The organism is Pantoea sp. 1.19 (genome assembly GCF_001922585.1).
Taxonomy (GTDB): domain Bacteria; phylum Pseudomonadota; class Gammaproteobacteria; order Enterobacterales; family Enterobacteriaceae; genus 1-19.
The window spans coordinates 56,985-171,501 of sequence record NZ_MRBS01000008.1 but is presented as its reverse complement, the minus strand read 5'-3'; the positions used below and the strand labels follow the sequence as shown (position 1 = coordinate 171,501).

Annotated in this window: 100 protein-coding genes, 7 tRNA genes and 4 pseudogenes (2 of these 111 only partly in view); 38 read left to right on the top strand and 73 right to left on the bottom strand. The window is 60.3% G+C overall.

The features are described 5' to 3' along the window. The 4 genes from rlmM to BS626_RS14940 all read right to left on the bottom strand — a co-directional run. A protein-coding gene (rlmM, locus tag BS626_RS14955; RefSeq protein WP_075183175.1) for a 23S rRNA (cytidine(2498)-2'-O)-methyltransferase RlmM crosses the window boundary here: on the bottom strand, positions 1 to 1,044 show its 5' portion. It extends 63 nt beyond the left edge of the window; the window shows 1,044 of its 1,107 coding nt (coding positions 1–1,044); it begins with the start codon at positions 1,042 to 1,044; its stop codon lies beyond the left edge, outside the window. After that, entirely contained in the window at positions 1,037 to 1,432 is a 396-nt protein-coding gene (locus BS626_RS14950; RefSeq protein ID WP_075183174.1) for a DUF423 domain-containing protein, read from the bottom strand. The genes rlmM and BS626_RS14950 overlap by 8 nt, the downstream gene beginning before the upstream one ends. 57 nt (positions 1,433 to 1,489) lie before the next feature. Beyond that, complete coding sequence (locus tag BS626_RS14945) at positions 1,490 to 2,407, bottom strand: transcriptional regulator GcvA (protein WP_075183237.1); 918 nt, start codon at positions 2,405 to 2,407, stop codon at positions 1,490 to 1,492. A gap of 353 nt (positions 2,408 to 2,760) precedes the next feature. Continuing rightward, positions 2,761 to 2,985: a YgdI/YgdR family lipoprotein gene (locus tag BS626_RS14940; RefSeq protein ID WP_075183173.1), complete on the bottom strand. Its 225-nt coding sequence runs from the start codon at positions 2,983 to 2,985 to the stop codon at positions 2,761 to 2,763. Between the two features lie 195 nt (positions 2,986 to 3,180). Between BS626_RS14940 and csdA the strand changes: the two genes are divergently transcribed. Further along, on the top strand, positions 3,181 to 4,389 hold the full coding sequence (gene csdA / locus BS626_RS14935) for a cysteine desulfurase CsdA (RefSeq protein ID WP_075183172.1): 1,209 nt from the start codon (positions 3,181 to 3,183) through the stop codon (positions 4,387 to 4,389). Further along, entirely contained in the window at positions 4,389 to 4,832 is a 444-nt protein-coding gene (csdE, locus tag BS626_RS14930; RefSeq protein ID WP_075183171.1) for a cysteine desulfurase sulfur acceptor subunit CsdE, read from the top strand. Before csdA ends, csdE begins: the two co-directional genes overlap by 1 nt. Here the strand turns inward: csdE and tcdA are convergent. Beyond that, positions 4,823 to 5,626, bottom strand: coding sequence for a tRNA cyclic N6-threonylcarbamoyladenosine(37) synthase TcdA (tcdA, locus tag BS626_RS14925; protein WP_075183170.1), 804 nt, complete (start codon positions 5,624 to 5,626; stop codon positions 4,823 to 4,825). The two genes, csdE and tcdA, sit on opposite strands and share 10 nt — an antisense overlap. A 50-nt stretch (positions 5,627 to 5,676) precedes the next feature. Further along, entirely contained in the window at positions 5,677 to 6,786 is a 1,110-nt protein-coding gene (gene mltA, locus BS626_RS14920) for a murein transglycosylase A (RefSeq protein ID WP_075183169.1), read from the bottom strand. Positions 6,787 to 6,992: 206 nt separating this feature from the next. Between mltA and BS626_RS14915 the strand changes: the two genes are divergently transcribed. From BS626_RS14915 to BS626_RS14905, 3 genes are all read left to right on the top strand, one after another. Continuing rightward, a tRNA-Met gene (locus BS626_RS14915) sits at positions 6,993 to 7,069 on the top strand. Positions 7,070 to 7,125: 56 nt separating this feature from the next. After that, positions 7,126 to 7,202: transfer RNA gene (locus BS626_RS14910), tRNA-Met, on the top strand. A gap of 36 nt (positions 7,203 to 7,238) precedes the next feature. Beyond that, positions 7,239 to 7,315 (top strand) — tRNA-Met (locus tag BS626_RS14905). 66 nt (positions 7,316 to 7,381) lie between these two features. Here BS626_RS14905 and amiC read toward each other — a convergent pair. Next, on the bottom strand, positions 7,382 to 8,629 hold the full coding sequence (gene amiC / locus BS626_RS14900) for an N-acetylmuramoyl-L-alanine amidase AmiC (RefSeq protein ID WP_075183168.1): 1,248 nt from the start codon (positions 8,627 to 8,629) through the stop codon (positions 7,382 to 7,384). Positions 8,630 to 8,825: 196 nt separating this feature from the next. Here amiC and argA point away from each other — a divergent pair, with 196 nt between their 5' ends. Continuing rightward, complete coding sequence (gene argA, locus BS626_RS14895) at positions 8,826 to 10,199, top strand: amino-acid N-acetyltransferase (protein WP_170870476.1); 1,374 nt, start codon at positions 8,826 to 8,828, stop codon at positions 10,197 to 10,199. Between the two features lie 14 nt (positions 10,200 to 10,213). Here the strand turns inward: argA and recD are convergent, their stop codons facing one another. The 8 genes from recD to BS626_RS14855 form a co-directional block, all read right to left on the bottom strand. Next, on the bottom strand, positions 10,214 to 12,088 hold the full coding sequence (gene recD, locus BS626_RS14890; protein WP_075183166.1) for an exodeoxyribonuclease V subunit alpha: 1,875 nt from the start codon (positions 12,086 to 12,088) through the stop codon (positions 10,214 to 10,216). After that, complete coding sequence (gene recB / locus BS626_RS14885; RefSeq protein ID WP_075183165.1) at positions 12,085 to 15,621, bottom strand: exodeoxyribonuclease V subunit beta; 3,537 nt, start codon at positions 15,619 to 15,621, stop codon at positions 12,085 to 12,087. Before recB ends, recD begins: the two co-directional genes overlap by 4 nt. Next, a complete protein-coding gene (gene ptrA / locus BS626_RS14880) occupies positions 15,618 to 18,506 on the bottom strand; it encodes a pitrilysin (RefSeq protein WP_075183164.1) in 2,889 nt (962 codons plus the stop codon). Before ptrA ends, recB begins: the two co-directional genes overlap by 4 nt. An 83-nt stretch (positions 18,507 to 18,589) precedes the next feature. Further along, positions 18,590 to 21,970 carry an exodeoxyribonuclease V subunit gamma gene (gene recC, locus BS626_RS14875; RefSeq protein ID WP_075183163.1) on the bottom strand — a complete coding sequence of 1,127 codons (3,381 nt, stop codon included), beginning with the start codon at positions 21,968 to 21,970 and terminating at the stop codon, positions 18,590 to 18,592. A gap of 122 nt (positions 21,971 to 22,092) precedes the next feature. Then, a complete protein-coding gene (locus BS626_RS14870; RefSeq protein WP_170870473.1) occupies positions 22,093 to 22,419 on the bottom strand; it encodes a prepilin-type N-terminal cleavage/methylation domain-containing protein in 327 nt (108 codons plus the stop codon). Continuing rightward, on the bottom strand, positions 22,403 to 22,828 hold the full coding sequence (locus tag BS626_RS14865) for a DUF2509 family protein (RefSeq protein ID WP_083615977.1): 426 nt from the start codon (positions 22,826 to 22,828) through the stop codon (positions 22,403 to 22,405). Before BS626_RS14865 ends, BS626_RS14870 begins: the two co-directional genes overlap by 17 nt. After that, positions 22,825 to 23,376: a prepilin peptidase-dependent protein gene (locus BS626_RS14860; RefSeq protein WP_075183161.1), complete on the bottom strand. Its 552-nt coding sequence runs from the start codon at positions 23,374 to 23,376 to the stop codon at positions 22,825 to 22,827. The genes BS626_RS14865 and BS626_RS14860 overlap by 4 nt, the downstream gene beginning before the upstream one ends. Beyond that, positions 23,346 to 23,798: a prepilin-type N-terminal cleavage/methylation domain-containing protein gene (locus BS626_RS14855; RefSeq protein WP_240494322.1), complete on the bottom strand. Its 453-nt coding sequence runs from the start codon at positions 23,796 to 23,798 to the stop codon at positions 23,346 to 23,348. The genes BS626_RS14860 and BS626_RS14855 overlap by 31 nt, the downstream gene beginning before the upstream one ends. Before the next feature lie 230 nt (positions 23,799 to 24,028). On the opposite strand from BS626_RS14855, the gene ddpX reads away from it, so the two are divergent. Then, positions 24,029 to 24,646 carry a D-alanyl-D-alanine dipeptidase gene (gene ddpX / locus BS626_RS14850; RefSeq protein WP_075183159.1) on the top strand — a complete coding sequence of 206 codons (618 nt, stop codon included), beginning with the start codon at positions 24,029 to 24,031 and terminating at the stop codon, positions 24,644 to 24,646. Here the strand turns inward: ddpX and thyA are convergent. The 4 genes from thyA to rppH form a co-directional block, all read right to left on the bottom strand. Next, positions 24,604 to 25,398, bottom strand: a complete 795-nt coding sequence (gene thyA, locus BS626_RS14845) for a thymidylate synthase (protein WP_075183158.1) — start codon at positions 25,396 to 25,398, stop codon at positions 24,604 to 24,606. The genes ddpX and thyA overlap by 43 nt on opposite strands. Positions 25,399 to 25,404: 6 nt before the next feature. Then, positions 25,405 to 26,274 (bottom strand): prolipoprotein diacylglyceryl transferase, encoded by an 870-nt coding sequence (gene lgt, locus BS626_RS14840; protein WP_075183157.1) that lies wholly within the window; start codon positions 26,272 to 26,274, stop codon positions 25,405 to 25,407. Between the two features lie 148 nt (positions 26,275 to 26,422). Beyond that, the gene (gene ptsP, locus BS626_RS14835) at positions 26,423 to 28,669 is read right to left on the bottom strand and encodes a phosphoenolpyruvate--protein phosphotransferase (RefSeq protein ID WP_075183156.1); all 2,247 of its coding nucleotides are present in this window, start codon (positions 28,667 to 28,669) and stop codon (positions 26,423 to 26,425) included. Between the two features lie 12 nt (positions 28,670 to 28,681). Next, positions 28,682 to 29,209, bottom strand: a complete 528-nt coding sequence (gene rppH, locus BS626_RS14830; RefSeq protein WP_075183155.1) for an RNA pyrophosphohydrolase — start codon at positions 29,207 to 29,209, stop codon at positions 28,682 to 28,684. Between the two features lie 688 nt (positions 29,210 to 29,897). Here rppH and mutH point away from each other — a divergent pair. The 4 genes from mutH (at position 29,898) to BS626_RS14805 (ending at position 32,992) form a co-directional block, all read left to right on the top strand. Beyond that, on the top strand, positions 29,898 to 30,584 hold the full coding sequence (gene mutH, locus BS626_RS14820) for a DNA mismatch repair endonuclease MutH (RefSeq protein WP_075183153.1): 687 nt from the start codon (positions 29,898 to 29,900) through the stop codon (positions 30,582 to 30,584). An 87-nt stretch (positions 30,585 to 30,671) separates the two neighbouring features. Then, a complete protein-coding gene (locus tag BS626_RS14815; protein ID WP_075183152.1) occupies positions 30,672 to 31,382 on the top strand; it encodes a TerC family protein in 711 nt (236 codons plus the stop codon). A 128-nt stretch (positions 31,383 to 31,510) separates the two neighbouring features. Further along, positions 31,511 to 31,726, top strand: coding sequence for a YgdI/YgdR family lipoprotein (locus BS626_RS14810; RefSeq protein WP_075183151.1), 216 nt, complete (start codon positions 31,511 to 31,513; stop codon positions 31,724 to 31,726). A gap of 225 nt (positions 31,727 to 31,951) precedes the next feature. Then, positions 31,952 to 32,992 (top strand): NADP(H)-dependent aldo-keto reductase, encoded by a 1,041-nt coding sequence (locus BS626_RS14805; protein ID WP_075183150.1) that lies wholly within the window; start codon positions 31,952 to 31,954, stop codon positions 32,990 to 32,992. A 49-nt stretch (positions 32,993 to 33,041) separates the two neighbouring features. Here BS626_RS14805 and BS626_RS14800 read toward each other — a convergent pair whose 3' ends face one another. Genes BS626_RS14800 through trmB form a run of 3 tightly spaced genes read right to left on the bottom strand, consistent with a single transcriptional unit; the run spans position 33,042 to position 34,863 of the window. Continuing rightward, positions 33,042 to 33,755: a DUF2884 domain-containing protein gene (locus BS626_RS14800; protein ID WP_075183149.1), complete on the bottom strand. Its 714-nt coding sequence runs from the start codon at positions 33,753 to 33,755 to the stop codon at positions 33,042 to 33,044. A 59-nt stretch (positions 33,756 to 33,814) separates the two neighbouring features. Continuing rightward, positions 33,815 to 34,144 (bottom strand): YggL family protein, encoded by a 330-nt coding sequence (locus tag BS626_RS14795; protein WP_075183148.1) that lies wholly within the window; start codon positions 34,142 to 34,144, stop codon positions 33,815 to 33,817. After that, a complete protein-coding gene (trmB, locus tag BS626_RS14790) occupies positions 34,144 to 34,863 on the bottom strand; it encodes a tRNA (guanosine(46)-N7)-methyltransferase TrmB (protein ID WP_075183235.1) in 720 nt (239 codons plus the stop codon). The genes BS626_RS14795 and trmB overlap by 1 nt, the downstream gene beginning before the upstream one ends. 183 nt (positions 34,864 to 35,046) lie before the next feature. Between trmB and mutY the strand changes: the two genes are divergently transcribed. From mutY to mltC, 3 genes are read left to right on the top strand one after another with little or no spacing between them, the layout of a single operon-like run. Continuing rightward, positions 35,047 to 36,123 carry an A/G-specific adenine glycosylase gene (gene mutY / locus BS626_RS14785; protein WP_170870475.1) on the top strand — a complete coding sequence of 359 codons (1,077 nt, stop codon included), beginning with the start codon at positions 35,047 to 35,049 and terminating at the stop codon, positions 36,121 to 36,123. Beyond that, entirely contained in the window at positions 36,123 to 36,395 is a 273-nt protein-coding gene (locus BS626_RS14780; RefSeq protein ID WP_075183147.1) for an oxidative damage protection protein, read from the top strand. The genes mutY and BS626_RS14780 overlap by 1 nt, the downstream gene beginning before the upstream one ends. 53 nt (positions 36,396 to 36,448) lie before the next feature. Further along, a complete protein-coding gene (mltC, locus tag BS626_RS14775) occupies positions 36,449 to 37,531 on the top strand; it encodes a membrane-bound lytic murein transglycosylase MltC (protein WP_075183146.1) in 1,083 nt (360 codons plus the stop codon). 36 nt (positions 37,532 to 37,567) lie between these two features. On the opposite strand, the gene BS626_RS14770 is transcribed toward mltC, so the two are convergent. Both BS626_RS14770 and BS626_RS14765 read right to left on the bottom strand, forming a co-directional pair. Then, the gene (locus tag BS626_RS14770) at positions 37,568 to 38,401 is read right to left on the bottom strand and encodes a phosphoenolpyruvate hydrolase family protein (RefSeq protein ID WP_075183145.1); all 834 of its coding nucleotides are present in this window, start codon (positions 38,399 to 38,401) and stop codon (positions 37,568 to 37,570) included. Next, the gene (locus BS626_RS14765; protein ID WP_075183144.1) at positions 38,401 to 39,624 is read right to left on the bottom strand and encodes a Tm-1-like ATP-binding domain-containing protein; all 1,224 of its coding nucleotides are present in this window, start codon (positions 39,622 to 39,624) and stop codon (positions 38,401 to 38,403) included. Before BS626_RS14765 ends, BS626_RS14770 begins: the two co-directional genes overlap by 1 nt. Positions 39,625 to 39,875: 251 nt before the next feature. Between BS626_RS14765 and BS626_RS14760 the strand changes: the two genes are divergently transcribed. Continuing rightward, positions 39,876 to 40,517, top strand: coding sequence for a TetR family transcriptional regulator (locus BS626_RS14760; protein ID WP_075183233.1), 642 nt, complete (start codon positions 39,876 to 39,878; stop codon positions 40,515 to 40,517). A 40-nt stretch (positions 40,518 to 40,557) separates the two neighbouring features. Here BS626_RS14760 and BS626_RS14755 read toward each other — a convergent pair whose 3' ends face one another. Further along, a complete protein-coding gene (locus BS626_RS14755; protein ID WP_075183143.1) occupies positions 40,558 to 42,732 on the bottom strand; it encodes an ornithine decarboxylase in 2,175 nt (724 codons plus the stop codon). Between the two features lie 789 nt (positions 42,733 to 43,521). Here BS626_RS14755 and BS626_RS14750 point away from each other — a divergent pair. Then, positions 43,522 to 43,597 (top strand) — tRNA-Phe (locus BS626_RS14750). A 529-nt stretch (positions 43,598 to 44,126) separates the two neighbouring features. Here the strand turns inward: BS626_RS14750 and BS626_RS18415 are convergent. From BS626_RS18415 to BS626_RS14710, 8 genes are all read right to left on the bottom strand, one after another. Continuing rightward, entirely contained in the window at positions 44,127 to 44,906 is a 780-nt protein-coding gene (locus BS626_RS18415; protein WP_139308841.1) for a hypothetical protein, read from the bottom strand. A gap of 87 nt (positions 44,907 to 44,993) precedes the next feature. Then, positions 44,994 to 45,527, bottom strand: a complete 534-nt coding sequence (locus tag BS626_RS14740) for a fimbrial protein (protein ID WP_075183141.1) — start codon at positions 45,525 to 45,527, stop codon at positions 44,994 to 44,996. Further along, positions 45,524 to 46,027 carry a fimbrial protein gene (locus tag BS626_RS14735; RefSeq protein WP_075183140.1) on the bottom strand — a complete coding sequence of 168 codons (504 nt, stop codon included), beginning with the start codon at positions 46,025 to 46,027 and terminating at the stop codon, positions 45,524 to 45,526. Before BS626_RS14735 ends, BS626_RS14740 begins: the two co-directional genes overlap by 4 nt. Before the next feature lie 12 nt (positions 46,028 to 46,039). Then, on the bottom strand, positions 46,040 to 46,507 hold the full coding sequence (locus BS626_RS14730) for a fimbrial protein (RefSeq protein ID WP_170870472.1): 468 nt from the start codon (positions 46,505 to 46,507) through the stop codon (positions 46,040 to 46,042). Positions 46,508 to 46,647: 140 nt separating this feature from the next. Further along, the gene (locus tag BS626_RS14725) at positions 46,648 to 47,385 is read right to left on the bottom strand and encodes a fimbria/pilus periplasmic chaperone (RefSeq protein WP_075183138.1); all 738 of its coding nucleotides are present in this window, start codon (positions 47,383 to 47,385) and stop codon (positions 46,648 to 46,650) included. Positions 47,386 to 47,412: 27 nt separating this feature from the next. After that, entirely contained in the window at positions 47,413 to 49,920 is a 2,508-nt protein-coding gene (locus BS626_RS14720) for an outer membrane usher protein (RefSeq protein WP_075183137.1), read from the bottom strand. An 11-nt stretch (positions 49,921 to 49,931) separates the two neighbouring features. After that, complete coding sequence (locus BS626_RS14715; RefSeq protein WP_075183136.1) at positions 49,932 to 50,483, bottom strand: fimbrial protein; 552 nt, start codon at positions 50,481 to 50,483, stop codon at positions 49,932 to 49,934. Positions 50,484 to 50,567: 84 nt separating this feature from the next. After that, the gene (locus BS626_RS14710) at positions 50,568 to 51,089 is read right to left on the bottom strand and encodes a fimbrial protein (protein ID WP_075183135.1); all 522 of its coding nucleotides are present in this window, start codon (positions 51,087 to 51,089) and stop codon (positions 50,568 to 50,570) included. A 286-nt stretch (positions 51,090 to 51,375) separates the two neighbouring features. Here BS626_RS14710 and BS626_RS18145 point away from each other — a divergent pair. The 3 genes and pseudogenes from BS626_RS18145 (at position 51,376) to BS626_RS14685 (ending at position 53,596) form a co-directional block, all read left to right on the top strand. After that, positions 51,376 to 52,023 (top strand): annotated as a pseudogene (locus BS626_RS18145) (IS1 family transposase). A 227-nt stretch (positions 52,024 to 52,250) separates the two neighbouring features. After that, a pseudogene (locus BS626_RS14690) lies at positions 52,251 to 52,948 on the top strand (IS1 family transposase). Positions 52,949 to 53,053: 105 nt separating this feature from the next. Further along, the gene (locus BS626_RS14685; protein WP_075183132.1) at positions 53,054 to 53,596 is read left to right on the top strand and encodes a DUF3916 domain-containing protein; all 543 of its coding nucleotides are present in this window, start codon (positions 53,054 to 53,056) and stop codon (positions 53,594 to 53,596) included. A gap of 147 nt (positions 53,597 to 53,743) precedes the next feature. On the opposite strand, the pseudogene BS626_RS18905 reads toward BS626_RS14685, so the two are convergent. Next, positions 53,744 to 53,922 (bottom strand): annotated as a pseudogene (locus tag BS626_RS18905) (IS5/IS1182 family transposase); the annotation flags it as partial. A 530-nt stretch (positions 53,923 to 54,452) separates the two neighbouring features. Here BS626_RS18905 and BS626_RS14680 point away from each other — a divergent pair. Then, complete coding sequence (locus BS626_RS14680) at positions 54,453 to 55,448, top strand: HlyD family secretion protein (protein WP_240494321.1); 996 nt, start codon at positions 54,453 to 54,455, stop codon at positions 55,446 to 55,448. Further along, entirely contained in the window at positions 55,441 to 57,723 is a 2,283-nt protein-coding gene (locus BS626_RS14675; RefSeq protein WP_075183130.1) for an ABC transporter permease, read from the top strand. The genes BS626_RS14680 and BS626_RS14675 overlap by 8 nt, the downstream gene beginning before the upstream one ends. Before the next feature lie 85 nt (positions 57,724 to 57,808). On the opposite strand, the gene BS626_RS14670 is transcribed toward BS626_RS14675, so the two are convergent. Next, the gene (locus BS626_RS14670; protein WP_075183232.1) at positions 57,809 to 58,552 is read right to left on the bottom strand and encodes a GntR family transcriptional regulator; all 744 of its coding nucleotides are present in this window, start codon (positions 58,550 to 58,552) and stop codon (positions 57,809 to 57,811) included. A gap of 222 nt (positions 58,553 to 58,774) precedes the next feature. Here BS626_RS14670 and BS626_RS14665 point away from each other — a divergent pair, with 222 nt between their 5' ends. Together BS626_RS14665 and BS626_RS14660 are read left to right on the top strand one after the other, a co-directional pair. Beyond that, a complete protein-coding gene (locus BS626_RS14665) occupies positions 58,775 to 60,397 on the top strand; it encodes an alpha-glucoside-specific PTS transporter subunit IIBC (protein WP_075183129.1) in 1,623 nt (540 codons plus the stop codon). Beyond that, the gene (locus BS626_RS14660) at positions 60,394 to 61,716 is read left to right on the top strand and encodes a 6-phospho-alpha-glucosidase (RefSeq protein ID WP_075183128.1); all 1,323 of its coding nucleotides are present in this window, start codon (positions 60,394 to 60,396) and stop codon (positions 61,714 to 61,716) included. The genes BS626_RS14665 and BS626_RS14660 overlap by 4 nt, the downstream gene beginning before the upstream one ends. A 105-nt stretch (positions 61,717 to 61,821) precedes the next feature. Here the strand turns inward: BS626_RS14660 and BS626_RS14655 are convergent, their stop codons facing one another. Then, a complete protein-coding gene (locus BS626_RS14655) occupies positions 61,822 to 62,781 on the bottom strand; it encodes a sugar-binding transcriptional regulator (RefSeq protein WP_075183127.1) in 960 nt (319 codons plus the stop codon). Positions 62,782 to 62,976: 195 nt separating this feature from the next. On the opposite strand from BS626_RS14655, the gene dalD reads away from it, so the two are divergent. The 3 genes from dalD to BS626_RS14640 are packed head-to-tail and all read left to right on the top strand — an operon-like array spanning position 62,977 to position 67,141. Next, the gene (gene dalD, locus BS626_RS14650) at positions 62,977 to 64,365 is read left to right on the top strand and encodes a D-arabinitol 4-dehydrogenase (protein ID WP_075183126.1); all 1,389 of its coding nucleotides are present in this window, start codon (positions 62,977 to 62,979) and stop codon (positions 64,363 to 64,365) included. A 9-nt stretch (positions 64,366 to 64,374) separates the two neighbouring features. Further along, positions 64,375 to 65,838 carry a xylulokinase gene (xylB, locus tag BS626_RS14645; RefSeq protein WP_075183125.1) on the top strand — a complete coding sequence of 488 codons (1,464 nt, stop codon included), beginning with the start codon at positions 64,375 to 64,377 and terminating at the stop codon, positions 65,836 to 65,838. 25 nt (positions 65,839 to 65,863) lie between these two features. Continuing rightward, a complete protein-coding gene (locus BS626_RS14640; RefSeq protein WP_075183124.1) occupies positions 65,864 to 67,141 on the top strand; it encodes an MFS transporter in 1,278 nt (425 codons plus the stop codon). A 111-nt stretch (positions 67,142 to 67,252) separates the two neighbouring features. Here BS626_RS14640 and betT read toward each other — a convergent pair whose 3' ends face one another. The 8 genes from betT to BS626_RS14600 form a co-directional block, all read right to left on the bottom strand. After that, positions 67,253 to 69,250 carry a choline BCCT transporter BetT gene (gene betT, locus BS626_RS14635; RefSeq protein WP_075183123.1) on the bottom strand — a complete coding sequence of 666 codons (1,998 nt, stop codon included), beginning with the start codon at positions 69,248 to 69,250 and terminating at the stop codon, positions 67,253 to 67,255. 273 nt (positions 69,251 to 69,523) lie between these two features. After that, positions 69,524 to 70,225, bottom strand: a complete 702-nt coding sequence (araD, locus tag BS626_RS14630) for an L-ribulose-5-phosphate 4-epimerase (protein WP_075183122.1) — start codon at positions 70,223 to 70,225, stop codon at positions 69,524 to 69,526. Beyond that, complete coding sequence (locus BS626_RS14625; RefSeq protein ID WP_075183121.1) at positions 70,219 to 71,079, bottom strand: L-ribulose-5-phosphate 3-epimerase; 861 nt, start codon at positions 71,077 to 71,079, stop codon at positions 70,219 to 70,221. Before BS626_RS14625 ends, araD begins: the two co-directional genes overlap by 7 nt. A gap of 1 nt (position 71,080) precedes the next feature. Continuing rightward, positions 71,081 to 71,737, bottom strand: a complete 657-nt coding sequence (ulaD, locus tag BS626_RS14620) for a 3-keto-L-gulonate-6-phosphate decarboxylase UlaD (protein WP_075183120.1) — start codon at positions 71,735 to 71,737, stop codon at positions 71,081 to 71,083. Continuing rightward, positions 71,737 to 73,218: an FGGY-family carbohydrate kinase gene (locus BS626_RS14615; protein ID WP_075183119.1), complete on the bottom strand. Its 1,482-nt coding sequence runs from the start codon at positions 73,216 to 73,218 to the stop codon at positions 71,737 to 71,739. The genes ulaD and BS626_RS14615 overlap by 1 nt, the downstream gene beginning before the upstream one ends. A 77-nt stretch (positions 73,219 to 73,295) precedes the next feature. Continuing rightward, entirely contained in the window at positions 73,296 to 73,769 is a 474-nt protein-coding gene (locus BS626_RS14610) for a YhcH/YjgK/YiaL family protein (RefSeq protein WP_075183118.1), read from the bottom strand. Further along, entirely contained in the window at positions 73,766 to 74,776 is a 1,011-nt protein-coding gene (gene yiaK / locus BS626_RS14605) for a 3-dehydro-L-gulonate 2-dehydrogenase (RefSeq protein ID WP_075183117.1), read from the bottom strand. Before yiaK ends, BS626_RS14610 begins: the two co-directional genes overlap by 4 nt. A gap of 205 nt (positions 74,777 to 74,981) precedes the next feature. Then, the gene (locus tag BS626_RS14600) at positions 74,982 to 75,842 is read right to left on the bottom strand and encodes an SMP-30/gluconolactonase/LRE family protein (protein WP_075183116.1); all 861 of its coding nucleotides are present in this window, start codon (positions 75,840 to 75,842) and stop codon (positions 74,982 to 74,984) included. Positions 75,843 to 76,199: 357 nt separating this feature from the next. Between BS626_RS14600 and BS626_RS14595 the strand changes: the two genes are divergently transcribed. Beyond that, on the top strand, positions 76,200 to 77,018 hold the full coding sequence (locus BS626_RS14595; RefSeq protein WP_075183115.1) for an IclR family transcriptional regulator: 819 nt from the start codon (positions 76,200 to 76,202) through the stop codon (positions 77,016 to 77,018). Positions 77,019 to 77,087: 69 nt separating this feature from the next. On the opposite strand, the pseudogene BS626_RS19095 reads toward BS626_RS14595, so the two are convergent. The 4 genes and pseudogenes from BS626_RS19095 to BS626_RS14580 form a co-directional block, all read right to left on the bottom strand. Further along, positions 77,088 to 77,405: pseudogene (locus BS626_RS19095) on the bottom strand (fimbrial protein); the annotation flags it as partial. After that, the gene (locus tag BS626_RS18900) at positions 77,291 to 77,812 is read right to left on the bottom strand and encodes a hypothetical protein (protein WP_240494320.1); all 522 of its coding nucleotides are present in this window, start codon (positions 77,810 to 77,812) and stop codon (positions 77,291 to 77,293) included. The pseudogene BS626_RS19095 and the gene BS626_RS18900, both read right to left, overlap by 115 nt. A gap of 108 nt (positions 77,813 to 77,920) precedes the next feature. Beyond that, positions 77,921 to 78,376, bottom strand: coding sequence for a fimbrial protein (locus tag BS626_RS14585; protein ID WP_075183114.1), 456 nt, complete (start codon positions 78,374 to 78,376; stop codon positions 77,921 to 77,923). A 131-nt stretch (positions 78,377 to 78,507) separates the two neighbouring features. Next, complete coding sequence (locus BS626_RS14580; RefSeq protein ID WP_075183113.1) at positions 78,508 to 79,200, bottom strand: hypothetical protein; 693 nt, start codon at positions 79,198 to 79,200, stop codon at positions 78,508 to 78,510. A gap of 751 nt (positions 79,201 to 79,951) precedes the next feature. Between BS626_RS14580 and BS626_RS14575 the strand changes: the two genes are divergently transcribed. Next, positions 79,952 to 81,148, top strand: a complete 1,197-nt coding sequence (locus BS626_RS14575; protein WP_075183112.1) for an MFS transporter — start codon at positions 79,952 to 79,954, stop codon at positions 81,146 to 81,148. Here the strand turns inward: BS626_RS14575 and BS626_RS14570 are convergent. From BS626_RS14570 to BS626_RS14550, 5 genes are all read right to left on the bottom strand, one after another. Further along, the gene (locus BS626_RS14570; RefSeq protein WP_075183111.1) at positions 81,145 to 82,161 is read right to left on the bottom strand and encodes a substrate-binding domain-containing protein; all 1,017 of its coding nucleotides are present in this window, start codon (positions 82,159 to 82,161) and stop codon (positions 81,145 to 81,147) included. The two genes, BS626_RS14575 and BS626_RS14570, sit on opposite strands and share 4 nt — an antisense overlap. Before the next feature lie 30 nt (positions 82,162 to 82,191). Further along, positions 82,192 to 83,604 (bottom strand): sucrose-6-phosphate hydrolase, encoded by a 1,413-nt coding sequence (locus BS626_RS14565; RefSeq protein ID WP_075183110.1) that lies wholly within the window; start codon positions 83,602 to 83,604, stop codon positions 82,192 to 82,194. Beyond that, a complete protein-coding gene (locus BS626_RS14560; protein ID WP_075183109.1) occupies positions 83,601 to 84,974 on the bottom strand; it encodes a sucrose-specific PTS transporter subunit IIBC in 1,374 nt (457 codons plus the stop codon). The genes BS626_RS14565 and BS626_RS14560 overlap by 4 nt, the downstream gene beginning before the upstream one ends. 57 nt (positions 84,975 to 85,031) lie before the next feature. Continuing rightward, the gene (locus BS626_RS14555) at positions 85,032 to 86,642 is read right to left on the bottom strand and encodes a carbohydrate porin (protein ID WP_170870471.1); all 1,611 of its coding nucleotides are present in this window, start codon (positions 86,640 to 86,642) and stop codon (positions 85,032 to 85,034) included. A 192-nt stretch (positions 86,643 to 86,834) separates the two neighbouring features. Beyond that, a complete protein-coding gene (locus BS626_RS14550; protein ID WP_075183108.1) occupies positions 86,835 to 87,761 on the bottom strand; it encodes an aminoimidazole riboside kinase in 927 nt (308 codons plus the stop codon). Positions 87,762 to 88,066: 305 nt separating this feature from the next. Here BS626_RS14550 and BS626_RS14545 point away from each other — a divergent pair, with 305 nt between their 5' ends. Together BS626_RS14545 and yghU are read left to right on the top strand one after the other, a co-directional pair. Continuing rightward, entirely contained in the window at positions 88,067 to 88,861 is a 795-nt protein-coding gene (locus BS626_RS14545) for a DJ-1/PfpI family protein (RefSeq protein WP_075183107.1), read from the top strand. 153 nt (positions 88,862 to 89,014) lie between these two features. Beyond that, positions 89,015 to 89,857 (top strand): glutathione-dependent disulfide-bond oxidoreductase, encoded by an 843-nt coding sequence (yghU, locus tag BS626_RS14540; protein WP_075183106.1) that lies wholly within the window; start codon positions 89,015 to 89,017, stop codon positions 89,855 to 89,857. Between the two features lie 295 nt (positions 89,858 to 90,152). Here yghU and pqqF read toward each other — a convergent pair whose 3' ends face one another. The 8 genes from pqqF to BS626_RS14500 form a co-directional block, all read right to left on the bottom strand. Next, positions 90,153 to 92,336 carry a pyrroloquinoline quinone biosynthesis protein PqqF gene (gene pqqF / locus BS626_RS14535; protein WP_075183105.1) on the bottom strand — a complete coding sequence of 728 codons (2,184 nt, stop codon included), beginning with the start codon at positions 92,334 to 92,336 and terminating at the stop codon, positions 90,153 to 90,155. Positions 92,337 to 92,339: 3 nt separating this feature from the next. Next, the gene (gene pqqE / locus BS626_RS14530) at positions 92,340 to 93,473 is read right to left on the bottom strand and encodes a pyrroloquinoline quinone biosynthesis protein PqqE (RefSeq protein ID WP_075183104.1); all 1,134 of its coding nucleotides are present in this window, start codon (positions 93,471 to 93,473) and stop codon (positions 92,340 to 92,342) included. After that, complete coding sequence (gene pqqD / locus BS626_RS14525; RefSeq protein ID WP_075183103.1) at positions 93,466 to 93,744, bottom strand: pyrroloquinoline quinone biosynthesis peptide chaperone PqqD; 279 nt, start codon at positions 93,742 to 93,744, stop codon at positions 93,466 to 93,468. Before pqqD ends, pqqE begins: the two co-directional genes overlap by 8 nt. Further along, entirely contained in the window at positions 93,744 to 94,499 is a 756-nt protein-coding gene (gene pqqC, locus BS626_RS14520) for a pyrroloquinoline-quinone synthase PqqC (RefSeq protein ID WP_075183102.1), read from the bottom strand. Before pqqC ends, pqqD begins: the two co-directional genes overlap by 1 nt. Before the next feature lie 8 nt (positions 94,500 to 94,507). Beyond that, the gene (gene pqqB / locus BS626_RS14515; RefSeq protein WP_075183230.1) at positions 94,508 to 95,419 is read right to left on the bottom strand and encodes a pyrroloquinoline quinone biosynthesis protein PqqB; all 912 of its coding nucleotides are present in this window, start codon (positions 95,417 to 95,419) and stop codon (positions 94,508 to 94,510) included. Between the two features lie 54 nt (positions 95,420 to 95,473). After that, a complete protein-coding gene (gene pqqA, locus BS626_RS14510) occupies positions 95,474 to 95,545 on the bottom strand; it encodes a pyrroloquinoline quinone precursor peptide PqqA (protein WP_071789594.1) in 72 nt (23 codons plus the stop codon). A gap of 121 nt (positions 95,546 to 95,666) precedes the next feature. Further along, positions 95,667 to 96,707: a dipeptidase gene (locus BS626_RS14505; RefSeq protein WP_075183100.1), complete on the bottom strand. Its 1,041-nt coding sequence runs from the start codon at positions 96,705 to 96,707 to the stop codon at positions 95,667 to 95,669. 146 nt (positions 96,708 to 96,853) lie between these two features. Continuing rightward, entirely contained in the window at positions 96,854 to 97,081 is a 228-nt protein-coding gene (locus tag BS626_RS14500) for a helix-turn-helix transcriptional regulator (protein WP_170870470.1), read from the bottom strand. Positions 97,082 to 97,970: 889 nt separating this feature from the next. Here BS626_RS14500 and ftnA point away from each other — a divergent pair. After that, complete coding sequence (ftnA, locus tag BS626_RS14495) at positions 97,971 to 98,480, top strand: non-heme ferritin (RefSeq protein ID WP_075183099.1); 510 nt, start codon at positions 97,971 to 97,973, stop codon at positions 98,478 to 98,480. Between the two features lie 30 nt (positions 98,481 to 98,510). Here the strand turns inward: ftnA and BS626_RS14490 are convergent, their stop codons facing one another. The 7 genes from BS626_RS14490 to BS626_RS14460 all read right to left on the bottom strand — a co-directional run bounded on the left by BS626_RS14490 (position 98,511) and on the right by BS626_RS14460 (position 107,537). Beyond that, the gene (locus tag BS626_RS14490; protein WP_075183098.1) at positions 98,511 to 100,967 is read right to left on the bottom strand and encodes an EAL domain-containing protein; all 2,457 of its coding nucleotides are present in this window, start codon (positions 100,965 to 100,967) and stop codon (positions 98,511 to 98,513) included. Positions 100,968 to 101,089: 122 nt separating this feature from the next. Further along, entirely contained in the window at positions 101,090 to 102,802 is a 1,713-nt protein-coding gene (locus BS626_RS14485; protein WP_075183228.1) for a lysophospholipid acyltransferase family protein, read from the bottom strand. A 114-nt stretch (positions 102,803 to 102,916) separates the two neighbouring features. Next, positions 102,917 to 103,627 (bottom strand): proteasome-type protease, encoded by a 711-nt coding sequence (locus BS626_RS14480; protein WP_075183097.1) that lies wholly within the window; start codon positions 103,625 to 103,627, stop codon positions 102,917 to 102,919. A gap of 14 nt (positions 103,628 to 103,641) precedes the next feature. Then, complete coding sequence (locus BS626_RS14475) at positions 103,642 to 104,442, bottom strand: transglutaminase family protein (protein WP_075183096.1); 801 nt, start codon at positions 104,440 to 104,442, stop codon at positions 103,642 to 103,644. Continuing rightward, on the bottom strand, positions 104,442 to 105,371 hold the full coding sequence (locus tag BS626_RS14470; protein WP_075183095.1) for an alpha-E domain-containing protein: 930 nt from the start codon (positions 105,369 to 105,371) through the stop codon (positions 104,442 to 104,444). The genes BS626_RS14475 and BS626_RS14470 overlap by 1 nt, the downstream gene beginning before the upstream one ends. After that, positions 105,365 to 106,804, bottom strand: coding sequence for a circularly permuted type 2 ATP-grasp protein (locus BS626_RS14465; protein ID WP_075183094.1), 1,440 nt, complete (start codon positions 106,802 to 106,804; stop codon positions 105,365 to 105,367). Before BS626_RS14465 ends, BS626_RS14470 begins: the two co-directional genes overlap by 7 nt. Positions 106,805 to 106,988: 184 nt before the next feature. Then, positions 106,989 to 107,537: a hypothetical protein gene (locus BS626_RS14460; protein ID WP_075183093.1), complete on the bottom strand. Its 549-nt coding sequence runs from the start codon at positions 107,535 to 107,537 to the stop codon at positions 106,989 to 106,991. 201 nt (positions 107,538 to 107,738) lie between these two features. Between BS626_RS14460 and BS626_RS14455 the strand changes: the two genes are divergently transcribed. Continuing rightward, positions 107,739 to 108,227: a YlaC family protein gene (locus tag BS626_RS14455; RefSeq protein ID WP_075183092.1), complete on the top strand. Its 489-nt coding sequence runs from the start codon at positions 107,739 to 107,741 to the stop codon at positions 108,225 to 108,227. A 3-nt stretch (positions 108,228 to 108,230) separates the two neighbouring features. Here the strand turns inward: BS626_RS14455 and BS626_RS14450 are convergent, their stop codons facing one another. From BS626_RS14450 to BS626_RS14435, 4 genes are read right to left on the bottom strand one after another with little or no spacing between them, the layout of a single operon-like run. Continuing rightward, a complete protein-coding gene (locus BS626_RS14450) occupies positions 108,231 to 109,640 on the bottom strand; it encodes a PLP-dependent aminotransferase family protein (protein ID WP_075183091.1) in 1,410 nt (469 codons plus the stop codon). A gap of 14 nt (positions 109,641 to 109,654) precedes the next feature. Further along, the gene (yjjG, locus tag BS626_RS14445) at positions 109,655 to 110,335 is read right to left on the bottom strand and encodes a pyrimidine 5'-nucleotidase (RefSeq protein WP_075183090.1); all 681 of its coding nucleotides are present in this window, start codon (positions 110,333 to 110,335) and stop codon (positions 109,655 to 109,657) included. Between the two features lie 26 nt (positions 110,336 to 110,361). After that, on the bottom strand, positions 110,362 to 110,802 hold the full coding sequence (gene rimI / locus BS626_RS14440) for a ribosomal protein S18-alanine N-acetyltransferase (protein ID WP_075183089.1): 441 nt from the start codon (positions 110,800 to 110,802) through the stop codon (positions 110,362 to 110,364). Next, positions 110,771 to 111,175 carry a DNA polymerase III subunit psi gene (locus BS626_RS14435; protein ID WP_075183088.1) on the bottom strand — a complete coding sequence of 135 codons (405 nt, stop codon included), beginning with the start codon at positions 111,173 to 111,175 and terminating at the stop codon, positions 110,771 to 110,773. The genes rimI and BS626_RS14435 overlap by 32 nt, the downstream gene beginning before the upstream one ends. Positions 111,176 to 111,331: 156 nt before the next feature. Here BS626_RS14435 and rsmC point away from each other — a divergent pair, with 156 nt between their 5' ends. From rsmC to BS626_RS14415, 4 genes are all read left to right on the top strand, one after another. Further along, positions 111,332 to 112,363, top strand: a complete 1,032-nt coding sequence (gene rsmC, locus BS626_RS14430; protein WP_075183087.1) for a 16S rRNA (guanine(1207)-N(2))-methyltransferase RsmC — start codon at positions 111,332 to 111,334, stop codon at positions 112,361 to 112,363. Between the two features lie 154 nt (positions 112,364 to 112,517). Next, positions 112,518 to 112,604: transfer RNA gene (locus BS626_RS14425), tRNA-Leu, on the top strand. A 31-nt stretch (positions 112,605 to 112,635) separates the two neighbouring features. After that, a tRNA-Leu gene (locus BS626_RS14420) sits at positions 112,636 to 112,722 on the top strand. Positions 112,723 to 112,751: 29 nt separating this feature from the next. Continuing rightward, a tRNA-Leu gene (locus BS626_RS14415) sits at positions 112,752 to 112,838 on the top strand. Between the two features lie 107 nt (positions 112,839 to 112,945). Here the strand turns inward: BS626_RS14415 and BS626_RS14410 are convergent. Then, the gene (locus BS626_RS14410; protein ID WP_083615980.1) at positions 112,946 to 113,176 is read right to left on the bottom strand and encodes a DUF1435 family protein; all 231 of its coding nucleotides are present in this window, start codon (positions 113,174 to 113,176) and stop codon (positions 112,946 to 112,948) included. A gap of 175 nt (positions 113,177 to 113,351) precedes the next feature. Between BS626_RS14410 and fhuF the strand changes: the two genes are divergently transcribed. Together fhuF and BS626_RS14400 are read left to right on the top strand one after the other, a co-directional pair. Further along, entirely contained in the window at positions 113,352 to 114,149 is a 798-nt protein-coding gene (fhuF, locus tag BS626_RS14405) for a siderophore-iron reductase FhuF (protein WP_075183086.1), read from the top strand. 109 nt (positions 114,150 to 114,258) lie between these two features. After that, positions 114,259 to 114,517, top strand: partial view of a YbaK/EbsC family protein gene (locus BS626_RS14400; protein WP_075183085.1) — the 5' portion only. The gene runs 221 nt beyond the window's last position; the window shows 259 of its 480 coding nt (coding positions 1–259); the start codon lies at positions 114,259 to 114,261; its stop codon lies beyond the right edge, outside the window.

Below are 114,517 nucleotides of genomic sequence, written 5' to 3'. Positions count from 1 at the left end.
CACCTCTTCGCGATCGTGATACAGCTGACGCGCCTGATACTGCGCGTTGATTCCCTCCGCCTCCAGCAGCGATGCGATCAGCGCCAGATTCTGCGTCACCTCTTCGTACCGTTTTTTCATCGGCAGCTTCAGGTTAAAAATTGCCTCGCGGCACCAGCCGTTGATCAGCCATTTTGCCATCAGATGCGCCACGCGCACCGGTTTTTCCACCATATCGCACACCAGCCAGTCGTTGTTACTGCGCACCGGCTGGTATTTGAAACCGTCTTCGCGGCGATGGGTCACCTGACCGGTATCCATCAGGCTCGGCGCCATCGGGCCGTTGTCCACCGCATCGACCCACATGCTGCGCTTGACCAGCTGATAGGTCCAGCCGCCGGGGCAGGCGCCAAGATCCACCGCGCGCATCCCGCTGGCGAGCCGCTCGTCCCACTCATCGGCCGGAATAAAGACGTGAAACGCCTCTTCCAGTTTCAGCGTAGAGCGGCTCGGCGCATCGGCAGGGAACTTCAGACGCGGGATACCCATAAAAAACGGCGAATTATTCTGAGTGAGCGAGTAGCCGACGTAGCAGGTGCCCGGCGCGATGAAAAACACATGCACGACCGGCCGCTTCGAACTTTCGTAGTTCAGCAGCACGCCCTGCTGCCGCAGCGCCGCGCGCAGCGGTACGGTAAGCTTACGGCAAAATTTCAGCAGCTCTTTCGCTTCATTGGTATCCGGCACCTCGACGCGCAGATCGCCGGCCTTCTCCACCGCGCCCTGCAGCATTCCGGCGATCGGTGAGATACGATCTTCCGGTGGCAGATCGCGCAGCAGCTCACCCACCAGCACCATCTGTCGGGCAAAAATCAGCGAGGAGAACGGCAGCTCGCTGATCAACTTTTCAGCCTCCTGCGGCTGATAACACTCAAACAGCAGGTATCCGGCCTGCTCTTTTACCCGGGCAAAACCTAATACGCCCAGCTCCGCCGCTTTAGCGGTGATCTCCGCCGCACACTCTTTTTCAAATCCCTGACGGCAGTACAACAACACTTTATTCATGGCGATCGCCTCGTTTCTTCAGACGCAACGCGCCAATTAACATCAACAGCCAGCCAATCAGGAAGCAGGTGCCCCCAACCGGCGTGACAAATACCCACATCTTCAGGTGGGACAGCGCCAGGCAGTACAGGCTGCCGCTAAACAGGACGGTACCCAGCGCCATCAGTGCGCTGCTCCAGTAAAACCAGATATTGGCGCGACGCAGCATCACCGCCGCCAGCCCGACAATCGCCAGCGTGTGCGTGGCCTGATAGTCCAGCCCCGTTTTAATCCATGCCATTTCGGTAGCGCCCAGCGACTGGCTAAGCACATGGGCGCCAAACGCGCCAAACATCACGTAGAAAAAACCGCTCAGCGCGGCAAAAATCAGCATTGCCCGACTGGACATAGGGGTCACTCCTCAGCAACGGGCCGGTGCGTAAAGGGCATCCGGCCGGAATCGGCATCAGTGCGCGTAGCGAAAGCGAAATTTTTCTTGTTCGCTGGCGGCTTTCGCCAGTATCCACTGTCGAAAAGCGGCTATTTTACCGAGTTCTGCCTGACTGTCATGACAAACCAGATAAAAAGCATTTTTACTGACCAATACATCGTTAAATGGGCAGACCAGTCGCCCGGCCTCGATTTCACTTTGAGCCATCACGTTATTGGCCAGCGCCACGCCCTGACCGTGGATCGCCGCCTGCAGGACCATCGCGCTGTGGCTAAAAATCGGCCCCTGCTGCACGCTGATGTGGTTCAGGCCCAGCTGGCGGATATACGCCTGCCAGTCACGACGCGAAGCATCATGCAGCAGCGTGAAGCGCGCCAGATCGGCGGGCGATTTAAGCGGCTGCTCGCCGGTGAGCAGCTGCGGCGCACAGACCGGCAGCAGATACTCGGCATACAACTTTTCTACCCGCAGGCCCGGCCAGTTGCCGCGGCCGTAAAAAATGGCCACGTCGACATCGTCCGCCAGCTTCTCCTCCTCGCGGTCCACCGCCTGGATGCGCACGTCGATTCCCGGATAAGCTGAGTTAAAGCTGGAGAGGCGTGGCACCAGCCACTGAATCGCAAAGCTGGGCAGCAGGCTGACGGTCAGTGCCCCCTTGGCGCTGCGCGACTGCAGTTTGCGCGTGGCGTCGTTGATTGCCGAGAAGATCTCTTTGATGTCGAGATAGTAACTTTGTCCTTCCTCAGTGAGCAACAGCGAACGATTCTTTCGCCGAAACAGCTTAAGACCGAGAAAATCTTCCAAAGATTTGATCTGATGGCTGACGGCAGCCTGGGTGACAAACAGCTCCTCAGCGGCTTTGGTAAAGCTTAAATGGCGCGCGGCGGCATCAAAAACGCGCAGGGCGTTAAGCGGGGGAAGACGTTTAGACATGATTTTATTCATTACTCAGGGCCGGGATGTAATCGCGTGTTACAGATTAGTTTTTTTTATCTGAGGCATTATAATTTGTCCGTTGAGCACTTTCCAGCAAATACCTATAGTTGCGCCACTTCCAGAGCCGGAACGAAAAGCAGTTTAAATTTTGTGCGAGAGATCGCAGACAGATTTGAAAGGCTTTTGGCTTGTGGTCGTGATGTTGTGTTTGCTTATTGATCGGCGATTGCCGATCCGGGTAGGTAACTGCCCTGTTTTATTTCCTGAAGATTTATCCTGTCTGTCCATAGTGATATCAGTAGCACCGCAAACTGCGGTGCTTTTTTTTTGCCGGTGTCGGGACGCGACCGTTACTGGCCCATCTCCACCATCTCTTTCACGTCACCTTTATTGATCTGCTGCTTCATGCCGTTGGCATCTTTGTAGCTGATCATCCCGGTATCATCGTCTACCATAGGCTTACCGTCGGCAACGATAGTGCGACCATCATTGGTATGCATCACGTAGTTGCTGGAACAAGCGGCCAGAGACAGGGTCATGGCACAGGCGGCGAAAATGGCGGCAATCTTTTTCATGTTCTACTCCTTGCAGTATGAAGATGCGATAAGTCCCTGCAGCGCATAGCCTGGTGATTCTCACGCGGAAAGCGCCGTTTCAATGCAGGTAATTCTCAATGTATTACCTAAAATAGCATAACGCGCTTTCCGCGCTTTGCCAGTCACCGACTTCGCTTTCAGCCTGGTCCTGGTTTTTTATCCGATGAGGGGACTATGTACGCTTTTCAACCCGCCGCCTTCCGCCGGCAGTTTCCGGCACTGGATGATGCCGGGGTCTATCTCGACAGCGCCGCGACCGCGCTAAAACCGCTGGCGGTTATTGAGGCCTGCGAGGCCTTTTATCGCCTAAGCGCCGGCACGGTGCACCGCAGTCAGTTTGCCGCTGCGCAGGCGCTCACCGCCCGCTACGAGCAGGCGCGCGGCCAGGTGGCCCGCCTGCTGAACGCCGCCAGCGAGCGTGAAATCGTCTGGACGCGCGGCACCACCGAGGCGATCAACCTGGTCGCGCAAAGCTGGCTGCGACCGCGGCTGGCGCCGGACGATGAGATTGTCGTCAGTGAGGCCGAACATCATGCCAACCTGGTCCCCTGGCTACAGCTGGCGCAGCAGACCGGCGCCCGCGTGGTGCGTCTGCCGCTCAATGCCGCGCGGCTGCCCGATCTGGAGCGTTTACCGGCACTACTCGGCCCGCGCACGCGCCTGCTGGCCCTGGGGCAGATGTCCAACGTGACCGGCGGTATGCCGGATCTGCCGCGCGCCATTGCGGCGGCGCACGCGGTCGGTGCAGTAGTGATGATTGATGGTGCCCAGGGCGTGGTACACGCCCCGGCCGACGTGCGTCGGCTGGATATCGACTTTTACGCTTTCTCCGGTCACAAACTTTACGGTCCCACCGGCATCGGCGCGCTGTATGGCAAAGCCGCGCTGCTGGAGGAGATGGCACCGTGGCAAACCGGCGGGAAAATGGTCAGCGCAGTCAGTTTTGATAACTTTACCCCGCAGCCGGTACCGTGGCGCTTTGAGGCCGGAACACCGAACGTCGCCGGCGTCACCGGTCTGAGCGCCGCCCTGCACTGGCTGGAAACGATCGACCTGCCCGCCGCCGAAGCGTACAGCTGTCAGCTGGCGGCGCAGGCCGAAGCGCAGCTCAGCGCCCTGCCCGGCTTTCGCAGCTTCCGCACCGGCAACAGCGCCCTGCTGGCGTTTGATATTGCCGGCGTTCACCACAGCGATTTGGTGACCCTGCTGGCGGAAGCGGGGATTGCCCTGCGCGCCGGACAGCACTGCGCTCAGCCGCTGATGCAGGCGCTGGGCGTAAGCGGTACACTGCGCGCTTCGTTTGCCCCTTACAATACCCGGCAGGACGTGGCGGCGCTGGTCAGCGCCGTACAGCACGCCTGTGCGCTATTACTGGAAGAATAATGTCTGACACGCTGATTGCCCCCCACCCGTTTGCCACCGAGCTTACCGCTGATGCCCTACGCGCAACCTTTGCGCGCTGTGCGCAGTGGGAAGATCGCTACCGCCAGCTCATCCTGCTGGGCAAGCAGCTGCCGCCGCTGCCGCCGGCTCTGAAAACGCCGGAGCGGGAGCTGAGCGGCTGCGAAAACCGCGTCTGGCTTGGCTGGCAGCGACAACCCGACGGCACGCTGCATTTTTACGGCGACAGCGAAGGGCGGATCGTGCGCGGGCTACTGGCGGTACTGCTGACCGCCGTAGAGGGACAGACGCCTGAGGCGCTACAGGGCCGCGATCCGCTGGCGCTGTTTACCGAGCTGGGGCTGCGGACGCAGCTCAGCGCCTCGCGCAGCAGCGGCCTGCAGGCGCTGGCGGAGGCGGTGCAGCGGGCAGCGGCTCAGTCCTGACGGGCGGCCTTTGCCTGCATCTTCTTCAGCGCGTGGGAAACGGCAACAAAGCCAAAGGTGGCCGTCACCATCGTGGCGGCGCCAAACCCCGACGCGCAGTCCATACGCTTCGGCCCCTCGGCGGTGCTGCGCGAAGCGCACACCGAACCGTCCGCCTGCGGGTACTTCAGCGCTTCAGTTGAAAACACACAGTCAACGCCCAGCTTCCCTTTGCTGTTTTTTACGATGCCAAAATCGCTTTTCAGTCGTTCGCGCAGCTTAGCGGCCAGCGGATCCTGAATGGTTTTTGCCAAATCGGCGACCTGAATCTGCGTGGGATCGATCTGCCCGCCGGCGCCGCCGATGGTGACCAGCGGCAGCTTGTTGCGCCGACACCAGGCAATCAGCGCGGCCTTCGGCCGCACGCTGTCGATGGCATCAATCACGTAGTCAAAACCGCCGGACAGCAGCGTGGCGGCATTTTCCGGCGTCAGAAAGTCATCGATGCAGGCGATCTGGCACTCCGGATTGATGCGCCGCAGGCGTTCTGCCATCACCTCGGTCTTTGCCTGACCCACGTTACCCTGCAGCGCGTGAAGTTGCCGGTTGGTATTGGTGATACAGACATCGTCCATATCGATCAGCGAGACCGCACCAATCCCGGTGCGCACCAGCGCCTCCGCGGCCCAGGAGCCTACGCCGCCTATGCCCACCACGCATACGTGACTGCTGGCAAACAGCTGTAGTGCGGATTCTCCATACAGCCGGGCGGTGCCGCCAAACCGTTGACGCCAGGCGTCAGACAACATCGTCATTTCTGTTCCTCATTGCTTGCGGGGGCCATGCACGCCGCCCCCGTTACGGCTCACTGATTGGCAAACAGCGGCGTGCCGGTGCCCGGCGCCGGGCGTAGCACCCACACGCGCCCGTAGTGGTTAAAGAAGCCCGCCTGATGGCCCGCTTCCGGCCCAATGCCTTTATAGATATCAAAGTGCTGGCCTTTAATTGCCCCGCCCACATCCAGCGCGACCATTACCCGCATTTCATATTTCCCGGTGAACTTCCCCTGGTTGTCGAGGATCGGCACCTCGGCCAGCAGGGTACTGCCGGTGGGGATCAGCGCGCGATCGGAGGCCACTGAAGCCTTCGCGACCAGCGGGACCGCCGCCGCGCCGCGCACCGGTGTAAAAGGCTCAGGCTTAAAGAAGACAAATGACGGATTCTGCTCCAGCAGCTCACGCACTTCCGCCGGGCTGTGCGCTTCCGCCCACTGGCGAATCGCCTGCATCGACATATCCTCCCGCTTCACTTCACCGCGATCGATCAGCACTTTGCCAATACTGCGATAAGCGTGGCCGTTTTTACCGGCGTAGCCGAAGAAGGTCAGCGGCCGCCCGTCGCCGTAGTCGATATAGCCGCTGCCCTGTACGTCCATAATAAAGTTATCCATCAGCGAATTGCTCCAGGCAATAACGTAGCGCTCGTCGATGACGCCGCTGTAGATGTCCGCGCGGCTCGGCAGCTGACGTTTACCGTTGCGCGGCGGCAGGCGGTAAATGGGATACTGAAATTCACCCTGCCGGGTGTAGCGCGCCTGGACCACCGGGGTGTAATAACCGGTAAACTGCACGTTTCCGAAGTTATCGGCCCCCTCCATCTGAAAGGCATTCAGTCCAAACTGACGCAGCTGACGCGTGTCGCCGCCGGCCATCAGCCACTGCTGCACCGCGGAATAAGTGCTCTGCTCGCGGGTAAACAGGCGCGGCGAGGCGCGCTGAATTTCAGTCACCTGGCTGGCATAGTCCAGCGCATTAACCGGATGCCCTTTGGCATTCGGCTGGTTGACCAGCGCCAGCGGCTGATCCAGCTTGCCATCAATATACTGCTGACCTTTATCGGTCGGTCGGGAAGCGCATCCCGCCAACAGCGCTAATACTGCGCCTGCCCATGCCGCTTTCGTCCAGAACCCAACCATTGCCTTCTCCTCAGCCGGCGAAAATTTTTCGGAAGATAACAAAGCCCTTCAGCTTTTGAAATGGTCAGACCGAAAAAGAGCCGCGCTCCCTTGCCGGGCGCGACGGCGAACGGGAGAAATTTTCAGCAGTCAGCGGCAAAATCAGCGCCGCGGGGTAAAAAAGGGTTGCATCAATGCTCACGGGGAGTATAGTGCGCATCCACGGACGCGGGGTGGAGCAGCCTGGTAGCTCGTCGGGCTCATAACCCGAAGGTCGTCGGTTCAAATCCGGCCCCCGCAACCAATTCACGACGGTGCAACTGCTCAGCACGACGGTGAAACAATATGATGGCATACGGACGCGGGGTGGAGCAGCCTGGTAGCTCGTCGGGCTCATAACCCGAAGGTCGTCGGTTCAAATCCGGCCTCCGCAACCAACTCACTACGGTGAGAACCATCAACAACAATACGGACGCGGGGTGGAGCAGCCTGGTAGCTCGTCGGGCTCATAACCCGAAGGTCGTCGGTTCAAATCCGGCCCCCGCAACCAACACAATCAAACACCCGTCGGGTGTTTTTTTTTGCCCGTCGTCCGGGACGCCCCGCCTGCCCGCCGCTATTTATGCGGCGCCAGCGCGGCGCCCTTACTGAAATAAGCCTTGATGCCGGCCAGAATCGACTCCGCGACCTGCTGCTGAAAACGCGCGGTGCGCAGCTTACGCTCCTCTTCCAGGTTACTGATAAACGCCGTTTCCACCAGAATCGAGGGGATATCCGGGGCTTTTAGCACCGCGAAGCCAGCCTGATCGACGCTGCGCTTGTGTAGATGATTCACCTTGCCGAGCCGGCCTAGCACCTCATGACCAAACTTCAGGCTGTCGTTGATGGTCAGGCTTTGCACCATATCGAACATGGTGTGATCCAAATAGCGATCTCCGCTCATGCTGACGCCGCCTATCAGGTCGGATTCATTCTGGGTTTGTGCCAGAAAGCGCGCGGCGGTGCTGGTGGCCCCCCTGGTGGACAGGGCAAATACGGATGAACCGCGCGCAGCGCGGCTGGTAAAGGCATCAGCGTGAATCGAAATAAACAGATCCGCGCGCTGCTTGCGCGCCTTCGCCACCCGCACCTTCAGCGGAATAAACACATCTTCATTACGCGTCATGTAGGCGCGCATATTCGGCTGCTTATCAATTAACGCCTTCAGGCGACGGGCAATCTTCAGCACCACGTCTTTTTCCCGGGTCTTATGTTTGCCAATTGCGCCGGGATCTTCGCCGCCGTGGCCGGGATCTAACATGATAACAATCGGCCGGTCCCGCCCGGCCTTGCCCGGCAGTGGTGCCTGCGCCGGCTGCGTCTTTTCCAGCGAGCCGTTGTTGTACTCCTCCAGCAGCGCCAGCAGCGGATCCGCTTCGGCCGGCGCGCTGGCCGGGTAGAGATCCAGCACCAGCCTGTCTTTAATACCGGCCACCGGCCCGAGCGAGAAAGTGCGCGGCGTGACATTTTGCTTCAGCTCCAGCACCAGCCGGACAGTGGTCGGATCAAACTGGCCCACGCGCACGCTTTTGATCCAGGGATCGTCCGCGCGCACCAGCTCGCTCACCCCTTTCAGCGTGCGGTTAAGGCGCAGATGCTTAATATCAATCACCACCCGTTCGGGCTGGCTAAGCGCAAACTGCTTGTATTCCAGCGGTGCGCTGGACTCCAGCGTCAGGCGCGAATAGGTGGAGGATGGCCACAGGCGCACCGCCAGTACATGACGGTTGGCTGCCATGCCCAGTCGGGTCACGCTCAATAATCCCACGGCGCCAGCGCCCTGCAGCAAACGGCGTCGGGTAAGAAAAGTGGATGAATCGGACATGCCGCTCCGTACGTTTGCCGTAGTAAAGACATCAGCCAAAAAAAGTGGGGAAAAACTTTAGCGAATTGGCATGCCGGTGTCATCCGAAAAAATGGCATATTTCGCGTCTTTACACGCCAGGCGGCGGCGGCAGGCAACGACCCGTCCGGGAAATTTCCGCTTGCGCGCGGCGACATAAAAGAATAAAAATACATTAATTTCGAATAAAAATTCAAAGAGGTTTGTCGTGAAGGAACGTAGTACCGAGTTGGTTCAGGGATTTCGTCATACCGTCCCCTACATCAATACCCACCGGGGAAAAACGTTTATCATCATGCTGGGCGGCGAAGCCATTGAGCATGATAACTTCTCCAGCATCGTCAACGATATTGGCCTGCTGCACAGCCTCGGTATTCGCCTGGTGGTGGTGTACGGGGCGCGCCCGCAGATTGACGCGAACCTGGCGGAACATCAGCTGGAGCCGGTTTATCATAAGCATACCCGCGTCACCGACGCGCAGTCGCTGGAGCTGGTCAAACAGGCCGCCGGCCGGCTACAGCTCGATATCACCGCGCGCCTGTCGATGAGCCTCAGTAACACTCCGCTGCAGGGAGCACACATCAACGTGGTCAGCGGCAACTTTATCATTGCCCAGCCGCTGGGGGTCGATGACGGCGTCGATTATTGCCACAGCGGCCGGATTCGCCGCATCGACGAAGACGCTATCCACCGTCAGCTCGACAGCGGAGCGATTGTCCTGCTTGGCCCGGTGGCCGTCTCGGTCACCGGCGAGAGCTTTAACCTGACGTCAGAAGAGGTTGCTACCCAGCTGGCTATCAAGCTGCGGGCGGAAAAAATGATTGGCTTTTGCTCCGGGCAGGGGGTGATTGATGAAGCCGGCAACACGATTTCTGAGCTGTTTCCCAACGATGCGCAGGCGCGAATTGAAGCGTTGGAAAGCCGCGGTGACTATCACTCTGGTACCGTACGTTTTTTACGCGGCGCGGTGAAAGCCTGCCGCAGCGGCGTGCGTCGCAGTCACCTGATCAGCTACCAGCAGGACGGTACGCTGCTGCAGGAGCTGTTCTCCCGGGACGGCATTGGCACCCAAATCGTGATGGAATCGGCGGAGCAGATCCGCCGGGCCACCATTAACGATCTCGGCGGCATTCTGGAACTGATCCGCCCGCTGGAGCAGCAGGGAATTCTGGTGCGCCGCTCGCGCGAGCAGCTGGAGATGGAGATCGACAAATTTACCATCATTGAGCGCGATAACCTGACCATCGCCTGCGCCGCCCTCTATCCCTTCCCGGAAGAGAAAATCGGCGAGATGGCCTGCGTCGCCGTGCATCCCGATTACCGCAGCTCCTCGCGCGGGGAAGCGCTGCTGCAGCGCATTGCCCTGCAGGCGCGGCAGATGGGGCTGGAAAAGCTGTTTGTCCTGACGACCCGCAGTATCCACTGGTTCCAGGAGCGCGGTTTCACCCCGGTCGATATTGAGCGGCTGCCGGAAACCAAAAAGCAGATGTATAACTATCAGCGCCGCTCAAAGGTGCTGATGGCCGACCTGACGCACCAGGGCAACCGCTGAGCGACCGCAGCGGGTTAATGCTCAGGCGGAGCGCCGATCGGTGCTTCATCGTTCAGACGCTCCGCCAGCCCGCTGCGCCGCACGGTGCGCTGCGCCACCGCCCGCTCGAACACCCGCGGATCGCTATACAGCGTGAGTCGCTGGCGCGCGCGCGTGATGGCGGTATACACCAGTTCACGGGTCAGTACCGGCAGGCTCTTATTCGGCATCACCAGCACGGTATGGCTAAATTCCGACCCCTGCGATTTATGTACCGTCATCACCCACGCGGTATCGTGCGGCGGCAGGCGACTCGGCTGTACCGCCTTCAGCGTGCCGTCCGGCAGCAAAAACCACACTTTTAACGCGTTCTCTGCGTCCGGCAGCGCGATACCGATGTCGCCGTTATACAGCCCCAGCGCGCTGTCGTTACGGGCAATCATCACTGGCCGCCCCACATACCAGCGCCCGCGCCCTTCCGCCGGCCGGCTAATCAGCCGCTGCTGATGCAGCGACAGCTCAACCCGCTCGTTCAGACCGCTGACGCCAAACGGTCCTTCGCGCAGCGCGCAGAGCAGGCGAAAATCATTGAAGCTGCTCAGCACTGCCTGCGGCGGTGCCCCGGCCGCCACCTGCTGTAAAAACGGCCGGTAGCCCGCTACTGCGGCGTGCAGCAGCCGCTGATACTGCTCGCTGTCGCTCAGCGGAAAGCGTGCAATATCGTCAAAACCGGCGTCAAAGACCTGATTAACCCGCGCGCTGTCGCCGCGGTTCACCGCCTGCGCCAGCTGACCAATGCCCGAACCGGCATCAAAGCGGTAGCTGTGACGCAGCAGGCAGAGGGTATCGCGCACCGGGCTGCCCTGCGCCTCGCCGGCGGGCAGCGTGCAACCGGTCAGCGCCTCCAGCTCTTTAGCCCGCGCGGCGCTATAGCCCTGCTCAGCAAAACGGCAAATATCCCCCAGCACCGCGCCGGCCTCTACCGACGCCAGCTGGTCACGATCGCCGAGAAACAGGATCCGCGCCTGCGGCGGCAGCGCCGCCAGCAGGTTAGCCATCATGGGCAGATCGACCATTGAGGCCTCATCGACCACCAGCACGTCAAGGTGTAGCGGATTGTCGCGATGGTGACGCAGCCGCTGGCTGTCAGGCCGCGCGCCCAGCAGCCGGTGCAGCGTGGTGGCCTCCGCGGGAAACCGCTGCCGCTCCGACTCGCTCAGCGGCAGCGCCGCCAGCGCCTTGCCGAGGGACTCGGTGAGCCGGGCCGCCGCTTTGCCGGTTGGCGCCGCCATATAAATCCGCAGCGGCCCCTCGGCGGTTTGCAGCAGCGCCGCCAGCAGCCGGGCCACGGTAGTGGTCTTACCGGTACCCGGCCCGCCGGAGATCACCGATACCCGACGGGTCAGCGCCACCGCGGCGGCAATTTTTTGCCAGTCTAGCGCGCCGTCGCCAAACAGGGCGTCCAGCCGCGCGCGCACCCCGGGCGGGGCGGCGGCAGTCTGCAGCGCCGCCCGGGCAAAAAACGATGCGACCCGCCCCTCACTCTGCCACAGCCGCTGCAGATACAGGCGATCGCGCTGCCACACCAGCGGGGTCGGGGAGTCACCGCGCCCCAGCGCCGGCCACGCCGCCAGCCCGGCAGCCAGTTGTTCCGTGGAGGCCGGCGCGCCGGCGGCCTGCCACAGCGCCGCGGCCAGCGTTGGATGGCGACCGCCCAGCAGATTTTCCGGTACGATGTGCGCCAGCGGCAGGCAGACATGGCCCTCACCGGCCTCCGCGCTGACCAGCGCGGCCACCAGCTGCCATAGCGGGTGGCTGTCAGCGGCCAGCAGCCGGGCAAACTGGACGTCCAGCGCGCGCAGCGCGCCGACGCTTACCGCCTGGCGCAGCAGCATTTCCAGGCTGCTCATGTCGAACTCTCCCCGTGTTGAAATAGCGCGTCGAGCCGGGCAATAAAATCGGCATCCGGTCGGGTCTGCCAGACGCCCTGCCCCGGACGATCGGCATCGGCGCCGCGCAAAAAGAGATAAAAAACGCCGCCAAAATGGCGATCGTAATCGTAGTCTGTCAGCCGGTGGCGCAGATAGCGGTGCAGCGCCAGGCTGTAGAGCTGATACTGCAGATCGTAACGATGCGAAACCATGGCTGCCGCCATCGCCTCCGGAGTATAGGCGCTGGCATCTTCCCCCAGCCAGTTCGACTTATAGTCCAGCAGGTAATATTTCCCCTGCCAGCGAAACACCAGGTCTATAAAGCCTTTCAGCATGCCTTGTACCTGACGAAATTGCAGATGACCGGCCTGCGCCGACAGCGGATCGTGCCGGCGAATAAGCGTATCCAGCGCCATCGCCGTCAACAGCCCGTCGATGGGCAGAAAGAACGCCAGCTCCGCCTGCTTATCAGCATTGCTCACTGCCTGCAGCGTGGCACCGCTGTCGCCGAGCGGCGCCTGCAGGATCGCCGACAGCCACTCCTGCATCACCGGGAGCCAGCCCTCATCCAGCCCCTGCTGCGCCAGCTGATCGGCCAGCCAGTCCGGGTCGATCGGCTGAGTAAAATCGAGCGTTTCAAACAGGCCGTGAAGAAACGTGCCGGGAGCCGCGCCGCGCGGAAAGCTGTGCGGCGTCAGCGCCAGCGCGTCGCTGGCCCGCCCTTCACCGGCGGCATCCACATCCAGCTTTGGCAGCAGGTCAAACACGCCGCCGCTACCGTGCTGCTGCAGGCCGGAGTAGCTGGTAACCCGCCAGTCATCCTGCAGCACCCGCGTCAGTTGGGCGCTGCTAAGCACCGGCGCCGCCGGCAGATCCGGCTGCCAGGGCTGCAGGTCGGTTGGGCCACACTCGGTGACCGCAATACCGGCCGTGGACAGCGGCACCAGCGCCTGCCGCAGCGTCTCCGCGCTGAGCGGATTGCCACCGCCCAGCAGCCAGCCAAGGGCGCTTTTAGCAAGATCGCTGTCGCCGCTCTTTTTACGGTTGCCGCGAAACACCGGCGCGAGGCCGATGCTGCAGTGCCAGACAGAGCGGGTTAGCGCCACGTACAGCAGTCGCAGATCTTCGGCCAGCCGCTCCTGTTCCGCGCGCTGGCGACTCTCCCCGGCCTGCTGCAAATCCAGGACTGCATCACCGCTGTCGGGGTCGTGATATAGCCCGCCGTCCGCTTCGCGAAACGCGGCCGCAAACGGCAGCCAGACCAGCGGGTACTCCAGCCCCTTGGCTTTGTGGATAGTAATGATTTGCACCAGGTGACGGTCGCTCTCCAGCCGCAGCTGCTGACTGGCGGACTGCCAGTTGGGCTGGGCAATCTGCTGATGCAGCCAGCGGAGCAGCGCCGGCTCGCTGTCCAACTGGGTAGAGGCCTCCTGCAGCAGCTCCCCAAGGTGGAGCAGATCGGTCAGCCGGCGCTCGCCGCCCGGCGTCGCCAGCAGGCTTTCCGCCAGCGCTCGCCGCCGCATCACCTCGCGCAGCATGGGTAAGACGCCGCGTTTGAACCAGTGCTGACGGTAGTCGCTAAACTCGTCGACGAGGGCATCCCAGGCGCGCTCATCCTGATTCAGCGCGTCCAGCGCGGCGGCGTCAAGGCCAAACAGGCTGGTGGCCATCGCGCTGCGCAGCGATCGCTCCTGCTCGGGCGCCAACACCGCCTGCAGCAGCCAGCCCAGTTCGCGCGCCTCCGGAGTGGCAAACACGCTATCGCGGCTGGAGAGATAGACCGAGGGAATCTGCCGCTGGCTCAGCGCCTCGCGGACATGGGCCGCTTCGCGGCGGCTGCGCACCAGCACGGCGATATCGCCGGCGCTCACCGGCCGGCGGGTGCTACCACTGTCCAGCACGGCCTCACCGCGCTGGCCGGCCTCCAGCCAGTCGCGGATGCTGGCTGCGCACTGACGCGCCATAAATTGTTGGTACTCACTCACTCCCACACCTTCTCCCGGCTGCAGCCAGATGCGCATCGCCGGTTCGGCCTCATCGCGCAGGCGTAGTGCAAAAGCCTGGCGGGCGGGTGACGGCGCCACCGGTGAGAACGTAATCGCCGAAAACAGGAACGGCCGGGGAGGCAGGGTAAACAGCTGATTGACCGCGGCAATCATGGCCGGTGAAGAGCGCCAGTTGGTGCTCATTGTGTAGTGAGCGCTAACTTCTGTACGCGCTTTCATATAGGTAAAAATATCCGCCCCGCGGAAGGCGTAAATCGCCTGTTTCGGATCGCCAATCAACAGCAGAGCGACCTCAGGCTGGCTTACATAAAGCGTACGAAAAATGCGGTACTGCTGAGGATCGGTATCCTGAAATTCATCGATCAGCGCAACCGGAAAACGCTGGCGAATACGCTGCGCCAGCGCTTCGCCGCCGGGAGCGGCCAGCGCTTCATCCAGCCGGGACAGCAGATCGTCAAACCCCAACTGCGCACGCTGGCGTTTTTCCTGCCGGGTTAAACGGCGAATCGCGCTCAGCGCCCGGGCAATCAGCAGATCGCGCAAATCAAGCGGCTCGGCCAGAAACGCTTCAATCTGCTGAAACAGCGCGTGACGCGGAACGTCACCTTTCCGGGTTTTCTCCTCGAGCTGAGCCTGACTAAACCGATCCAGCGCCTTCGGAAGCTGATAGTCTTCGGTCGGCTGATGAGCCCACGCCGAGACGCTCTCAATCCAGCCGGGCAGATAGCGCGCGCTGTAGCTGCGTTTATCTACGCCAGACGCCGCAATCAGGGCGGCCACTTCACCGGCGGCGGTTCGCCAGGCCAGCTTGATCGCATCAATGCGGGCAATCAGCGCTGCATGGCGCTGCTCCAGCGTCTCATCCGGATCCGGTGGATTTTTCAGCGTTGGCGTTTCGCCCTGGAGCCACGGCTGCAGGGTGCGCAGCAGATCGTCCGGCCCCTGCCAGTGCTCCGCCACTCGCGCGGCAATGGGCTGCGGCAGCGGATAGCAATGACGCCGCCAGAAATCCGCCGCCGCCTGACGGCGCAAGGCCGACTCATCCTCCAGCAGCTGCTGTTCAAACAGCATGCCGGACTCAAAGGCGTTCAGACTCAGCATCCGCTGGCAGAAACCGTGAATGGTAAAGATGGCGGCATCATCCATTTGCCGCTCCGCGGCCAGCAGCATCTGTGCCGCCCGCGCGCTATCCGGCAGCTCGGCCAGCAGCGCCGCGAGCTCAGGCCGGTCGCTGCCGCCGCGCAGACACGCCAGCCGCAGCTGGTGAATATTTTCCCGGATCCTGCCGCGCAGTTCGGCAGTCGCGGCCTCGGTAAAGGTCACCACCAGGATCTCCTCAACCCCCAGCGGGCGGCGTCCGCTTTCGCCGTCCAGGCCCAGCAGCAGTCGCAACCAGAGCAGACCGATGGTAAAGGTTTTACCGGTTCCCGCAGAAGCCTCTATCAAACGCACGCCGGTCAGCGGCAGAGACAGCGGGTCAAGCGGCAAAGCCACACTTGCGCTCATGGCTCAGCACGCTTAACCGGCAGCGACTGCTGCAGGGCCGCCAGCGTTTTCCAGGTCGTAAATCCGACCGGCGCGGCATAATCCACTTTGCCGTGATGGCTACCGGAGATTTGCGACAGCATGGCCAGCCCCTGCTGCTGAATCACCGCGCGATGAAAGAAGTCGGCCAGCGCCGCCGGCGTCAGCCGTTTGGCCTGCTCAATGACCTTTTCACGCGTATCAAAACGGTAGTTTTCCCGATCAAAATCGTTGGTAAAACGCGAGGCTTCTTCATCCAGCGTCTGCGGGCGCTGCTGAAGCTCATTGATCATTGCCTGTTGATACTGGGCAAAATCTTCCGGCTTCATTTCCCGCAGCCGCTGCTCAGCCTGCGGGAAGAAAGCCTGATAGCGCGACAGCAGATAAGCCGGCTGCTGGCTGTTGCTTTGCAGCAGGAAGCCAATGCCCCACTGCCGGCCCACCGGCATCTGGAAGGCAAACACCGCGTAGCCCAGCTGCTCCTCGGTGCGCAGCTGATTATAAAACCACGGCTGAATAATCTGGCTCAGCAGCGTGCTGCTGGCGATACTCTGATACTCTTCGTAGCCCAGGGGAACATACAGCGCCGCCAGCGCGGAGTCGGTACTGCTGCCCACCTTCTGCATGTTGGCCAGCACCGGCTTATTAATGTTGACGTACTCGCTGTGCCACCAGTCATGCCCGCTGCAGCCCAGCTGGGTCTTCAACGCTTCCGCCAGCGTTTTCACCCGCTGCGGAGCCAGATTGCCCACCACCAGCATTTCCGGGGTCGCCTGCGTCAGCAGCTTCTGACGCCAGGTCAGCAGTTCCGGCAGGGTGATGCTCTGCAGCAGCGCACGCCGCTCGCTGCGCTCGGTATACGGAAGCTGCGACAGCATCTGCATCGGTTGAATCGCCTGCTCGAAGGCCTTGCCTTTGTCAGCGGCGGCCAGACGCTCCAGGTACCAGGATTTCGCCTGCGCCAGCTGCGCCTCAGTGGGCTGGTAGGTGGCATAACCGTGCAGCAGATCTTTTAGCAGATCCGGCAGGTGCTGGGTAAAGCCGCTGGCCTGAACCAGCAGGCCGTCATCTTCCTGGGTGGAGAAGTTTATTCCGCCAACAGACGCCTGGGAACTCATCTCATCCAGCGCCAGTCCGGCAAGATAATCATTCAGCGCAAACAGCACCTGACTCCGGGCGTCTTGCATCGCCGCCTTATTACGCAGCGCCAGCGTAATACTGGCCCGGGGCTCATCGGCAAAGTAGCGGCTGGGCATATAGAACACGCGCAGGCCTGGCGTGCTAATCAGCGGCTGAGGATGCGTGGCCGACGACGACTGGCCGACCCGCGAGAAATCATCGGGGATGTAGGGGTTCAGCGATGGCAGACTCAGCGTTATCTGGCTGGCTTCGCGCTGCCATCGGGCGAAGCGCTGTGGCGTAATGCGGTCAACCTGATAAGGCGCCTCCACAAAATAAGCGGTTTTATTGTGCGGCTCTTTTGGGCTGACAAACCAGATACGGGCGTTTTGCGGCGTCAGTTCGTCCAGACGCTGCTTTATCGCCTGCGGATCATAGCGGTCGGCGACATAGGGTGCGACCAGCGTATCACTGACCGGTACGCGGAGCATGGTGTCCGCCAGCCACTCGATATAGTCCATGTCGCGCGTGATCGCCGGATAGCGGAAATCCACGTCCAGTACGCGGGACACTTCGTCGAAATAACGTTTATCGATGCCTTTGTTGCGCAGCATTTCGAGGTAGCTAAAGACCGCGGCGATCACCCGATCGCGCTCCGCCAGCCCTTTATCGGTCAGCGAAATGGAGAGGGCAAACACCCCGCCGTTGCGATCGATAACCGGATCGGCACCGGCGGTGATGCCGTCGGCCAGTCCCTGGCTCTGTAACCAGTCAGAAAGGGTATTTTTACTGCGGTTACCGATCAGGTAGCCAATCAGCGTATCGGTTTTACTGCGAAAGCGATCGGCGTTATTGGCAATGCGGAACTCAATCTTAAGCTGCTTACGCGGCTGCGCCGGGACGTAGTGAATGATCACGCCCTTCTGCTGGTCAGTGACCACCGGCTCGCTGATTTGCGGTACGCTGGCATGGCGATTTTCGATGCGACCAAAAGTGGCGGCGGCCAGCGGCGCCAGCTTCGCCAGCGGCTGATTGCTGTAGATGACCCCTTTCATCAGATTGGCCGAGTAGTGCTGCTGCCAGAAATCGGTGAGGGCATCGTGCAGTTTGCTGCCGGGCTTGTCTTTCAGCGTATCCAGATTACCACCGGAAAAGCGCGCCGCCGGATGCGCGGGGTTAAGGGTTTCCGCCCCCACCTGCGCCATTCGCAGACCATCGCGCGAGCGCGCCATGGTCAGCTCTGCGTTCACCGCATTGCGCTCGCGATTGGCATTGACCGGATCGAGCAGCGGTTCGGCAATGGCGTCCGCCAGCCTATCTGCCGCCGGCTGCAGCGCGTCGTTTTCTACCTCCAGATAGAAGGCGGTACGATATGGCGCGGTGCTGGCGTTATGGCTGCCGCCGTGCTTTTTCAGAAATTCGGCCAGATTGTCCGGTTCGGGATAACGCTTTGAGCCCATTAACACCATGTGCTCCAGATAGTGTGCCAGCCCCAGCTGGCTATTGGGATCGTCCAGCGAGCCGATCGGCAGCGCCAGCGCCGCCAGCGACTTTGGCGCCTGCGGATCGGAAACCAGCAGCACCGTCATGCCATTATCCAGGACAATAGCCTGATACTGGCGCGGATCTTTTTCGCTTTTTTTAACCGGCTCCTCCAGCGGACGCCATCCCTGCGCCGCCTGAGTCAACGGACTCCAGGCCACGACTATCAGCAGCAGGCTGCTCACCCACAGGGCAAATCTACGCATTACAACTCCTCGAACGCTCTGGCGAAAGGCGAAATGGCCGAAGCCTTTTCGCCGTAAAAAACGACAGCGGGCGCAAGCCCGCTTCAGGATCTCTCCGGCTGATGAAACTGCAGCAGCGGCAACAGCCAGCGCCGGGCTTCCGTCACCATCTGTCCGACCTGCTGCTCATCCGGTTGACGGAAGAGGCGCTGCAGATAAGCATCGCTGCCCTCTCCGGGCAGTGGCCAATTACCCGTCCACGCCTGCATCAGCTTGCTTTGCGCCGCGGCGCGCGTGGCTTCATCCTCCAGCAACGCACCGCTGCGGGTATCATAACAGACCGACAGCCAGGCTTCGGCACAGGCCGGCAGCAGCAGCAGCGGTGAACAGATACCGCTGAGGTAGCCCTCAACATAGCGCGTCAGCCACTCGCCCGCCGCCTGCTGCGACAGCGGCGGAAAATGCCACAGGCTGTCTTTACGTCCCAGCATTCGGCTGCTGCCCTGACCACCGCTGGCACACCAGGCAAGATGCTCCAGCCACAGCGACAGCCCATCTTTGGCGTTGAGTATGCCAGGACGCCAGCGTAACAGGCCATCGGGCTGCACCCGCGCCAGCCAGCCGCACAGTTTCAGACCCGCAACAGGCAGATTAATTTCAACACTTTCTCCCGGCGCCAACTGCTCCCTGACGCGGCCGGCCAGCGTCAGCATCTCCTGCTGTTGCCCCTGCCAGAACAGCTCCCCCCATGCGCCAAACGGCAGTGCACCGGCGGCGCGATAGCGGGCATAGAGCGCCTCCGCGGACTGCTCCTGAATCAGGCAGTTCAGCAGCTGCTGGTTCAGCTGATAGCGGTCGAGACTGGCCAGCGCAAAGGGCTCCGCGTCCGGCAGCTCACTCTCTTCATCGTAGAAGCTCACCCCGAGTCGCTGGGTGAAAAAAGCGCGAACCGGATGTCGCCAGAAGCGGACCAGCTGCTCAAACGACAGCGTCTCTGGCTTCAGCGGCGCCAGCGGCTGGATAAAATTAGCCTGCGCTTCACCGCCGCCGGAGGCCGCCGCCAGCCATTCACGCGCAAAACTGGGCTGCGGCGCATTGGGCATAAAATTTTCGGCGGCAAACGGAGTGCGGCTGTGCAGCACCTGCAGGTGCGTCGCTACCCGCGCCGCGCTGCTGTCCAGATCGCGCGCTTCATCGCCCGGCAAACAGTGACTCTGGGCCGCGTAATCCAAGAGCTCGCTCACCAGCACCGAGGGATACCGTTCGCTGTTATCCTGGATTGCGCGCCCGATATAACTGATCCACAGACAGTCGCGCGCCGACAGCATCGCCTCAAGAAACAGGTAGCGATCGTCGTCCCGCCGACTGCGGTCACCTTTGCGCGGCGTTTCGCTCATCAGATCAAAGCCGAGCGGCGGCAGGTTGCGCGGATAGACGCCGTCGTTCATCCCCAGCAGGCACACGACGCGAAACGGGATCGAACGCATCGGCATCAGCGTGCAGAAATTGATTGAACCGGCTAAAAATCGCTGGCTGATGCGCTCCTGCTCCAACCGCGAGGTCAGCTCATCGCGCAAAATGGTCAGCGGTACCGCGTCGGCAAACCGCGCCTGCTGACCGTAGCTGAGGATCTGCTGCCACTGACTGGCGACCAGCGTCAGTGCCGCTTCACTTTCCGCATCGGCCAGGAAGAAGTCGGCCAGCAGCTCACCGCACAGCGGCAGCCAGTCATTCAATTCACGCGGCCTCTCAAGCCGCTGTCGCCAGTGGCTCAGCCGCTCCAGCAGGTCGGCCAGGTTGCCCGCCAGCTCCGCCACCAGCCCGCTGGACTCGTCGTAGGGCAATACCCCCTGCCACTCACCCGCTTCGCTCTCCATGGCGTAGCCCATCAGCATCCGCTGCAGGCCAAAGCGCCAGGTATGCTGGCCGGTAACCGGCAGTCCCAGCGCACGCACGTTGTCATCATCCAGTCCCCAGCGCACCCCCGATTCGGCCACCCACAGCCGCAGGCGCTGCAGCCCCTCCTCGCCGATAGCGAAACGCGCCGCCAGCGCCGGCACCTCCAGCAGTGCCAGCACCTGTTCGGCGGCAAAACGGCTGTCCGGCAGCGACAGCAGCGCCAGAAAAGCCGGCAGCACCGGATGAGCATGGCTCGCCCGGCGGTCAGAAATTGCAAAGGGTAACCAGCGGTCGCCCGGTGCATTGCCAAAAACGGCCTGGATAAACGGCGTGTAGGCATCGATGTCTGCCACCATCACGATAATGTCACGTGCGGTCAGGTCAGGATCGGCCTCCATCATCGCCAGCAGGCGGTCCTGCAGTATCTCCACTTCGCGCTGGGGGCTGTGACAGAGGTTAAAGGTCAGCGAGCGATCGTACGGATTGAGCAGACGCTTGCCGGCGCTGCTGGCCAGTTCTCCGGCGCTGGTGCCGATCAGGGCACGATCCTCCAGCTCCAGGATATCCTGCTGGATGCGGTGCAGAAGCGTATCGTCAGGGATATCGACAAAAGCATCGATCTCCTGCCCTTCCATTTGTGCCAGCTGCCAGAGGTTGTCACGCCCCAGCTTACCCCAGGAGGCCAACAGCGGATGGGTGAGCTGCTGCTCGCCCGCTTCGCTGAAGCGGGCGGCGGGATCTTCACCCACGCGAAACAACCCGTGCTCCTGCCGGCTCTGATAGTGGCGCCGCCGCCGGCTTTGCAGACGGGCAAGAAAAGCATAATCCTGAATATCTCCCCAGTAGTGCCGGCAGGGATTGGTGAACAGCAGGTGGATATCGATATGCTTGCCAAGCGCCTGCAAGGCCTGCATATAGACCGGCGGCAGGGCCGAAATCCCGCAGATAAATACCCGGTCAGGCAGCCCGGCCGGCCGGTGCTTAGCCTGTTCCAGCGTGGATATAAAGCGGCGATACAGATTGGCGCGGTGCCAGCCGGGCTGCCCCAGCTCGCAGGTCAGATTGACCAGCTCTCGCCAGAGCGGGCCCTGCCAGCGCTGCGCCTCGCCAACGCCCGCCACCGTCTCACCCCGCTCCCAGGCCGTTAGCCACTCGGGGCGGTAAACCAGATACTGGTCAAACAGATCGGCAATCCGCCCCGCCAGCTGAAACAGCTTGCGCTGGTCGTCATCATCGGCGAGATAGTGCGACAGCTGGCTGAAATCCGGCTGCTGCAGCATGGCTGGCAGCAGCGTCATCAGCTTCCAGCTCATGCTGGCTTTGTTAAAGGCGCTCTCTTTCGGAATCTCCTCTGGCAGTACGGCGACAAACATCTGCCAGATAAAGGTGGCCGGCAGCGGAAAATGCACGTTGGCCGCAATCCCCAATTCGGATGCCAGCGACATTTGCAACCACTGCGCCATACCCGGGCTCTGCACCAGCATCACTTCCTGCTGAAACGGATCGGCCAGCGGCTGGCTACGGATGTGATACACCGCTAACTCTTTCAGCAGATCCAGGCGGTTAGAGTGATAGACCGTAAACATGCGGCTCCTGATTAACAAATAAGTGGGTCACCCGCCGTGCATCGTGCGGCAAGCGCGGCCTCTGAACGTGCCCAGCGGACACTTTACCCCGCAGCAGCACGTTTGCAAATCGGGGTAACCGGTTAATGCCCCTGGTCGCAGTGCAGCCGCTGTAAACTGACCGCCCTGCCCGACGGCCCGACCGCTCGCGCGGTCCACAGGCCACACCCCTCAGAAGTGGGCGATTTCACTATGGTGATCCGCCAGCCTTCGGCCTGTCGGGTTTCACCGGACAAGGCGTGGGCAGCATAGCGCCACGCCTGCCGCTGCTCCTGCTGCCAGCGACTGCTTACCCACAGCGCCTGCTCACCGCGCAGCAGCAGTGAGGTCACCAGCGCCAGCAGAAACAGGGCCAGCAGCGTTTCGACCAGGCTGAAGCCGCTCTGGCTGCACTCAGCCCGCATCTGCATCACAGGCATCCGCCGGCGTCAGCGGGCAAAAGTCAATCCAGCCGCCGGGCAGCGCGGACAGCCGGGCATGCTGCCAGCTGACCCAGCGCCAGTGGTGAACCGGGTGCGTTTTCCCACCGCCTTCACCGCGTAACAGCCACCCTCCGCCGGGCGGAGACAGCAGGCAGACGCGCCATCCACCCGCCGCCGGGCGCCGGCAGTGGATCCCTTCACGCTCCGGCCAGCGCAGCTGCAGCCCCCAGCTCAGCGCCGACTCGGCCGCCAGCCACGCCTGCTGCCAGCGCCCCTCCTCCCCATTCAGCGCGAGGCGAGTGGCCTGCTGACGCTGCGAGAGGCCAAGCAGCAGGCTGCCCATCATCAGCACCAGCAGCACGGCGGCCAGTGCGCCGCTCCCGCGCTGGCGCCTCACAGGTTGATACCGCTGAAGTCGCGATCGCTGTGCAGCAGGCGTGCCGCATCGCGCCGCGCCACCGCGGCTAATCGTAACCGCAAACGCCCACCGGGTTCGCGCAGGAGGAGGATGTCACGCAGGGCGATGGCCGCCGGATCGCTCAACCGCTCCCAGCCCCCGCCCTGGCAGGGCACACCGCCACGTCGGGTTTCCAGCGCGCCCTCGCGCAGGCGAAACTGAAAAAACTCCTCTTCCTCCCAGCGGCCATTACTGTTGTGATCCCAGCGAACGCCGAGACAGTGCCTGGCGAGATGCAGCGGCTTACCGGCGCAGCGTCCGCGGCAATAGCCGGCCCGGCGCAGCTGTTTTTCCAGCAAATCGGCCAGCTGCTCCAGATCATCGTGCAGGGTTGCCTGCGCCTGCCAGACCTGCAGCCGCAGCTGCAGCATGGGCAGCAGGCGGGCGGAGGACAGCAGCAGCAGGCTACTCAGCGCCAGGGCGATCAGTAGCTCCGGTAGCGTAAAACCGCGCATGGCTACCGACACCCCGCGCTGTCGGCGCGGCATGCGCGAATACGCCCGCGGGCGGAAATCAACACGCGCCAGCGGCCTGCCGGACTGTGCAGCTCTACGCTGCCGGGCCAGGCCGCATCGCGCTTACCGTAAAATCCTGGCTCACCGCGCAGGGTGTCCAGCCGGACTTCTGGCCAGACGGGCCGCCAGACCGTCCGCGTCCGACCGCACGCGTCCTCTGGCGCAGGCCCGCTGCCCAGGCAGCCCTGCTGATCCGCACGCCACCACAGCTGCCGGCGACTATTTTGCCAGTGTGCTTCCATGCGCAGACGCTGCAGAAAAAGCCGCAGACTGTGTACGCTCTCCTCAAGATGGCGAGCCTGCTGCCATCCCCGCCATCCGCGCAGCGCTCCACCGCTGAGCAGCGCGATCAGCGTCAGTACGATCATCAGTTCCATCAGGGTAAATCCCGCCATCTTTTTATTCATCGCCGCAGTTTGCGCCGGGTAATACGGGCCGACCACTGCCAGTCATCCCCTCTGCGTGCGGTGCCGCAGCGTTTTCATGCGGGCAAGCAGTTCGTCATCCATTTGTGCGGTACGGTGCGCAAATCAGCGCCGGGGCACGGCGACAGGTTGCCGCACGGCCGCCGGGGCGGCATAGTGAAAGAACGGATGCTATCCCCGATGTGCTACTGGAGAGAGAAATGAACAACACCGTGCTGGTCGATCTTGCCGCCCGCTTTCCTCAGCTGGATATTGACCTGAAGTACGCTACGGACGATAACCTGACCGGTCGGGCTATCTATCCCCGCGCCGACTGCCTGCTGCACCGGGACGCGGCGCAGGCGCTGGGCCGCTGCCTGGAGGTGGCGGCGCTGGCCGGTCTGCGGCTGCGGGTGTTTGATGCTTTTCGCCCGCGGGCCGCCCAGGAAGCGCTGTGGGCCGTCTGTCCCGACCCGCGCTATGTGACCGATCCGCGCGTCGGCTCCAGTCACAATCGCGGTACGGCTATCGATCTGACCCTGCTGGATGCACAGGGCGAGCCGCTGGACATGGGGACCGAATTTGATGACATGCGCGATCTGGCGCACGCTTTTCATCCGGCGCTACCGCCGCAGGTGCAGCGTAACCGGTTATGCTTAAATGCGGTGATGGCCGCCGGGGGATTTATCGGCCTGGCGACCGAGTGGTGGCACTTTTCACTACCGCCGTCGGCGCGTTATCCGCTGCTAGAGGCGGTAACGCCGGCGCTGGAGCCACCGGCGTCAGCCGCCACCGATCAGACCGCGACCGGGGCTTTGATGGCGGGATGCGGGTCGTAACCTTCAATCTCGAAGTCTTCGAAACGGTAATCAAACAGCGAGTCGGGCTTGCGCTTGATAACCAGCGTCGGAAGCGGACGCGGCTCGCGCGTCAGCTGCAGACGCGCCTGTTCCAGGTGATTGCTGTACAGGTGGGTGTCGCCGCCCGTCCAGACAAAGTCACCTACCTCGAGATCGCACTGCTGGGCGACCATGTGCACCAGCAGCGCGTAACTGGCGATATTAAACGGCAGCCCGAGGAATATATCGCAGGAGCGTTGGTACAGTTGACAGGAGAGCCGGCCGTTAGCGACATAGAACTGGAAGAAAGCGTGGCACGGCGCCAGCGCCATCTGGTCCAGTTCGCCGACGTTCCACGCTGAGACAATGATGCGGCGAGAGTCCGGATCCTGCTTCAACTGCTGAATAACGTTGCTCAGCTGGTCTATCTGCTGACCACCGGGCGCGCCCCAGCTGCGCCACTGTTTGCCGTAGACCGGTCCGAGATCGCCGTTTTCATCCGCCCATTCGTCCCAGATAGAGACCTTATTTTCCCGCAGCCAGGCGATGTTGGTGTCCCCCTTCAGGAACCACAGCAGCTCATGAATGATCGATCGCAGGTGACACTTTTTGGTGGTGACCAGCGGAAAACCGTCCTGCAGATTGAAACGCATCTGATGTCCAAAAATCGACAGCGTACCGGTGCCGGTACGGTCATCTTTTGGCGTGCCCTCTTTCAGCACATGCTGCATTAAATCCAGATACTGTTTCATTTTTCCTCACGAAGTTTGTTGCTGTGGGCGACGACGATACGCCCAGATAATCATAATAATACCGGCCAGAATCATCGGTACAGAGAGGATCTGTCCCATGCTGATACCGGCAAACAGCCCCAGCTGCGCGTCGGGCTGGCGGAAGAACTCGACGATGATACGAAAGGTGCCGTAGCCGATCAGGAACAGACCGGAGACGCTGCCCATCGGACGCGGTTTGCGAATAAACAGATTCAGAATGATAAACAGCACTACCCCTTCCAGCGCCAGTTCATATAGCTGCGACGGGTGACGCGGCAGCACGCCGTAGGTGTTGAGCAGCGACTGCCACTCCGGGTGCGTCGCCACCAGCGCCACGTCTTCGCTGCGCGAGCCGGGAAACAGCATCGCCCAGGAAGAAGAGGGATCGACGCGTCCCCAGAGCTCACCGTTGATAAAATTACCGAGTCGTCCGGCACCGAGGCCAAACGGGATCAGCGGCGCGATAAAGTCGGACACCTGGAAGAAATGACGTTTGGTGCGGCGGGCGAACCACAGCATCACCACGATCACCCCAATCAGGCCGCCGTGGAAGGACATGCCCCCGTCCCACACTTTGAATAAGTACAGCGGGTTATCCAGAAACAGCGGCAGATTATAAAACAACACGTAACCAATACGGCCACCGAGAAACACGCCGAGAAAGCCCATATACAGCAGATTCTCAACTTCCTCTTTGGTCCAGCCGCTGCCGGGCTTATTTGCGCGGCGCACCGCCAGCCACATCGCAAAGACAAAACCGACCAGGTACATCAGACCGTACCAGTGTAGCGAAACAGGTCCCAGCGAGAAAATCACCGGGTCAAATTGTGGAAAAGCCAGGTATCCGTTTGTCATCTTTCACCCCAGATGTTTTCTGTCCCTTCAGTGGGCCAGCTAACGCGCTCAATAAACAGGCGGGCCAGCAAGCTGGCCCGTTCAGAAGCCGTGCATGTTAGCACAGCCGGTAAAAACCACGATTCTGTACGGCGAAATACGTCGCGCGTTATCGCCCGCCGCGAATCAGGCCGCCCAGGCCGTTACGTTCCAGGTAAGCCGCCACCTGATGACGCACTTCCGCCGCCAGTTCGGCGGTCAGCGCGCGTTCCGTCAGCGCCAGCACCTCTTCACGATCGATATGCCGCAGCAGGTACTTCACGCGCGGCACGTTTTTGCCATTCATACTCAGGTGGAAATAGCCGAGGCCAATCAGCAGCACGACGCTCATCGGATCGCCGGCCATCTCTCCGCACAGGCACAGCGCAATACCGGCCTTTTCCGCCTCAACCGCGATGGTTTTCAGCGCCCGCAGCATGGCCGGGTGCAGGCTATCGTACAGGCTGGCGACCCGGGTATTGTTGCGATCCACCGCCAGCAAATACTGGGTTAAATCATTGGTGCCGACCGAGATAAAATCGACCCGTCGCGCCAGCTTCGGGATCATAAAGATCATCGAGGGCACTTCGACCATAATGCCAATGCGCGCTTTCGGGATCGGGTAGCCCAGCCCCTCTTCCACTTCGCTGGCCGCGCGATCGATAAGCCGGCGTGCTTCGTCGATTTCGTCGATGCTGGTGATCATCGGCAGCAGAATGCTGAGGTTACCGCTGGCGACGTTGGCGCGCAGCATAGCCCGCACCTGCAGCAGGAAAATTTCCGGCTGATCGAGCGTCAGACGGATGCCGCGCCATCCGAGGCAGGGGTTCTCCTCGTTAATCGGCATGTAGGGCAGCTGCTTATCAGCCCCGATGTCCAGCGTGCGCAGCGTTACGGACTTGTCCAGGTAGAGCTGAAGCATCCCCTGATACTGCGCCACCTGTTCCTCTTCCGAGGGAAAGCCGCTCTGCAGCATAAAAGGGATTTCGGTACGGTAGAGGCCAATACCATCCACCCAGCTGCCGAGTGCCTGCTCGTGCTCGGCGCTCAGCCCGGCGTTCAGCATCACCTGCACCCGCTCACCGCTCTTCAACCGCCCTTCCTGTTCAACGCCGCCCTCCGCCAGTTTGCTGAGTGCGTTCTCCTCCGAAATCAGCCGCTGGTACTCCTGCACCAGCACCGGTTCCGGATCGACCAGCACCTCACCGCGATAGCCATCGACAATCAACAGCCGCTGATTGAGCAGCTGCGGCTGGATATCCGCCCCCATGACCGTCGGGATCCCCATTGCCCGCACGAGGATTGCCGCGTGCGAATTGGCAGCACCGTCGCGCACCACCACCCCGGCCAGCCGCTCCGGCGGCACTTCTGCCAGCGTCGTGGCGGTCAGCTCGTCGGCCACGAGGATAAACCGTGCCGGCCAGCTGTTGTCGCTTTGAATAGAGTCATCGAGGTGAAACAGCAGTCGCTGGCCCAGCACGCGCAGATCGCCGGCCCGCTCGCGCAGGTAGCTGTCCTGCAGGCTGGCAAACTGCTCGGCGTAGCGCTCGATGATTTTTTTCACCGCCCACTCGGCGACCGCACCGCTGTCGATCTCGGCGAACAGATCCTTTTTTAGCCGCGCGTCGCTCAGCAGGTGGGAATAGAGATCGAAAATGGCCGCGCTCTCTTTTTGCAGGCTGGCGGTGAAGCGCTTGCTGTAGCGACGAAACTCGCTGGTCGCCTCGGCGATAGCGATATTAAGTCGTTCGCGCTCGCTCTGGGTATCCAGCGTTGAGGCCTGGTTAACCTGCTCCAGCGACGGCTGGGTGGCATCCACCCAGCCTTCCGCTACGGCCACGCCCGGGGCTGCCGCCAGCGCGCGGATGCGCGTCTGTCGATACTGGCCAAACAGGGCGTTCAGCTGCGACTGTGAAAGGATCGCCGCCAGCTGAGTGGCCAGGGTGACCATGAAGGACTCTTCGCTTTCATCGAACTGACGGTGTTCACGCTGCTGCACCACCAGCACGCCAAACACCTGGCGGCGATGAATAATCGGCACGCCCATGAACGCGCGGAAGCGCTCCTCTTTAACCGAGGGCACATACTTGAAGCTCGGGTGTTTCTGCGCGTCAGCGAGGTTAATGGGTTCGGCGAGTCGTCCCACCAGTCCGACGATGCCCTCGTCAAACGCCAGGGTGACCGTACGGCCGCGCGGCTTTTTCAGGCCGCGGGTGGCCATCAGGTAGTAGCAGCTTCGGTCATGATCGGCGAGATAAACCGAGCAGACTTCCGTGTCCATCGCCAGGCAGATTTCATTGACCAGTATTTCCAGCGCCTCGTTGAGCCGGGGCGCCGCAGCCACTTTTTCCACAATTTCGCGCAGGCGGGTGAGCATGATTTTCGTGGCCTAACCTCTTCTCCGCCGCTGAGAGGGCGAATTACGTTGCATCGAACTCTCCTGCTGCGGCATCACGACGCCGGCAAACTCCTTCATCACGCGGCGATAAACATCGCGTTTGAAAGAGACCACCTGGCGAACCGGATACCAAAAGCTCACCCAGCGCCAGCCGTCGAATTCAGGCGTACTGCTGGTTTGCATGTTGATATCGGCGTCATTACACATCAACTGCAGGAGAAACCACTTCTGTTTCTGGCCGATACACACCGGCTTTGTGTCCCAACGCACCAAACGTTTTGGCAACTTATAGCGTAACCAGTTACGGGTTGAAGCAAGAATACGGACATCTTTTCGATGTAATCCTACTTCTTCGAAAAGCTCTCGGTACATCGCCTGCTCCGCCGTCTCTCCCGGGTTGATGCCCCCCTGGGGAAACTGCCAGGAGTGCTGACCAAAACGTCTGGCCCACAGCACTTGCCCCTGGCGATTACAGATTACGATACCAACATTCGGGCGGTAGCCATCATCATCGATCACCGGACTACCTCAACATAAAATCTGGATAACCTGATTGTTTCATACTCCTTACAGGCGGTAAACCACTGCTTTTTCCGCCGCAGCGATGGGGCAGCGTTGGATAACTTGGATCAGGAACCCGAGTTATAAACAGAATAAGGCATTTTTGTCCGATCTTATTCACGTTTTCTGTGGATAGCTTTGTGAAGAAGTTGGGATACCGCGGGGTAAAACGCCGCGAAGCGGTAAAATCCCTGCCAAAACACAGCCTAATAAACGACATTATTTCATAGGGTTAATTCATTAATCCAGCGGTTATCCACCCGTTTCCCCGGCGTGTGTTTTTGCGACAACCGGCAACTGGCGAAAGATCGCACAATGACGTTTTTATCCACAAACCCCTCGGGTTATTGCGGAATAAAACCGGAGGATCAGCGCTAAATTGCCGTCGTCAAGCCTGTAAATGGAACCAGTGAGCGGTTTAATTTGGAGTTATCCCATTTTTCTGTGGATAACCCAGTGTAAGATCCTGTTCATTGCCGGTGACAAGTGGACGATAATCCCACTGATTGGCATCAGAGTACGGCAGCGTGAAGATAAAAAAGGCCGTATAATCATGCTATTATTTCTTTTACTCCTACGCTCGAAACGGTATTCTGCCCGCGGCTGTGCGGCAGCCTGGTTTTTAATCAATGAGTGAGTGTTTGCTATGTCCCTGCTTTTCCATCCGTTATCGCCCCCGGACAATGAAGGCGCTCTGCTGGCTCGCGCCACCGCTCTGGCCGGCTGTACGATGGCCGAACTGGCGGCGCGCGCCGGTATCCCGGTTCCGCGCGATTTGAAGCGTCATAAAGGCTGGGTGGGGATGCTACTGGAGCTGCACCTGGGGGCCAGCGCCGGCAGTAAACCCGAACAGGATTTCGCGCATCTTGGCGTCGAGCTAAAAACTATCCCGGTGGATAGCGCCGGCCGCCCGCTGGAAACCACGTTTGTCTGCGTCGCGCCGCTGACCGGCAATACCGGCGTCACCTGGGCCGGCAGCCACGTGCGGCACAAGCTGTCGCGGGTGCTGTGGATCCCGGTAGAGGGCGATCGCGCCATTCCGCTGGCGGAGCGGCGCATCGGCAGTCCGCTGCTGTGGAGTCCCAGCGGCGCGGAAGAGGCGATGCTGCGCCGCGACTGGGAAGAGCTGATGGAGCTGATTGTATTGGGAAAAGTGGAGCAGATCACCGCCCGCCACGGTGAAGTGCTTCAGCTGCGCCCTAAAGCGGCCAACAGCCGGGCGCTGACCGAGGCCTGTGGCGAAAACGGCCAGCCGATCCTGACCCTGCCGCGCGGTTTCTACCTGAAAAAACCGTTCACCGCCGCCCTGCTGGCCCGCCATTTTCATCTGTAGCGCGCACCCGGTGTGAAAGCCGCTTCGCGCATCGACTGACTCCGCGTATAATCTTCGTTTACTTTTTGTTTAGGAAGCAGGGCCGCAATGTTTGACTGGATAGTAGATCCTAACGCCTGGCTGGCGTTAGGAACCCTGACGATTCTCGAAATCGTCCTCGGCATCGACAACATAATTTTCCTCTCTCTGGTGGTCGCTAAACTGCCGAAGCATCAGCAGGCGCGCGCGCGCCGCCTCGGCCTTGCCGGGGCCATGCTAATGCGGCTCGGGCTGCTGGCGTCTATCGCCTGGGTGATTCGCCTGACCGATCCGCTGTTTACGCTACTGGATCACACTTTTTCCGCCCGCGACCTGATCCTGATTTTCGGCGGCCTGTTTCTGCTGTGGAAATCGAGCAAAGAGATCCATGAAACCATTGAGGGCGAGGAGGGGGAGCACCAGACCAACGTGCACTCGTTTTTAGGCGCAATCGTGCAGATCATGCTGCTGGATATCATCTTCAGCCTCGATTCGGTGATCACCGCGGTTGGCCTCTCTGACCATCTGTTTATTATGATGGCGGCGGTGGTCATTGCGGTTGGCGTGATGATGTTTGCCGCGAAATCCATTGGCGAATTTGTTGAGCGGCATCCGTCGGTAAAAATGCTGGCGCTGGCGTTTCTGATCCTGGTGGGTTTCACCCTGATCCTGGAAGGCTTCCACGTGCATGTGCCAAAAGGTTACATCTATTTTGCGATGTTCTTTTCTATGGCGGTGGAAACCCTGAATCTGCTGCGCAGTAAAAAAAGCCCGAGCTAACCGCCGCACGATGCCATCAGGACGCACTGAAAACCTCAGAATATTCAGAATGCGTCCTTTATCCCTTTTCCCTGCGCGATTTGCCACTACACTAGTGTCTGGTATAGCCACATGCAGCGGGAGAAGAGATGAAAGGGATGACGGGCGCGATTGCGCTCTCACTGACGATGTTACTGGCAGGATGCAGCAGTCACTACGTGATGTCGACCAAAGATGGCAACATGATCATGACCCAGGGTAAACCGGAAATTGATAAGGATACCGGTCTGGTAAAATACATTGATGAGCAGGGCCACGAGCGGCAAATCAACGGTGATTCCGTATCACAAATGATTGAGCGTTAAGCGAACGCCTGTTGCGCACCCGGCGTGGCGACAGGCACTTACTGCACATTCCCCCCTTTCCAGCCGCCACCCGGCGGGGTTATAGTCAATGCCCGTTTGTCGTTAAGCCCCCGTCACGGCGTCGTGACCGGTCGCAGCTGCACTCCGTTCGTCCGCGTCCGGATAGGCTGGCGCCGCCGCACGCGATTCAGGACGTTGGTGGTCACCACTCTAAAGGAAGCCGGCATGCACTATCACCGTATCCCCCACAGCACCCTTGAAGTGAGCTCACTGGGACTGGGAACCATGACTTTTGGTGAACAAAACAGCGAAGCCGACGCCCACGCGCAGCTCGATCTCGCGCTGCAATCCGGCATTAATCTGATTGATACCGCTGAGATGTACCCGGTTCCGCCGCGTCCGGAAACCCAGGGGCGCACCGAAACCTACATCGGCAGCTGGCTCAAAGCGCGCGGCTGCCGCGATAAAGTCGTGCTGGCAACCAAGATCGCCGGACCGGTGCGCGGCAGCGATGCCGCGATCCGCCCAGGCCAGGCGCTGGATCGCAAAAACATTCGCAGCGCGCTGGATGCCAGCCTGAAGCGGCTAAATACCGATTATATCGATCTCTATCAGCTGCACTGGCCGCAGCGGCAGACCAACTGCTTCGGCAAGCTGAACTACAGCTACAGTGACCAAAATGCGACCGTTACCCTGCTGGAGACGCTGGAAGCGCTGACGGAGCAGGTCCGCGCCGGGAAAATTCGCTATATTGGCGTGTCAAATGAAACGCCCTGGGGCGTGATGCGCTATCTGCAGCTGGCAGAAAAGCACGAGCTGCCGCGGATTGTCACCATTCAAAACCCCTACAGCCTGCTGAATCGCAGCTTTGAAGTGGGGCTGGCCGAGATTAGCCAGTTCGAAGGCGTCGAGCTGCTGGCCTACTCCAGCCTGGCCTTTGGCGTGCTGAGCGGTAAATACCTGAACGGCGCGCGGCCGGCCGGGGCGCGCAATAGCCTGTTCAGTCGCTTTACCCGCTACAGCGGCGAGCAGGCGGAGGCCGCCACTGCCGCTTACGTTGCCCTGGCACGGCAGCACCGTCTCGATCCGTCACAAATGGCGCTGGCGTTTGTGCGACAGCAGCCGTTTGTCGCCAGCACGCTGCTCGGCGCCACCACGCTGGAGCAGCTGCAGCTGAATATCGACAGCTATCAGCTGACGCTGGATGCTGACCTGCTTGAAGCGCTGGAGGCGATTCACCGTCGCTATACGTTCCCGGCACCCTAAAAAAGGACGGGAATTTTCCCGTCCTCGGTAACTGGCTGACCGTTCGCGATTACTTCGGTAGCGCGGCGGTGAGTCCCTGACGCTGTGACTCCAGGGCCGTGACGCGATTGCACACCTCTCGACCAAAGTGCTGGAAATCCTGCTCCTGATTGCTCCACTCTTGCTGGATCGCCTGCTGCAAGCCGCCAAGATTCCCCATCACCGCCTGCAGCGGATTATCGCCGCTCAGCGCCTGGCGGGTCCCCATCTCGTTCAGGCTGTCCTGTACCACGCCGCCCAGGCTGCTCTGCACAATGCGCTCTCCGTCCTGGCGGACCTGATCGATTGCCTGATGATGGAAGGTCAGACCGTCGCTGCGGTGCTCGATAATGCGGTTCATCTGCTGCTTCAGCTGACCATCCAGGGTGGTGAGGCGTCCCCGAACGCTGCTGTTGCTGCCCAGCTTTTCTACCACCACCTTGTCCAGCGCCAGCCGGCCGCGCTCGAGGCGCTGACGCGCGCCCTGATCGATCCAGGGGAGATCGCGCCGCAGCGCCGCCTGGTAATCGATGGCCTTCTGCCGGGTTGCGCCGTCCAGAGTCAGTAGCTGACCGTTTTGTCGCACCTCGCCCTGCGGCGTGATCTGCAGATTGCCGCTGGCGCCCGTGACCTGCACGCTTTGCGGGGTGATCACCACATCATCCTGCGGTGTTACGCTGCACTGATAATCAGCCTGCGCGTGGAGGGCGACGAGCATCGCCGCCCCGGCTACGAGTTTTCGCATCTTCACTCCTCAGCGGGCGCGTTCCCCGCGCCCGAACGGTAACAGCAAGAGAGGCTGGTTCAGTCCCACCAGACATCAAAAAGTTCGCTGACCTGCACGTCTTGCAGCTGGCGGGCCTTAAGCCAGCTGCGCACCTGCTCGCGCTGTGCCTCAGTGCATTTCCCGGTTTGCTGCAGACAGATCAGCCCTTCCCAGCTGAGATAGCCGCTGCCGTCAAAGGCCAGGCCGTTCGGCTCAATCACCTCTTCAATCAGCGCATCCAGCGTGCTGTCGATGTGGGTTTCACTGGTGCCTTCCGGAAAGGTCCAGGCAATCGAAAAGCCCAGTTCCTGGAACTCCCCGACGTGCAGTTTTTTACGTAAGCGGCGGCTGCGTGGCTGTTTGGCCATTATTTAATCCTCTCAAACATCAGATCCCATACACCGTGGCCAAGACGCTGACCGCGCTGCTCGAATTTTGTTACCGGCCGGGATGCCGGACGCGGGACGTAGTCTCCCGTTTCAGAGAGATTCTTAAACCCTTCCACGCTGTTCATCACCTCCAGCATATGCTCGGCGTACGCCTGCCAGTCGGTGGCCATATGGAACGTTCCGCCCAGCTTAAGTTTACCCAGCACTTTCTCGGCAAACGGCACCTGCACGATGCGACGCTTGTTGTGGCGCGCTTTATGCCAGGGATCGGGGAAGAACAGCTGCACCATGCGCAGCGCATTGTCCGGGATCATGGTATCCAGCACTTCCACCGCGTCATGGCACATCACGCGCAGGTTCTCTACTCCGGCTTCCTGCGCCGCCGCCAGGCAGGCGCCCACGCCCGGCGAATGTACCTCAATGCCCAAAAAGTTTTGGTGCGGATTGTTCTGTGCCATGGTCACCAGCGAGGCGCCCATGCCAAAACCGATTTCGAGCACCACCGGCGCTTCCCGCCCAAACAGGGTCACCAGATCCAGCGGCTCCGGACGATACTCCACGCCCATTACCGGCCACAGCGCGTCCAGCGCCTGCTGCTGGCCTTTAGTTAACCGCCCCTGGCGGCGCACAAAACTGCGAATTCGGCGCAGAGCGCGTCCGTTTTCATCGAATTCCGGGGAGATCACGTCATCTTTCATCGTCATTTATCTGCTTGTCATTCGCGTCAGAAAGCAGTGATTTTAGCCGAAAATTGCCGCCACCGACACCCTTCCCGCCGCCACAGGCGGCGCGACGTGACAGCGGTTTACAATCTGGTGATTTACAGTGCCGGTTGGCTGTGCTGGAATCCCCGGCGGATTCATACGATGGAAGCTCACCCGATGATACAGGCGGCGGCGTTCGCGCAACAGGTTCTTGATTGGTATCAACACTATGGCCGTAAAACCCTGCCGTGGCAGATAGCGAAAACCCCTTATAAGGTCTGGCTGTCGGAAGTGATGCTGCAGCAAACCCAGGTGGCGACGGTTATCCCCTACTTCGAACGCTTTATGGCGCGCTTTCCCGATGTGGCAGCGCTGGCCGCTGCGCCCATTGATGAGGTGCTGCACCTGTGGACCGGGCTGGGCTACTACGCGCGGGCGCGCAACCTGCACAAAGCGGCGCAGCAGATCGTGGTACGCCACGGCGGCCGCTTTCCCACCCAGTTTGAGGCCGTCGCCGATCTGCCCGGCGTGGGCCGCTCGACCGCCGGTGCGATCTTGTCGCTATCGCTTGGACAGCACTATCCCATCCTCGATGGCAACGTGAAGCGGGTGCTGGCGCGCTGCTTTGCCGTCGCCGGCTGGCCGGGGAAAAAAGAGGTGGAAAAGCAGCTGTGGGCGCTGAGCGAAGCGGTAACTCCGGCCGCGCGCGTCAGCGAATTTAATCAGGCAATGATGGATCTCGGCGCGATGGTCTGCACCCGCTCGCGTCCGAAATGCGCAATCTGCCCGCTAAGCCGCGACTGCCTCGCCCAGGCAAACGGCGACCAGACCTGCTATCCGGGAAAAAAACCGAAGCAGACGCTGCCGGTGCGCAGCGCCTGGTTTTTACTGCTGCAGCAGGAAGATCAGATCTGGCTGCAGCAACGGCCACCGGTCGGACTTTGGGGCGGGCTGTACTGTTTTCCTCAGTATGATAGCGAAGCGGCGCTGCGCGACGCGCTGCGCGCCCACGGCGTTAGCGACGACGCGCTGCAGCAAGGCATTGCCTTTCGCCACACCTTTAGCCATTTCCATCTGGATATCGTGCCGATGGCGCTGACCCTGTCAGGGCGCGCCGGCGCCATGGATGAGGAGCCGGGTCTCTGGTATAACTTAGCGCAACCGCCCGCTGTCGGGCTGGCCGCGCCGGTTGAGCGCCTGCTGGCGCCGCTGCGCCATCCCCGGCAGCCACTGATAAACGAAGAGGAACCCTGATGAGCCGCACCATTTTTTGTACCTACCTGCAGCGCGACGCCGAAGGGCAGGATTTTCAGCTCTACCCGGGCGAGATTGGCCAACGCATCTACAATGAGATCTCTAAAGAGGCCTGGGGCGAGTGGATGAAAAAGCAGACCATGCTGATTAATGAAAAGAAACTGAACATGATGAACCCCGATCACCGCAAGGTGCTCGAGCAGGAGATGGTCAACTTCCTGTTTGAAGGCAAAGAGGTTCACATTGAAGGTTATACGCCGCCCGAAGCGTAACCCGTTGGGCCTCCCTGGAGGCCCTGACTATTTGCAGGCACCGCGACTAAACGATGAAGAAAAACGTATTCGCCTTGCTGGTGATAGCCCCGCTGCTTATCTCCTGCTCCAGCACCAAAAAAAATCCGTTTCACGAAGAGTGGATCAAAGATACCAACGGCTTTGATATTTTGATGGGGCAGTTTGCCCATAACATTGAAAATATCTGGGGCATGAATGAAGTGCTGATTGCCGGGCCGAAGGACTATGTGAAGTACAGCGACGGTTATTACACCCGCAGCCACATTAACTTTGAAGCCGGGACCATCACCATTGAGACCATTTCCGGTACCGATCCGATGGCCAGCCTGCGCCAGGCGATCGTGACCACGCTGTTAATCGGCGACGATCCGGGGAATGTCGATCTCTATTCCGACGCTAACGACATTAAGCTCAGTCAGGAGCCGCTGCTGTATGGTCAGGTGCTGGACAACACCGGCCAGCCGATTCGCTGGCAGGGGCGCGCCGGCAATTACGCCGACTGGCTGCTGCAAAACAGACTGCAGCGCCGCACCTCCGGCCTGCACGCGATCTACTCGGTAACTATCCAGATGGTGCCAAACCATCTCGATAAACGCGCGCACAAATATCTGCCGATGGTGCGTGAAGCCGCCGCCCGCTACGGCGTCGATCAGTCGCTGATTCTGGCGATCATGCAAATTGAATCCAGCTTCAACCCCTATGCGGTGAGCCACGCCGACGCGCTGGGGCTGATGCAGGTGGTGCAGCACACCGCCGGGGTCGACGTGTTCCGACTGAAGGGGAAAGGCGGTAAGCCGAGTCGCAGCTATCTGTTTGATCCACAAAACAATATCGACGCCGGTGCGGCATATCTGTCGATTTTGCAGGATAGCTACCTGAACGGGATCAGCAACACCACCTCCCGCCGCTACGCGGTCATCACCGCCTATAACGGCGGCGCCGGCAGCGTACTGCGGGTGTTCTCCAGCAATAAAACTACTGCCTTTAGTAAAATCAACAATCTGTCGCCGGCTGAAGTGTACGAGACGCTGACCAGTCAGCATCCGTCGGCGGAGTCACGCCGCTATCTGTATAAGGTGAATAACGCCCAGCGCAGCTATCGGTTTTACCGCTGATGCTGACGGCGAGCCGGCGTGACCGGCCCGCCGGCTTTAGCGCCGGCCGATGGTGGTAAACTCCCGCGTCGTGCGGGTCAGCGCCTCCTCGGTCGGCAGCCGCTCCATCGAGCTGGCGCCGTAGAAGCCGTCACACTGCGGGCAGTGCTGCAAAATATAGCGCGCGTCGTCCGGCCGGGCGATCGGCCCGCCGTGGCACAGCACAATCACCTCGTTCCGCACCCGCTTTGCCGCCGCTGCCCAGTCGTTAATCAGCGGCACGCAGGCCTCCAGACTCAGCGCCGTGTCGGCGCCAATGTTACCACCGGTGGTTAGCCCCATGTGGGCGACAATGATATCGGCGCCCGCTTCGGTCATCGCCACCGCGTCTTCGGCGCTGAACACGTAGGGCGTGGTCAGCAATCCCTTCTGGTGCGCCAAGCGAATCATCTCCACTTCCAGCCCGTAGCCCATGCCGGTCTCCTCCAGGTTGGCGCGGAAGTTACCGTCAATCAATCCGACGGTCGGAAAGTTTTGCACGCCGGAAAAGCCCTGCGCTCGCAGATCGTCTAAGAACGTATCAAACAGGCAGAAGGGATCGGTACCGTTAACGCCGGCCAGCACCGGGGTATGTTTCACCACCGGCAGCACCTCTTTCGCCATCTCCATGACAATCTCATTGGCGTTGCCGTAGGCCAGCAGACCGGCCAGCGATCCACGTCCGGCCATGCGGTAGCGCCCGGAGTTGTAAATCACAATTAAATCAATGCCGCCGGCCTCTTCACACTTCGCCGACAGTCCGGTTCCGGCGCCACCGCCGATCAGCGGTTCGCCACGGGCGATTTTTTCTCTGAAACGCTGCAAAATCACCTGACGGGATGGGGCTGTCATTACACACTCTCCTTGTTAATCATCTGCTGAAAAAGGGTACAGGCCGCTTCGGCAAAGCGCGGATCGTTAATATGCCACGGTACGCTCACCAGCCGCCGCTGCGGGGTTACCTGCACGCGGGCTTTCAACGCGGCGATAAAAGCCGCGTTAGCCGCCGGCGACCAGAACGGCTGTCCCTCGGCATCGAGGGCGGAGAAACCGCCTTCCGGAATGATGAAGACCAGCGGCCCGGCGCAGCGGTTCAGCTTATCCGCGATCCATTCGCCCATCTGCCGGTTCTCTTCAACGCTGGTGCGCATCAGGGTAACCTGCGGGTTATGGTGATAGAACAGGCGGCTGGCATAGCGCGACGGTACGGTTGATGGCTGGCCAAAGTTAATCATATCCAGCGCGCCCGCCGACATCACGCAGGGTACCTGCGTCCGGGCAACGGCGTCAAAACGGCTGGGCTCGCAGGCCAGCACGCCGCCAAACAGCAGATCGGCCACTTCGGTGGTGGTCAGATCGAGCACGCCGGCCAGCAGATGCTGCGCCACCAGCTTCTCCAGCGCCATGCCCCCGCTGCCGGTAGCGTGAAATACCAGGCAGTCAAACTGCGGTGCCAGCTGCTCGCTCACCGCCTGCACGCAGGGGGTGGTCACGCCGAACATGCTCAGGCCCAGCGCCGGTTTATCGCTGTCGATCGCCGGTATGGTAAAACGTACCGCACCGGCAATCTGGTGCGCTGCGTTACCCAACACCCGGCGGGAAATCCGGTTCAGCCCGGCAAGATCGGTGACCGAATACAGCAGGCTGATATCGCTGCTGCCGACATAGGCGGACACATCACCACTGACCATGGTGGAGACCATCACCTTCGGCACGCCAATCGGCAGCGCCTGCATCGCCGGGGTGATCAGTGCGGTACCGCCCGACCCGCCCAGGCCGATAATGCCGGCCACGTCGGGCTGCTGCACCAGAAAACAGCGAAAGGCCTCGGCCATCGCCGTAATGGCCTGACCGCGATCGCCGCAAAACACCGCCTGCGGCCCTTCCGGATGGCAGGCCGCCACCTGCTGCGGGATGATATCGGCCTGCGAAGGCGTCTCAAGCGGCCGGGTCGACACGTCCACGGTCACGACCCTCACGCCTGCGGCATTAATCCGTTCTCGTATATAATACAGTTCACTTCCTTTAGTATCAGCCGTTGCAACGGCATAGACTGTCTGTGTATCCGCCCGCATAGGTGCTACCTCGTCCTTTTAGTTAAACCATTAATCTCACCTAACTATATGAAATTAATGAAAAATATTTATCGACCTGATAACAGGATAAACTGCCGAGACTAACGTACCACCAGACAAAATGATAAATCAACATAATGTATTTATTCAGATGAGCCGTAATATCCGATAAGATGAAGCCGTCAGCGATGCTGACGCCACTGTCGTCCGGTGCAACGGACAGGATTTTGTTGAGAGTTTGGGAGGTCATTCTGGAACAGACGGACATTACCGCAGCAGCGACGCTAACCACAACACGCGCCAGAACCCGTCGCCTGTTGATCGATACGGCAATGAAAATGTTTGATAACGGCGCGTTTCCTTCGATTACCGAGGTGGCCCGCGAGGCGCAGCTGTCGCGCGCAACCGCCTATCGCTATTTCCCAACCCAAAGCGCGCTGGTCTCCGCGCTGGTCGGCGAAACCCTCAGCCCGATGCAGCGCTGGACCTCCAGCGAAAGCGACGCCGGTAAGCGGGTGGACGATCTGCTGAGCTACGCCTTTCCCCATATGCTGCAGCATGAGGGGACGCTGCGCGCCGCCCTGCACCTGTCGCTCACCCAGTGGGCGCAGACGCAGTCACAAGACGCGCTGCCGATGAAAGAGAAGCTGGTACGCGGCAACCGCAAGCGGTTACTCACATTAGCGGTACAGCCGCTGCTGCAGGAGTTGCCGCCAGAAAGCGTACAGAAGGTCATCTACTCGCTGTCGCTGATTTACGGCTCGGAGATTTTTCTGGTAATGAAAGATATCTGGGGCTGCGATAACGACACGCTGCAGGATGTGGCAAAGTGGATGGCCAGAGCGGTGATTGGCCAGGCCAGAATGGAAGCGCAGGCGGTAAAAAGCGCCTGAATCCGGCGGGCCACTGCGGAGGCCCGCCGGTTGCCGCACGTCAGCGCGACGCGAGGGCAGTCGGAGTATCGGCGTTCAGCACATAGCCATACAGCCGCTTCTCACCGCACTCCTCACTCTGGATATACACTCCCTGCAGCTCCGGTGAAAAGCCCGGCAGGCGGTTAATTCCCGCTTCCAGCGCCAGAAAGTAGCGCTGCACGGCCCCTCCCCAGCGCTCGCCCGGCACCACGCAGAGCACGCCGGGCGGATAAGGTAATGCGCCCTCTGCGGCGATACGCCCGTCCGCCTCGGCAATCGGCACCAGCTCCACCTCACCGCGAATATACGCCTGATGTGCATCCTGCGGATTCAGCGCCACCGCCGGAAAACCGGATTGACGGAACATCGCCTTTTGCAGATCCTTTACGCCGTAGCGTACGTACAGATCGTGCATCTCCTGGCAGAGCTGACGCAGGGTGTAACCCGTATAGCGCGCGGCGTGCTTGCGCCAGACGCTGGGCAGCACCTCGCTGAGCGGCGTATCCTGCTCAATATGCTGTTCGAACTGCTTCAGCATCGCCACCAGCTGGGCCATTTTTTCCTCGCTCTCCGCCGGAGTGAGCAGAAACAGGATCGAGTTCAGATCGCATTTTTCCGGCACAATACCGTTCTCACGCAGATAGTTAGCCAGGATGGTCGCCGGAATGCCAAATGCACTGTACTCGCCGTTGCCGGCGACAATGCCCGGCGTGGTCAGCAGCAGTTTGCACGGATCAACCAGGTACTGATCGGGGGCATAGCCGGCAAAACCGTGCCAGCGGGCCGCGGGATCAAAGCTAAAATAGCGGCTATCCCCGGCGATCGTGGCGGTCTCTGCCGCCTGCCACGGAGCACCGGCTACCTTATCGGGAATAAACGGTGCGATCATCCGGCACTCGCGTAGAATGGCTTTACGCGCCTCAATGCCCAGCAGCACACAGTCGTGCCACAGTCGGCGTCCGGCCTCGCCATGATGCATTTTGGCGTTAATATCCAGCGCGGCAAACAGCGGATAAAACGGGCTGGTGGAGGCGTGCAGCATAAAGGCATTGTTCAGGCGCTTGTGGGGACAGAAGCGTGCCTGACCGCGTAGGTGGTTGTCCTTTTTGTGGATCTGCGAGGTCTGGGAAAAACCCGCCTGCTGTTTATGTACCGACTGCGTAACAAAAATGCCGGGATCTTCAGGCCCCAAATCGAGCAGCAGCGGCGATCCGGCGGCCATCACCGGGATAAACTGCTCGTACCCTACCCACGCCGAGTCAAACAAAATGTAATCGCACAGGTGGCCTATCGCGTCCAGCACCTTGCGGGCGTTGTATACCGTGCCGTCGTAAGTGCCCAGCTGAATGATCGCCAGCCGGAACGGCCGCTCTGCCTGCGCACGCGCGGGATCCACCGCGGCGATCTGCTGGCGCAGGTAGCTTTCATCAAAGCAGTGCGCATCAATGCCGCCGATAAAACCAAACGGATTGCGCGCCGTTTCAAGATACACCGGCGTCGCGCCGGCCTGCAGCAGCGCTCCGTGGTGGTTCGATTTATGGTTATTGCGGTCAAATAACACCAGATCGCCGCGGGTCAGTAGCGCATTGGTTACCACCTTATTGGCCGCCGAGGTGCCGTTCAGTACAAAGTAGGTCTTATCGGCGTTGAAAACCCGGGCGGCAAACTTCTGCGCATGCTTCGCCGATCCCTCATGAATTAGCAGGTCACCCAGCTTGACGTCGGCGTTACACATGTCTGAACGAAACAGGTTCTCACCATAAAAATCAAAAAACTGCCGGCCCGCCGGATGCTTTTTAAAAAAGGCCCCGCCCTGATGCCCCGGGCAGGCAAAAGTGCTGTTCTGCATCGCCACATAGCGGGTCAGGGTCGAGAAAAACGGCGGCAGCAGCGCCGACTGATACGCCTGCGCCGCCTGCTCCAGCGCCGCCATCCCGGCGGCGTCAGCGGCGATCGGCTGCAGCGCCGCCGGCAGCCCTTCCGGATCCGGCAGCGCCTGATCAATGAGAACAAACAGCGGTAGCGCAAAGCCGCTGCGCTTCAATAGCGCCACCACGCCGCTGCGCGATTCTGCCGGCGTCAGTACCACGGCCGCCACATCGGTAAAGTCGGTGGCATCCGGCGCGACGATCTCACGCGCGGTAGTTAACCGGAGCGCCACGGCGGCGCTGGCGGCAATTTTCAACGAAGTCATAGCACAAATCCCCAGCGGTCAAGGATGAGTGGGTGCCAGAAGGCACGGCGATGGACAAAAACGGGTTTGTCCGGCGAAAGTGTCTGCACGACAGCAACGGCGGCGGTATCCGCCACCGACATCAGTAAAACCACCGCTCGCGCTGCTTTTACTGATGTCGATCGCTGGCCGGACTGGCGTCACCGCAGGATAACGGGGGGACGGACGGTGCGTGAGGCGTCACATCGACGCAGCAGGCAACAGACCGCAGTCTGTCCGGCCTCGGCGTGTGGCAGGATACGGCTCATGATACTCCCTCGCGCAGCAGTGGAAAAAAGTGGCGCAATCATGGCATTTTTTGATTGGTGCTTCAACCGTAAGCATCGGCGCAGGCAGGCCAGTTAAAATCATCAATTTACTGATTACTAATCATATTTTATTTTTTTTGGCGAAATTACAACCTGATAAGAAATGTTAGTTATTCATTTATATTACTTTTCCATGCATTTTCATCTTTAACTTTCTGCCGATCGGTGCTCGGTCGGTCAGTCGCCCTCCAACCTGCCCAACCCCGGAGCTCCTGCCCGTAGCGCAGGCCGGCGCCGCGCCAGAAGAGCCACCCCCGCGGCCGGACGGCCCCCGCGCAGCGTCCCACGCAGCATGATCCCCAGGAAGAAGGAGACAGCAGCGCCGGCTTTTTCGCCAGATTGCAGTGAAAACACGCAACCTGACGGAAAAGACGGCAATCAGCACGCAAAGTCGGGAAAAAATTTGACGCTGCCGCGCGGCTGGTGTTTAATGCGCCCCGTTGCCCGAATAGCTCAGTCGGTAGAGCAGGGGATTGAAAATCCCCGTGTCCCTGGTTCGATTCCGGGTTCGGGCACCACTTTCACTTCTGTGTACGTCTCCCAAAACCCGCAAAAATTAAGTAAAATCAATACTATACATCACTTTCTACTATTAAGAACTCCACTGATTTTGCCCCAACACTCTCTAAATCAGATTGTACCGGGGACTCATTGTATTCAATGAAAATTGAGGCCCCCATAGGGCACTGACAATCCGGCCGGTCGAGACCGCTAAGCCTGTAGAGAAAGACCATAAACTCTCTAACGAACGTGACTTTTTCTCCCGGTGACCACCTCAGGAAAATGATACTGACGTATAAAATACCGTATCGCCGGTAAAAACGTTATCTATCGGTGTTTACCCAGAGATATTCCTGGCTAGCGCGCGTATAAAACGCGACGAAGCGAGAAAAAGTGATTGCCTGTAGAGGTGATCCGAGTGAAAAATTTTGGGAATGGGCATCAAACAGACTGCGGATAAGATAACTGATAAAAAAACCCGCCCGGCAAACTGGGCGGTTCCGTATGACGGAAAAAAACAGTAATCAGAAAATGCACTGCTGAACGTTAGAAATATTCTATCGTGACCACACTTTGACCACTGTGCGTTCCGGGATCTGCAACGCTGGTGATATCAACTGCGCTGCGAATCGGCACAATATTTGAGCCTGCCGCCAGGCTGACTAAGCCCCCGTTACTATTTGGCACATCTAACTGCGCCTGCACGTTCGTTGCCAGCTGAATAACATCAGGACCAAACACAATACGTACCTGAAGCGGCGAAGAGCACATCACCTCCAGATCTTCAAGCTGCTCATTACGGCCACTGCCCACCATTAAAATGCCGTGATCGAAGGTGACGGTTGGCGTGACGGTATCACAGAAGGCATTTCCCGGCGGAACCGCCACGCAGCTGCCGGCAGGTGAACTGGCAGACGACCAGGGGGATAAATTCCTCGGCGACTGAACGTACCCCACGCACTCCGGTGTATTTTGCGCACCATTGTGGCCCACTTGGGTGTATCCGCTGGTTAACTGATAAGCGCGAAGCGCCGCCTCGCCGATCGTCTCGCCCGCAACCACGGTGGCAGTGAGGCTAGCGGAAATATAGTTTACCGTAGGGTTGGAAGATGCATTGGCATAATGGCGATGCGCCAGTCCAATAACCTGGCCGGGAATAGCAGGTCCATCTGTTGACGGGCCCAGGTCAACTAACTCTTGCTGAAAACGGTATGTCAGGTTGGTCGCATTATTAATCGTTGTCGTGATATTGGTGACGACAGGATACATTCCAGCCAATGCTGCGGGCGCGGCGGCGGCAGCTAACATTAAAATAAGGTATTTCATAGTCCCTCCCTGCTTTACCCGCACGGCCTGATGTAAGCAGCGCATGCAAAGCAATGTGTTATTGCAGATTGAATTCGATTTTATTCATTACGGATAGGCCAGGGTAAAGTTTGCCACTGATGAAAAAGTACCACGCCCAATATTTTTCGAACTTATCGCCTGCGGCTCAGCCTGAACATAGGTATAAAAAACCAGATCTGTACTGCCATTATTCAACGTAAATGTTTTCACCGTATTCAGGGGTAATGCCACCCCCTGTGGCGACTCAATACCAATGGCAACACCAGTAGCACCACTGCCTGGTTCGAGGGCAATTAATCCGGCCAGAGCTAAGCTCTCTGTACCGTCAAACTCAACGTCAACGGTATTCGACAGCGCGGTATCACAATTTTCCAGACGAATCGTAAAGGGTTTACTTTGGGTTCGGGTATTGGCGTAAAGATATTTATCAATAATGTCGCCAATATCCAGCGAAATATTTTCTGAACCCGGTGCAACCGAACAGGGCACCTGCACCAGAGTGCCATGAAAATTAAGGTTATCCACCGCTTTAGCTGAGGCGGCAAACAGCATCAGCAATACGATATTTACCCAAAAAAAGGTTCTGTTATTTGACTTCATTGATAGCCTACCAGTAACGTTGCAATAACACTGAAATCGCCTTCCGGCAGCGTTGAGCCCGGGGCTTTTACCGGCACCGCCTGCAGCACCGGCGGGGTGTTCACATCCACGGGAAAGCGGGTATTGAGCTGCAGGTCGCTGCCATTCTGCAGCAGTTTGATGCCAAGGTCGGTGATATTCGTCTGCAGCGCGCTGGCATCAAAAGCGGTGGCAGCACCGCTCACCATCATTGACAGGCTCAGACCAGGCCCGCCGGGTGGGCAGCTAAGCTGATAGTTAACGGGTTGGATATAATTCACACCATCCACTTTCGATACCCCAACCTGCGCACCAAAATCGATATCAATCTGCTGATCGCTGCTGATGGTACAGGAGGGCGGCTCCACCAGCGTTCCCTGAAAGTTTACGGGAACCGTTTCTGCATAAGTGGCGTTCAGCGAAAAGAGCATCAGCATGGTGATGCCTGCGCCCAGCGAATACCCTGGCAAACTATACGTCATCATCATTTCCTGTCAGATAAACTCGACTTCAAGTGTGGCGTTGCCGCTGAATACGCCCCCTGGCAACGCTGCGCTGCTATCTTTTATCAACTCAGCCTGAATAACCGGCAGGTTAGGATAGGTGTAATTAAGCCAGGCGTCCCTGTCCAGCGGCGTACCCGCTCCAGTCAGCATTCTGATCCCCAACCCGTTAACCGTAGTGGCAAAGCTGGCGGCATCGAAACTGGCCCCGGTACCGGTAAAACGCAAGCGCATATCATTCTGCGTATTGTTCATACAGGCCAGCGTAAAGTTAACTGGCTGTTTATAAATGCCGCTATCAACCTGCGTCGTAATAACATTGTTTCCGAAGTCGACCTGAACCGGTGCACCACCATTCAGATCGCACAGCGGAGCCTGAACGGTAACATTGACGGTAATATTTGTTATGGCCGGGACGGGAATACTCATGCAGTACAGCGCGCCGGCGGTCAGCAGCATATAATGCGTCTTCATACCTTCATTCCTTATTCAGCGAAAATGTGAACCTGAATTGACTGCGTAACAGTGCTGACGAGAACAATCGTTCGTCTCTCGATCCTGATAATGCAATCAGGGCGGCGTTAAATACCAAAATGTTATCACTTCGCTGTATTTTTCAGGCTACAGTTGCTGGCACCACAGGAGAATTCAAGCTTCGGACGTCCGCCATAATCGTTAATATAGGTTAACACCGGAGAATTACCCAGCACCGAGCTTGAGGCACCTAAAGCCATACTGCTTTTTGGAGAAATCATGATCGGTTCGAAACCTTCAGCCGTTTTCCCGCCTGCTGTGCTGGTGGCATCAGAAAGCGTGACAAAATAAGGGGTCGGATTATTTACCACATATTTACTCCCTTCACGCGACAGAGTAATTTTTTCCTGCCATGGCGCTGCATTTTTTGCCGGCACTAAGCTTTCAGGGCGGTAGAACATTTTTATACGCGTTTGCAGCGCCAGCTGCAGTACATTCGGCTTATTACTTTTTAGCGGAATTTCACGCAGATTAAAGTAATAGACGCTCTCACGATCCTGCGGCAGCGTGCTCGCAGCAGGCAGTACCTGAATCTTGACCTGACTTTTAGCTTTTGGTTCTACACGCTGTAGCGGCGGCAGCACGACAAAAGGTGACTGGACTTTATTACCTTTATCGTCCTCCAACCAGGCCTGCGCCAGATAGGGTAGTTTTTCATTCTGATTATTAATGGTCATTGAAGCCGATGTCTCATTACCGGTTATAATCAGACGAGTACGATCAAGATTAATTGCACTGAATGCCGATCCGCTTCCGATAAGAGTGATAGCGGCTACTGCAGAAATGAATTTAAACGTGTTCATTTGTTTTTTCTCTTATAAAAAAAGGAATTACTTTTTCTTGGTCTCACAGGGTAAAAGCAGCGTGCTGTCAAAACTGGGTGCAATATTTTCAGGAATGCTGATTTCGCACGTCTGTTTATCGCCCCACTCTACCGCCATGTTATGGCCGGGCTGCGCGCCGGTCAGGTAGGTCAGCCCACTGTCACCTACCAGCCCCACCTTTTGCTGCCTGCTGTTGACGATGGCGGCGCCAAACGGTGGGAAGCTGCCGTCAGCAAGGCGGATCACCGCCATCACTTTCGCCCCGGCGATAACATCAAATTTACGGTAGCCTATTGCCCCTTCCGTTAGCGTGGCCTGAACCACCGAACGGTGCGCCTCAGCGTTATTACCGATCTTATCCAGGTCAATCTGCACAGTATTGCGGTAGTAGCTGTTCACATCCGCAATCACCGCCTTACCAAAGTGGTTGGAGTAAACCGGTGTCCCGTAATTTTTCACCGGCACATCCGGTACGCCAGAGGTATCGACCAGCAGACGGGTACCACCCAACACACCGGCTCTGTGCAGCGCACCGCCTTCAGCGGTCAAGGTTGCTCCCCCCTGAATACTCAGACCCGCAGCCGTGTAACGATTATTATCTACGCTGCCGTTAACGTTGATGCGCGCTGCATCAGCCATGTGGGTGTAGTACCCCCCCACATTAGCACCAGACTGTGAGGCTCCCGTCGTGACCTGATAAAAGTCACCGTTATCGCGTCGGCCATAGTAGCCGACCTGCTGTGCGGTCTCTCCCTGAGTGCGGGATGCACTGTAAGAGACCGTCGAATTCGTTCCCCACGGTACGGAGACGGAGAGATAGATCCCGTCATCCCTGGTCCCCTCAAACAGCGTGCGATAGGCAGAGAGCGACAGACTGACATTTTTAAAACTGCCAATATCAGTAATCTTCGATAACGCCAGGTTGTACCTGTCGTTTTCCGGGCGGTCCCAGTAGGTTTGATGGCTGTAGGTGCCGTACAGGCTTAAACCCGCATCGCGGAACTGCTTATTAAACGTCACGGTATACAGCTCTTTACTGTTGGCAATGGCCTCACCCGTGCGGCGAGCGTTGAGGTATTCTCCCATCGTCAGGTAGTCACGCTCTGAGAAGCGATAGCCGGCGAAGGTCACCTGGCTACTGATCTCGTCAAAGCGCTTGGAGTAACTCATACGGTATGAATTGCCCTGCAACGTATCCTGCGGCAATACAGATCTCGAGTGCGTCACGTCAAACGACACGGCACCAAACATCAGCAGATCGCGCCCCAGGCCGATGGCCACAGACTGGTAATCTCCGCTGCCGATCGCCCCGCCGTAAAGAGACCAGCCGTTGCTGACTCCCCAGGAAAATTCACCCGAGGTAAACAGTGGCCCGTCGGTCTCATGACCCGACTCAGACGGCTTACCGCTGGCGAGTTTATATCTCACCAACCCCGGACGCGTCAGGTAGGGAATACTGGAGGTATCAACGCTAAACGCCTGTACCGTGCCATCCTGCTCTTCCACGCGTACATCCAGAGTTCCCGTCACCGCCTCGCTCAGGTCCTGAATCTGAAACGGACCGGCGGGTACCTGGGTCTCATACAACACCCGGCCCAGCTGACTGATCGTGACGCGCGCATTGGTGCGGGCTATCCCGGCGATCTCTGGCGCATAGCCGCGCAGATTGGGTGGCAGCATATTGTCGTCGGTGCGCAGGCTGGCACCGGTAAAGCGGAAGCTGCTGAAGATATCTGAATAGAAGTAATCTTCCCCCAGCGTCAGCTTAGCGCCCAGGCGTGGAATTGCCCGGTAGGCATAAACACGGCTCCAGTCCCAGCTGTTACGCGTGGGTTCACCGGATCCAGTGCTGTGCTCAGTGCGGCTCTGCCAGTCGGCACGCAGGCGCCATGATTCGAAGTTAGCGCCCACTACACCATTGGTCGTTATCGACTGCTCGTTACGGCCTGATTCACTCTGCCGGATAGTTTGTGCGTTCGCATAATAGTCGGCAAACACACCATTGATTCCTTCATCCCAGCGCGCGGGGGGATCCCAGGAATCGGAGACATACTCCACATAGGCCTGAGGCAGTGAAATACTGAGCGTATCACTGGCAATATCCCCCTCAGCTTCCATACCCGGCAACGCGTCGTAGTTGAGGCATTGATTATTCTCGTCCCAGCTCAGATTCTCCGCATAGTGGGGTTTCAGACCGAGCAGGGGGATCATTTCCGCGGTAATGCAGGCCTGACTGCCACTTTTAGCGGCCTTATTTTCCACAAAGGTCACAGGTTGCTCTGTAAGTTCGTGACCGTTAACCCTCAGCATCAGCGGATAGGTACCGGGAACGATATATCCTTTACGCGAAAACTGACCGAGATCGATATTTTCGCGGTCCTCAACGTCAAGAATATCAGTATTAAACTGAATCTCACCCTCTTCAGAAAACGCAGAGTGGCTAATGGCCAGACTAATCAATATGGTTAAAATAGCCCTCCGCGGGGCCTTAAATTTCGCAATGCGGTTAATCATCGCACAGTTCCCTAGTAATAATTCATACCAAAACGCACTAATGAGCGATAATTTCCGTAAAGAAAATTCTTCCCTTTACTGTTAATGCTTGCAGTGAACTTCAATTCATTAATATTTGAAGATATTCTGCTGTTGTTCAGTATTACGCCAGGCTCTGCTGCATTACCAAACTGATCTTCTATTTTAAAAAAAACGCCGTCTGCCTTCCCCACCGCGCCATAGTTACCAAATACGCCTAACCCGGAAAATTTAATCTGAAAATATTGCGCTTCTGAGGGATTATTGGCATCGTTCAGAGCACACTGTGTGAGGCGGATAATAAATTCCCTACTCACCTTCATCTCTTTATCCAGGTCAGCTTCACTGCGCCCCTTCAACAGATTACGCGGAGAAAGATCAATGACCTGCTCAGCCGAGCCGGCATCGATAGAGCAGGCGCCTTCAGCAATGCTGCCTGTCATACTGACCTGCCCTCTGCCCAGCAGCTCCTCTGCACAGAGCTGCGTGGATAGCAGAGGGAATAACAGCATGACGCGCAGCACTGTGGTAAAAGCATGATTCATGATGCGTCCTCAATTAAGTGTCAGGAATCAGGGTAAAAAAAGGCATGGGGTTAGCCATGCCTTGTTTATTAAGACACGCTGGAGTTACGGGTAAGCCAGGGTGAAGTCAGTCACTGCAGTGAACTGGCCTTCAGTGATGGTTGCCGCAGCACCGCCGCCCTGAACAAAGGCAGAGAACACCAGGTTGGTGTTACCATTCTGGAATGGACGCGGTGCAGTTGGGGTACCCAGTACAATTTTTGCACCAGAACCGTCAGTCAGAACCACGCTCACGCCGCCGCCCGTTCCGGTCACGCCCAGGCTGTCGGCATCATACTGAGAAGGAGAGCCAGTAAAGGTCGCGCTCACGGTGTTCTGGGTCGCTGCATCGCAGTTTTCCAGGCGAATTTCGAAGTTACGCGGAGTTGAGCTACCGCTGTTTTCCAACTGTGAACGGGCGATCTGGCCCAGAGCAACGGTCTGGTCTTCTGAATCCGGGCTCACTGAGCAAGGTGCATCAATGATGGTACCGTTGAAAGTGACACGGCCAGAACCCTGGTCTGCCTGAACTGCTGTTGCAGCACCAAAGGTCAGCAGTGCAGCCATCATGATTTTATTCAATTTCATTTTTAAACTCCTGTAATTACTCAGCCACTTGTTGTTAATTTCATATATGAAATATCGCTGCCAACCAAATTCACATCTCTGCTGTTACGCTAATTAAGCAACAACAAATTCATTTCTCGTGTGCAGGTTATTTCTGAGGCGTATTAAAACATCTGGATGAGGGTGCGAGAATCGGTCAAGCTGTAAAGGGCTGTAGGAACCGGACTACAACACGACAGGAAAATTCATCGTTGATGCCTCTAATTGATCGAATGGAATGTTTAACACAGGCTTTTCAGCTTCTCTCATGGCCAGCGTTAACGTTCATGGTCCTCGTGGTCAGTCCCCTAAAAGCCATGATCGATTTCACTGTCGTGACTGCCAGCGCGTGTTTCAGCTCGATAATGCAGCCCGTAAGCCGGGCGTAACAGCGCAGATCATCGAAATGGCCCTCAACTTCGCGATACCGTCAGAACGTTGAAAACGGGCTTTAACACCATCCAGAATTAAAAAACTCGCTCCGAAGCGAATAATGTCTTCGCCCGTTACTGATGCAGATATGAGGCTTATTTGTGAACTCAATGAGTTATGGTGCCTGCTGGGCAGTAAGTCCAGACAGCGCCGACTCTGTTTCGCCTACGCCACCAAAACAGGCAGTTTACTGGCTTGCACTTTTGGTCGCCGAACCGATGAAACGTGCCGTGCGTTGTTGCTCCTGTTGACGCCGTTCAACATCGGTATGATTACACGCGACGATCGGGGCAGCGATGCCAGAGAAATCCTGAAGAATATGCCCCTGACCGGCAACATCTTTACCCAACGCATTGAGCGCAACAATCTGGCGCTTCGCACCCGGATGACGTGGCTGGCCTGTAAAACGATTTGCTTCTCGCACTCAGTTGAACTTCATAAAAAAGTCATCGGTGCCTTTATCGGAAAAAACATGTTCTACTGACTGGAGACATCACCCTAAATCGCATGAAATATGCAATGAGTATGATAAGAACATTATTGCCAATAATGCATCCTATTAGGATATAAAAAAACAACAAAGTTTTGAAATCGGCTTAGACATCTTTCGCTTACCAGACTAAAAGCAGGAACTTAGTCATTACGACGAAAAAAGGGGTAATGCTGCCAACTTACTGATTTAGCGTATGATGGTGTTTTTGAGGTGATCCTGTGGCTTCCGTCTCTGTCTGTTGTCCCGCCTGCTCCGCGACTGAAGGCGTTGTGCGTAACGGTAAAAGTACTGCCGGACATCAGCGCTATCTCTGCTCCCACTGCCGTAAAACAGGGCAACTACAGTTCACTTACACCGCCTCTCAGCCCGGTACACACCAGAAAATCATTGATATGGCCATGAATGGCGTCGGATGCCGGGCAACCGCCCGCATTATGAGCGTTGGCCTCAACACGATTTTACGGCACTTAAAAAACTCAGGCCGCAGCAGATAACCTCGCGCACACAACCGGGCAGTGACGTCATTGTCTGCGCTGAAATAGACGAACAGTGGGGCTACGTCGGGGCTAAATCACCCCAGCGCTGGCTGTTTTACGCGTATAACAGGATACGCAGGACGGTCGTGGCGCACGTCTTCGGTGAACGCACTATGGCCACACTGGAGCGTCTTCTGAGCCTGCTGTCGCCCTTTGATGTTGTGGTATGAATGACGGATGGCTGGACGCTGTATGAATCACGCCTGAAGGGAGAGCTGCACGTTATCAGCAAACGTTACACGCAGCGCATTGAACGGCATAACCTGAATCTGAGGCAGCATCTGGCAAGGCTGGGAAGGAAGTCACTGTCGTTCTCAAAATCGGTGGAGCTGCATGATAAAGTCATCGGGAATTATCTGAACATAAAACACTATCAGTAAGTTGGAATCATTATCGGCATCGCGATAAATTTAAAAAACAGTGTAGAATGCTCTTAAATAAAGGTACGATGTGCGCTGCCTGGGGCAAGAAAAGGTAAATTATTTATGAGCAGACGACTTAACAGAGACTATCGAACAAAAATCAGAAATATTCCCCGACGCCTGAAAGCGCTTAACCGTTGGGCGGGTACTTTTCACAATCCTGAGCGTGGCATCTTCTCAGAAGATGAGCATTATTGGAATTTCAAAATTCCAGTAGATATTAATATCGTTGAGGGAAAGCACAGCACGCTTAAAATTAAATCAGCGTGTGCGCAAGCTTTGATCAATGCATGTTCAAACCTCATAACGGCCACTGCAGACTTGAATTACGGCCCCCGGATTACCGCTGTCGTATGTCTTCCTGATATGTTTACAAGTGAGGTCTGTCTTTATCGTTCTGAAGAATATTTTCAAAGCTTTATAACTGAAGGTCATTCTGAAAATAGTGCTTCGGCTTTAATCAAAGATCGTAGCCTTGCTGCTGAGTGGGGACTCATGCTTCCGGCTAACATACAGGAAATCGGTATCGCTCTTGAATACTCTGGAAGCGAGGATCCTGATGACTGGTTCACGGGAGAACGCTGGTATTATGGTCAGGTGACTTAAGGAAATCACTTTTACTTGATTAAAAAGCCTTACCTCAAGAGAGAGTGATTTCTTCGAACATGCGCTTCTGGCACATAGCCGACGCTAAGGTCAACCATACACGGTAGTGGCTATGGCCCCCATGACTGGTCATGGCACCCGACTTAACATAGGGTCATAGCGCTGAGGTCTCCCCGGGATAAAGGCGGGAATGTGTCATAACACGGCTTAATCGCCTCGTCATCCAGCCAGAAAGTCATGGATCCGCGGTTGATAAAGGCTTTGCTGCACGTGCACCAGCGGGGGATGCTGAACTTCTGCCTGGCTACGGGACTGCCTGCGCGGTCAGAGAATACGTGATCGGATCCTTCAACTCAGCACACGTTCGCATAATTCAACAAAGCCCCTTATCCGGTATCCGTCACCTCCGTCGGCGATCGTTGCATCCTTTGCTACGCTGTGGCGCCGTCGGTTCTCTTTGTGGCTCTCCGTATGCGGCTGGCCACGCCCTGCACGGGCATTTTCCGCCCTCTCCCGACCGCACGATAACGGACAAGTGGCGATCGCCCGCTTTTTCCGAACCGGCTTTCGCACTCCGGGTGGCCAGCCCGATCCGTCGTCTTACCGAAGTCTGCACGCCGGTTGCGCAAGCCGGGAATTGATAAGGGTAGATCGGACAGACCCCCGCCCGCTCCCGGCAGGCTGCGACGCCGCACGCGCGGCCTGCTTTATGGATACATGCGGAATGCCGTTCAAAAGCCCTGTTCAGCACATTTGACCGTTGCTGACTGGCGGTTCAGCCTGCGTATGCTACCCTGATTCTTATTTATTTTTCATCAGGCGATAATCAACGTATTTTTATAAGGACATAATGAGCATGACCATAAATAACAACAAGACCAAAATAATTATCGCCGTGGTGATAGTTATTATCTTAGCGCTGGGCTTTATTTTATCCCATGCTTCCGAACAGGAAGTGATTGAGGGAATGGTGGATACCGATGATATCAATATTGCCAGTAAAGTGACGGCCAGGGTTGAGACACTGCATGCCAAAGAGGGCGACACGGTCCACCCCGGAGAGACACTGGTTACGCTCTATGACCGTAAAATTACGGAAGATGCCCGTCAGGCACAAGGATCGCTGTCCAGCGCCATTGCCAGTCAGGATAAAGCGCGTAATGGCGAACGTTCAGAGTATATTTCATCATTAAAAGCCAAGTGGGAAAGCGCCCGGGCGGATGAGAATATTGCCCGCGTGACGTCGGAAAGAATGACCAAAATTTACGATCAAAGCCAGGCCATCTCGACTCAGGATCGCGATGATGCCGTTGCCAAATATCATGTTGCCCGTCAGCAAACCCGTGCGGCTTACGAACAGTATGTGCAGGCGCAGCGTGGCAACCGGGAAGAAGATCTGCGTATTGCCGATGCCAACGTTAGCGCCGCCAGAGCGGCGTATGATTCAGCCCTTTCGCTGGTCAAAGAGCTTACGGTGCACGCCAACGTCCATGGCGAAATTGCGAAGCGGTTTGCCAATCCGGGGGAGCTGGTGTCCGCCGGTACGCCAATCTTCAGCATGATTGATTTAAACAATCTCTGGGTGACTATCAACCTGCGGGAAGATCGCTTCAATGCGCTGAAGATGGGCGAGGTGCTTACCGGTAACCTTCCGGCCCTGAACAAAAAGGACGTTAAATTTAGCGTCTTCTTTATTAACCCCAAAGGCAGCTTTGCCACCTGGCGAGCCACCCGACAGTCGAGCGGCTACGACGTTAGAACCTATGAGGTACGCTTGCGCCCGGTGGAGAAGATTGAGGGGATGCGCCCGGGTATGACGGTTATCTTCAACTGGCCCGCCGCTGATGAGTGAGTCACCGTCGTTCACCGTTTCATCGGCGCTAACCGATGAAATCAACTACATCCTGCAGGATCGCTACATGAAGATCCTGTTGTTCATCGTGCCGGCGATCCTGATCGTGTTTGTCAGCGCCATGTTTATCCATGGCGTGACGGCAAAAATCCCGGTGGCGCTGGTGGATCACGACCGCTCCGCGCTGAGCCGGGAGATCGTGAACAATATCCGCGCGTCCAGGAGCCTCGAGCTGGTCGCGATGCCGGAAAACACAGCGCAGGCACAGCGGCTGATGAAACGTCTGGATAGTTATGCGTTTGTTGAGATCCCGCGCGGCGCTTCCGGTAACCTGTTCCGGCCGGATGATCGCCCCATCGTTATCCGCTATAACGGGCAGTTTCGCTCAACGGGCAGCGCGGCGTACAGCGCATTGCAAACCGCCGTTAATGAGGCGGTCACCACGCTAAAGGGCCGCCTGCTCACCGGCGCATCGTCAGCGGAGAGCGGCGCGTCGCCGCTCACTCTTCAGATCGCCAGCGTCAGTAATGCGCAAAACAGCTACGAGCGTTTTCTGGCGCCGATTGCCATCCCGGTATTGCTGTGCGTGGTGCTCAGCAGCGCCGTGATTTGTGCCATCGGCCGGTTCTTTGAACAGGAAACGCTTTATCAAGGCTGGAAAAATCGGCGCCGATCCTTTCTGGCTACGCAGGTTTTCTCGCGCACAATCCCCTACGTGACGGTCATTTTTCTCTGGCTGCTGCTGTATAACGTCTGGCAAACGTCGGTGCGCGGCTGGCCCATTTTGGGCCACGCATGGGTGTATATGCTGGCGATCCTGATGCTGTGCGTGCTGACCGCCTGCATTGCCGTGATGTTTATTTTACTGGCGCGTAACGTCCTGTCTGCGCTGAGTATCGCGACCGTGTACACCAGCGCGGCGCTGACCTATTCAGATGGCACGCTCTCCATTTTGAATGCGAACGGCTGGGCCAATTTCTGGAGTAATTTTCAACCGTTTACCCACTATTACCGTATTCAGCTTGAGCAGGTGAACCTGGGCAGTGATATCGCCACCAGCCTGCACCAGTTTGCGATCTTATCGCTGTATATTGTTATTCCCTGCGCGGTGATCTTCCTGCTGCTTGGCAAATTTGGACAAAAAAAGCCGCAGCCGGTTTTTCAGGAAAAAATCACCTTAAATGGTTTTAAAGGGAGTTATTTCAGCACATTAAGATCAATAAAACGGTGTCAGCCGATTTTCTCTACCGCCGTGGTCTCGCTGCTGATCTACAGCGTCTTCTATCCCAGCGCTTATCAAGCCCAGGTCAACCTGAAAATTCCGGTGGCGGTGGTCGACTATGACCGATCGTCTTTGTCGCGGACGCTTATCGATAATCTGCGGACCACACGCGCGATCGACGTTAAGCAGGTGGGCGACGCGCTGTCGCCGGCGCTGGACTTATTGCGAAACCGCAAGGTTTCCGCGGTGATCACCATTGACAGCGATGCTAAGCGTCACCTGATCCGCGGAGGCAATGCGGGGATTGATGTCCATCTTTCCGGCGGTTACATGGCCGTGGCCTCTGATTTACGAACGGCCATTACCGAGGCGATAACCGCCACCACGGATGTCAATCGTCCGGTACAGAAAACCGCCAGTAACGTAGTGGCTCTGCCGCTCTATAATCCCACGCTGGGGTATGAGACCTTCGTGATGCCGCTGGTGTTCATCATTATCCTGCAGCAGACCCTGATCTTTTCCAGCGCTATGCTGATGGCGCTGCGTAACAGCGCCGGCCTCATCAAAAACAGCTTTTCGCAGTTTGTCGGCACGTTTTGCGGGCTGTTTACCGTCGGCGTCTGCGGCGCGCTCTTCGTGTTCGGCTGGGTGTATTATTTAAAAAGTTATCCCAACGATGGCAATATTCTGCTGCAGCTGTATCTGATCGTGTTATTTGCGGCCGCGGTAACCGCATTGGGCATGTTGGCAGGAAGCTTTATGGATCATATTAATCGTCCGATGCAGCTGCTTCCCGCGACGTCGATGGTGATCTTTTATGCCTCAGGCGCTTCGTTCCCTACGTTTAACATGCCCGACTGGGTGGTGGCGGTGATGGCGATCTTCCCCTCCAGCACCATGATCGACGGGTTTACAATGCTTAACTCGCAGGGGGCGAATATCCACCAGTTAGCGCCGGTTATCCTCACTATCAGCCTGCTGGCCTGCGCGCTGTGGTTGCTGGCGATGCTGCGTCTGGTCAGGCGCACGGCGGACGTAGCGCCAGGCCAGTAATGGCACCACCGGACCCGCTCCTCACGCCGCACGTGCGTCCGTGAGCGGGCCGGCTGCCCCGCTTCGTCATCGCTTGCGCCGCCGCTCAGCCGCGCGGATGAAGTAAATGGGCGGGCAGCTCATGCGGATGTATGCGCCGCAGGTGATAGTCCACCTGATAGTCGCTGGTATTACGGAACATCACCGAATAATTGAGAAATTCGCCGCTGTCGCTGTATGACAGAGAGGTAATACGCAGCAGCGGCGTCTGCTCTTCCACCTGCAGATAACCCGCCAGGGCTTTGTCTGCCATTACCGGCGTCAGACTTTCATAATTGCCGCTGATGGTAAGCCCGCACTCTTTTTCGATGTAATCAAACTTCGAACCTTCAAGATGGGCCAGCGAAAGCGTACGGAACAGCTTCACGGGCATAAAGCTGTCCTCCAGCATCAGGGGTTTACCCTCCACGTACCGCACCCGCCGGGAAAAGTAGATCCGCTCATCCAGGCGAATGCGCAGCTGGCTGGCGATCGCCGGCGGCGCTGGCATCACCTCAAACTGCAACACCCGGCTGTGCACCGCTTTTCCCTGCTGACGCAGCACCTCCGCCAGTCCGGTCAGGTTGGTGGTTTCGTGATGGATATCTTTGCGTACCACAAAGGTTCCGCTGCCGTGACGGCGCTCCACCAGCCCCCACGCCGCGAGCAGGGCAAGCGCTTTTCGCATCGTCATGCGCGCGACGCCAAATTCTCTGGCCAGCGTTTTTTCACCGGGCAACGGACTCCCAATCTGGTAGTCCGATGCATTCAGCCGCAGCCGCAGCCGATCGGCAATACTTTTGTAGATCACTACCAGACCTCTCTGCGCACGGTTGGGGCGGCACTGCGCCTCTGACATGTCCACTTAAAGAATAAGAAGTAGACCTCATCAGCCGTAATAAAACCATGAAAGCGATCACGAAACGCAGCAGCGCGGCATGTACGGCCAGCGGTAAATTTTTATGCTCACTGCAGGCCAACAGCAGAACGATAAAGGCCTCTCCCCTACAGGTTGTCACGTGAGGATTGAATAATGCTCAGTCAAATACAACGCTTTGGCGGCGCCATGTTTACCCCGGTCTTGCTATTTCCGTTTGCCGGGATTGTCGTGGGGATCGCCATTATGCTACGCAACCCGCTGTTTGTTGGGGACGCGTTCACCGCCCCTGACCACCTTTTTGCACAACTGGTGCACATTATTGAGGAGGGCGGCTGGACGGTGTTTCGCAATATGCCGCTGATTTTTGCCATAGGCCTGCCGATTGGCCTGGCAAAGCAGGCGCAGGGACGAGCCTGCCTGGCGGTACTGATCAGTTTCCTGACCTGGAACACCTTTATTAACGCCATGGGGATGACCTGGGGCCATTTCTTTGGCGTCGATTTTTCTGCGGAGCCTACCGCCGGCAGCGGGCTGGCGATGATCGCCGGAATTAAAACCCTCGATACCAGCATCATTGGGGCCATTGTCATCTCCGGTATTGTTACCGCAATCCATAATCGCTATTACGATAAGTCGCTGCCCGTTTTTTTGGGGATATTTCAGGGCACCTCTTTTGTCGTGATTCTGGCCTTCTTCGTCATGATCCCCTGCGCCTGGCTGACGCTGCTGGGCTGGCCAAAAGTGCAAATGGGCATTGAGTCGCTGCAGGCGTTTTTACGCTCGGCCGGTGCGCTCGGCGTGTGGGTATATACCTTTCTGGAGCGGATTCTGATCCCCACCGGCCTGCACCACTTTATCTATGGCCCGTTCATTTTTGGTCCGGCGGCGGTCGAGGGCGGTATACAGGTCTACTGGGCGCAGCATTTACACGAGTTTAGCCAGAGCACCCAGCCGCTTAAGACGCTGTTTCCTGAGGGAGGCTTCGCGCTGCACGGCAACGCCAAGGTGTTTGGCTCAGTGGGGATTGCGCTGGCGCTGTGGGTCACCGCCGCGCCGGAAAATCGCGTTAACGTCGCAGGCCTGCTGATTCCGGCAGCCCTCACCGCCGTGCTGGTCGGCATTACCGAACCGCTGGAGTTTACCTTCCTGTTTATCTCCCCGCTGCTGTTTGCCGTCCATGCCATGCTGGCGGCGACCATGGCGACGGTAATGTACGCCTTCGGCGTCGTCGGTAACATGGGAGGCGGCCTGCTCGATCAGTTTTTACCACAAAACTGGATCCCAATGTTCCACCACCATGCCGGCATGATTTTCACCCAGATTGGCATCGGCGTCTGCTTCACCGGCGTTTACTTTGTGGTCTTTAAGACGCTGATTGAACGGTTAAATCTGAACACTCCGGGCCGCGCCGGCAGCGCTATCAAACTCTACAGCAAGGCCGACTACCAGGCCGCGCGCGGATCGGCCTCCGCACCGGTGGCCGCCAGTCAGCAGGCCGGTCAGGCCGCCGGTTTCTTGCAGGCCCTCGGCGGCGCGGCCAACATCGACAGCATCAACAACTGCGCCACACGCCTGCGGATCACGCTGGCTGACATGGCGCAAACTCAAAGCGATGACGTCTTCAAGGCCCTGGGCGCACACGGCGTAGTGCGGCGTGGCAACGGCATTCAGGTGATTGTCGGCCTGCACGTTGCCCAGGTGCGCGATCAGCTCGAATCGCTGATGAAAACGTCTTCCCTTCCCCAACACACTCCCCCGACAGAGGCTATATCATGAAAAAATTCTCCGTTGTTATTGCCGGCGGCGGCAGCACCTTTACACCGGGTATTGTCCTGATGCTGTTAGCGAATCGCGACCGTTTTCCCCTGCGTGCGCTGACGTTTTATGACAACGACGGCGCGCGTCAGGAGATCATTGCCGAGGCGTGCAAGATTATCCTCAGGGAGCAGGCCCCGGATATCGCATTCCATTACACCACCGATCCCCAGGCGGCCTTTACCGATGTGGATTTTGTGATGGCGCATATTCGCGTAGGGAAATACCCGATGCGCGAGAAAGATGAAAAAATTCCCCTGCGCCACGGCGTGCTGGGCCAGGAGACCTGCGGCCCTGGCGGCATCTCGTACGGAATGCGCTCTATCGGCGGCGTGCTGGAGCTGGTGGATTATATGGAGCAGTACTCCCCAAACGCGTGGATGCTGAACTACTCCAACCCGGCGGCCATTGTGGCGGAAGCGACCCGCCGCCTGCGCCCGAACGCCAAAATCCTCAACATCTGCGATATGCCGATCGGCATTGAAGGACGGATGGCGCAAATCGTCGGCCTGAAGGACCGTAAGCAGATGCGCGTGCGCTACTACGGCCTGAATCACTTCGGCTGGTGGACGTCGATTGAAGATCTCGACGGCAACGATTTGATGCCAAAACTGCGCGAATACGTCGCCCGGAAAGGGTATATCCCACCGGCTGACGATGCGCATACCGAAGCAAGCTGGAATGACACCTTCGCCAAAGCGAAAGACGTGCAGGCGCTGGATCCGGACACGCTGCCAAATACCTACCTGAAATACTACCTGTTCCCGGACTACGTGGTGGCCCACGCCAACCCGGCGCGCACCCGCGCCAATGAAGTCATGGATCACCGCGAAAAGCACGTATTCAGCGCCTGCCGGGCGATCATCGAAGCCGGCCACTCTTCTGCCGGTGAGCTGGAGATCGACGAACATGCGTCCTATATCGTCGATCTGGCCGCGGCCATTGCCTTTAATACCCAGGCGCGCATGCTGCTGATTGTGCCCAATAACGGGGCCATCCATAACTTTGATGCCGATGCGATGGTGGAAATCCCCTGCCTGGTCGGTCATAACGGGCCGGAACCGCTGACGGTGGGCGACATTCCGCACTTCCAGAAGGGGCTGATGAGCCAGCAGGTGGCGGTAGAAAAACTGGTGGTAGACGCCTGGGAGCAGCGCTCCTACCAGAAGCTCTGGCAGGCAATAACGCTGTCTAAAACCGTGCCGAGCGCATCGGTGGCCAAAGCGATCCTTGATGACCTGATCGACGCCAATAAGGATTACTGGCCTGCGCTGCACTAATGGCCATGGCCGGCCTCGCCTGATGCCGGGAATGAGCGCCGGTGGCGGCTGCTTCAGGCGCCGTTCGGGAACGTCCGTCGGCGCACGACACAGAAGATCGCGCCGTCAATCGCCGGCGCCGTCCCGCAGCAAATTCAGCGCCGTCGCTTCGTCCGTCACCAGGCCAGACAGCCATCTGCCCCGCAGCGCGGCGCGGATGGCAGTGTACTTACGCGGACTGCCGGCAAAGCCGATAATTTGCCGCCGGGTATGGCTGTCCATCGGCACGCTGGTCAGCAGCGCATCGGTGTCGCTCGGCACCCGCTCACCGTGCTGATTAAAAAAATGTCCGAGCATTTCGCCGACCACGCCGCGCGCGCGCAGGTCGGCCACCTGCGCATCGGTGATAAAGCCTTCGGCGTGCAGCGGACACCCCGGCTCGACTTCACCAATGCCCACAAAGGCCACGTCGGCGTGCAGCGCCCGCTGCACAACCCGCTGGTAAATCTGGTGCTGAATCCACATTGCTTTATCTTCCGGCGTGTCGGCATACAGCGGCGCCGGAATAAAGAAATATTTTCCCTGCATCTTTTCCGCCATCCTGAGCGGCACATCATACCGGGTGCCGGAATCATCACGCGCAATGGCGCCAATCATCGACACGCACTGATGCTGAGGGCGTTCCACCCAGGGAAGCGCATCGATCATCGCGCGCAGCGTTTTGCCGGAACCGATGCCGAATACCTGCGGCGATTCGCGGCTCATGTATTGTGACATGACCGCCGCGCCCTCTACCGCCAGCATCGACTGAATGGCCTCATCGTCAAGGCCGGTCGAGGGAACAATGCGACACATCCCGAGCCCCCACGTCTGCTGTACCGCATCCGCCAGCTGCAGACAGTGGGTCACCGGATGCTCAATCTTCACGCTGACCATCCCCCTCTCGCGCGCGCTGGACACCAGGCGCTGCGCGACCTGCCGCGATACCCCCAGCGCGCGGGCAATCTCCTGCTGCGTGATGCCCGCCACGTAGTACATCCAGGCCGCCCGGGCGGCCAGTTCCTGCTTTTTTTCTTCTCTGCTCATCGCGCTGTTCCGTCAAGATCGAGACGCCATGGTACCGCGAGAGCGCCGATCGGCGCCATCTGGGCAAAAGCCCAAACAAAGAGCAAATATATTAAATGTGATGTGGTTCGCAGACCTTACCTGAGGCCGGGCAGTAAGCTGACGGCGTTTGGGCAATTGCCCTTTAATTTAGCAAATACTCATATCGAGGTAGTGATGACCAGACAATCCGTATGGATGCACATCGGGGCAGGATCCTTTCATCGTGCCCATCAGGCGTGGTATCTGCATCAGTTACGTGCGCGGGGGGACGAAAGCTGGGGCATTGCGCTGGGCAATATTCGTGATGACATGACGCCCCTGCTGGAACGGCTCAGCGCCCAGGGCGGGGAGTACGTGCTGGAAACCGTCACGCCAGAGGGTGAACGCGCCTGGGAGACCATCACCTCGCTGCGTCAGATTTTGCCGTGGGACAGGGAACTGTCCGCGCTGGTGGCGCAGGGGGCCAGCCCGGACACGCGGGTGATTGGCTTCACCGTGACGGAGGCTGGTTACTACCTGACCCCGGATCACCACCTCGACCTGACGCAGAGCGATATCCAGGCCGATCTTGCCGGCGAGGCGCGCACCCTGTATGGCGCGCTGGCGCGTATTTTGACCCGGCGCGTCGCCGACGGCGGCGCGCCGGTTACCCTGCTGAATTGCGATAACCTGCGCCATAACGGCGAGCGTTTCCGCCAGGGGTTCCTGGCGTTCCTGGCGGCGAAAGGCGATACCGCGCTGGCCGCGTGGGTACGTGAAAACACCACCTCACCCAACACCATGGTGGATCGCATTACTCCGCGCCCGACGCCGGACATCGCCGAGCGCGTCAAGGCCGCTACCGGTAAAGAGGACGGCGCTGCCGTGATGGCCGAGTCCTTTATTCAGTGGGTGATTGAGGATGATTTTATTGCCGGCCGACCGGCGCTGGAGCAGGTCGGCGTCGAGCTGGTGTCGTCGGTCCTGCCGTGGGAAGAGGCGAAGATCCGCATTCTTAACGCCACCCACGCCGCTATCGCCTGGGCCGGCACGCTGGCAGGCCTCAGCTATATCGACGACAGCACCCGTCAGCCCGCGATTTTTCAGCTGGCCTACGACTACGTGACTGAGGATGTCATCCCCGCACTGTCGCCCAGCCCGCTGGATTTGGCAGCCTATCGCGATGTGGTTCTCGCGCGCTTCAGCAACCCGTGGATTAAAGATACTAACCAGCGCGTGGGGGCGGACGGCCTGTCGAAAATTCCCGGCATGGTGACGCCCACCCTGATCGAATGCTACCGCCGGGGCGCCGAGCCGCTGGCCACCGCCGCGCTGCCCGCGCTGTTCTTTCTGTTCCTGCAGCGCTGGGCGGCAGGCCAGCTGCCCTACGCCTATCAGGATGGCGTGCTGCAGGCAGAGGCGCTGCGGCGACAGTTCGCCCGCGACGATGCGCTGGACACATTTTTGCGCGACGGCGCGCTGTTTGGCGAGCTGGCGCAGAGCACCGCGTTTCATGCGCTGGTCACCCGGCGCGTCGCCGATCTGCAGCAGTGGCTGTTGCAGCCGACCGTCGCGCAGGCGTAAGGAGCCCCCATGTATCTCGGCATTGATATCGGTACCTCCGAACTGAAAGCGCTGATCGTGGACACCGAGGGCAACATCGTGGCGTCCGGCCACGCCGCCCTCAGCGTTCAGCGCCCACATCCACACTGGGCCGAGCAGGATCCCGAGCGCTGGTGGCAGGCGTGTAACGAGGTCGTCGCCGGCCTGCGCCAGCAGGCGCCGGACGCCTGGCGCGCCGTGCGTGCCATCGGCCTGTCGGGCCAGATGCACGGCGCGGTGCTGCTGGATAAGCAGGGCGAGGTACTGCGCCCCTGCATCCTGTGGAATGACACCCGCTCGGCTCCGCAGTGTGCGGCGCTGAGCCGTGCACACCCGGAGATGGTGCAGATCAGCGGCAACCTGATCATGCCGGGCTTTACCGCGCCAAAACTGCGCTGGGTGGCGGAACAGGAACCGGCGCTGTTTCGCCGCATCGACAAAGTGTTGCTGCCAAAAGATTACCTGCGCTGGCGGCTGACCGGCCGCTTCGTCAGTGACCCCTCGGACGCGGCCGGGACGCTGTGGCTGGATGTGGCGACGCGCGACTGGTCCGATACGCTGCTGGCCATCAGCGGCCTGACGCGCGATCGGATGCCGACGCTGGTGGAGGGGAGCGCCGTCAGCGCCACCCTGCAGGCGTCGCTGGCCAGTCAGTGGGGGCTGTCGTCATCGGTCATCGTGGCCGGCGGCGGCGGCGACAATGCCGCCTCGGCGGTGGGCGTGGGTGCGGTACAGCCCGGCGATGCCTTTATCTCGCTGGGCACTTCCGGCGTGATTTTCGTGGTTAACGATCGCTGGCAGGCCGATCCGCAATCCGGCGTTCATGCCTTTTGTCACGCCCTGCCCGGCCGCTGGCACCAGATGAGCGTAATGCTCAGCGCCGCCAGCGGCCTGCGCTGGCTGTGCAATTTGCTGTCAATCAGCGAGAACCAGCTACTGGCAGAGATGGCCGACCTGAGCGAGGAGCAGCGGCGAGGCGCACCGCTGTTTCTGCCCTACCTCTCCGGCGAGCGCACGCCGCACAACGATCCGGACGCCTCCGGGGCGTTCTTTAACCTGCGCCATGAAACGCCGCGCGCTCTGCTCGGCTATGCAGTGTTGGAAGGCGTGGTGTTTGGCCTGGCCGATGGCTTCTCGGTGCTGAGCCACGCGCAGCAGATTACCCAGTGTAGCCTGACCGGCGGCGGCGCGCGCAGCACGCTCTGGGCACAGCTGATTGCCGATGTCCTGCAGCGAACCATCATCACCCATCCGGCCAGCGCCTCCGGCGCACTGGGCGCCGCTCGTCTGGCGTGGCTGGCCGATGGCGGCGACGAATCCAGGGTATGCCTGAAACCGCCGGTACAGGCGCGCTATCATCCCAGCGCCGCCCGCGGCGAATGGTTGCAGCAGCGGCTGCAGGTGTTTCGCACGCTGTATCTGCAACAGCAGCAAGCGCGGGCGCTTTTGCCCTGACCCTTTTCCAAACAGGAGGCATATGATGCCGTCGAGTAATTACTGGTTAGGCTTACCGAAAAGCATGTTTTGGGGCTTTCTTGCTATTGCCATTTTTATGGCGGGTGATGGCTTCGAGATGGCGTTTTTATCCCGCCATATTACCGATATGGGCTTTACGCCGGCCCAGTCAGCGGTGGTGTTCACCTTTTACGGGCTGGCGGCGGCGCTGGCCGCCTGGGCCTCGGGCGTGGTGGCCGAACTGATCACCCCGCAGCGCGCCATGATGATAGGCTTTGTCCTGTGGATAATCATGCACGCCCTGTTTATGTCGCTGGGGCTGGGGCTGCGTAACTACCCGCTGATGGTGCTGTTTTACGGCATACGCGGCCTGGCCTATCCGCTGTTTATCTATTCGTTTATGCTGATGCTGGTCCAGGTGCTGCCGCGGGAAAAACTGGCGGCCGCTACCGGCTGGTTCTGGGCGATGTACTCGGTGGGCATCGGCGTGGTTGGCAGCTATCTGCCCAGCCTGACGATCCCGGTGCTGGGCGAAACCGGTACGCTGTGGATGGCGATCGCCTGGGTTGCCGCCGGCGGCATACTGGCGGCCATTAGCCTACGTCGCGTACCGGTAGACCGCTCGCGCATCCACCTGCCGCTGCGCGATAAGATGAGCGAAATGTCGCGCGCGGTTACCCTTCTGTTTACCAACCGCAACGTGTTTTATGCCTGTCTGATCCGCGTGATTAACACCCTGTCCCTGTTTGGCTTCGCGATCATTATGCCGCTGCTGTTTGTCGATAGGCTGGGCTTTACCATTTCCGAGTGGTTGCAGATCTGGGCGGTGTTCTTCTTTGTCACCATTTTCACTAACATCTTCTGGGGGATCACCGGCGAGAAGCTGGGCTGGATCCGCCAGGTGCGCTGGTTTGGCTGCCTGGGTATGGCTATCTCCAGCCTGGCGTTCTATTACCTGCCGCTGTATGCCGGGCACCATTTCTGGATTGCGCTGATCCCGGCAGTCATGCTGGGCATTTTCGTGGCCGCTTTTGTGCCGATGACCGCGGTGTTTCCGACGCTGGAGCCGCATCACCAGGGCGCGGCGGTATCGGTGTATAACCTCTCGGCCGGGCTGAGTAATTTCGTCGCTCCCGCCATTGCGTCGCTGCTGCTGCCGTTCTTTGACATCGTGGGGGTCGTGTGGGCCTATACCGCCCTGTATCTGTTTGCCGGCGCGCTGACCTTTATCATCCGCGTGCCGCAGCCGGGACATCACCAGCCGTGCGCGACGGCGGGGGCCGCAATACAGACGCGCGCCTGATGCCAGCGGCCCGTCAGGAAAGCGCCCTGCTCCGGGGCCCGCGCGCTTCCCGCACCGCAGACATAAAAATGCCGCCCCTCGGGGCGGCATGAGTGCTGCGTTCACATCGGCTTAGCGCACCAGATGCAGGAAGTGCAGGTGCTTCTCGTACTGGTCGAGAATATCGTTAATGAGCTGCTCCTGGTTCCAGCCCATCACGTCATAGTTCTGCCCACCCTCTTTCAGGTACACCTCGGCGCGATAGTAGCGGTGCTGTTCGGCCTGCTGCTCATCATTATCCAGCCCGGCCAGCGCAAAGGTCGGCGAGTTGTAGCCGCGCAGGCGCACTTCGTAGATAAAGTTCAGCTCTTCGCCCATGTTCACCTCCAGGCGAATGCGGTCATCATTCTCGCTGCTGATGTCGGCCACGGTGCCCTGCTTGCCCAGCTCCTCCTGCACCAGCCCCATCGCCGGCTGAATCACTTCGTCCATAAAGCGCTTCACCAGCGAACGTTTTGGCAGGTAGGCAATGTTGCGCAGGCGACGCTGCCACGGAATTGGGTTCCGCGCCGCCGTAGGCGCGATGGTGGCCATGCTCAGGCTGTCGCGCTTGGTCATGTCTCGCCGCAGGGCTTTCAGTAGCCCGTAAATCGAGACCAGCAAAATCGCCGAGAACGGCAGAGCGCTGGCAATGGTCACCGTCTGCAGCGCGCTCAGGCCGCCGGCCAGCAGCAGCGCAATCGCCACCACACCCATCAGCCCGGCCCAGAAAATCCGCTGCCAAATCGGCGTGTCGCTGTGCCCGCCGGAGGCCAGCGTATCCACCACCATCGCGCCGGAATCCGCCGAGGTGACAAAGAACACCACCACCATCGCCATGGCGATAAATGACAGCACGCTGGAGAACGGGAAATGTTCCAGGAAGTTAAACAGCGCCAGCGCCACGTCTTCCTGTACGGTTTTCGCCAGATCGGTCGCGCCCTGAGTCATGATCAAGTTAATGGCGCTGTTACCAAACACGGTCATCCACAGCAGGGTAAAACCGGCCGGCACAAACAGCACGCCGGTGACAAATTCGCGGATGGTGCGCCCGCGCGAGACGCGGGCGATAAACATACCGACAAACGGCGACCAGGAGAGCCACCAGCCCCAGTAGAGCAGGGTCCAGCCGCCAAGCCAGTTACTCGATTTCGGTTCATAGGCGTACAAATTAAACGTTTTGCCGACCAAATCGGATAAATAGCCGCCGGTATTTTCTACAAAGGATTTCAGCAACAGCACCGTCGGACCTAATAACAGCACCAGCGCCAGCAGTAATAATGCCAGCCCGAGGTTCAGCTCAGACAGGATACGAATGCCTTTGTCGAGTCCGGACACCACGGAAATCGTCGCCAGCGCGGTAATAACCACGATCAGAATGACCTGAACCGTCTCATTAATCGGCACGTCAAACAGGTGATTCAGACCCGCGTTGACCTGCAGAACGCCGTAGCCCAGTGACGTGGCGACGCCAAATACGGTACCGATGACCGCAAAAATATCCACCGCGTGACCAATCGGGCCGTAAATACGATCGCCAATGATCGGATACAGCGCCGAGCGCAGCGTAAGCGGCAGCCCGTGACGGTAGCTAAAAAAGGCCAGAATCAGCGCCACGATGGCGTAGATAGCCCAGGCATGCAGGCCCCAGTGGAAGAACGTCAGGCGCATTGCCTGCTTGGCGGCCTCAACGGTTTCCGGCGTGCCGACCGGCGGCGACAGGTAGTGCATGACCGGCTCGGCCACGCCGAAGAACATCAGCCCGATGCCCATCCCGGCAGAAAACAGCATGGCAAACCAGGAGTGGTAGCTAAAATCTGGCTGAGCGTGATCCGGCCCCAGCTTAATATCGCCGTAACGGGACAGTCCCAGAAAAGTCACGCTGAGCAGAATCAGCGCAACGGCCAGAATATAAAACCAGCTGGCGTTGGTAAAAATTTGTTGCTGCAGCAGCTTAAAGTTTTTGTCTGCCACCTCGGGGTAAATGGCAGCAAAGGCTACCAGAATAAAAATTAACAGCGCGGAGGTAAAAAACACCGCTTTGTTAATTTTATGTTTTGGCTTTTCAGAAACCACATCATTCTGACTCATATCATTCTCATTCCATGTTGTCGTTGTTACGGCCTGGATGGAGGTATAGCCGGAATAGTGTAGCAAAATATTTCATGCGTGCGGAATGTCTCCTCCCTGATGGCAATAAGGAACGGACGGCAGGGCATCGTTGAGCGGCAGCCTCGTCCATTCTCGCAGAGCACGGCAGGCCGCCGCGCAGGGCGGGAAGCGCACGACCCGCGCGAAGGCGCGGGAGAGAGACCGTGCCGGCCCGATTGCGGCCGGCGGCCGGCGGCGCGCGGGCGCGGGGGGTTACTGACCGTAATAGGCCTGTTTACCGTGCTTACGCAGATAGTGCTTATCCAGCAGCTCGCGCTGCATGCTGCCTATCCCCGGCGTCAGCTGTCGGGAGAAAATGCCCATATAGGCAATCTCCTCCAGCACCACCGCGTTGTGCACTGCCTCGTGCGCCGACCGCCCCCAGGCAAACGGCCCGTGCGCGTGCACCAGCACCGCGGGAACCGCCAGCGGGCTGAGATCGCGCTGGCGGAAGGTGTCAATGATCACCTCCCCGGTGTGCGCTTCATACTCGTCGGCAATCTCCGCCGCGGTCATTAATCGGGTACAGGGAATGGTGCCGTAAAAATAGTCGGCGTGGGTGGTCCCCCAGGCCGGCAAATCCAGCCCGGCCTGCGCCCAGATGGTCGCATGCCGCGAGTGGGTATGGACAATGCCGCCAATGTCGGTAAATGCGCGGTACAGCGCCAGGTGGGTGGCGGTGTCCGACGAAGGCTTTTTCTGCCCTTCGACGGTGCGACCGCTGGCCACGTCGATCACCACCATATCCTCGACGCCCATCTGCGCATACTCCACCCCCGACGGCTTGATCACCATCAGGTTGCGTTCGCGATCGATACCGCTAACGTTACCCCAGGTAAACGTCACCAGATGATGGCGCGGCAAATCCAGATTGGCTTCCAGCACCTGCTGCTTGAGCTGCTTCAGCGTTAACATTCCCAACCCCCTGTTTGCATTTGTTGTTCGATCCAGCGTCGGGCCTGCACGATCTCAGCCGCCGGATCGCTGGCGTTCTCGGTCCACATCTCAATCAGCAGCGCGCCGCGATAGTTCAGCGCTTTTAGCTGGCGAAATATCGCGACAAAATCCACGCAGCCGTCGCCAAACGGCACATCGCGGAACTGCCCCGGTGAGGTGGCCGTTACCGGCCGCGTATCCTTTAAATGCAGCGCGGCGATGCGATCGATCCCCAGCGCCAGCTCCTGCGCCACGTCGCTGCCCCAGGCGCTGAGGTTGCCCACGTCGGGATAGACGGTGAACCACGGCGACGCGATCAGCGCATCCCACGCTTTCCAGCGGCGGATGGTGCTCATAAATTCGGTATCCATGATCTCCATCGCCAGCATCACCTGCGCGCCGGCCGCCTGCGCCACCGCCCACTCCAGCCCTTCGCGAAAGCGGGCGCGGGTCGCATCGTCGTGCGGTTCGTAGTAGACGTCATAGCCGGCCAGCTGCACGGTGCGGATCCCAAGGTCCTGCGCCAAAGTGATGGCCTGCGCCATCACTTCCCGCGCCCGCTGACGCACCGCCGGATCGTGACTGCCAAAGGGAAAGCGCCGGTGAGCAGATAGACAGAGCGACGGAATGCGCACGCCGCTCTCCAGCACCGCGTGAACCAGCGCCAACCGCTCCGTCCGGCTCCACGCCAGTCGCGCCAGTCGCGCATCGCTCTCATCGATAGACATCTCGACAAAATCGAAACCGCAGCGCTTCGCCAACGCCAGCCGCTGCGGCCAGTCGAGATCTTTCGGCAGCGCCTTTTCATAAATGCCTAACGGATGTGCACGCATGCTATTTTTCCCAATAGTGTTCGATGGCGTCGTGAAATGCCCGGGCGGCCGCCAGCGGATCGGCGGCCTCCGTCAGGGCGCGTCCGACGATAAAGGTGCTGACGTTGACCGTACGGAAGCGCGCCAGGTCATCGGGTTCAATGCCCCCGGTCACGGACAGCGTCAGTCCGCACGCCGACAGCGCCCGCATCGCATTCAAATCGGCATCGCTCCAGCGCTGTCCGCTCGCCTGTGCGTCGCGACCGCGGTGATAAATGGCGTGCCGAATGCCCAGCGCGCGCCAGGCGCGGGCGTCTTCCAGCGTCCAGTGGCCAAACAGTTCAATTTGAATCTCGCCGCCGTGGCGCACCGCGACCGCCTGCGCGCTGGCCATGGTGGCCAGCGGCGCGGCGCAGATCACCGTCATCGCGCTGGCACCGTGGCTGAACGCCTGCTCCGCGAGGGTAGCGCCGGCATCCGCCACCTTAAAATCTGCCAGCAGCGGCCGATCGCCACACAGGGCGCGCAGCTGACTCAGCGCCGCGACGCCCGCGCTGAGGCAGAGCAGCGTACCGGCCTCAATGATGTCGACATGCGAACGCAGCCGGGCGGCGCTGGCGAGTGCCGCATCGAGCCGGGTATGGTCCAGCGCCAGCTGCAGGGTGGGTCGTGGGTGCATCACTCCTCCTCAGACTGCAGCGCCTGTAGCACCGCAATCAGCGACTGATAACGTTGATATTTTTTCCGACAGGGTACGGCCACGTCGGCATCCGGAGTCAGGCGAATCAGCCGCGATGCCATCGCGCGCTGGGCCGCAGCAAAGTGCGTATATGCCCCGCTGCCAACCATCGCCGCCATCGCTGCGCCGAGGCAGCCGGTCTCTTCCACCTGCGGCAGCTCTACCGGCAGGCCGCTGATATCGGCAAACATCTGCATCCACACGCGGGAGTGCGCCGGCCCGCCGGTGATACGCAGCGCCGTCGCCTGCGGAAAGCGCTGACGCATCCGGTGGAGGTGCGTCAAATGGCTAAAGATCACCCCTTCGTAAATCGCCTGCACGAGGTGCGCGCGCTGGTGGCAGGCCTGCAGGCCAAAAAAGCCGGCGTGCAGCCCCAGCCCGGCGTTGGAACCGTATAAAAAAGGGACAAACAGCAGGCTGCTGGCGGCGCGCGGTAGTGCGGCTACCCACGCGTTGAGCTGCGCGTAATCGCGTAATCCCCACTGCTGGCAAAACCACTCGAGGTTAGCGGCGGACGTTGGGCTGGCTTCATGAACGATCCAGCGTCCTGGCTCAGCGTAGCGACCATAGACAAACGGGTAGTCAGGGTCATCGCACAGGCGATCGGTGATGCCGCTGGTCACCGACCAGGTGCCCATCACCGCATTGAGTCGCGTTTCATCATCCAGCCCGGCGCACAGCGCGGTGGAGACGACGTCAAACAGCCCCCCGACCACCGGCGTGCCCACCTGCAGACCGGTCAGCGCCGCCGCCGCCGGATGAATCCGACCGGCCACCTCCGCCGATCCGATCAGCGGCGGCAGCGCCGGTACGATTTCGCCAATCCCCAGCTGCTGCGCCAGCAACGGGTCCCAGCCGCCGCGCGTCATGTGATATAAATTGGATTCCGAACTGTTGGTCTCTTCGCAGGCCAGCTCGCCGGTCAGGCAGTAGCGCAGATAATCGTGAGCCATCTGCACGGTGCCAATCTGCGCGTAGCGCGCGGGCTGATGCTGTTTTATCCAGCGCAGCAGCGATACCGGATGGCCGGTCCACAGGGTTTGCCGGGTCAGCGGGTACAGCGCCTGCGGTATCCCCTGCTGCTGCCACTCGCGCACCAGCGCCAGCGCACGCTGATCGGAAGAGAGGATGCCGTTTCCCAGCGGCTGTCCCTGCTTATCCAGCAGAAACAGCCCTTTTCCCTGTGCAGAAATCCCCACCGCCTGAATCGCCGCACCCGCCACCCTGCGGGTGGTCAACAGCTCGCGAATCACGTCGGCGGCGGTATGCCACAGCGCGGACATATCGCGCTCCGCCCACCCCGGCTGCGGGGCGATGATCTCCAGCCCGCGGCGCACGATGCCGCATTCATTACCGTGGCGATCGTACAGTCCGGCCTTGATAAAGGTGCCGCCGCAGTCCAGTCCCAACCAGTACTCCATTCGGTGTTCTCCCTTTGGTGTTCACCATGCGCCGGCAGCAGAGTGCCGACGATCGCGCCGTCAATACGGGTGAGGCATCAGGGCCGCTGAAAGCGCGCCAGCGGGATCTTCACGACGATTTTGCGGATTAATGTCGCCTGCCGATCGAGGCAGCCGGGGCGGTGCACATCCTGCGGAAAAAACACCGCAAAATGGCCGGGACGCAGGTGCAGCCAGCTCTCCCCCGCTGCCCGCTGATAAAACACAATGTCGCGTTCGGCATCCCACGCCTGCTGCACCGGGTGGGTACCATCGTCGATCGCCACGCCAATCTGCTCGCAGCCGCGCCAGAGAAACTGCACGTCAACGTGGTGACGGTGCACCTCCGGATAGAGCCTGTCCGCCGGCTGCGTACGCAGATCCATCACCTGCATCCAGGCGTTATCTGACGCGCTGTGATAGCGTCCCGGCGCCAGATGCTCAACATCGGTGCGGCGGATCCAGGCCAGCGCCTCTGCCACCGGCGCCGGCAGGTGGGCCATCGGGGTATGATCGATGTGTCCCCAAATCATGCGGCCTCCTGCAGCGCAAGGATCCGCTGCCACACGCCATCGTCAATGGTGATGCCCTCCCGCAGACTGCGGGCGAACGTCTGCGGCAGGTTTTGTCCCGGCAGCCGCACCGGCGCGGCCGGATCGACCGGTTCAGCGCCGGTGAGGTAATCACGAATGCGCTGCAGCTTGCGATCGCGGGTCGCGTCATCGATAAGCGCATCGATCCGTACGGCAATAAATACCTGCGAAACGCCATACTCATCGCGCTGATCTTCGCTGATCTCGGCTACCGACAGCCCGCCGGAGAGCAGTGTGGCCAGCATATCGAGCACCACCGACAGCGCCGACCCTTTCCAGTAGCCCATCGGCAGAATGCGCCGGTTAGCCTCCAGCACCGCCGGATCGCGGGTCGGTTGACCGGCGTTGTCGTAGCCACCGTCTACCGGCAGGGATTCTCCCGCCAGCCGCGCCAGCTCCAGCGCGCCGTAAGAGAACATCGACATCGACATGTCCACCAGCGTGATCGGCTCACCCGGCACCGCGATAATCAGCGGATTGGTACCGATACGGCAGTTTTTTGCGCCCCACGGCGGCATTACCGCCAGCGAATTGGTCCAGCACAGTCCGATATAGCCCTTTTCCGCCGCCTGCCAGCCATAGGCTCCGCCGCGCATCCAGTGATTAGCATTGCGCAGGGCAACCAGCCCGATACCGCGATCGTCCGCCAGCGCCATGGCGCGATCCATCATTTGTCGGGCGGTGAGATTGCCGATACCGAGATGAGCATCCCACTGCTCCACCGCCCCCAGCGTCAGCAGGCGTTCGGGTCGCGCAGTGGGATCAATATCGCCGGCATCCAGCTGCTGGATAAAGCGCGGAAACCGGTTTACGCCATGGGAGTGGACCCCCCAGGCGGTAGTGTCTGCAAACATTCCGGCGCAGGCGTCGGCGGTCTGTGCCTCGACGCCGCGCGACAGCAGCACCCGCTGCAATTGCTGTTTTAACTCGCTGTAGCTGACTCTCATGCTGCCTCTCCATTGCGGAAGCCGATCGCGGCGCCGCTTTATTTCACTATGTGAAATGCAATTTCATTAAAAATTCACATCGCGATTCAACGCGGGTTAACGTCAAAAAAACGACAATTAACTTTATAAATCATTAAGATAAAATTAACTTACCGTACTATGATCGCCACCACGTTTCATCTGCGGCGCGCGCCTGGCGGCCCGATCAGCCCCGGGTGGCCAGTCGGACGCGGTAAAGCGAAGTGGTGGCGGTGATATAGAGTTCGTTGCCGTCCGGACCACCAAAGGTGCAGTTTGAAACCCGCTCCGGCACCGCGATTTTGCCGATGGTCTGCCCCGACGGATCGAACAGGATCACACCGTCGGCGCAGCTGCAATAGATAACCCCGCTGGCATCTACGCAGAGCCCGTCCGGGAAGCCCGGTGCCACGCGGGCAAAATGCCGCCCGCCCTCCAGCTGCCGCCCGGCCACCTGATAGACCCGCAGCTCGCGGCGTCCGTGCGTGGGAAAGTCAACTATCGACATGTCCGCCACGTACAGCCGCGATTCGTCCGGAGAGAACGCCAGCCCGTTCGGGCGCTGCAGATCGCAGGCGGCAATATTCAGGCTGCCGTCCCGCGGATCAAAGCAGTAGAGATAGCAGCCGATCACCTGGCTTTCAGATTTGTACCCTTCGTCGTCACCGGTGATGCCATAGGGGGGATCGGTGAACCACAGCGTACCGTCGCGGCGCACCACCAGGTCATTCGGCGAGTTAAAGCGCTTACCGTCAATGCGATCCACCAGCAGGGTGACCTCGCCGCCGCGTCCGGTGCGGCTGATGCCGCGCCGACCGTGTTCACAGCTGACCACCCGCCCCTCGGCGTCGCGGGCGTTACCGTTCGCGTAGTGCGAGGCGGAGCGCCACAGGCTTAGCGCTCCGCTGCGCGTCCAGCGAAACATGCGGTTGCCCTTCACATCGCTAAACACCACCGCGTCCTGCTCCGGCAGCCATACCGGCCCCTCCGCCCAGATCGCCGGCGAACAGAGCCGCTCCAGCGGACCCTCCTGTTGGATACTGTGCATGTTTTCTCCCTCCCTGAACGCGGCGGATCGCCGGGTTACGATCCTGATAGCGCGGTGTTGGCCCTCGCGGTGCCGCGACCATGACGGCAATATTTCATATATCGAAATGTCGTTTCAAAAATAATATGCGGAATCCGGTTCGGCTGTAAAGCGCGGAGGAATTTTAAAAAACGATAAAAATTAATTAGTTATTTTTTATATCGCAGATTTGTGATGCACAACTCACTTCGTGTCTAAACGGCCCGGCGCCGCGCGTTGGCCGCGCGACGGGCTTCACCTGCCAGCGGGCATGGGGTAACATCGCCAGACAATCAGGCGGGTCCCGCCGCTGGCGCCTCGCTAAGGGAGAAAAGTGCAATGAGTCCGAAAGCCGTCGCTGAACATGACGCGAAAAAAGAGAAGCCGATGGGCAGCCAGAGCCTGTTTCGGGGGCTACAGCTGATTGAAATTCTGAGTAATTTTCCCAACGGCTGTCCGCTGGCTCACCTGTCGGAGCTGGCGGGGATGAACAAGAGCACCGTGCATCGCCTGCTGCAGGGCCTGCACAGCAGTGGCTACGTCACTCAGGCGCCGTCGGCGGGCAGCTACCGCCTGACCACCAAGTTTATTGCCGTCGGCCAGAAGGCGCTCTCCTCACTGAATGTGATCCACGTGGCCGCGCCGCACCTTGAGCAGCTGAACCTGGAGGTGGGGGAGACGGTGAACTTCTCCAGTCGCGAAGATGACCACGTGATTTTGATTTACAAGCTGGAGCCGACCACCGGCATGATGCGCACCCGCGCCTATATTGGTCAGCATATGCCGCTCTACTGTTCGGCCATGGGCAAAATTTTTCTCGCCTGGGGCAGTAGCGACTATCCGGCGCGCTACTGGCAAAGTCACGCCCCGGTGATCCAGCCGCTGACCCACAATACCCTCACCACTCTGCCGCAGATGCTGGATGAACTGAGCGATATTCGCCGACGCGGCCTGGCGATGGATCGCGAAGAGAACGAACTGGGGGTCTCCTGCGTGGCCGCGCCGGTGTTCGACATTCACCAGCGGGTGCCGTTCGCCGTCTCGGTATCGCTGCCTACCGCCCGCCTGCAGCAGATCGGCGTTGAGGCGCTGAGCAAACCGGTACAGGCCACCGCACAGCGCATCTCCCGCGAGCTGGGTTACGCCCCGTCGGCCTGAGCGCGATCGGTCATAGGTCAGATTAAACACCATATGCGCCTCGACTTCACCGGCCGAGGTCGCGGCCTGATACTGGTAGTAGCGGGCCACCAGCAGAACCGTTATCTGCCGGCTCTCGCCGGAGGCGAGCGTCTCCCGCCGGTAGCCTGTTTCCCAGCTCAGCGGCGTCCCCTGACGCAGCACCTGCGCGCGAATGCCGCGCGCCGCCGACTGAACGCGCTGATTCGCCAGCACGCCCGCGGCTCCCGGCGCGGCGGCGGGGGCAGAAAAGGTCATATTAATGTGGGCCTCTCCGGCCAGGCTGACCCCACCTTCACAAAGCAGCTGCAGGGTGAAGGGCGTATCGCCAGCGCGGCTGCCGATGCCCTGCAGCCGCTGGCGGCCAATCGGCGCGAGGGTAACCCGCCGGTTGCTGCCGCCCTGCACGCGACAGAGGGTGACACAATGGTCAGCGCGCTGGCGCTGAGCCAGGTCTCCAGAATCGGATTGTGACCATACTGATAATCATAGGAAGTATACTGGTCGCTGGCGACGCTGCCGGTAACCGGTGCGGTTTTTACGATCTCCAGCGTGAAGCGCGATCCCTCCAGCGTGTAGTCGGTAGCAAACAGCGAGCCGGCGCGGCTGCTGTAACTGCCGGGATAGACCAGATTGACGGTGTCACCGCTGCGGCTGAAGCGCAGGCCAATTCCCGGCACGGACACCCGCGCAGCGTGGTGCCACTCTCCGGCGATAGCCTCACGCCACCAGGATGTGCCACCAGCGTACCGCTGCCGTCGAGCCCCGCCTGGCAAAGCATTAGCCTTCGCTGTAGCTGGCCGTCAGGCTGCTCAGGGCGCGCGATAACCGCCGTTTAGCGCCAGATCGCTGCGGCCGTCGCGCAGCAACGTTCACAGGGGGGATTACTGGTAAGTAATTTGATAGGTGGCGTAGCTATTTACCGGGCCGGCGGTGATGTCGGCGGGATTGTTGCTGGCGTAGCCGACATACCAGGTAAAGCGCGCTCCGCTGGCGGTCGTGGTCACAGCCGCCGCCGGTTGGCTTGCCTCTCCGGGGATAATTTTGTTTTTCAGCGCGCTGTCAGCATCCGCCGCCAGCACCAGCTGAATATTTTGCGCGCCGCTGCGCTCGCTATTGGCGAGGTAGCCCTGCGAAGCGGTTCCGGCCCCGGCCAGCACATTCCCCCCGGTCCAGTTCACCCCCAGCTTACCGCCATCGCTCTGTACACTACCGTCCGCGGCCTGGCAGTTGCTCACGTCGATGGTAAAGGCCTGCGCCCTGAGCAGCGTATTGGCGCTGGCGGGAAAAATCGCCGGCAGGGTGATATCCGGAGTGACGCGCGCCCGCCGACAATCCACGCATACGGGTCATCACGTAGCCGCCACGGCTAACGCCACTGCACCAGCGGCGCGGGGGCGACGGGGCCGTGCCCCCCGACGGGCAGATCGTTCCGGGGGCGTCACCGGATACCATGATGGGCGTCCGGGCATCAGTACAGATCACCGGCGGCCGTCAGCGCGTCGATCAGATCGTCGGCGGCGATTGCCGGCCAGCGCGTGCCGCGCATCCCACTGACCTCAAGCGCTCGCAGACGCTCCTCATCCGCAGCGTGCCGGACGCCGTCGACCAGCACGCCGCGGCAGCTGGGACGCAGATGAGCCACCAGATCGCGAAACGCCCGCCCCTCGCCGTAGCGCCAGAAAAAGGTTTTATCAATGCTGACGTATTCAAACGCGTGGTTCATCACCAGCGTCAGGTTAGAGCAACCGCGCCCCAGCCCTTCCAGCCACAGCGGACAGATCTGCGCCAGCACCGTTCGCAGCGGCGTGCGCTCGCCGGCAGCCGGCGCGGACAGCGGCCCGGAGATGGCCAGCCGCAGCGTAGGTATGGCGCACAGCTGCTCGCGCAGCATGCGATTAAGGGCAATCTCTTCGGCAATCCCGGCATCAACGCTAAGTACGATCGGCGGCAGACGATCGCTGCGGCGCTGAAGTGTGACCAGCAGCATCACCTGCTCAATAAACAGTGCGCGACGCTGACGCCAGCCGTGCGCGACGCTGCCGCGCGCGTCGACAACCGGCGGCGAGGGTGCGCGGGCCTGGAGTGCCCAGGCGATAACCGTCTGGTCAGGAGCCTGAACGGGTTCAAACAGAAAGCGATGTGAGGTATCGAACTGCTGCATGTAGGGGGCTCCGGCAGACTCGCCGCGACGAAGCGCGGCGTCAGCGTCGACGGATCGCGAGTTCTGTAACAGGCTGTCGCATTGATTGTTAAAAAAAATTCAACAAAATTCTACCGGATGGGGACAACGTTGAGAAATCGATTCCAGCGCAATTTAAGCCAAATTCGATAGATATAAACTATTGATAACACATAAATGATCGCCCGTATTGATCAAAAGATAAGATTAATCTTACCTGATTACTGGGATTGCGTTTTTTTTCGAAGAAAATTTAACGTAATCTATTAAAAATAATATATTTTGACTCATTAGCTATATTTATTTATCCTGATAAAGTCTCTCATTATCAGGCTCAATTTCCGAAAATTGACAATAATTGTTAACAAGAAGTAACCATTTTCATTTTGAAACTGATTATTAAAGATAACGTTTGGATCGATTTTTACACAGTACACACACCAAGCACAGGGGATTCCTCCCCGTAAAACGCCGTCAGCACCCGCGCATCAGCGATAAAAAAAGGGGAAAAAGTGTGAAAAAAATGAAGACGATAGGAATAAAATACGACGAAGACCTCGCGATTCGCTCTTTTTTTACCCAAAGGCGATAAGATTGATGATTGCCGTGCATGATTAACCGCGCTAACGCATCATGCGCCCATTGCGCTTTTTGTGCCGCTTACCCTGCCTCATCCCCTACCAAAGCGCTATTCTCATCTCTCCGCTCCCACCGCTCTGTTTCTGGAAATGCAATGCCGTTACGTTCTTTGCAGTGCCTGTGCTTACTGAGTTTTTTCCTCGCCGACGTGCGTGATGGCCTGGGCCCGTTTCTCGGTCTGTTTTTGCTCGAAAGACACTGGCAGCCCGCCAGCATCGGCCTGGTGATGACCGTTGGCGGACTGGCCGGACTGCTGGCGACCTTCCCCGCCGGGCTGCTGGTCGACGCTACCCGGCTGAAGCGTCAGCTGATCGCCGCCGCGGCACTCATCATTGCGCTGTGCACCCTGGCGCTGTGGTTTGTCCCGTCGACGCCGGTGGCCGTCATGTCTCAGTTGCTGACCGGCGTCGCCGCCGCCGCAGTGGCGCCGGCGCTGGCCGGCATCACCCTTGGCATCGTCGGTCAGCGCGGATTTATCCGGCAGACCGGACGTAATGAAGCCTGGAACCACGCCGGGAATATGAGCGCCGCGCTGCTGGCCGGTTTTGCCAGCCTGCGCTGGGGACTGGATGCGGTTTTCCTGCTGATGATGCTGATGGCGCTGGCCTCACTGCTGACGGTAATGGCGATTCGCGAACGGGATATTGACCACCGGCAGGCGCGCGGCGTTATCACCGACGCCCATCCGCTACCGGTGTTCAGCACGCTGCTGTCCGTCCCCGGGCTACTGCTCACCGGGATGACGCTGCTGCTGTTCCACCTGGCGAACGCTGCGCTGCTGCCGATGCTGAGTATGCGGGTCGCCGCAAACCCCGACGGCGTGACGCTGTCGCCCGGCCTGTATGCGGCGCTGACGGTGGTGATAGCCCAGGCGGTGATGATCCCAGTGGCCCTGCTGACTGCGCGCTACGTAGCGCGTTGGGGCTGGCAGCGGATCATCCTGCTGGCGCTGCTGGTGTTGCCACTGCGCGCGGCGATCGCTGCCGGCTGGCACCACCCGTGGGCAATATTGCCGGTGCAGGCGCTGGACGGGATTGCCGCGGGTATTCTCGGCGTGGCGGTCCCCGGGCTGCTGGCGCGCATGCTGGCCGGCAGTGGCCGGGTGAATGCGGGACTGGCGGCGGTGATGGTAATGCAGGGCGTCGGTGCCGCCCTCAGCCCGGCGCTGGCCGGTGCGCTGGCCAGCCGCTACGGCTACGCGTCGGCGTTTTACGTGCTCGCCGCGATCGCCGGCGCCGGCGTGCTGCTGTGGCTGTTGACCGCCCGCCGCCGGGCGGCGCTTACCGCTTAGCCCAGTCGCGGATGCCGCCGCGCCAGCGTGGCCGGCAGGAAGCGCTGGTGCGGCGTTGGCTCCCTTTCGTCAATCAGCGCGGTTATCATGGTGAAGCAGTCCGCCGCCAGCTGGCGGCAGTCCTGCCGGACGGTATCAATCCGCACCGACAGTGAGTCATACAGATAGTGGTCATCAAAGCTGACCAGATGAATATCGCTCTCCAGCAGGCGGTGCTGGCTCATGTAGCGCAGCACCCCTTCCAGCACTCCGCAGGCGGCGGTAAACAGCGCCCTGGGCGGCCGCCCCAATCGGGCACAGAGCGCGGCAAACATCTCGTAGCCGCTGCTCGGATGGTAGTTGCCGTGCAAGATCCACTCCGGCCGCAGCGTGACCCCCGCCCGCGCCAGCCCCTGGCGAAAGCCCTCCAGCCGATCTTTTGACGGTGACAGCCGCGGCTGGCCGCCAAGAAAATAGAACTCATCGGGATGGTGCACCGCCACCTGCGCGATCAGATCCGCTGTGGGCGTGACCGAATCGGTACACACCAGCGGCAGCCGGGTATCATTCATGTAGCGATCAAACAGCACCACCGGCAGCTGCTCACTCAGCGCCACGTAGTCGGCATCGCTCTGCATACTTGATGCGACGATCAGGCCGTCGACCTGGCGGGCAATCAGATTGTTGACCACCACGCTCTCCTGGCCAGGGTTCTCGTCGCTGCAGGAGATAAGCAGCTGTAGCCCCGCCTCGCGGCAGAGGTTCTCCAGCTCGTGGGAGAAGATGGCAAAGCCATAGTTGGTGATTTCCGGCACCACCAGTCCGAGGGTGTAGCTGCGGTTATCCCGCAGCAGGCGCGCGTGAATGCTCGCCTGGTAGTGCTGCTGACGGGCGATAGTTAGCACCCGCTCACGCGTCTCCTGCGCCACGCGCAGCTCTTTACCGCGGCCGTTAAGCACCAGGCTGGCGGTGGCTTTTGACACCCCCGCCAGGGCGGCGATGTCACTGATGGTAACGCGTTTGGTTTTTCTCACGGGATACGTTATGGCTGGTTGGCTAAACTCTTATTCTACCATGCAGTCGCGCAACGACCAGCTTTGCAGATCCAGTTGGGCATCGCCGGTGATGTGCAGCTGCGACGGCCCGTGCGGAAAGTAGCGGCTACTCATTACCCCGGCGCCGTGGTTGATAAAGATCTCCACGCTGGAGCGATCGCACAGCAGCTGCAGGTGAGTTACCTCACCGCTCCAGTAGCGAGTCTGCCATTCACCGCTGGCGAGGCTACGGCGCGCCAGCGTCAGGCCAGTGGGCTGCCAGCTTAGCCGCAGCGTATCGCTGAAGTCCAGGCTGAGCGCACCGCCGTGGGCGGCGATCAGCAGCTCGAGCCCGTCAGCCGCCAGCCGCGGCGCCTCGTCGGCCACGCCCTGCCAGTGCTGCGCATCGTAGCGCAGCGCCTGCAGTTCGCGCGCCGGCTGCTGCATCAGCTGGCCGTCACGTAGCGACAGCTCGCGCGGGCAGGTCATCTGATGGATCCACCCCTGCGCAACGGTGGGCTGCAGCCTCTCTTCGCCATCCGGCACGCCCATCCAGCCGATCAGCAGCCGGCGGCCGTCGTCGCTGAGCGCGGTCTGCGGCGCGTAGAACTCGAAACCGGCATCGATTTCGTGCAGCGGCCCATGGCGAAAGGTGCCGCTGGCGTAATCCATCTCGCCGCTGAGCCAGGCGCCCGGATGGGCATTCAGAAAACGCCTCGCCTCCGGCGCCAGCCCCTGCGGGCAGCAGATCAACACGCTCTGCTCGCCAAGGCTGAACAGATCCGGACACTCCCACATATAGCCGGCCTCGCCGAGCCCGCCCAGCTGGCTGCCGGCCAGCTCACCCAGCGACTGCCACTGGCGTAAATCCGCTGAGACATACAGCAGCACTTTACCGCGCCGCGCGCTGTCCTGCGCGCCCAGCACCATGTACCAGCGCCCCGCGTGCTGCCACACTTTCGGGTCGCGCACGTGCCCGGTATAGCCAGCGGGCAGCGCCAGTACCGGGCCAAGCTTATCGAAGCCGCCCGCCGCATTTTGCACCGCCAGGCACTGCCAGGCGGTGCGGCTGCCATCAGCAAATTTGACGTTGCCGGTATAGCAGAGCGTCAGCGTCCCGCGATCGTCGACCGCGCTGCCGGAGTAGCAGCCATCCCGGTCATAGGGCCGATCCGGCATCAGCGCCAGCGGCTCGTGCTGCCAGTGCAGCAGATCGGCCGAGGACCAGTGCCCCCAGCACTTATGCCGGTGGCTGCAGTCCAGCGCATTCCATTGATAAAACAGGTGCCAGCGTCCCTGAAACTGAATAAACCCGTTGGGGTCGTTCAGCAGACCGGTCGGCGGAGCGAGGTGCCAGCGCGGGTAGTGCGGATCGCGCAGCGCGCGCGGCTGCCCGCGCAGCACCGCCTGCAATATGGCCGGTAGCAGGGTCGACGCGGTCATGCTTCACTCTCGGCGCGGTATTTCAGCAGCAGCGAAACGATAAAGGCCACGCTAAACGCGATCGCCATTCCTGTCATATAGTTCAGCAAAGAACCGCCCTTCACAATCGCCATCCCCGGCAGACCGGTCAGTCCCACCGCGGTCATATAAACGTGGGAAGCCACCACCCAGGCGCCGCCGGCGGCACCGCCGACCAGCCCGGCAATGAACGGCTTCACAAACCGCAGGTTGATACCAAATATCGCCGCCTCGGTAATGCCGAGTACCGCAGAGAACGCCGACGGCAGGGTAATGGCTTTGATCTTCGCATCGCGGGTTTTAAACCATACCGCCAGACAGGCGCCGCCCTGCGCCACGTTGGCCATTGCCCAGATCGGCAGCAGGAAGTTGACGCCGATGGTCGGGTTACCCAGCAGCCCGGCCTCAACGGCATGGAAGCTGTGATGAATACCGGTAATTACGATGGCCGAATAGAGGCCGCCAAACACCAGTCCGGCCAGCCAGCCGGCGTGGGCAATCAGCGTACTCAGCACCAGCGAAATGCCGTCGCCGAGGGCGCGGCCCGCCGGGCCAATCACCAGTAGCGCCACAAATCCGGAGATGATCACGGTAAAAAACGGCGTCAGGATCAGATCCAGCGCATCGGGGATAACCCGTCGCAGCTGCTTTTCCAGCAGGCTCATAAACCACACCGCCAGTAACACCGGAAATACCGTGCCCTGGTAGCCGATCATCGCCACGTCAAAACCCATCACGTTCATGGTATGGAAGCCGCTGGCGACGCCCCAGGCGTTGGTCAGCGCCGGATGGGTGAGGATCCCGCCCAGGGTCGCGCCCAGATAGGGATTACCGCCAAACTCGCGCGCGGCGGTGAAGCCAATCAGGATCGGGAGAATAATGAACGCCGCCGAGCTGCACATATCCAGCATGACGTACAGCGCGTTATCGGCGCTCACCCAGCCGTAGGTTTTCACCATGCCGAGCAGCCCCATCAGCAGGCCGGAGGCGACGATGGCCGGAATGATCGGCACAAAAATATTCGACAGCAGGCGGGCGATGCGCTGGAACGGGTTCAGCTTGCGTGCGGCAAGATTCGCCGCCTCAGCTTTGCTGGATTCGCCGATGCCGGCTTCGGTGATAAAAGCGGCGTAGACTTTATTGACCACGCCGGTGCCGAAAATTACCTGCATCTGACCGGCGTTGCGAAAGCAGCCTTTAACGCCGTCAAGTTGGCCAATTGCCTGGGTATCGGCCAGCGCGTCATCCGCCAGCACCAGCCGCAGGCGGGTCGCGCAGTGCGCGGCGCTGGCGATATTCTCTTTGCCTCCCAGCAGCGGGATCAGCTGCCGGACAATCTGTTGATAATCCATAACACCCTCTGTCAAACGCATCATTACACGTCATACGCCCCCGGAGGGGGGCGCCTGTCAGAACCAGGTTTCCATCTGGACGCCCATGCTCCACTCACCGCCGGAAGTGAAGCCGCTGCTGCCGAAGGCGTCATCGCTGGCGTAGTTGTCCAGCCGGCGATCCCAGTCTATCCAGCTGGCGAACAGCCGCAGTTCGGGGCGCTTGAGAAAATCGCCCACGTCGCTGGCTTTCAGCGTTGGCGCCACGGTGAGCTTATAGAAGTTGCCGTTGACCGCGTTGCGCGCCTTATACCCTTCCGGTTTGAGATCCATGTACTGGTAGCTGGCCTCATACTGCATTTCAAAATTCTGCGTGATGCCCTGAATCAGACGGGCGTTAGCGGTGGCCCACTGATAGTTATCACCCTCCACGTAGCGGTTCTTGCTCACCTGCGCCAGCAGCGCCGGCGCGATATGCCAGTTGCCGCCAAGCGGCGTGATGCCATAGCTGGCCAGCCGCCAGGTGTTCGCATTTGAGCGTAGCGCGCCATCGGCACCGAGGGTTTTCACCTCCGCGCCAAGGCCGTGGCCGTACAGCAGCGCGGTTTTCGACGTCCCTTCACGCAGGCCATAGAAGCTGTCGTTATGCAGCCCCAGCAGCGCGTGAGTCCCGGACTCCGCGGCGTCCCCCTTCACCAGCGCCCCCTCCAGGTCGCGACGGTCCCGGTTATCTTTGCTGCGCATCCCGCTTATCATTACCTGTAGCGGGCCAAAGAAGTTATTGGCGGTCAGGATGGTGTTCTGGGCGGTGTTACTGCTGTTATCAATATCGCCGAAGGTGCGGCCGTAGAGCGTGAAGTTGCTGCGGGCGTTATCCCCCCACTGCAAATCGTAGACCCCTCCGCCGGTACCGGCGAGGAACACCACGTCAGAATCGATCCAGTGAATATCGAAATTGTCGCGGTCAAAGCGCTTACCGGCCCAGACGGTACTGTCTTTGAAGACGCCGCTGAAGGTCGGCAGCTTGCCCAGCTCAACAAACGCCTGACGCACGTTGAGGTCGCTACTGTCCGCCGACCAGTCGTTATAGGTGCGCTGTCCGTCCGCCATCATCACCTTAAAGCGGGTAGTGGCGCCGTTCGCCAGCGTCTGCTTATGCTCGAGGTTCATTTCAACATAGGTATCCGGCTCATTGCCCAGCCGTCCCACGTTACCTCCGGTTTCACCGGCCGGGGTCAGCGCCGGGCCGCCCTGCGTACTGGTGCCGGCATCATTCAGCAGCAGCCCGGATCGCGCGTAGCCGTGAAACTCAAAACCGTCGCTGAGGCGCGATGTGTCCGCCGGTTTCTCGCCGCGCTGCGCAACCGCGATGCTCTGCGCCTGCTTTTCGGCGGCGTCCGCACGCCGTTCGGTTTGCCGCTGCGCTATTGCAAGGCTCTGCGCCTGCTTCTCTGCGGCATCCGCGCGCTGTTCGGTTCGCTGCTGCGCCGCAGCGAGGCTTCGCGCCTGCTTTTCGGCGGCGCTGGCGCGCTTTTCCGCTGCCGACGCGCGCTGCTCTGCCGCCGCCAGACGCTGCTCCAGCGCTGCCAGGCGGGCTTCGATGGTACTCAGAGAGGGATCCGCCGCGGCTGCCGGGCCGGCAGTCATCAGCAGACCGAGGGTAACGGCCAGCGTGCTTTTTTTTATCATGATCCTGCATCCCCAAAGGTCGATCGTTGCTCATCAGGTAGTTAGCTAAACCGGTTTAAGCTGGAATCATAATCAGGGGAAATGGATGCAGGCAACGATTATAGCTAAACCGTTTTAGTCATTGTGAGCGGGGTCTCAGATCGCGCCTCAGGCGGGCAATAAACCGGGCCGTCTGGCCCGGTCGTGCCGTAATCACGCCAGCTGCTGCTGCAGCTCGGCCAGGTGAGGCAGCGCGGTCATTGCCCCTTTGGCGGTGGTGGCCAGCGCTCCGCAAATTTGTGCCACCTGCAGGATCCCGGCCAGCGCGGCGTCGCTCTCCGGCATGCCTTCCCGGCTCAGTCCCCACAGAAGCCCGCTGACAAAGGCGTCACCGGCTCCGGTCGTATCGACGCTGAGCACCGGCAGCGTAGGATAGTGCTGCAGCGCGCCACCGCGCCAGGCGTGCACGCCGGCTTTCCCCTGCGTCACCAGCAGCAGCCGCAGCCGATAGCGCTCAGCCAGCTGCGCCATGCACGCCGGCAGCGCGCCGTCGCCGGCAAAGAAGCGCAGCTCATCTTCCGACAGCTTGACCACGTCGGCCAGCGTCAGCGCCTCGTGCAGGCAGTCGCGCAGGGTCTGCTGATCTTGCCAGAGATCCTCGCGGATATTGGGATCGAAGCTTATCGATCCGCCGGCCGCTTTAATCTGCCGCATCGCCGCGAGGGCGGTGCTGCGCGAAGGCTCCGCCGACAGGGCGATTGAACACGCGTGCAGCCACTCACCGGCGGAAAAGGTTGGCAGATCGTCGGCGGTCAAGAACAGATCGGCGCTGGGGCGCACCATAAAGGTGAAGGTGCGTTCGCCTTCGTGATCCAGATCGACCACCACCGTCGAGGTGCGCTGAGCGGCATCCCGCCGCATGCGGGCGGTATCCACCCCTTCCTGCGCCAGCACCTCCTGCAGCCAGCGGCCGAAGGGATCGTCACCGACCCGACCAATAAAACCGCTGCTGCCCTGCAGGCGGGCGATGCCAACCGCGACGTTGGCGGGCGCTCCGCCGGGGCACTTCAGCAGGCGTCCTTCCCCTTCGGGTAGCAGATCGACGACGGCGTCGCCGAGCACCCAGACTTTTGCGGTCATGATGACTCCTTGGTGAATAGCTGGATAAAAATTGGCTAAACATTAAATTAAACCGGTTTAGCTACGCAATGGTTTTGTGTGCCGAGCCCCCGGGTCGCGCCATTGCGCCGTATCGCGTTTTCTCAGGCTAATTCCCTATTATTTATCTCGTACATTTAAACCATCACTCTACGTGCGACATTATTCTCTAAATTATGCCTAAAAGCGCTTAATATCGGCAAAGTGGGGCCCGGCCAGCGCTTTCCTCCCGACCGGGAATCCGCTATAACCGCCGTCACCATTTCCCCACCGCACAGGACGTTATTGTGGATCGAAGAGACTTTTTAAAACTCAGCGCCGCCAGCTACTTTTTAAGCCAGCTGCAGCCGGCGCTGGCCACCCCGCGGACCGCCATCCCCGGCGCGTCGACGAAGCGGATCACTTTCGTGCTGTTTGAGAATATGACGCCGCTGGATCTGATCGGCCCGATGACCCTGCTGCAGTTTAGCGGCTATGAGCTGGAGTATGTCTGGCACCGGACCGGCACCGTGAAAACGGAGATCGAGGCTGTCAACCTGATCGCCAATAAGCGGTTTGATGACATCACCGACACCAGCGTGCTGTGTATCCCCGGCACCGGGAACCCGTATCGGACAATTGAGGATCGGCAGCTGCTGGCGTTTCTGCACCGGGTTGGCCAGCGCGCTGAGTACGTAACCAGCATCTGCACCGGTGCGATCATTCTCGCCGCTGCCGGGCTGATGCACGGCTATCGCGCCACCACGCACTGGTCGATGCTGGACGATCTGTCGCGCTTCGGCGCCATTCCGCTGCAGCAGCGCGTGGTGACCGACCGCAACCGCATCACCGGCGGCGGCGTAACCGCCGGCATCGATTTTGGCCTGCAGCTGCTGGCGGTGCTGACCTCACAGCATAATGCCGAACTGGCGCAGCTGATAACCCAGTACGATCCCCATCCGCCGTTTAATGCCGGCAGCCCGCAGAGCGCCTCCCCGGCGGTGGTCGAGGCAGCAAAACAGCGGATCTTTGCCAACGTTGCGCAGGCAACGCCCAACTATCAGCAGATCCTCACCCGGGCGGCCAACGACGCGCAGGGATAAGTTTACGCTGATGAGCCCACCAGCCTTATCAGCGGACCGGCGGGGCGGCCTGCGCGCGGAGGGTGGCCGATCCCCCCTTGCGGCTAAATCGCACCGGTAGCGCCTGCTACACTTACTGGCTCAACAACCGAATCAGTGAGCGAGGCCAACAGCATGTCAGCCCCCTATCAGCCCCCAACAGTCTGGACCTGGCAGCCGCAGAGCGGCGGCGCTTTTGCAGCGATTAACCGCCCGATTGCCGGTGCCACCCACGAACAGACGCTGCCGGTCGGCGAACAGCCGCTACAGCTCTATTCACTGGGTACGCCGAACGGCCAGAAAATTACCATCCTGCTGGAAGAGTTACTGGCGCTGGGCGTCAGCGGCGCCGACTATGATGCGCACCTGATTCGTATCCAGGAGGGCGATCAGTTCTCCAGCGGTTTTGTCGCGGTGAACCCGAACTCGAAGATCCCGGCGCTGCTGGATACCAGCGTAACGCCTCCGCTGCGGGTATTCGAATCCGGTGCCATCTTGCTGTATCTGGCCGAGAAGTTTGGTCATTTTCTGCCCAGCGCCGCGGGTGAACGCACCGAGGTACTGAACTGGCTGTTCTGGCTGCAGGGATCGGCCCCCTACCTCGGCGGCGGCTTCGGCCACTTTTATCACTATGCGCCGGTGAAAATTGCCTACGCCATCGATCGCTTTACCATGGAGGCGAAGCGCCAGCTGGACGTGCTGGACAAGCAGCTGGCCGGGCGGCCGTTTATCGCCGGCGAGGCGTACAGCATTGCCGATATCGCCATCTGGCCCTGGTATGGCAACCTGGTGCTGAATAATCAGTATGAGGCGGCAGAGTTTCTTGATGTGGCGTCCTATACCCACCTGCAGCGCTGGGCACAGGCAATTGCCGCGCGGCCGGCGGTGAAGCGCGGGCGCGTCGTTAACCGCACCTGGGGTGACGTGCAGCTGCCCGAGCGCCACCGCGCCAGCGATTTCGACGGGCTGGATCTGTAAGCCCGTCCGCCGGCCCATACGCCCGCCGCCTGCGGGGCGTTGCGGCGGGGCACGTTGACACGCCGCGGTTAACACGGCGGCGATAAGGGCGTCGCGCCAGCCGCGGTGGCTGACGGTCAGGTCGGCCTCAGCGGCGCAGGAGACGGCCGTTTGCGGTCGCCCCGCGCTGACTGCGGCGCGATGAGCACACGGATTACGCGGAGCCGGTGACGCCTTGTTGCCGCCGGCCGCAGGGGGGCTCACGGCGATCGTCAGGTCGCTCACGTCCGGTTCCCCGCTGGCGGCTTGCCTGCGGCTAGCCGCCGTCCCGCCCAACGATCTCCCCGCACCAGGCCACCGCCAGCCGCGACAGCAGCGCCTGCGCGGTCGGTGAGCGATCTGCTTCGGCGCGCAGAAAATCGGCTACCGCCCGCCGCAGCCCCGCCGGTTCGGTATGCGGCGACTGCAGCAGCAGCAGCGCGCCTTCGGCGTCGGCGCAGGCGTGCCACTGGCACTGTGCGACATAGCCCAGCTGACGCACTATCCGCAGCTGCTGGTAAAAGTGCGGCTGCAGATCGCTGACGCCTGCGCGCAGGCAGGCCGCCCGATCCGCAGGCAGCGGAATAAACAGCAGCAGTGCGTGCTGATCGTCCTGCGCCGTCAGCTGAAAGCGCCGGCCGGCCGGCGGCGGCGGGGGCGCAGCGGCGGCAACCAGCGGCCGGGGAAAGGCGCTAAGATACTGCGTCAGCCGCGTCCGCAGCGGAGTGTCCCCTCCCCCCAGCGTCGCCTGCCACGCCAACTGCGGCCGTGGCCAGGCGGCCCGCATCGCCTGCGGCAGCCGGATCAGCAGCCGCCGTACGGCAATCGTCCGGTCAGCCTGCCGAAGCGCCCGCCTGGCCTGCCGCAGCGCTTCGCCATCAGCCGGCGGGTCCTCCGCGCGCAGCAGGGTAATTGCCGCCGCCAGCGCCGCCGGCAGCCGCGCCGCGGGCGCGGTGATGCGTAGCGTCCAGACGCCCTGCTCCGCCGTCAGGCTGAGCAGATCCCCGCCGATGGCCAGATCGGCCGCCAGCGGAGCCAGCCGCCTCTGCCAAATCAGGCCCTGCTCATCGCTGAGCCCGGCGGCACACTGCGGCCGCAGGATCAGCTGCGGTAATCCGGGCTGCGGCCGGTGAGCCAGCAGCGCCCGCGCGTGCGGCAGCACCGGCTCGGCAGGCCGCGCCGCCGGTGGGAAAAGCAAAAAGCGTCCGCCGCCGGTGCGCCGGTGCGCCGTCACCGGCCACGGTGCCAACCGCAGCGGCAGCCCCTGGCAGATCAGCGGCTCACCGCCCGCCTCATCCGAGACCCACAGGCGAGTGGCCCGTGCGGGCCGCAGCGCGGCCAGCAGTGGTCTCCAGGCCGCGTAGCGCGGGGCGGGCCATCCCAGCGCAGCGGCGCGCAGCGCCTCCAGCGGCGTCAGCGCGGCCAGCTGGGCTGCGCTGCGCTGCGCCAGCCGCTGCCACAGGGTGCGATCCCCCGCGGCCAGCTGGCGACACCAGCGAAAAAACAGCGCTTCCAGCGTGGCCAGATCGCTCCCGGCCTGCGCCAGCGTGAACTGCACGCGCAGCCAGTGACGCCGGTCGTCCAGCGGCTCGCTCTGCAGCGTTATCCCGTCAGCCAGCCCGCGCGCGCGCAGGCTGGCCAGCAGACTACCGGGTCGCGGATCCGCCAGCGCCAGCGCCAGCGGGCGCAGCGCCCGGCGCGCGGCGGCCGGCAGCACAAAGCTGAGCACCAGCATCGGCGCGTCCTTCGGTAGCCGCAGCGTCAGGCCACTGCCGGGCACCGCACGCGGTCGGATCGGCGTGCGCGATCGCGCCGGAGCCACCGCCGCCGCGGCCCGATCGGCCAGCGCCGCCAGCGTGGATAGTGGCTGCGGCCCCTGCAGCCAGAGGTGCAGATTGCCGGCGTGATAGTGCCGCTGATGAAACGCCACCAGCGCCGCGCGCAGCCGCACCGGATCCGCGCCAAAGGCCGCGAGGCTGCCGATGCGAAAGCGCGCCAGCGGCCCGTCTCCCCGGCTCAGCGCATGCAGCAGCGCCGCTTCGATGCGGCCCGGAGCATCGCGCTGTAGCAGCCGGTATTCGGCGTCAATGATGGCCGCTTCCTGCGCGACCGCTTCCGGCTGCAGCAGCGGCGCGGTAATCAGGTCGGTGAGCCGCGCCACGGCCGGAGCCAGCAGCCCGGCGGGCATTTCGACAAACGCCGCGGTATCGCTGAGGCGGGTGGTGGCATTCACTCGCCCGCCGCGGGCCGGCGCCCAGTGCATCAGCTGCTGTTCGCCGCTATAGCGGCGGCTGCCGCGGAACAGCAGATGTTCCAGCAGGTGCGCCAGACCTGGCCACGCCGTCGGCTCGTGCAAACTGCCGGCGGCGACCCGCCAGAGCGCCGAGGCCCGACTGGCCTGCGGCTGCTGCACCAGCGTGACCCGCACGCCGTTAGTGTGCCGGTACGTCACCTGCGGCATCGCTTAACCTTTGACGATCAGCTGAGAGTTGACGCGGTTGCGAAAGCGCAGCTCGCCAATGCCGATGCGGCTGTGATTTGCCGCGTCGCGCGCGGCCAGCACCGTGGCGTGGTGCGGCGATTTACTGCAGACCGGATCGGCGTTAGCCGCGTCGCCGGTGAGCATCCACGCCTGACAGCGGCAGCCGCCGAAATCCTGCGCTTTTTCCGGGCAGGAGCGGCAGGGTTCCGGCATCCAGGCGTCGCCGCGGTAGCGGTTAAAACCGAAGGACTCGTACCAGATATGCTGCAGGCTGTGCTCCCGCACCGACGGGAACTGCACCGGCAGCTGGCGGGCACTGTGGCATGGCAACGCGGTACCATCCGGGGTGACGCTGAGGAAGATTGCTCCCCATCCGCCCATGCAGCCCTTCGGCCGATCTTCGTAGTAGTCCGGAGTGACAAACAGCAGGTTGGTCAGATGCCCGCTGGCGGCCATTTTTTCGCGGTACGCCGCCACCACCGCCTCGGCGCGGGCAATCTGCTCGCGGCTGGGCAGCAGGCCGTCGCGATTCAGCTGCGCCCAGCCGTAAAACTGGCAGGTGGCCAGCTCAACATCGTCAGCGTCCAGCTCAAGCGCCAGCGCGATCATGTCGCCAATCTGGTCGATATTGTGGCGGTGCAGCACGAAGTTCAGCACCATCGGGTAGCCCAGCGCCTTCACGGCCTTCGCCATGGCCAGCTTCTGCTGAAAGGCTTTTTTATTGCCGGCCAGCGCGGCGTTCAGCGTCTCGTCACTGGCCTGGAAGCTAATCTGAATGTGGTCCAGCCCGGCGTCAGCAAAGGCGTCGAGCTTCTTCCCGGTCAGCCCAATACCGGAGGTGATCAGGTTGGTGTAGAAACCGAGACCGCGGGCGGCGGCAATCAGCTCCGGCAGATCTTTGCGCACCAGCGGTTCACCGCCGGAGAAACCCAGCTGAACGCTGCCCATCTCCCGCGCCTGGCGGAAGACGTCGATCCACTCGGCGGTAGTCAGCTCCTGCTCCTGCGCGGCAAAGTCCAGCGGATTGGAGCAGTAGGGGCACTGCAGCGGGCAGCGGTAAGTGAGCTCCGCCAACAGCCACAGCGGCGGATGAATTGATGTCGCCGCGTCAGTCACGGAAGATCACCCATTTTTGCATCCGCGCCTGCTCCAGAAAGGCCGCCACGTCGTCGGCCAGATCGCCGGCTTCCGGGAAGCGCTGCTGCAGGGCGTTGACGATCGCCGCCAGCGTGCGCTGACCATCAACCAGCAGTAAGATCGCCGCGGCGCTGTCGTTGAGTTTGGCCATCCCTTCCGGGTAGAGAATGACGTGGCAATCCTGCGCCGCTTCCCACTGCAGGCGATAGCCGCGGCGAAACAGCGGGGTGGAATCAGGGGATAGTGTCATCAGACCAGTCTCCGTTTGTGCCAGACCGCATCGGCCGTCACCGTATGATAGGGGGGGCGATTGAGGCTCCAGGCCAGGGTCATCGCGTCCAGCATCGTCCACAGAATATCGAGTTTAAACTGCAGGATCTCCAGCATCCGCTGCTGTTTTTCCACGGTATCGCACCAGGCGAGCGCCAGCGACAGACCGTGCTCAACATCGCGCCGCGCCTGGCTTAGCCGGCGGCGAAAGTAGTCATAACCCTGCGCTTCAATCCAGCCGTAGTGCTGCGGCCAGCTGTCGAGGCGCGACTGGTGAATCTGCGGCGCGAACAGCTCGGTAAGCGAGCTGCAGGCCGCATCCTGCCAGCAGGCGCGACGAGCAAAGTTGACGTAAGCATCCACGGCAAAGCGCACGCCGGGCAGCACCCGCTCTTCCGACAGCAGGCTTTCACGGCTCAGGCCAACCGCCTCGCCGAGCCGTAGCCAGGCTTCGATTCCGCCGTCGCTACCGTCAGCGCCGTCGTGATCGAGGATACGCTGTACCCATTGCCGACGCACCGCCGGATCCGGACAGTTAGCCATGATGGCCGCATCTTTGATCGGAATGCTGGTTTGATAGTAAAACCGGTTAGCGACCCAGCCCTGAATCTGCTCCCGCGTCGCCTCGCCGTTGTGCATCGCGATGTGGTACGGGTGATGAATGTGGTAATAGGCGCCTTTTGCCCGCAGCGCTGCTTCAAACTGCGCCGGCGTTAGCCACGTTGCCTCGCTCATAAAACCTCTTACAGCTCGATGGTCATTCCGTCCCAGCTGACTTCGATGCCGCGCAGCTCCAGGCTGCGACGCTCTGGTGAGTCGGCGTTCAGGATCGGATTGGTGTTGTTAATGTGAATCAATATCTTGCGTTTAGCCGGCAGCCCGCTCAGCAGGTCAGCCAGCCCCTGCTCTTCCGACAGTGCCAGGTGGCCCATCGCTTTGCCGGTATTGCTGCCAACGCCGGTCTCTGCCAGCTCGGCATCGCGCCACAGCGTGCCGTCGATCAGCAAACAGTCCGCGCGCATCAGCCAGGGGCGCAGCGTCTCATCAGGTTCGCCCAGCCCGGGCGCGTACAGCAAGCTTTGACCACGCTGCGTGTCTTCGATAAACAGCGCCACGTTGTGGCCGGGCAGCGGGCAACCGCGATACGGCGAATAGGGCGGTGCATTACTCAACAGCGGAATGGCGGTAAAGCGAATGGCGGTACAGACTCCGGTGTGAAACGGGGTCAGCGGCGTAATCGGATGGTGGATTAATCCGCCGTTCCAGTGCGACAGCATTGGAAACACCGGAAACCCGCTGCTGAGATCCGCATGCACTTCCGGCGTGCACCACACCTGGTGCGGGCAGCCTTCGCGCAGGCTGAGCAGTCCGGCAGTGTGATCGATCTGGCTGTCGGTGAGAATGATCGCACCGATGCCGGTACCGCGCAGCACCGTGGTGTCGTGGAGTTCTGGCGAGGCCAGCAGCTGGCGACTGATATCGGGAGAGGCGTTGCACAATATCCAACGCTTACCGTCGTCGCTAATGGCAATCGAGGATTGCGTGCGCACCGACGCGTTGAGGGTGCCATTACGCACGCCCTGGCAGTTGGCACAGTTGCAGTTCCACTGGGGAAAACCGCCGCCCGCCGCCGAGCCAAGCACTTTAATCTGCATAAAATAACCGGGAAAGGAACAAAAAGAGGCCCGCACGCTGGCGGGCACGGGCGATTAGCGGTTGGAAATGTACAGCGTCACTTCCAGGCCTAAACGCAGGTCAACAAAGGTCGGTTTGGTCCACATGGTGTAACTCCTTAACAAAAAGAGGTGACCCGATGGTCACCGGAAAATGCCCAAAAACGGCGGCGCAAATGTTGCGATAATGTGATGCAGATCGCAATCTGAAAAGGGTAAATAGTTCTTATTACCCCTGCCACGTCGCCTGCAGCACCCGCAGCCAGTTGCGCCAGGCCAACTTTTCCAGCAGCGGCCGATCCACACCTGCGGCGGTTAGCGCCGCCAGCAGCCGCGGCAATCCCGTCACGTCGCCCAGGTCATCCGGCAGCTGAATGCCATCGAAATCGGAGCCAAACGCCACGCGATCTTCCCCCAGTTTAGCGATCAGGTACTCAACATGTTTAACAATTTCAGTTACCGGGGTTGCGGGATTGCGCTGGCCGTCAGCGCGCAGGAACGCCGTTCCGAAGTTGACGCCGACCAGACCGTCACTGTCGGCAATGGCCGCCAGCTGATCATCAGTCAGGTTGCGCGGCTGCGGGCAGAGCGCGTGCGCATTGGAGTGCGTGGCGACCAGCGGCGCGTGGCTCAACGCCGCCGTCTGCCAGAAGGCTTTTTCGTTCATGTGCGACAGGTCGATCATGATGCGCCGCTGATTACAGGCGGCAATCAGCCGCTCGCCGGCCGCGGTCAGTCCGGCGCCGGTATCCGGCGAACCGGGAAAATCTCCGCGAACGCCTTCACCAAACGCGTTCGGCAAATTCCAAAACGGTCCAATGCTGCGGACCCCCTGGGCCTGCAGGGCCGCCAGCCCCTGCAGATCGTCCGTCAGCGCGCCGGCGCCCTCGATGTGCAATACCACCGCCAGCACGCCCTCGCGCCGGCAGGCCATGATGTCGTCGGCGGTCAGACAGAGCCGCATGCGCCCCTGCGAAGCGGCGGTCATGCGGTGACAGAGCGCGATTTGCGCGGCGGTGATCGCCAGCGGGTCGTGCTGCGCCACCGCATCAGCCAGCGGAATACCCCGCTGCCGGGCAACCCATTCCGGCGGCGGCACGAAAACCGCAAACAGTCCGCCGGCGAAGCCGCCGGCGCGCATCCGGGGATAATCGAGGTGGCCGCGATCCCGTCCGCTGAACAGCGCCGGCAGTGGATCGCCTTCGGCGATCCACAGGCGCAGCAGCAGGTCGTTATGGCCATCAAACAGGGTCGGCAACGCATCAAACATCGGGAACTTCCGGGTTCGGGAAAAGGGTTATGCTACCACTGCGTAGGTGACTTTTCTGCCCACGGAAGCGCGCGGCCACGGCTTTTTCGGCGAGATAGTCCGCGACGACAGTAAACAGGCCGGTGGATGACCGGCCATGGGGTGACTCAGTGCGGATACCGTGAGGGCCAGATCTCCTCAGGGCTGACGTGCAGCGCCAGGGCGATGATACGTTCTCCTTTGGGCCAGGGGCGGGAGAGCGTATTGGATAAGGTGGAGGAGGCCAGCCCCGAGCGGCGCGATAATTCCGCCATGGTGGTCCCCTGCTTTCTTAATGCGGCAATAATGTCTGCGCGATGCCAGTCGGCGCGGATGGCTTTGATATTCCTTGTCATGATGCTGTTCCTTTTGACTGTCTGTACACAACGCCAGTGAAAGAAAAGTCCACGTCAGCCAGTGTAGACCGTCTTTACCCTGAAGTTTAAGTAGTTAGTGCTAACAAATCTGCCAAAGCCGTGATAAACGGTAACCAAGAGGGTTTGCCGGCAAATTTATTGCTTTAACGCGCTGCCTCGCAAGGCCGTGTGCCTCGCGATTATAAAAAAATCACCTGCCAGTTTCATCTGTTATCTTTTACCCCTTCCGATTATTCGTTTTTATTAATCTACCGCGCTCATCCGCGCACTGATTTACATCAATATCCGGGCAGTTGGCACAGATATACGCACCGAAACCGCACACAAAATATCGTCCTGCGCGCCAGATTAGCGCGTTGAAAAAATTAAAATTCGATGCAATATTTTATATTTAACCCAAATAAAACCTAATAAACGTAATACACCCCGATATTAGCGAATCAGTATGCGAGAATATTAGAATTTAATATCGCGTAAACTATATGCCAGGTAGGAGTTCGCCCAGGCCATTTGGCAACGCAGCCCGCTTCTCCGTCACCCTTGCCTTTTCCGCAGAGCTCCTCCCCTGCGTCGGTCGCGGACGCGTTATCTCGCCGGCCGCAGGGCTTCACTCCGCGGAGCGTTGTCATCAGAGCCGGCCGACGGCGCTTCGCCCCGCGGGACGTTTAAATACCAATCCTTCTCATTATGATTCATTTCTCGGGCCAAAATGGGATAAATTTACGCGGATAACGACAGAGAATTACGTTGATTAGTAATCATTATCAGTACGTTAGCCGTTGGATACTGTTTTTTGTCGATTACGCTTTTATTCATGGCCGTTACCGGCATAATACCCACTTATTGATGTGAACTTACGGAGCCCTGCATGTTGTCCAACGATATGATTGCCAAACTGAACGATCAGCTGAACCTGGAGTTCTATTCTGCCAACCTTTACCTGCAAATGAGCGCCTGGTGTAGCGATAAGGGATTCGACGGCGCAGCGAACTTTTTAAAACAGCACTCGCGCGAAGAAATGGCGCATATGCAGCGGCTGTTCGATTACCTCGGTGACACCGGGGCGCTGCCGGTATTGGGCAGCATTGCCGCGCCTCCGGTGGCGTTTAACTCCCTGGGCGAGGTCATTGAAATGGCCTGGGAGCATGAACAGCTGATTACGCGTAAAATCAACGAGCTGGCGCACGTGGCGATGACCACGCAGGACTATTCCACCTTCCACTTTTTGCAGTGGTATGTGGCCGAACAGCATGAAGAAGAGAAGCTGTTTAAGTCGGTCCTCGATAAGCTGGCGCTGGTCGGCAACAGCGGTAAGGCGCTGTATATGGTTGATAAGGATCTGCACGCCCTGGCCGGTGAGGCGCACGGCCCGGCCTGATATTCGCGGGCGGACTCCCCGTCCGCCCGTTCAGAAGCGTTTTAGCCGCGTCGCCGAGGGCTGCGGCTGACCAAAGTAGTAGCCCTGAAACAGGGTGCAGCCCTCTTCCCGCAGGCGGTCAAACTGCTCGCTGTTTTCCACCCCTTCAGCGGTAATCTGGATATCCAGGCTGCGGCTCATGCCGGTAATGGCGCGGATGATCGCCAGCGATTCGCGGCTCTCCTGCATATCGTTGATAAACGACTTATCAATCTTGATCTTATCGAATGGAAAGGTGCGCAAATAGCCCAGCGACGAGTAGCCGGTGCCGAAATCATCCAAAGCGATGCGCACGCCCAGCGCCTTCAGGCCCTGCAGGGTGCGCAGATTTTGCAGCGTGTTGTCCAGCAGCACCGATTCGGTGATCTCTATCTCCAGCCGCTCCGGCGCCAGCCCCGACTCGCGCAGCGCCGACTCCACGACCGCAATCAGCCCGCTATTTTTAAACTGCAGCGGCGACAGATTGACCGCCACGCTTTGCGAAGCCGGCCAGTTTATCGCCTCCTGACAGGCTTCATGCAGCGCATTGGCCCCCAGCGCGTGGATAAGCCCGGTCTCTTCCGCAATGGCGATGAATTCGCCCGGCAGCAGCAGCCCGCGCTGCGGATGCTGCCAGCGCAGCAGGGCCTCATAGCCCGTGATGTCAGTGCCCTGACAGTCAGTGATGGGCTGGTAGTAAAGATGCAGCTGATCCTGACCGATCGCCTCACGCAGATCCATTTCGATCAGCCGGCGTTCGCGCGCCGCCACGTCCATTTCGCTACTGAAAAAGGCCATGCGATTACGGCCGTTGCGTTTGGCGTCATACAGCGCCATATCGGCGTTGCGCAGCAGATCTTCCGGCGTCGACTGGGCAGCGTCGAGGCCGATCCCAATACTTACCCCGACCGCCATGCTGTGCCCCTCAAGGCTAAACGCCGGGCGAACAGACTCAATCAGGCGCGCCGCGATCTCCCCCGCCTCTGACGGATGACTCAGCCCGCTCAGCACCACGGCAAACTCATCGCCGCCCAGCCGCGCCAGCGTATCGCCGTCACGCAGCTCGCACTGCAGCCGCGTCGCCACCGCGCAGAGCAGCAGATCGCCTATCTGGTGCCCCAGCGCATCATTGACGTTTTTAAAATTGTCCAGATCGAGACAGAGAGTTGCGGTCTGCTTCATCGCGCTGCGATCGCGCTGCAGCGCCTCATTCAGCCGCTGGCGGAACAGCACGCGATTAGGCAGGCCGGTCAGATTGTCGTGATGTGCCATATGATGAATTCGCGCGTGAGCATGGCGCTGATCGGTAACATCATCAACGATCAGCAGCACGTAATTACTGCGCGCGTCGGCGCTGTGGATCAGGGTGGCGCTGGTATTCAGAACCCGTTCACCGCTGATGGTCAGCACCGACTGCTCCCGCTTGTGCATCCCGCCGCCGCGCAGCGCGGCGCCGGCAAGCTCATCGAGAAAACGGTGCAGTTCGGGGTTCACACATTGCTGAATACGCTTCCCCACCAGGCCGCCGTGATGCTCACCCAGCAGCTGTTCAGCGCGCTGGTTATAGTGGCAGATCTCCCGGGTCACGGCGTCCTCAACCATCACGCAGGAGGGGATATTGCCAATCACCGTCTCCAGAAACTCGGTGACCGCCTGCAGCTGCTGATTGTTGCTTTCGGCCAGCTCTTTCGCGAGCAGCAGCTGCTGCTGCTGCTCGCGGCGTTCGGTGCAATCGCGGGTGATCTTAGCAAAGCCAATCAGCTCACCCTGCTCATCGTAAATCGCATCAATGACTACGTGCGCCCAGAAGGCGCTGCCGTCTTTACGGTAGCGCCAGCCTTCATCCTCAAAGCGACCGACGCGGCGCGCCAGCGACAGGTTAGTGTCGGGAATGCCTCTGGCGCGATCTTCGGCGCTGTAGAAACACGAGAAGTGCCGGCCGACGATCTCCGCACTGCTGTACCCCTTAGTGCGCTGCGCACCGGCGTTCCAGTTTTCTACCCGACCGCTGGGATCGAGCATGTAGATAGCGTAGTCGGTGACCCCTTCGACCAGCAGACGAAACTTCTGCTCCTGTGCCCGCTGCGCCTGTAGCGCCTGCTGATGCTCAGTGCAGTCACGGGTAATTTTGGCAAAGCCAATCAGCATCCCTTCGTGGTAAATGGCGTCGATCACCACGTGCGCCCAGAATGCCGAGCCGTCTTTGCGGTAGCGCCAGCCCTCCGCTTCAAAGCGGCCGGTGCGGCGGGCGATATCCAGTCCGCGCTGCGGCACGCCGCGCGCCTGATCGTCGGCGCTGTAAAAGCAGGCAAAATTTTTGCCAATGATTTCGTGGCTAAGATAGCCTTTCGCCCGCTGCGCCCCGGCATTCCAGTTGGCGACGGTGCCGTCCGGCTTAAGCAAATAGATGGCGTAGTCGACCACGCCCTGGACCAGTAGCCGGTACATCATGTCGTTATCTGGCGTCATCTTTTTCTCCGGCCCCGGGCCTTCAGCGCGGCAGCGAGCGGCAACGTTGTTGATGCCGCTATCTCAGCGAATTCGCCGGCGTTTAGCAAGAGAAAACCATGAATATTCTTAACCGCAGCGGTTCATGAGTCCGGTGGCCGATGAATAGAAATATAGCGTTGATAACGCTGGGGTTTCAGTTTTTCCACATCCACCAGCACCAGGCCGTCTATGCAGTGATTGAAGTCGGGATCGCTGCCAAAATCAATAAATTGCACGCCGCCCGGCTCGCACAGCTCGGCATACTGCTTATACAGCGGCGGGATAGCGCAGCCGAGGTTCGCCAGCAGCCGTCGCAGCAGCGCCAGATCGGCCGCATAATCCTCCCCGCCGAACTGCGCCAGCACGTCCGGCAGCGAGGCGGGCCAGGGATGGCGTGAGGTGGCCAGCGGCAGTGCCGGGGGGAACCAGATGCGATAAAACGCCACCAGCAGATCGCGAGCGGCCAGCGGCATACTGGCTGAGATCGATACCGGACCAAACAGATAGCGATACTGCGGATGGCGCGCCAGCCAGGCACCGATCCCCAGCCATAAATAGTCGAGGCCGCGCCGCCCCCAGTAGCAGGGCTGGATAAAACTGCGCCCCAGCTCGACCCCCTGACGGAGGATCGGATCCATGCGGTTGCTGTAGTGAAACAGGCTGTGGCTGTAGAGCCCGGCCACGCCGCTGCGGGCGATGCGCGCCGCGGTGGGCATCAAGCGGTAAGCACCCACGATCTCCAGCGCCTCATCATCCCACAGGATCAGGTGGTAATAGTGATCGTCATAAGCATCACAATCCCGGCGCTTGCCGCTGCCTTCGCCCACCGCGCGAAAGGCGATTTCGCGCAGCCGCCCCAGCTCGCGCAGGATCGGCGAGCTCTCCTCATCGCCCCGGCGATAGAGCCAGATCCGTTTGCCGTCCGGCAGTGCCCCCAGTGATTCACACTGCAGCAGCGCCCGGCGCAGTACCGCCCGATCTTCCGCTCGGGCTATCGCTGACTCGGTCTGAAACAGCCCTTTTTTATCCTGCGCCAGCCGGTAGACGTGGCAACGAAAGCGCTTCGCCAGGATTGTCGCTGGCGTATGGCCATCGTGCCAGCTGGCAAAAGGCACGCGGGCGCCAATGCGCAGGGTGATGCGGCTGCCGCGCTGGCGGAACATCTCGCGCACCAGCAGTAGCGTCGCCAGCGAGGCGTTGACCAGCGAGGTCAGATAGAACAGCGCGCTGTTACGTCCGCGGATGTACACCGGCACAATCGGCGCGCGGTGCTTTGCCGCCAGCTTAATGAAGCTGTGGTGCCAGCGCCCATCGCGCACGCCCTTGCTACCGGCGCGCGACACCTCACCGGCCGGAAAGAAGATCAGAACGCCATCGTCCGCCAGCTGCGCCTGCATCTGGATCAGCGGAACGCGGCCGTTGCGTCCGCCAAGATTATCCACGGCGATGAACAGTCCGGCCAGCGGCGTCAGGCAGTTGAGCAGCCGGTTTGCCACCACCTTGACATCGCGGCGCACCCGGGAAACCGCCAGCAGCAGCGCCAGTCCGTCCAGCGTGCCCATCGGATGATTGGCCACCAGTACCACCGGGCCGTGGCTGGGGATCTGCTCGAGATCCCGCTCGCTCAGCTCGCAGCTGACCTCCAGATATTCCAGCACCTGTTCGACCATCTCCAGGCCCTTCAGGTGCGGATACTGGCGGGCAAAATCCTGAAAGACGTGCTCTTTCAGCAGCCGGCTGAGCAGACGGCGCTGCCAGGGGGCCGGCGGGTGATCGGGGGCGAGGATCGCAATCAGGCTATCAACACTCAACACGGGCATCTCTCCGACTGTTTTAAGCCGAGACTAGCGCACCGTGGTGAACGGTTGATGAATGAAAAATGACCGCTGGATGACCGCAGAGCGGCAGGAGGCCGGCCGCGCCCGCGGTTACAGCTCCAGCGGCGGCAACTGGGCAAACACGCTGTGCAGCCCGCGGCTCCACAGCTGGCGGATTTGCGAAAAGTAGGGATGCGACTCGGTGATGTGATACTGCGCGGCGTCGCTAAAGCTGTCCGCCGGGTAGATCATCACGTCGAGCGGCAGCCCCACCGAGATATTACTGGCCAGCGTCGAGTCCATCGAGATCAGCGCGCACTGCATGGCCTGCTCCAGCGGCGTGTCATAGCGCAGCACCCGATCAATAATCGGCTTACCGTACTTACTTTCACCAATCTGAAAATAGGGTGTATCGACGCTGGCCTCAATAAAGTTACCCTGCGGGTAGATTTGAAACAGCCGCGGCTCTTCGCCGCGGATCTGGCCGCCGAGCAGCAGCGTGCCGCTGAACTCCTCGCCGTCGCGTTTGATCACGTCGCGCAGCGTCTCCCCGATCCGTAGCGCGACGTCGTACAGGGTGGGCAGCGCCAGCAGGCCACGCCGCTCCCCTTCAACCTCGCCGCTGTCGCGGCGCAGCAGGCTGAGTACGCTCTGGGTAGTGGCCAGATTACCGGCGCTTTGCAGCACGAGGATGCGCTCACCGTCGTTTTTAAACACGTGCAGCTTGCGAAACGAGGAGATGTGATCAACCCCGGCGTTGGTGCGCGAATCGGAAACAAAAATCATACCGCTGTCGAGGCGCATGGCCACGCAATACGTCATAACGCGTCCTGAAATTACTGTTGCACCGGCAGCCGCTGAACTTCGGCGACGGCGCGCATGTTTTCGGTTCCACCGCCGAGGCGCACGCCGCGTACCGGACAGGCATCAAGATAATCGATACCGATCGCCAGTTTCAGATGCTGCTGTACGCTGCGGGTGTTGTTGGTGATATCAAAGCTGTGCCACTGCCCGTCCACCCAGGCTTCCACCCAGGCGTGGGTCGCCACGTGCTCTACGCTGTCAGTATAAAGGTATCCGCTGACATAGCGAGCGGGGATCTGCACACTGCGACAGCAGGCAAGAAACACGTGGCTGTGGTCCTGACAAACCCCGGCTCCGGCGGCAAAAGCGCTGGCGGCGGTATCTTTCACGTCGGTGCTGCCCGGCTGGTAAGGCATCGCCAGCAGCAGCGCCCCCATCAGCTGCTCAAGGCTGGCCAGCGGCGCTTCAGGACGCCAGCCGCGCAGCGCGAAGTCGCGGATCGCATCGTCCGGCTGAGTCAGCGGCGTGCTGCGCAGAAAAATCAGCGGCGACAGCGGGCCGCACGGCTCGGCGGACAGCACGTCGCGATCGTGGATCTCCACCACGCCACGCGCTTCTATATCCAGCCACTGATGGGGACGATCGAGGGTCAGGACGTGCAGTACGTTGCCAAAAGCGTCGCGCGTCTCGGTCGCCGTTTCCGGCAGCGTCAGCTGCCAGGAGAGAATCTGCTGATGGATCGAGTCCTGCGGCGTGAGCCGCAGATATTGAGTGCTCTGCCGCACCTGTTGCTCCCAGGCATAACGGGTGGTGTGGGCAATGGTGAACTTCATTACTTTGCCTCCAGATAGGTGTGGTTAATGCTCTCCGCAATGCCGGCCAGGGTTGCGAGAAAATCCTGTAACCAGGCATGGAGCCCATCCTGCAGCAGGGCGGCGTTCTCACCAAAGCGCAGCCCGGCCTGAAGCACCGCCACCAGATAGCGCGGACGGTTTTCACCTTCGCGGCCAATTTGCGCCAGCTGGCTGGCCACCTCATCAATACAGGCGCGCAGCGATCGCGGACTTTCGTCGCGCAGGATCAGCATAGCGTTGACGTTATGCCGCTCCAGCTGCTGACGGTAGATGGCGTGGTAGGCTTCACGCGCCGATACCGCCCGCAGCAGGGTATCCAGCCGGTAATATTCACGTACCGCATCCTGCGACTCCTCGCGCAGCGCCTGGTTGACGTCGAGCAGGCGGGCCGTACAGTCGGCGCGTTCCAGCAGGGTACCGAGGCGGATGAAACTCATCGCATCGCCGCGCATCAGAGTGCCGAACATCGCACCGCGAAACAGGTGGGCGCGCTCTTTGACCCAGTCAAAAAAGCCGTCCGCCTCACCGACCGGCATCTCCTGCCGCCGCATCTGGCGGATCTCAATCCAGGTGGAATTGATGCTTTCCCATACCTCCGACGACAGGCTGCCGCGCACCGCGTGGGCGTTGTTCCACGCCGCCTGAAAGCAGCTGAAAATGCTCGCCGGATTGCGTTCATCCAGCGCGAAAAAGGCAAACAGCCGGGTCATCGACAGCTCGTCGTTGAGGGCGTGGTAAAGCCCGCCCTGCCCGGTCAGGCTGATTGGCACCCGCAGCTCGGCATCGCGGCTGCCGGCCGCCGGCAGCAGCGACAGTCGGTGGGTTACGTCGAGCACCCGGGCAATGTTTTCAGCGCGCTCCAGATAGCGCGCCATCCAGTAGAGTCCTGCAGCGGTGCGGCTTAGCATGATGCGTCATCCTCCAGAACCCAGGTATCCTTAGTGCCGCCGCCCTGTGACGAGTTGACTACCAGTGAACCTTCGCTTAGCGCCACCCGCGTCAGCCCGCCGGGCACCAGACGGATCTCTTCACCGCTGAGGGCAAACGGCCGCAGATCGATGTGCCGCGGCGCGAGGCCGCTATCCACAAACGTGGGGCAGGTGGAGAGCGCCAGCGTGTGCTGGGCGATATAGTTGTGCGGCGCCGCTTTCAGCCGCGCGCGAAACGCTGCCAGCTCGGCCTGACTGGCCACCGGCCCGATCAGCATGCCGTAACCGCCGGCGCCGTGCACCTCTTTCACCACCAGCTGCGCCAGGTTGGCCAGCACCCAGCTCAGCTCATCGGGACGGCGGCACTGCCAGGTGGGAACGTTATTCAACAGCGGCTCCTCCTGGAGATAAAAGCGGATCATCTCGGGCACATAGGGATAGATGGATTTGTCATCGGCGACGCCGGTGCCGATGGCGTTGGCCAGCACCACATTGCCGGCGCGATACACCGATAGCAGACCGGGCACGCCGAGCATCGAGTCCGGGCGAAACGCCAGCGGATCGAGAAACGCATCGTCGACCCGGCGGTAAATCACGTCCACCTTGCAGGGGCCGTCGGTAGTGCGCATCAGCACCGCGCCATCTTTTACAAACAGATCGGCGCTCTCCACCAGCTCCACGCCCATTTGCTGCGCCAGAAAGCTGTGCTCGAAGTAGGCGCTGTTGAAGCGCCCCGGCGTCAGCACTACCACCACCGGATCGCTGGCCGGCGAGCTTTCGCGCAGGGTTTGCAGCAGGTGCGATGGATAGCGCTCCACCGGCGCAATGCGCTGGCTGGCAAACAGCTCCGGATAGAGCCGCATCATCATCTTACGATTTTCCAGCATGTAAGAGACGCCGGAAGGCGTGCGCAGATTGTCCTCCAGCACGTAATATTCGCCGTCGCTGTTGCGCACCAGATCGACACCAACGATGTGGGCGTAGAGTTGCCGGTGCAGATCGATGCCCTGCATACAGGGCTGAAACTGATCGTTAATCATCACCTGCCCGGCGGGTACTAGGCCGGCCTTGAGAATGTGCTGCTGGTGATAAATATCATGCAGAAAGGCGTTCAGCGCCCGCACCCGCTGGCGAATGCCGCGATCGAGCCGCTGCCATTCATCCGCCGGGATAATGCGCGGCACGCTGTCAAACGGGATCAAACGATCGGCGCCGTCATCCTCGCCGTAGACGTTAAACGTAATCCCCACCCGGTTAAACAGCAGCTCCGCCTCGGCGCGCTTGCGGGCAATCGCCGCCCGATCGGCCTGTCCGAGCCACTGACCGTAGGCGTGATAGTGGTCGCGCCAGCCCCCGGTCGGCAGCTGCATCTCATCATAAAACTGCGCCGCTGGATGATAACGTTGCGTCATAATGTCCCTGCCACGGTCGGTAAGCCTGAAAAGTATTTGCACAAACTGTGCCAGGCCTCAGGCGGGTGCCGCCAGGCGCACCTCGCCCGCTGCAGGCACAGAGTTTAATCCGCCTTTGCGGATGTTAACGCGACGAAAACGCACGAAAACGGGCGCTGCTGCACCCGCATGGCGCGACTGCGCCCTAATGCAGCATCCAGAAATCCTGCATTGCCCCCTGCACGCCGGTGAGCGGATCGGTTTTGGACAGATGCACCCGCGCTACCCGCGACTGCGCTGCCGCCAGCTGCCGCGGATCGCCTTCGCCGGTATGTACCCGCAGCGTGCCGGAAAAAGCGCCCACGACGAGACAGTCCTCGCTGGCGTGCAGCTGTTTGCGGCCCACGCCGGCCGGGATAAGTACCGCATCGCCGGCATGCAACGCGATCACGCGCCCGTTATCACCGCCAAACAGCACCTCGCACCAGCCGCAGGCCACGCCCAGCGCCTCATGGCAGTTGAGGCGAAAATGGGTCCAGCCGTGGATCGTACCGTACTCGCCCGCCGGCCACCCGTGTTGCTGAAAGGTCTCGGTAAACCCGCGGCGAAAATCGACGCTCTCCGCCGGCACCGCCTGCGGATAGACAATCAGCGGCAGCCGGTTATTGGGCACGCCGTTATCCGGCTCGCTGAGTCGCAGCACCTGCGGGCGCAGCGATGCTCCGGCTGAGAAAGTGGCGGCAGCAAAGGACATGATGACGCTCCGGTTGCAGGGGCTTTTAGTGAGTGTGGCAGATTGCGTAAAAGTTGCCAGAAGGTGACAGAAAGGTAAATGTCGCAGCAGGACTTGCCCGGGCGTTGAACTGTTATAGTGCCGTCGCCGGTAACTGTGTCTGCTTTTTTGCCCACGATTGTGGTTTGATCGTTCGGATAACGGCCGCCGTGGAGAGTAACAATGGATGCAGTGAAACGTATTTTACAGCAGGAGATTGACCGGCTGAACCAGCAGGAACGGCGGGATAACAAGCCGCGCTTTAGCCTGAATTTTTTGCGCACTCACCCCGGACTGTGGCTGGTCATGTATCTCTGCTATGGCCTGACGGTGGCGCTAATCTTCTCGACTCCGTGGCTCGGCTGGCCGGTATTCTGGGGCAGTCTGGCGTTCATGCTGGTGATGAGCCTGCTGATGCTGCTGGATATCACGCCAACCTACCGCTTTGAAGATATCGACCGGCTGGATATTCGCGTCTGCTATTACGGTGAATGGTATTACATTCGCACGCTGTCGCCTGAGGCGGTGGCGGAGCTGATGGCGCAGCCGGCGGTGCCGGACGGGGTGAAGCAGGGAATGACTAAGCTGCTGGCGCTGAAGGGGGCGGTAGACTTTTACGACGTCTACCACCTTACCTGGGGCGGCAAGCGCGCCAGCCGCCTGAGCCTGTAGCGGTCACAGCATGGCGCGAATCAGCGCCCCCAGCGTCGCCGCCGCCGCCTCGCTGCGGGCATCCCACGCCCGGGAGACATTCAGCCGAAAACCGCTGTGATAGCGCGGGTCCGGCGAAAACATCCGTCCCGGCGCCAGGCTGATCTGCTGCGTCAGCGCCTGATTATAGAGCGCCAGCGCATCACACCGCGGCGGCAGCGTCAGCCAGAGAAAGTAGCCGCCCGGCGCATCGTGCAGGGTCACCGCCGGCGGCAAATGGCGGCGCAGTGCCTGAAGCGCCGCGCACTTTCGCTGCGCCAGCGTCTCGCGCAGCCGCCGCAGGTGACTTTCAAACCCGCGACTTTCCAGATAGTGCGCCAGCGCCTGCTGCAGCGGGGCGCTGGTCGATAGCGTGCTGCTGAACTGCAGCCGCTGAATGCGCGGCGCCTCCGGGCCGGCCGCCACCCAGCCGACGCGAAATCCCGCCACCAGGCTTTTGGAAAACGATGAGCAGTGCAGAACGGTACCCTCGCGATCGTAAGCGCGCGCCGGCAGCGGCGGCGCCTCGCCGTGCCACAGTTCGCTGTACACATCATCCTCAATCAGCCGCACCCGATGGGCACTCAGCAGCGCCACCAGCGCCCGCTTTTTATCCGCCGACAGCGTGCAGCCAAGCGGATTTTGCTGGCTGGTCATGAGCCAGCAGGCTTTCACCGGCCGGGTGGCCAGCACCCGCGCCAGCTCATCCAGATCGATCCCCTCGCGCGGATCGGACGCCACTGCCACCGCTTTCAGCCGCAGGCGCTCAATCGCCTGCCACGCCCCGTAAAAGCAGGGATGCTCAATCACGACCCAGTCCCCGGGTTCGGTGACCGCCTGCAGGCTGAGATTGAGCGCCTCCAGCGCACCGTTGGTTATCACGATCTCCCCGGCCGGTACGGTGATCCCCTGGCGCGCATAGCGGCGCGACAGCGTCTGGCGCAGGGCCAGGTTACCCGGCGGCAAATTATTCAGCACGTCTTCCGGGCGCATTTCCCGCGATACCCTGTTCAGGGCGCGCAGCAGCTGCCGCTGCGGCAGCAGACCGGGATCGGGAAAGGCGGAACCAAAAGGCACTATCTGCGGATCGCGGCAGGCCTGCAGCACCTCAAAAATAAAGGCGTTGATGTCGACCGCTTCACTGTAGTGCGGCTCCGGACGCCGCGCCTGCGGCGACGCGTCGGCGCGGCGGTTGGCGACATAGTAACCGGACTGCGGACGCGACTGAATGTAGCCCTGGCTCTCCAGCACCTGATAGGCATGCATCACCGTCATCAGACTCATACCGGCGCGCGTCGCCTGCTCGCGCAGCGACGGCAGTTTTTCGCCGGGGGACCACACTGCCGCCTCGATCTGCTGGCGAAGCCGGGCAACCAGCTGCTGATATTTCGCCATCGCGCTCTGCCGCGTCAGTCGATCAGCCGCTGCTGCAGCTCTCGCAGCGAGCGTACTTCCCAGTCCGGCACGATTCCCTCAGGGCACGGGCGATTGTCGCGGTTGAGCCAGCAGGTGCCTAATCCGGCACGGATGCCGCCCAGCACGTCTGAATCAGGATTATCCCCGACCATCAGTACGCGCGCGCGCGGCGGCTCCCCCATCCGCTGCAGGGCATAGTCAAAGATCGCCGGATGGGGCTTCGCCTGGCCGACCTGCTCGGAAATCACCAGCACATCAAAATGATCGATCAGGCCGGTACGGGTCAGGCGAATCTGCTGTAACGCCGTAAAGCCGTTGGTGATAATGCCCATCTTCACCCGCCCCTTCAGGGCGTTGAGCAGCTCGACCGCCCCCTCCAGCGGCAGGCAGATATCGGCCATCGCCGCCATAAAGCCGTCATTCAGCGCCTGCGGCGTGACGTCCAGGCGCGCCGCCCAGTCGGCAAAACGGCGATGCTGCAGCTGCAGCGCGGTGATCGCGCCGTTTTGATAATCAACCCACAGCGGCTGATTGACCGCCTGATAGGCATCGAAGTCCGCGCGGGTAAAATGCACGTCATAGCGCGCAAACAGGCGCTGTAAACCGGCATAGGCGTCAAAATGAAACAGCGTCTCATCGGCATCAAACAGAATCCAGTCCCATTGACTCAGCACAACAACTTCTCCTTCACAATTTATCGTTACAGCGGCAGCGCCATGATCAGCGCATGCTCCCGGCCGTCAGTCGTCGGGTAATAGTTTTTTCGCACGGTGACCGCATTGAAGCCAACGGCCTCATACAGCGCAATCGCGCGGTGATTGGATTCGCGAACCTCCAGCCACAGGGTGAGCACCCCGCGGGCCTCCAGCTGGCTGACCAGCTCGGTCAGCAGCGCACGGGCAATGCCCTGACGCTGATAATCCGGGTCCACCGCGATGTTGAACAGGGTGGCTTCGTCCAGCACCTGCTGAGTGATGGCAAAGGCCACCAGCTGCCCCCGCTGATGGCAGGCCAGGTTGAGGAAGCGTTCGCCCTGATTGCTGGCAAAAGTATTCGCTGACCAGGGAAAAGCGTGGCTGCGCTGCTCAATGGCCAGCGCCTGCGGCAGGTCAGCCGCGGTGAGTAAGACTATCGAATTCATGATGACAAATCTGCTGCCACAGTGCCCGACGGGCGGCCGGGCTGTGATGGAGTTCGGCCAGCGCGGGGGTGCTCAGCAGCGCATCGCCCTGCGCTTCTCCGCCCAGTTGCCAACAGGGACAGGGCGCGCTGGCGGCCAGCAACGCCCACTGCTGCGGCGTCACCATGCCGACCTGACTGCGGGTCAGATCGAGGCTGCGCAGCACATCGTCCAGCAGCGCGTCCGCGCCATCCGGCAGCGGATCGGCAACGATGACCAGCCGCACCCCGGCGGGCAGCGCAATCGCCACTTCGCCACGCAGCGCGCCGGGCCGGCGCAGCTGATACTGCACGATCCCCATTTGCCGTAATCGTTCGTCGCGTCCGGACGTCATTGTTCATTTCCCCTGCCTGGCCACCTAAATACGGCACACAGCCTACCAAACCCGCCCGGTCTGCGCCAAAGAAACCGCCAGCGCAGGCTGACCGGCAGATGCAACTTGCCCGGCGTCAGGGTTATAATCGCCGCTCTTACGATTACAGGAGTCTCCATGTCTGCATTTACCCCGGCCAGCGAAGTTGTCCTGCGCCACAGTGATGAATTTCTCACGCGTCATGTGCTGTTCGCCGGCGACCTTCAGGATGACCTGCCGGCCCAGCTGGCCACGGCATCAACCCGGGTACATACCCAGCAGTACCATCACTGGCAGGCGCTGAGTCGCTCGCTGGGCGATCGCGCCCGCTTCAGCCTGGTGGCCACGGCAGACGATGTCGAGGGGTGCGATACGCTGGTGTACTACTGGCCGAAAAACAAGCCGGAGGCGCAGTTTCAGTTACAGAACCTGCTGTCGCTGCTGCCGGTGGGATGCGATCTGTTTGTGGTGGGCGAAAACCGCAGCGGCGTGCGCAGCGCCGAGGGCATGGTAGAAGCCTGGGCAACGCTGGAAAAAATCGACAGCGCGCGGCGCTGCGGTTTTTACCACGGCCAGCTGGAGCAGCGCCCGACCTTTGATGAGCGCGATTTCCGCGACGGCTACCTGATGGACGGTCTGACCATCTGCACGTTGCCGGGCGTGTTCAGTCGCGACGGCCTGGATAACGGCAGCGCGCTGCTGCTCTCTACCTTCACGCCGCATACCAAAGGGAAGGTGCTGGACGTCGGGTGCGGATCCGGCGTGCTGTCGGCGCACCTGCGCAGTCACTCGCCAAAAGTGCGGCTGTGGCTGTGCGACGTCGGCGCCGCCGCGCTCTCCGCCAGCCGCGGGACGCTGGCGATGAATGAGATGGAAGGTGAGGTGTTTGCCAGCAATGTCTTCTCCGACGTCTCCGGCCGCTTTGATCTGATAATCTCTAACCCGCCGTTTCACGAGGGAACGCAGACCAGCCTGGAGGCGGCACAAAGCCTGATCCGCGGTGCGGCTAAGCATCTGAATAACGGCGGTGAGCTGCGCATTGTCGCCAACGCTTTTCTGCCCTATCCGCAGCTGCTGGATGAGACCTTCGGCCGTCACGAAGTGCTGGCGCAAACCGGCCGGTTCAAAGTCTACCGCGCGGTGATGGGACGCGGGGCGCGTCAGGGGTAAGCACCCGGCGGGCGGAGTCGCCAGACGGCGCCGCCCGCGGCGCTGCTGAAAATTACAGCAGTTGGATCGGAAGGCAGAAATAACTGTTGACGCAAAGGGTAAAACCTCTAGAATGCGCCTCCGTGGTTGCAATACTTTACCGTATTGCCGGTATGCGAAGGTGGCGGAATTGGTAGACGCGCTAGCTTCAGGTGTTAGTGTCCTTTCGGACGTGGGGGTTCAAGTCCCCCCCCTCGCACCAACGACCACAGCAGTAACGTTTTTGCATTTGCGCGAAGGTGGCGGAATTGGTAGACGCGCTAGCTTCAGGTGTTAGTGTCCTTACGGACGTGGGGGTTCAAGTCCCCCCCCTCGCACCAAATGGAAAAACGGCTCGAGACTCAGACGGGCGAAGGTGGCGGAATTGGTAGACGCGCTAGCTTCAGGTGTTAGTGTCCTTACGGACGTGGGGGTTCAAGTCCCCCCCCTCGCACCAATGAGTTTCTCTCTTAATCTCCTGTCTTTCCTGCGCACTTCGCGCCATTTTCCCTGATAATAATACCCCGGTCAGCACGCCTGTGGCGCGCACCAGACCCGCCGGTTTTAGCCGTGACGGCAGGCCAGCAGAATGGCTACCATGGCGCCGGTCACCGCCACGCTGGACGGCAGCAGCATAAAACTGCGCAGCCGCGGATGATAGAGCATACTCACCGTCGTCAGCAGGGCCAGTAATACCACGCTCCGCCACTGCATCAGGGTTAAATCCAACAGCATCATTACTGGCACCGCCGCGCACGGCAGGCTTAACGCCCAGTGTCCCACTCTGCTTTGCATCTTACTGGCTCTCCGCTGCTTAATGATGATAATGATTGCCATTATCATATGATAGTAATTATCATTTGTCGCCAGCAATTGTTTGCCCGGCGGAGCGCTTGCGCCTGAAACTGAATGCGGATAGAATCGTTAATGATTCTCATTTGTCTTCAACTTTATCGGGTGAGTGTGGCGTATGACGATGGTCCCTTCCGCTTTTGTCCGGCCCCCGCAGCCGCTGATCATCGCGCTCCAGGCGCCGGTGCCCACGCTCGCTGAGCGGCTGCGTGATACTTTTCGCACTCACCGTGACTATTTTCTGGACATGGTGAAGCTGGATCAAACCGCCCCCGCGGCGGCGCTGAGCCTGGCGGAGTGGTCGGACGATGCTTCCTTTCAGACGCTGAGCGATCGCTACGGCGATAGCCTGTATGCCGATTATCCCGATCGCCCGCGCGAACTGAAGCCGCTGCATTCGCTGTGGTCACAGTGGTATTTTGGCCTGATCGTGCCGCCGCTGATGATGGCGCTGCTGGTGGAGGAGGACGCTATCTGCTGCGATCCGGCACATTTTCGCGTCGAGTTTCACGCCAGCGGCCGTCCGGCGCGATTTTGGGTTCAGGTGGAGACCGACAGCGACGCGCGTTCGCTGGGCGATGGCGAACGTCTGGAGCGCCTGATCCTGCGCCATTTGCTGCCGGTTACCCAGGCGATCGCCGCGCGCGCTGCGCTGAATGCCCGCCTGATATGGAATAACACCGGCTATCTGATGCACTGGTTTTTACAGGAGCTGACGCCGCAGATTGGCGAAGCCCGCCGCGCCCGGCTTGAGCACCGGCTATTTTTCAGCCGCACGCTTAGCGACGGCCAGGAAAATCCCCTCTATCGCACCTTACTCCCGCGAGAGGGCCAGCTGAAGCGCCGCACGTGCTGCCAGCGTGACCGCCTGCCCGGCGTGCAGCGCTGCAGCGACTGTACTCAGTGTGACCGCTGATCCTTCCGGATAGCCCCATTCGGCGAAATTACGCCTTCGCAGCGGCCGGCATATTTACACTCCGACAACAACGTGGCATTTTTAGCGCGCTGATTTTTTGGAGAGAAACATGAGCCTTGATTCCGTACGGGAGTTCTTTGCCGAACGCGCCCCGGACATTGAAATTATCGAACTGGCTGAAAGCACCGCCACCGTCGCACTCGCCGCCCGCGCCCACCACGTTTCTCCCGGACAAATTGCCAAAACGCTGTCGCTGAAAGTGAAAGATCGGGTAATTTTAATCGTCACGCGCGGCGATGCCCGCCTCGACAATGTCAAACTGAAAAAAATGCTTGGCACCAAAGCGCGCATGCTCAGTACCGATGAGG

Excerpts from the sequence above, each read along its gene's own strand:
- BS626_RS14950 (WP_075183174.1), bottom strand. The coding sequence starts at position 1,432 with ATGTCCAGTCGGGCAATGCTGATTTTTGCCGCGCTGAGCGGTTTTTTC.
- BS626_RS14945 (WP_075183237.1), bottom strand. The coding sequence starts at position 2,407 with ATGTCTAAACGTCTTCCCCCGCTTAACGCCCTGCGCGTTTTTGATGCC.
- BS626_RS14940 (WP_075183173.1), bottom strand. The coding sequence starts at position 2,985 with ATGAAAAAGATTGCCGCCATTTTCGCCGCCTGTGCCATGACCCTGTCT.
- csdA (WP_075183172.1), top strand. The coding sequence starts at position 3,181 with ATGTACGCTTTTCAACCCGCCGCCTTCCGCCGGCAGTTTCCGGCACTG.
- csdE (WP_075183171.1), top strand. The coding sequence starts at position 4,389 with ATGTCTGACACGCTGATTGCCCCCCACCCGTTTGCCACCGAGCTTACC.
- tcdA (WP_075183170.1), bottom strand. The coding sequence starts at position 5,626 with ATGACGATGTTGTCTGACGCCTGGCGTCAACGGTTTGGCGGCACCGCC.
- mltA (WP_075183169.1), bottom strand. The coding sequence starts at position 6,786 with ATGGTTGGGTTCTGGACGAAAGCGGCATGGGCAGGCGCAGTATTAGCG.
- amiC (WP_075183168.1), bottom strand. The coding sequence starts at position 8,629 with ATGTCCGATTCATCCACTTTTCTTACCCGACGCCGTTTGCTGCAGGGC.
- recD (WP_075183166.1), bottom strand. The coding sequence starts at position 12,088 with ATGAGCAGCCTGGAAATGCTGCTGCGCCAGGCGGTAAGCGTCGGCGCG.
- recB (WP_075183165.1), bottom strand. The coding sequence starts at position 15,621 with ATGAGCGCAAGTGTGGCTTTGCCGCTTGACCCGCTGTCTCTGCCGCTG.
- ptrA (WP_075183164.1), bottom strand. The coding sequence starts at position 18,506 with ATGCGTAGATTTGCCCTGTGGGTGAGCAGCCTGCTGCTGATAGTCGTG.
- recC (WP_075183163.1), bottom strand. The coding sequence starts at position 21,970 with ATGTTTACGGTCTATCACTCTAACCGCCTGGATCTGCTGAAAGAGTTA.
- BS626_RS14870 (WP_170870473.1), bottom strand. The coding sequence starts at position 22,419 with ATGCAGATGCGGGCTGAGTGCAGCCAGAGCGGCTTCAGCCTGGTCGAA.
- BS626_RS14860 (WP_075183161.1), bottom strand. The coding sequence starts at position 23,376 with ATGCCGCGCCGACAGCGCGGGGTGTCGGTAGCCATGCGCGGTTTTACG.
- BS626_RS14855 (WP_240494322.1), bottom strand. The coding sequence starts at position 23,798 with ATGGCGGGATTTACCCTGATGGAACTGATGATCGTACTGACGCTGATC.
- ddpX (WP_075183159.1), top strand. The coding sequence starts at position 24,029 with ATGAACAACACCGTGCTGGTCGATCTTGCCGCCCGCTTTCCTCAGCTG.
- thyA (WP_075183158.1), bottom strand. The coding sequence starts at position 25,398 with ATGAAACAGTATCTGGATTTAATGCAGCATGTGCTGAAAGAGGGCACG.
- lgt (WP_075183157.1), bottom strand. The coding sequence starts at position 26,274 with ATGACAAACGGATACCTGGCTTTTCCACAATTTGACCCGGTGATTTTC.
- ptsP (WP_075183156.1), bottom strand. The coding sequence starts at position 28,669 with ATGCTCACCCGCCTGCGCGAAATTGTGGAAAAAGTGGCTGCGGCGCCC.
- mutH (WP_075183153.1), top strand. The coding sequence starts at position 29,898 with ATGTCCCTGCTTTTCCATCCGTTATCGCCCCCGGACAATGAAGGCGCT.
- BS626_RS14815 (WP_075183152.1), top strand. The coding sequence starts at position 30,672 with ATGTTTGACTGGATAGTAGATCCTAACGCCTGGCTGGCGTTAGGAACC.
- BS626_RS14810 (WP_075183151.1), top strand. The coding sequence starts at position 31,511 with ATGAAAGGGATGACGGGCGCGATTGCGCTCTCACTGACGATGTTACTG.
- BS626_RS14805 (WP_075183150.1), top strand. The coding sequence starts at position 31,952 with ATGCACTATCACCGTATCCCCCACAGCACCCTTGAAGTGAGCTCACTG.
- BS626_RS14800 (WP_075183149.1), bottom strand. The coding sequence starts at position 33,755 with ATGCGAAAACTCGTAGCCGGGGCGGCGATGCTCGTCGCCCTCCACGCG.
- BS626_RS14795 (WP_075183148.1), bottom strand. The coding sequence starts at position 34,144 with ATGGCCAAACAGCCACGCAGCCGCCGCTTACGTAAAAAACTGCACGTC.
- trmB (WP_075183235.1), bottom strand. The coding sequence starts at position 34,863 with ATGAAAGATGACGTGATCTCCCCGGAATTCGATGAAAACGGACGCGCT.
- mutY (WP_170870475.1), top strand. The coding sequence starts at position 35,047 with ATGATACAGGCGGCGGCGTTCGCGCAACAGGTTCTTGATTGGTATCAA.
- BS626_RS14780 (WP_075183147.1), top strand. The coding sequence starts at position 36,123 with ATGAGCCGCACCATTTTTTGTACCTACCTGCAGCGCGACGCCGAAGGG.
- mltC (WP_075183146.1), top strand. The coding sequence starts at position 36,449 with ATGAAGAAAAACGTATTCGCCTTGCTGGTGATAGCCCCGCTGCTTATC.
- BS626_RS14770 (WP_075183145.1), bottom strand. The coding sequence starts at position 38,401 with ATGACAGCCCCATCCCGTCAGGTGATTTTGCAGCGTTTCAGAGAAAAA.
- BS626_RS14765 (WP_075183144.1), bottom strand. The coding sequence starts at position 39,624 with ATGCGGGCGGATACACAGACAGTCTATGCCGTTGCAACGGCTGATACT.
- BS626_RS14755 (WP_075183143.1), bottom strand. The coding sequence starts at position 42,732 with ATGACTTCGTTGAAAATTGCCGCCAGCGCCGCCGTGGCGCTCCGGTTA.
- BS626_RS18415 (WP_139308841.1), bottom strand. The coding sequence starts at position 44,906 with ATGAAATACCTTATTTTAATGTTAGCTGCCGCCGCCGCGCCCGCAGCA.
- BS626_RS14740 (WP_075183141.1), bottom strand. The coding sequence starts at position 45,527 with ATGAAGTCAAATAACAGAACCTTTTTTTGGGTAAATATCGTATTGCTG.
- BS626_RS14735 (WP_075183140.1), bottom strand. The coding sequence starts at position 46,027 with ATGACGTATAGTTTGCCAGGGTATTCGCTGGGCGCAGGCATCACCATG.
- BS626_RS14730 (WP_170870472.1), bottom strand. The coding sequence starts at position 46,507 with ATGCTGCTGACCGCCGGCGCGCTGTACTGCATGAGTATTCCCGTCCCG.
- BS626_RS14725 (WP_075183138.1), bottom strand. The coding sequence starts at position 47,385 with ATGAACACGTTTAAATTCATTTCTGCAGTAGCCGCTATCACTCTTATC.
- BS626_RS14720 (WP_075183137.1), bottom strand. The coding sequence starts at position 49,920 with ATGATTAACCGCATTGCGAAATTTAAGGCCCCGCGGAGGGCTATTTTA.
- BS626_RS14715 (WP_075183136.1), bottom strand. The coding sequence starts at position 50,483 with ATGAATCATGCTTTTACCACAGTGCTGCGCGTCATGCTGTTATTCCCT.
- BS626_RS14710 (WP_075183135.1), bottom strand. The coding sequence starts at position 51,089 with ATGAAATTGAATAAAATCATGATGGCTGCACTGCTGACCTTTGGTGCT.
- BS626_RS14685 (WP_075183132.1), top strand. The coding sequence starts at position 53,054 with ATGAGCAGACGACTTAACAGAGACTATCGAACAAAAATCAGAAATATT.
- BS626_RS14680 (WP_240494321.1), top strand. The coding sequence starts at position 54,453 with ATGACCATAAATAACAACAAGACCAAAATAATTATCGCCGTGGTGATA.
- BS626_RS14675 (WP_075183130.1), top strand. The coding sequence starts at position 55,441 with ATGAGTGAGTCACCGTCGTTCACCGTTTCATCGGCGCTAACCGATGAA.
- BS626_RS14665 (WP_075183129.1), top strand. The coding sequence starts at position 58,775 with ATGCTCAGTCAAATACAACGCTTTGGCGGCGCCATGTTTACCCCGGTC.
- BS626_RS14660 (WP_075183128.1), top strand. The coding sequence starts at position 60,394 with ATGAAAAAATTCTCCGTTGTTATTGCCGGCGGCGGCAGCACCTTTACA.
- BS626_RS14655 (WP_075183127.1), bottom strand. The coding sequence starts at position 62,781 with ATGAGCAGAGAAGAAAAAAAGCAGGAACTGGCCGCCCGGGCGGCCTGG.
- dalD (WP_075183126.1), top strand. The coding sequence starts at position 62,977 with ATGACCAGACAATCCGTATGGATGCACATCGGGGCAGGATCCTTTCAT.
- xylB (WP_075183125.1), top strand. The coding sequence starts at position 64,375 with ATGTATCTCGGCATTGATATCGGTACCTCCGAACTGAAAGCGCTGATC.
- BS626_RS14640 (WP_075183124.1), top strand. The coding sequence starts at position 65,864 with ATGCCGTCGAGTAATTACTGGTTAGGCTTACCGAAAAGCATGTTTTGG.
- betT (WP_075183123.1), bottom strand. The coding sequence starts at position 69,250 with ATGAGTCAGAATGATGTGGTTTCTGAAAAGCCAAAACATAAAATTAAC.
- araD (WP_075183122.1), bottom strand. The coding sequence starts at position 70,225 with ATGTTAACGCTGAAGCAGCTCAAGCAGCAGGTGCTGGAAGCCAATCTG.
- BS626_RS14625 (WP_075183121.1), bottom strand. The coding sequence starts at position 71,079 with ATGCGTGCACATCCGTTAGGCATTTATGAAAAGGCGCTGCCGAAAGAT.
- ulaD (WP_075183120.1), bottom strand. The coding sequence starts at position 71,737 with ATGCACCCACGACCCACCCTGCAGCTGGCGCTGGACCATACCCGGCTC.
- BS626_RS14615 (WP_075183119.1), bottom strand. The coding sequence starts at position 73,218 with ATGGAGTACTGGTTGGGACTGGACTGCGGCGGCACCTTTATCAAGGCC.
- BS626_RS14610 (WP_075183118.1), bottom strand. The coding sequence starts at position 73,769 with ATGATTTGGGGACACATCGATCATACCCCGATGGCCCACCTGCCGGCG.
- yiaK (WP_075183117.1), bottom strand. The coding sequence starts at position 74,776 with ATGAGAGTCAGCTACAGCGAGTTAAAACAGCAATTGCAGCGGGTGCTG.
- BS626_RS14600 (WP_075183116.1), bottom strand. The coding sequence starts at position 75,842 with ATGCACAGTATCCAACAGGAGGGTCCGCTGGAGCGGCTCTGTTCGCCG.
- BS626_RS14595 (WP_075183115.1), top strand. The coding sequence starts at position 76,200 with ATGAGTCCGAAAGCCGTCGCTGAACATGACGCGAAAAAAGAGAAGCCG.
- BS626_RS14580 (WP_075183113.1), bottom strand. The coding sequence starts at position 79,200 with ATGCAGCAGTTCGATACCTCACATCGCTTTCTGTTTGAACCCGTTCAG.
- BS626_RS14575 (WP_075183112.1), top strand. The coding sequence starts at position 79,952 with ATGCCGTTACGTTCTTTGCAGTGCCTGTGCTTACTGAGTTTTTTCCTC.
- BS626_RS14565 (WP_075183110.1), bottom strand. The coding sequence starts at position 83,604 with ATGACCGCGTCGACCCTGCTACCGGCCATATTGCAGGCGGTGCTGCGC.
- BS626_RS14560 (WP_075183109.1), bottom strand. The coding sequence starts at position 84,974 with ATGGATTATCAACAGATTGTCCGGCAGCTGATCCCGCTGCTGGGAGGC.
- BS626_RS14555 (WP_170870471.1), bottom strand. The coding sequence starts at position 86,642 with ATGATAAAAAAAAGCACGCTGGCCGTTACCCTCGGTCTGCTGATGACT.
- BS626_RS14550 (WP_075183108.1), bottom strand. The coding sequence starts at position 87,761 with ATGACCGCAAAAGTCTGGGTGCTCGGCGACGCCGTCGTCGATCTGCTA.
- yghU (WP_075183106.1), top strand. The coding sequence starts at position 89,015 with ATGTCAGCCCCCTATCAGCCCCCAACAGTCTGGACCTGGCAGCCGCAG.
- pqqF (WP_075183105.1), bottom strand. The coding sequence starts at position 92,336 with ATGCCGCAGGTGACGTACCGGCACACTAACGGCGTGCGGGTCACGCTG.
- pqqD (WP_075183103.1), bottom strand. The coding sequence starts at position 93,744 with ATGACACTATCCCCTGATTCCACCCCGCTGTTTCGCCGCGGCTATCGC.
- pqqC (WP_075183102.1), bottom strand. The coding sequence starts at position 94,499 with ATGAGCGAGGCAACGTGGCTAACGCCGGCGCAGTTTGAAGCAGCGCTG.
- pqqB (WP_075183230.1), bottom strand. The coding sequence starts at position 95,419 with ATGCAGATTAAAGTGCTTGGCTCGGCGGCGGGCGGCGGTTTTCCCCAG.
- BS626_RS14505 (WP_075183100.1), bottom strand. The coding sequence starts at position 96,707 with ATGTTTGATGCGTTGCCGACCCTGTTTGATGGCCATAACGACCTGCTG.
- BS626_RS14500 (WP_170870470.1), bottom strand. The coding sequence starts at position 97,081 with ATGACAAGGAATATCAAAGCCATCCGCGCCGACTGGCATCGCGCAGAC.
- ftnA (WP_075183099.1), top strand. The coding sequence starts at position 97,971 with ATGTTGTCCAACGATATGATTGCCAAACTGAACGATCAGCTGAACCTG.
- BS626_RS14490 (WP_075183098.1), bottom strand. The coding sequence starts at position 100,967 with ATGACGCCAGATAACGACATGATGTACCGGCTACTGGTCCAGGGCGTG.
- BS626_RS14480 (WP_075183097.1), bottom strand. The coding sequence starts at position 103,627 with ATGACGTATTGCGTGGCCATGCGCCTCGACAGCGGTATGATTTTTGTT.
- BS626_RS14475 (WP_075183096.1), bottom strand. The coding sequence starts at position 104,442 with ATGAAGTTCACCATTGCCCACACCACCCGTTATGCCTGGGAGCAACAG.
- BS626_RS14470 (WP_075183095.1), bottom strand. The coding sequence starts at position 105,371 with ATGCTAAGCCGCACCGCTGCAGGACTCTACTGGATGGCGCGCTATCTG.
- BS626_RS14465 (WP_075183094.1), bottom strand. The coding sequence starts at position 106,804 with ATGACGCAACGTTATCATCCAGCGGCGCAGTTTTATGATGAGATGCAG.
- BS626_RS14460 (WP_075183093.1), bottom strand. The coding sequence starts at position 107,537 with ATGTCCTTTGCTGCCGCCACTTTCTCAGCCGGAGCATCGCTGCGCCCG.
- BS626_RS14455 (WP_075183092.1), top strand. The coding sequence starts at position 107,739 with ATGGATGCAGTGAAACGTATTTTACAGCAGGAGATTGACCGGCTGAAC.
- BS626_RS14450 (WP_075183091.1), bottom strand. The coding sequence starts at position 109,640 with ATGGCGAAATATCAGCAGCTGGTTGCCCGGCTTCGCCAGCAGATCGAG.
- rimI (WP_075183089.1), bottom strand. The coding sequence starts at position 110,802 with ATGAATTCGATAGTCTTACTCACCGCGGCTGACCTGCCGCAGGCGCTG.
- BS626_RS14435 (WP_075183088.1), bottom strand. The coding sequence starts at position 111,175 with ATGACGTCCGGACGCGACGAACGATTACGGCAAATGGGGATCGTGCAG.
- rsmC (WP_075183087.1), top strand. The coding sequence starts at position 111,332 with ATGTCTGCATTTACCCCGGCCAGCGAAGTTGTCCTGCGCCACAGTGAT.
- BS626_RS14410 (WP_083615980.1), bottom strand. The coding sequence starts at position 113,176 with ATGCAAAGCAGAGTGGGACACTGGGCGTTAAGCCTGCCGTGCGCGGCG.
- fhuF (WP_075183086.1), top strand. The coding sequence starts at position 113,352 with ATGACGATGGTCCCTTCCGCTTTTGTCCGGCCCCCGCAGCCGCTGATC.